Here is a 110,480-nt window from a genome sequence, read left to right as displayed (position 1 = left end):
TCGCCTCGGTGTCGTCCGGCGCGGCGCCGAGGAGCGCGCGCAGGTCGGCGCGGCCCGCGGCGTCGTCGCCGGCGGCGAAGTGCCGCTGCGCGGAGTTGTAGAGGGCGTCCGGGTCGGGGTCCGCCGCCGCGGGCGCGGCGACCGCCCCGGTCAGCGCGAGCGCGGTCACGGCCGCGAGCAGGAGTCTTCGAATTCGGGGAGTCGCCACAGGTCACACCTTTCGCAAAGGGCAGCCGGCTGTGCTGTAGGAGCAGCGACCACGATACGACTGGGGCTGATGTTGCAGGTGTGATTTCGCCGCGATACGGCGATTCGGGCCGGAAGAGTGACACCGCAGCGGTGGTCCGAAACCGCCCCGATAGGGTTGCCCCGTGGAGACCGCATCGCTGACCGGCAAGGAAGCCGCCGCCGCCCTGAACGCCGAGACCACCGAGCTGGCCGCCGCGCTCGCCGCCCGCGGCCGGGCCCCGCGCCTGGCGCTGGTGGTGGCGAACGCCGATCCGGCCAGCGCCTGGTACGTGAACTCGCTGCGCAAGTCCGCCACCAACCGCGGCATCGAATGCGACACCATCGACCTCGGCACCGACGCCGACAGCGCGGGCCTGCGCGCCGAACTCGCCGCCCGCACCGCCGACCCCGCCGTCGACGCCATCATGCTGCAGACCCCGCTGCCCGCCGGGGTGAAGCTGGAGGACGTCGCCGCCGCCATCGGCGCGGAGAAGGACGTCGACGGCGTCTCCCCGCTCTCGCTCGGCCTGCTCGCCGCCAACACCCCCGTATTCGCCCCCGCCACCGCCGAGGCGGTCGTCGTCCTGCTGAAGCGGCACGGCATCGAGCTGACCGGTCGGCATGTCGCGGTGGTCGGCCGCTCCAACGTGGTCGGCAAGCCGCTCGCGCAGCTGCTGCTCGCGGAGAACGCCACCGTCACCGTCGCGCACTCGCGCACCGCCGACCTCGCCGCCGTCACCTCGGCCGCCGACATCGTGGTCGCCGCCGCGGGCCGGGCCGGGCTCATCCGCGCCGAGCACGTCCGCGAGGGCGCCGTCGTCATCGACGTCGGCACCAACGAGGGGCCGGACGGCAGCATCGTCGGCGATGTCGACGCCGAGAGCGTGCGCGGCCGCGCCGCCGCGTTGAGCCCGGTCCCCGGTGGCGTCGGCCCGGTCACCACCGCGCTGCTCATGCGCCACGTGGTCCGGGCTGCCGAGCGGTCCGCCCAGGTCTGAGGGGTACTCGACCCCGCCGGGGCGGTCGACGTCGCCTGCCCGCGGGATCGGCGGCGCTGTCGAAGACGGCGGCTCGGCGTCACCAGCCCCGATCAGCGCCCCGGGTCACTCCCGGACGCGCTCCGGCGCCCGCGGCTTCCCGCGCAGCATCCGCATGACCGGCTCGACCACCCGCGCCGCCACCGGCCCGATGATCGCCATGAGCAGCACGTAGGTGGTGGCGAGCGCGGTGAACGAGTCGGGCAGCGCCCCCGCCGCCACGGCCAGCCCGGCGATCACGATGGAGAACTCACCGCGCGCCACCAGCGCCACCCCGGCGCGCGCCCGGCCCATCTCCCCGGCCCCGGCGCGCCCGGCCGCCCACCACCCGGTCGCGATCTTGGTCGCCGTGGTCACCACCGCGAGCAGCAGCGCCCAGGCCAGCACCGGCGGGATGCTGCGCGGGTCGGTGTTCAGCCCGAAGAGCACGAAGAACATGGCGGCGAAGAGGTCGCGCAGCGGCTCCAGGATCTTGGTCGCGGTGTGCGCGGTGGAGTCCGAGATGGCGATCCCGAGCAGGAACGCCCCGACCGCCGCCGACACCTGCACCGCCGAGGCCAGCCCGGCCACGAGCAGCGCCGCCCCCAGCACCTTGAGCAGGAAGATCTCCCGATCGTCGCTGGCCACCAGCGCGGAGACGTAGCGGCCGTAGCGCAGCGCCACCACCAGCACCACCGTCACCGCGGCGAGCGCGATGCCGAGCGTCCACAGCCCGGCGATCAGCCCGACCCCGGCCAGCACCGCGGTGAGCACCGGCAGGTACGCCGCCATCGCCAGATCCTCGAACACCAGGATCGAGAGGATGGTCGGCGTCTCCCGGTTGCCGAGCCTGCCGAGATCGCCGAGCACCTTGGCCACGATCCCGGAGGAGGAGATGTAGGTGACGCCCGCCATGGCGATCGCCCCGACCGGCCCGAGCCCGAGCAGGAAGGCGACGATCACACCCGGCGTCGCGTTCAGCGCCAGGTCGAGCAGCCCCGCCGGCCACGATTTCCGCATCCCGGTGACCAGCTCGGCGGCGGTGTACTCCAGCCCGAGCAGCAACAGGAGCAGGACGACGCCGATCTCACTGGCGAGATGGATGAATTCGTCGACCTCGTGCAGCTGCACCAGCCCGCCGGAGCCGAATATCAGTCCGCCGATCAGGTACAGCGGAATCGGGGACATCCCGATCCGCGCCGCCACCCTGCCGAGCACACCGAGACCGAAGAACACCGCTCCGAGCTGGATCAAAGCCAGCGCGGTCTCCTCGATAACCACCGGTCAGCCGTCCCACCCCGTGTCGCGCCTCATTACCTGCACTTTACTCGAGTGTTCTCGACCAAGATCGCCCGGCCCCGAAAACGGTAGCGGGCGGCCGCTTTCACACCCCGAGCGCGCGCAGCGGGCGGTCGAGTTCACCCGCGTAGAAGTCGAGGAAGCCGTCCGGGTCCGGGCCGGCGTTCAGCAGCACCAGGTGGTCGAAGCCTGCCTCGGCGAACGGCCGGGCCGCCTCGACGATGCGCCCCGGGTCGCTGCCGCAGGTGAAGTTCTGCTTGATGTCGTCCACCCGAACGGTCTCGGTGGCGGCGGCGAAGTTCACCGGGTTGGGCAGCTCGCTCATGACCTTCCAGCCGGTCACCGCCCAGCGCGCGGTCGCCAGCGCGGCCCGCGCGGCGGTGTCCTCGTCGGGAGCCCAGGCCAGCGGCACCTCGGCGTAGTGCGGGCCGGAGCCGCCCGCCTCGGCGAAGGCAGCCACCAGGTCGGCGTCCGGGTCGGTGGCGAAGAGGCCGTCGCCGAGCTCGCCGGCCAGCCGCGCCGCCTCGGGGCCGCCCGCGGCGACCACCAGCGGCGGCAGCTCCTCCGGCAGGTCGAAGATCCTGGCATCGGAGAGCTGCAGGTACTTGCCCTCGTAGCTGCGGTACCCGCCCTGCCAGAGCAGCCGGATGATCTCCAGCGCCTCGCGGAACATGGCGTGCCTGGTCTGCACCGGCGGGAACTCGCGCCCGACCACGTGCTCGTTCAGCCGCTCGCCGGAGCCGACGCCGAAGGTGAAGCGGCCGTCGCTGACCAGCGCCAGCGTCGCCGCGGCCTGGGCGACGATCGCGGGGTGGTAGCGGATGATCGGGCAGGTGACCCCGGTGACGAGCCCGGCCCGCTCGGTGCGCGCGGCGATGGCGCCGAGCACCGTCCAGGCGAACGGGGAGTGCCCCTGGTTGTCCAGCCACGGATGGAAATGGTCGCTGATCTCGATGAAGTCGAACCCGGCGCGCTCGGCCGCGACCGCCTGCCTGATCAGCTCCTTCGGCCCGTACGCCTCCGCGACCAGCTTGTACCCGATCCGCATGACACCTCCGCCCGCGACCGGGCCCGCCCCGGCCGTCGAGCGGCGCGTACCCGGGCGGCGGCGGTGAAAACTACCAGTGCAGCTGCACCGGGTCGCCGATCCCGGCGTTCTCGTAGAACCAGGCGGCGTCGTCCGGGGCCAGGTTCACGCAGCCGTGGCTGACGTTCGCCGACCCCTGCGACTCCACCGACCACGGCGCCGAGTGCACGAAGACCCCGCCCCAGGTCAGCCGCTCCGCGTACTCGCCCTGGATGAGGTAGCCCTCCGGCGAGCTGAGCGGAATGCCGATGGTGCGCGAATCGAAGGTCACCCGGCGGAACTTCTCCAGGATCGGGAAGGTGCCCGCCGGGGTCTCCCAGCCGGGCTTGCCGTACGAGGCGGGCATGGTGCGCACCGGGACGCCGCCGATGCTCACCGTGAAGGTGTGCGCGGAGATGTCACCCTCGGCGCTGAAGCCCGCGTTCGTCTCGAACTCGGTGCGCCACCCCGCCGCGAAGACCTGCACCCTGGTCCGGGCGGGCAGGTAGGACTCGGGCAGCCAGGTCATCTCGGTGGCGCCGCGCCAGGTCACGTGGCCGGGCACCGCCTCGGGGGCGAGCACGGTCAGCGCCCGCTCCGCCGCGGCGCGATCGGTGACCGGCGCCGCGTAGCGCACGGTGACCGGGGGATAGATCCCGACCGTCGTGCCGTCGGACGGGCTGATCGCGACGATCGCGGGCGTCGCGGGGGCGGCCGCGATGCTGCCGAACGCGGTGCCTGCACCGGTCACCGCCAGCGCGACCACCGCGGCGAGCAGGAAAAGAGGCCGACACGCGCTCCTCATGACAACCACCTTCGAACCGGGTGTGGTAAGTAGGTGTCCAGCCTAGGCCGTCATGATCTTCGCGGTCCAGCCGAGCGCGCGCCCTCGATCCGGGGTAACCCGGTTGAGACACGGTCGGTTTCAGCCGCCGAGCGCGCGCACGACGTCCGTGTGCAGGGCATCCGCCCGCGCGGTGATCTCCTCGACCCGGGCCAGCGCGGCGGCGAAGTCGGCCAGATCGTTATCAGCGGCGGCGCCGCGCAGCGACACCAGGTTGATCTCGATGTTCAGCCGCGAGCTCGTCGCGGCGGCCCGCGCGGCGTCCGCGGCGGCCCCGATATCGGTGACCACGTTCGGGTTGCCGATGGGCAGCAGGTCGGCCGCGAGCGTGAGCACCTCGTCGGCCGCGTTCACCACGTCGGCGGGCACCCGGGCCGCGCCGAGCAGCGATTCGGTGATCGCCGCCTGCTTGGCCGCCTGCTCCGCCGCGGATTCCTTCGGCAGCCGGTAGGCGGCGCCCACCGCGGTGAAGGCGGCCGCGTCGGCGTCGGCGAGGGCGAGCGCGCGCTCCCGCGCGGCGTCGGCGGCGGCGATGATCCGGTCGATCTCCGGCCGGTGCTCGGCGTCCTTCGCCCTGGTGGTGTAGCGCGCGACCATGGCGACCAGCGCCGCGCCCTGCGCCGCGTGCAGCGCCGCGACAGCGCCGCCGCCGGGCGCGGGCACCTTGGCGCCCAGCTGCTCCAGGTACGCGGCGACGGTGACGGCGCCGAATCCGGCTTCGGGTCCGGACTGCGGGCTCGGCGCGGTTGACTGCGACACGGGGCGGCACCTTTCGAGGTCGGTAGCTGGCCGCTACACGCTATCCGGCCGCGCCGGCCGCACCGGTGCTCGGCCCGGCCGTAGCCGGGGATATGTTGAGCTCATGCGGATCGGATTGGGGATCAACTACTCGGGCGGTTTCAAGGAGGTGGCCGCCGAGGTGGCCGACCTCGAGCGCGCCGGGCTGGACATCGTGTTCGTGCCCGAGGCGTACTCCTTCGACGCGGTGAGCGCGCTCGGCTTCCTGGCCGCCCGCACCGAGCGGGTACAGCTCGCCTCCGGCATCCTGCAGATCTACACCCGTACCCCCAGCCTCACCGCGATGACCGCGGCCGGGCTGGACTTCGTCTCCGACGGCCGCTTCGTGCTCGGCCTCGGCGCCTCCGGCCCGCAGGTCATCGAGGGTTTCCACGGTGTGCCGTACGACGCGCCGATCGGCCGGACCCGCGAACTCATCGAGATCTGCCGCAAGGTGTGGCGCCGCGAGCGGCTGGAGTACGACGGCAAGTACTACCGCATCCCGCTGCCGGAGGGCGCGGGCACCGGCCTCGGCAAACCGCTCAAGCTGATCAACCACCCGGTGCGCGAACGCATCCCGGTGCTGCTCGCCGCGCTCGGCCCGAAGAACGTCGAGCTCGCCGCCGAGCTCGCCGAGGGCTGGCAGCCCATCTTCTTCCTGCCCGAGAAGGCGAAGGACGTCTGGGGTGAGGCGCTCGACGCGGGCCGTGCGAAGCGCGACCCCGCGCTCGGCGACCTCGAGGTCTACGCGGGCCCCGCGCTCGCCATCGGCGAGAACGTGACCCCGCTGCTCGAGTTCGTCAAACCGCACCTCGCGCTCTACATCGGCGGCATGGGCGCGCGCGGCAAGAACTTCTACCACACCCTCGCCACCCGCTACGGCTACGGCGCCGAAGCCGACCGCATCCAGGAGCTGTACCTCGCCGGGAAGAAGGAGGAGGCGGCGAAGGCCGTTCCCGACGACCTGGTCCGCGACGTCTCCCTGATCGGCCCCGCCGGTTTCGTGAAGGAGCGCGTCGCCGCCTTCCGCGAGGCGGGCGTCACCGTGCTCAACGTGGTCCCGCTGGCGGGCACCTCCGCCGAGCGGGTGCAGCTCATCGAGCAGCTCCGCGACATCGTCTGAACGCGGTCCGGCCCCGCCCGTCCCGGGCGGGGCCGGACTCCGCGCCGTTGTTCAGCGGCGTCCCGCGACCGCCTCGTCCAGCGTGGCGTACAGCGAGAACACCTGATCCAGGCTGGTCATCTTGAGCTGCCTGCTGGTCGCCGGGCCGTCCGCCACCACCGCGATGGCGGTCGACCCCCCGGCCCGCTGATGCGCCGCCACCAGCGTCGCCATCCCCGCCGACGCCAGGAAACTCACCTCGGTCAGGTCGATGATCAGCGACGCGGGCTTCGCGCCGAGAATCGCGTCGATCGCGTTCTCCAGCGCGGGCGCCGTCGCCAGGTCCACCTCGCCCGCCACCGACAGCACCGTCGCGCCCTCGCGCGAGGAGACCGTGGTGGTCATCGTGTCCGTGAGGGGGTACGCGTCTCCCGATGTAGTCACGACGTCCACGACACACAATCGCGCGCGAAAACGCAACCGCAGTGTGTCGGGGCGACGACCCGTCGCACCGCCGCCGAGGGGTCCGAGCCGGGCTCAGGCGGATCGCAGGCGCTTGCTCCGGCTGCTCCGCGCGGGGTTCGACACCGCGAGGTAGGCGCGCAGCACACCGCGGATCTCGTGCTCGTTGCGGGCGTTCAGCTCGAGGAGCAGCTCCGGGGTGTCGCGGCCGAACACCTCCGCGAGGCGACGGTCGTGCCCGTAGGCGACGCCGCGCAGCCAGAGCGCCTGCGCGACCACGAAGCCGATCGGGAACAGCACGACGACGATCGGGATGACCAGCCACGCCGGGCTGATGAGGAGAAAGGCCAGTACGCCGACGGCCACGGTGAGCACGGCTGCCGCGGCGAGCGGCTTCCACTTGCCGCGCCGGTAGAGCTCCGCGACCACCATCGCGCTGGCCAGCCCGGCGTCCTGCTCGGCCGGGGCGAGTCCGTCGAACACGGGCCCGACAACGAGCAGCGTCTGTTCGGGCTGCGGAACGGCGCGGACGCCCTCGGCTATCCACGCCGGAACCGGCCCCTCCTCGACCCGCGGGGGCTGTATCCCCAATCGGGTCGCCAACTCGCGGGTCCGGCTGCCGATGTCATCCACAATCACCGCCACATCATCACGGGGCGGATGGCGCGGGGCGCGCTCGGGGTGCCGATGGCAGCGCTCAGCCGCGGTCGCGGATCCACTGCACCAGGAGGGTGCCGTCGTCGTCCGCGAGCGTGAGTCCCCGGCGCATGGGCCGCCGGGCGGCGCTGGGCGAGTGCGCGATCCGGCTCGCCGCTCCGCCGACGGCGAGCGGGGAGGTGGTGACGCACAGCTCGTCCACCGCGTCGTCGTCGAGCAACTGGCCGAGCAGGGTCGGCCCGCCTTCGCAGAGAACGCGATACAGGCCGAGGTCGACGAGCGCGGCGAGCAGTTCGGGGCTGGTCACCGTCGGGCCGGTGCACCGGATGACCCGGACTCCGGCCCGTTCCAGCGCTGCCACGCGCTCGGGGTCGGCCGCAGCCGCGGTGACGAGCACCGGGGCGATCGACGCGGCGGTGACCAGCCGGGAGTCCGGTTCGATCCGGGCCGAGGCGGAGACGACGACCACCGGCGGGATCGGTGCCAGGCCGTGCTCGACGCGCCATCGCCGCACCTCCTCGTCACCACCGGCCGGGCCGTAGTTCTCCGCGCGCACGGTGCCCGCGCCGACCAGCACGGCGTCCGCGACGGCGCGCAGCGCGAAGAACAGCGCCTTGTCGGCCGGGGTCGTCAGGGCGGCGACGGTGTCGCCGTCGGTGATGGCGCCGTCGATGCTGCTGACGAAGTTCACCCGCACGTACGGCCGGGTGAGCGCCGGGGGATAGGGGTAGAGCTCGCGCAGCGCGCGGTCGTCGAGGACGGGGTCGAGAGCCGGGAGTTCGAGGCGCCGTACAGCCATCTCCCGACCCTACTGCGGCGACGACGACGTTCATCGGGTGCTCCTCCGGGCGATCAGACTATTACTTGGTTCAAGTGCAGCGCGACCGGATCATCTGCGCGACCGTCGCGCTGCTCGACGAGGAGGGGCCGGACGGGCTGAACATGCGCAGCATCGGCAAACGCCTCGACGTCGCGGCCACCGCGATGTACCGGCACATCGGTCCAGCCCGTACCTCACCGCCGCGGAGCCCGCGCTGGCGAGGGCCGAGCTGCTCGCCATGACCGAGCCCGGCTGACCGCGGCCCGAACCCGGTCCGTCCCCGGAAAATTGGGGGCTCGGCGATCGCCGCCCCGTGCGACAGGGTGGCATCGGTTCGTGTGGCTCGTGCGCACGGCGGAGGAACGGAGAACCGATGCGGATGGGTTTCGCGGTCGTCGGCGCCCGCGGGGTGACGGTGCGGGCCGGGAGCGAGCAGGCGCCGCCGCCGCCGGTCGCCGCCGGCTTCCGGCCGGGAGCCGGGGGCCGGGCGTGATCGGGAGCGCGGCGCGCTGGGCGGGAGCGCTGGCACTTGCCGTCGCCGCGCTCGTCCCCTCGGCGCCAGCGGCCCGGGCCGACGGTGACGGCAGCGCGCTGGTCGTGCTGGGTGACTCGTTCGCCGCCAACGGCTTCCGCTGGGAAGCCGACGCGGAGGAATGCCTGCGCGGCGAGACCTCCTGGCCCAACCAGCTGAGCCGCCTGACGGGTACGGCGAACACTCCGGACTTCCTCGACCGCTCCTGCTCCGGCGCGGCCATCGAATCGGACCGCGGCTACTCGCTGGTGCGCGAAACGCTCGACGCCGACCGGGCGGGCGGCTTCGGCCCGCGCACCCGCATGGTGGCGATTCAGTTCGGGCTCAACGACGACTGGGGCACCGAGCACCGAGCCACGCTCTGGACCTCGCTCATCCCGTGCGTGTTCAACCTGGCCGACGGCTGCGACCGGGATGCCGCGGCCGCGGGCCGGATCACCGACTTCCGCGCGGTCACCGGCCCGGCCTACGCGGCCCGAATCGGCGACGTGGTGCGGTACCTGCGCTACTACGCGCCGAACGCGCGGATCGTGCTGGTCGGGTACCCGGAGCTCTTTCCGTCCGGCCAGGACTCGGTGTGCCTGAACATCCTGGGCGCGGGCGCCTTCGTCCAGCCGCGCGGCGGCGGGCTGATCGAGTACCTGGACCGGATCGACGCCGCGCAGCGGGCGGCGGCCGCGCAGCTCGGCATCGACTTCCTCGACACCAGGGCGCTCACCGCCGGGCACGGGCTGTGCTCGGCCGCGCCGTGGCTGAACGGCGTGCTGGATCCCCGGGCCGACCCGGTCGGACTCCCGTTCCACCCGTCGGCGCACGGCGACGCGGTGCTCGCCGCCGCGCTGCACGAGCGCTACGGGCGCTGATCGCGCGCTCCGCCGAAGATCTTTTACGATTCGATGTCGGCGGAGGCGACCGATCGGCAAACGGGGAGAGGGGGCGGGGCACGGTATCGGCTGCGTGGCTGCCATTCGGAAACAATACGGGGGACAACGCCCCGACGGGGTTCGAAGCTAATCGGCAGCTATTGGACAGCCATCGGTTCGCGCTGACGGGCGAGAGTTGCTGTGGCACAATTGGTCATGTGTCCCGGTCGCTCAAATCGAACGTTGCAGCACCGGCGACTCCCCAGGTAGGCGCGCTCGAAGGCCGGTCCGGTCAATCGAAAACGGCGCCGCCCGCCCGAACCGAGCGGAACGGGCGGCACTGCTGCCCAGCCACTCGGCCGTGGCCCGGGGAATCCTCTGCTACACGCCCGCGACTCTTCTTGGTGCGCGCGGGCGGTTCCGGGGGGAAGGTGTGTGATCCCGTGAAATCGTACGGGAGAACCATCTTTCGCTCCTCCGGTGCGCTGTTACGGCACCGGTCGGCCTCGTCGAGCCGTGAGGCGGCGGCGATGGCCTGAACGTCACCCCGGCGGTGGGGCCGGGGGTCGGAAAAGGGTAGGAGCAAGTCAATGGTTGAGCAGGGGTCTGATGAGCGTGGAACGCTTTCTGATTTTCTCCGGCACGGAAGTCCGGAATTCCATCGGCGGTTACAGGAGATCCTGAGCAGTCCGGACTATCTGGTCACGGACAAGCAGAGCCAGGAGCAGCGGCGCGAGAACGCGTACGCCCAGCTGCGGTACCTGGTCAAGGAGATCGGCAGCACCAAGGCGGTGGCGACCGAGCTGCCCGAGCTGTTCGCGGTATTCGACTGGGCGGCGGTGCTGGCGACCGATCTGATCCCGCTGATCTCGGGGCACTACAACCTGGCCTCCGGCAGCCTCGCGACGCTGACCGACGCCGAGGCGGCGGAGCCGTACCTGCAGGATCTCGACGATGCCTCGGCGATCGGCGTGATGCTGCTGACCGAGTACGGCTGCGGCTCGAACATCGGGTTCATGCAGACCACCGCGACCTGGGACGGCGACGGATTCGTCATCAACACCCCGACGCCGCGGGACCGGAAGTTCATGCCTAGCGTCGGGATTCCGGTGTCCCGGGTCTGCGTGGTCGGCGCGCGCTTCATCGACGCGGCAGGCGTCGACCAGGGCGTGCACCTGTTCGCCGCGCGGCTGCGCGACGCCAACGGCGACCCGGCGCCCGGCGTCTCGATCACCCAGCTGGATCACCAGCCGCTGGTGATCATGGACAACTCGGTGATCAGCTTCGACGGCCTCCGGGTCGACCGCAGCGCCTGGCTGAGCAACGACCTCGCCACGATCGACGACGCGGGCGTGCTCACCTGGCGGGACGAGACCAGCCGCAAGCGCGGATTCCCCTCCGCGATCAGCCAGCTGACCGTCGGCAGGCTGGCGCTCTCGTCCTGCCTGAACGCCTCGGCCCGCTCCGCGCTCTACATCGCGCTGAGCTACGCGGGCAAGCGGCTGGTCCCGCTGACCCCGCTGGACGTCCCGCTGATGATCGATATCCCGCACGTGCGGGACACGCTGCTCACCGACCTGGCGGGCACCGTGGTCCGGACCATCTACGGCAACGCGGTCAAGACCTCGCTCGCCGACAGCGATCTGACGCACCGGGACACCGTGGTCTCGGTCATGCTGGCCAAGCCGTTCATCCAGCTGCACGCGCTGGAGACGGTGACGCACGCGCGGATCAAGATGGGCGCGCAGGGCATGTTCAGCGCCAACCGGGTCGCCGACTACCTCGGGGTCTGCCACGCGGCGATCACCGGGGAGGGCGACTGCGCCGTGCTCGGCTCGGTGGCCGGGCGGGTGCTGGCCAGGCAGCTGGCCGGGAAGACGCCGCCGGAGCCGGTGCTCTACGACCCGGCGGACGCCGCCGACCGGGAGCGGGCGCTGAACGCGAGGACCCTGACGATCGTGCAGGAGGCGCAGGAGCACCTGTCGACCCCGGCGCTGGCCGATCGGCTCGCGGTGATCCCGCAGGCGCTCGACCTGGCCGAGGCGTACTGCGCCGAGGAGGCGCTAGGGCTGCTGCACGGCCACGCCGCGCACCCGGAGATCGTGGCCGTGCGGGACGTCTTCGCGCTGGACTACCTGGACCGGCACGCCGCCTGGTACCTGACCCGCGGACTGCTCGACCCCGCCGCGGCGGCGGTGACCAAGCGCGAACTGGCCAGGGCCATCGACGAACTCGCCGGCCACCTGCCCGCGCTGCTCGACGCCTTCGGCTTCGACGACGCGATCCTCGGTGCTCCGGTACTCTCCGATGATCTGCCCGCCGCCTGGGACGACCGCATCCACGACCCGAACCGGGGATGATCCCCTCGGCCCGGGTGCCGTAGGGCGCCCGGGCGGATGGTCCCGGGTGCGACACCCGTGACCCCGGACGGATACGGTCACGCCCGCCGGGGGATTCCGCGTACCGCCGCGGCATCCCCCGGCGCGGCGGCCGTCTACAGTGTGCTGCGCAAAGATCAACGCGCACTTAGAGTCTGGGTCACGCCGTGGGGCAGGATCGCAGCGCCGATCGGCGCCGCCGATGCTACCCTGTCGCAACCCGAGATCGAGGAGATTACGTGCATCCGCATCACCCGCTCCAGGGTGCCACCGCTACAACCATCAACCCGAAGCGGTCGATCGAGTCCATCGGCCCCCGAATTCCGATCTACACCCAGGAATTCGCGGCCGACCCCCATGAGGCGTACCGCCAGATGCGCAGAAACAATTATGGACCACTGGTGCCGGTCGAGATGTGGCCCGGCGTGCCCGCCACCCTGGTGATCAAGTATAGCACCGCGGTGCGCATTCTCGGTGACGCACACCATTTTCCGGCCGACCCGAGCGTCTGGCAGAAGACCGCGCCGCAGGACATCCCGATCATGCCGATGATCGAGTACCGGCCGAACGCCATCCGCACCAGCGGCGCCGAGCACGCCCGCTACCGCGACGCCATCAACGTCGCGCTGGCCGGGATCGACCTGAACTCGCTGCGCTCGATCGTGGAGACCTCCGCCGTCCCGATCGTCAACACCTTCTGCCGGGAGGGCAGCGCGGACCTGCTGAACCAGTACGCGCTGCCGCTGGTCTTCTCGGTGCTGTGCCAGATGCTCGGCTGCCCGCCGGAGATCGGCGAGCAGGTGGCCGCCGCCAGCGCCGCCATGTTCGACGGCGTCGACACCGAGACGGTGAACGCCATCATGGGCAACGCGCTGCTCGACCTGACCGCGCTCAAGCGCGCGCATCCGGGCGACGACATCACCACCCGGCTGATCCAGCACCCCGCCGGGCTCACCGACGAGGAGATGGTGCACCAGCTGGTGCTGTTCTTCGCCGCCGGCGTCGAGCCGCCGGTGAACCTGATCGCCAACACCCTGCTGCTCATGCTCACCGACCCGCGCTTCACCAGCTCCGACGGCCGGGTTCCGCTCTCCACCAGGGCCGCGCTCGAGGAGCGGCTCGCCACCGATCCGCCGATGGCGAACTACTGCATCACCTATCCGCGCCAGCCGATCCAGGTCGAGGGCGTCTGGTTGCAGGCGAACGAGCCGGTGATCATCAGCATGGCCGCCTGCAACACCGACCCGGAGATGAACACCGGCGAGTTCGAGGGCAACGGCTGGAATCTGGCCTTCAGCAGCGGCGATCATGCCTGCCCCGCGCAGGCCCGGCCGTACGGGCTGCTGCTCGCGCAGGACGTCATCGATCAGCTGCTCGACACGCTGCCGGAGGTGGAGCTCGCCGTTCCGCCGAACGAGCTGGTCTGGCGGCCGGGCCCGTTCCACCGCGCGCTGGCCACGCTGCCGGTGGTCTTCCCGCCCTCGCATCCGCTGCCGGTGCTGTAGCAGCGCCTACGGTGTAGGTCGTGAGTACCGAGCTGAGCACCCGCGTCGCCGAGCTGATGACGCGGGCCCGTGCCGATCTGACCGAACTCGTGGCGTACCGCTCGGTGCACCTCGAGCCGGGCAGCGGTGCGGCCTGCCGGGGTGCGGCCGAGTGGACCGCGAAGGCCTGCGCCGAGCTCGGTTTCGAGGTCGAGGTGATCGAGACCTCGGACGGCAGCCCCGCGGTCGTCGGGTACCGCCCCGGGGCCACCGCCGCGGCGCGAACGGTGCTGCTCTACAGCCACCACGACGTGCAGCCCCCTGGGCCGGAGCAGCGCTGGAGCTCGCCGCCGTTCGAGCTCACCGAGCGGGCAGGCCGCTGGTACGGCCGGGGCGCGGCGGACTGCAAGGGCAACCTGGTCGCGCACCTGACCGCGCTGCGCGCCGCCGGGGCCACCGGCTGCGCGGTGCGGATCGTGGCCGAGGGATCGGAGGAGGCCGGTGGCGCCGGGCTGGACGACCTCGCCAGGCAGCGCCCCGAGCTCTTCGACGCCGACATGATCGTCATCGGCGACACCGGCAATGTCGCCGTCGGCACCCCGACGCTCACCACCAGCCTGCGCGGCGTGGTGAACGCGAAGGTCACCGTGCGGGCGCTCGGCTCCGCGGTGCACTCCGGGCAGTTCGGCGGCGCGGCGCCGGACGCCATGGCCGCGCTGCTGCACGGGCTGGCCTCGCTGCGCGACGCCGCGGGCGACACCACCATCGACGGCGTCCCCGGCGACCAGCGCTGGACCGGCGCCCCGTACCCGCCCGAGGTCTTCCGCGCCGACGCCACCGCGCTGCCGGGCACCGAACTGCTCGGCACCGGCACCCCCGCCGACATGGTGTGGGCGCGTCCGGCGGTGACCGTGATCGGCATCGACGCCCCCGGCACCGCCGATGCCGTCGCCGCGGTGATCCCGGAGGCTGCCGCGCTGCTGAACCTGCGGGTGCCGCCCGGGCTCGACCCGCGCGCCGCCTACGACGCGCTCGCCGCCCACCTGCGCGCGCACATTCCCTGGCAGGTCGAGGTGACGGTCGAGGCGCAGGCGATCGGGGCGCCGTTCGCCGCCGCCACCGACGGCCCCGGCTACCGCGCGCTCACCGCGGCGCTGCGCACCGCCTACGGCGCCGAGGTGGTGCGCTCCGGGCAGGGCGGCTCGATCCCGCTCTGCACGGTGCTGGCCGAGGTGGTGCCGCGCGCCGAGATCGCGTTGCTCGGCGTCGAGGAACCGCTGTGCCGGATCCACGCCGTCGACGAGAGCGTCGACCCGGAGGAGTTGCGGCGCACCGCGCTCGCCGAGGCGCTCTTCCTCACCGACTTCGCCTGAGCGCGTTCTCCGCTCGGAATCCGCGGCAGGATTTCCGGCATGCCCACGCAGGCTTTCACACAGCGGAGTTTCCGGTCCCGGCGCCCTACGGCAGGCCGGGGCTGCGCGCCGGGTCGTGCTCAGGGGATCGTCTGGGTGCCGAGCACGCCGAGCAACTGGAGCTTCTCGTAGCTCGCGCTGCCGGGGGCGGCGGTGAAGACGAGCAGGTAGTGCGCCTGCTCGGGGTCGAGCAGGGTCTGGCAGTGCAGCTCCAGCTCCCCGACCTCCGGGTGCACCAGCCGTTTCACCCGGGCCGGGCGGATGCCGATCTCGTGCGCCTCCCAGAGCGCGCGGAACTCGGGGCTGGCGGCGAGCAGCAACTCCGCGTAGTGCTCGGCGCGGGATCCGGGGCCGCGGCGGGTGAGCACCTCGCGCAGCCCCGAGGCGTAGACCCGGGAGAGGAAGGCGTGGTCCGCCGGGTGGTAGCGCTCCCGGATGGCGGGGTCGGCGAACCAGCGGTAGCCGATACTGCGCAGCGGGCCGGTGAGCCGGGCGGTGTCGCCGGTGAGCGCGACCCCGAGCGGGGTCTGGCGCAGGGTCTCGCCGAGCTCGGTGACGATCTCGGCGGGGGTGTCCTGCAGCCGGTCGAAGATCCGGAGCATGCCTGCGCCGATGTGCTCCCCGCTCGCGCCGCGGGCGGGGGAGTTGTGCCCGCCGAGCCGGAACAGGTGGTCGCGCTCGTCCAGGGTGAGCCGCAGCCCCTGCGCCATGGCGGCGAGCATCTGCACCGACGGCCGCGGCCCGCGCTCGCGCTCCAGCCGGGCGTAGTAGTCGGCCGACATGTGGCAGAGCGCGGCGACCTCCTCGCGGCGCAGCCCGCTGGTCCGGCGGCGCGGCCCGCGCGGGAGGCCGACGTCCTCGGGTTGCAGCGCCGCCCGGCGGCGGCGCAGGAACTCGGCAAGCCCGGGTCGATCGATCATGGCCGCTCCTCCGCTCGTCCTGCTTCGTTTCTACTGGCAGGACCGCGTGCGAGCCACGGATCGACGATCCCTGGACGGGCCCGCGCGAAACGGTGACGGTGGAGCCACCCGAACCGAGGAGGACCCCGTGCCACGCAGAACCATCGACATCACCGTGCCGCCGCTGACCGGACGGCGCGCCGTGCTCACCGGCGCCAGCGACGGCATCGGGCTCGGCATCGCGACCAGGCTGGCCGCGGCAGGCGCCGAGGTCGTGCTCCCGGTCCGCAGCGCCGGGAAGGGTGCCGCGGCGCTGGACCGGATCCGGGCGGCGGCGCCCGGCGCCGCGGTCTCGCTGCGCGAGCTCGACCTCTCCTCGCTCGCCTCGGTCGCGGCGCTCGGGCAGCGCCTGCGGGACGAGGGCGCCCCGATCCACCTGCTGATCAACAATGCCGGGGTGATGACCCCGCCCGACCTGCAGCGCACCGCCGACGGCTTCGAGCTGCAGTTCGGCACCAACCACCTGGGCCACTTCGCCCTCGTGGCGGAGCTGCTCCCGCTGCTGCGGGCCGGCGCCGCCCGGGTCACCGCGCAGCTCAGCATCGCCGCGAACAGCGGGGCGATCAACTGGGCCGACCCGAACTGGGAGCGCTCCTACGACGGCATGCGCGCCTACCGGCAGTCCAAGATCGCGCTCGGGCTCTTCGGGCTCGAGCTCGACCGGCGCAGCCGGGCCGCGGGGTGGGGGATCACCGCCAATCTGGCGCACCCCGGCGTCGCCCCGACCAGCCTGCTCGCCGCCCGCCCCGAGGTGGGCCGCACCACCGACACCACGCAGGTGCGGGTGATCCGGTGGCTCTCCGAACGCGGCATCCTGCTCGGCACCGCCGAGACCGCGGGGCTCCCCGCGCTGTACGCGGCCACCGCGCCGGAGGCCGGGCCGGGGCGGCTCTACGGGCCGTCCGGGCCGGGGCACCTCGGCGGTGCGCCGGGCGAGCAGAAGCTCTTCCGATCGCTGCGCGGCACCGCCGACGCGGAGCGGAGCTGGCGGCTCTGCGAGGAACTGACCGGAGTCGCCTACGCGGCGGCCTAGCTTTCGGCCGCCGGGCGGAGCAGGGTGGAGGGTGCTCGACCCCGCAGTGAAAGGATCCACCGTGCCCGGCCGAACCGAATCTCGCTCCCTCCTCGCTCGCTTCGCGGTCGCAGGCCTCTGCGCCGCGGCCCCGCTCCTCGCCCTCGCCGCGCCCGCGGCCGCCGCTCCCGATCAGCAGGCGGGGGCCGCCGCGCCCTTCGACTGCCACGTCTGGGACGGGGTCACCCTGCCCGGGCAGCGGTGCTACCCGCACGAGCGCAACCGGCCGAAGGAGCCGCCGCGGCACGAGCCGGACCGGCCGGTCCCGAGCGACTACTTCGGCCCGGGGTGGTTCGGCAGCAGCTGACCGCAGCACGTTTCCGGAAGCGGCGGCGGTGGTCATCCGCGATGCTGGTGCGATGACGGCGTCCACGATCTGGCTGTGGCCGGGGCGGGCGGCCTACCTCGGGCCCTCGCTGCGGCTCGACGCGCACAGCACCGCCGTCCCCTGCTACGCCGTCGGGGTGGACGAGCCCTTCCACCTGACCGTCGCCGGGGTCAGGCGCCGGGTGCGCGGTGCGCGCATCCCGCCCCGCACGGTGCATCGGATCGAGGCGGGGCCGGGGCGGATGTTCTTCGACTACCGGATCGCGGGCACGCCCGCCGACGCCAGGATTGCTGAAGTATTGCGGACGCTGCTCGCAGATCCGGCCGATGCACCGGGCGCGGCGGGATTCGCGGCCGCGGCCGGGCTCTCGACCTCGCGCTTCCTGCATCTCTTCGCCGCGCAGACCGGCACCAGCTTCCGCCGCTACCGGCTCTGGGCCCGGATGCTGCGGGCCGGGCACGCCCTCGCCGCAGGCGGCGACCTGACCCGGGCGGCGGCGGACGCGGGCTTCGCCTCACCCAGCCACTTCAGCGACAGTTTCCATACGATGTTCGGGCTCACCGCCTCCACGCTGCTCGCGGCAGGCAGCCGAATCGTGACCGTCGGCGAGCGGTAACGATGCGGATCGGTACCCCGACGCACTGGGCGGAACCGGTCACATCGTCGCTCAGAGGGAGCCCAGCATGAAACGTCCCATTCTCGCCACCCTGGTCGCCGGCGCCGGTATCGCGTGCGCCGGTGCGTTGCTGGCGCCCGCGGCGTCGGCCTATCCGGTCGGTCCCTGGAACATCGAGGGGCCGTGCGTCGGCGCGGCGCCGCAGGAGTGTCCGATGAGCCCGTCGCAGGACGGCCTCACCTGGGGCTGGAAGGGCGACGCCTGGAACTACGACAAGACCGGCGCCTTCGTCTGCATGTCGTCCAGCTTCTGGTGCGGCCCGCTCATGGGCGTGGTGCGCGCGCTGCCGCCGACCCCGATCGGCTCCTGGATCAACCCCTGATCAGAACCGCCGCAGGTACTCGGCGAAGCGGGTGCCGATGATCCGGTGCGCGGCGGTGTCGGGGTGCAGCCCGTCCGGCAGCGGGTGGGTCTCGGCGTCCGCGGGGCCGTAGAGCGCGGTGCCGTCGAGGTGGTGCAGATTCGGGTCGGCGCGCTGCGCGGCGATCTCGGCCAGTGCCTTCCGGACCACGGTCAGGGTGAGCCTGCCGCGCGGGACGTCGTCCGGGTCGCCGGTGGCGATGAAGCGCGGCGTCCCGGTGGCGATGCTCGCCGGGTCGAAGGCGCCCGGCCCGGGCGTGTGCTCGTGGATCCCGCAGTGGAGCGGAGAGATCAGCAGCAGCGGGGTGTCGGGGTGCCCGTCCCGGAGGGTGTCGAGGAAGCCGTGCACGGCGGGGACGAAGGCGCGCAGCCGCATGGCGTCCGCGTTCACCACGTTGATACCGAGCTTCACGCTGATCAGCTCGGCGGGGGCGTCCCGGATGGTGCGGGCGACGAACGGGTCGACGAGCGCGTTCCCGCCGAAGCCGAGGTTGCGCAGCTGCACCCCGGCCGCCCGCGCGGCGATCGCCGTCCAGACGTCGGTCGGCCCGGAAGCGTTCGAGCCCTGGCTGATCGAGCTGCCGTAGTGCACCCAGCGCCTGCCGGGCCCGGGGGCCGCGGTGATCGGCGCGTCGGCGTGCAGGGCGACCAGCTCGACCGACTCGTTGTGCGGGAGCCAGATCTCCACCGTCGTCTCCCGGCCCGGCAAGCCGGCCACCGCGGTGGTGTGCGACAGGCCCGGATGCGGGGTCGCGGCCCCGGTCGCGGGGTCCAGTTCGGTGTGGTCGCCGCCGGTCAGCTCGTCGCGCAGCACCACCGCGCCGTCGACGGCCACGTCGATCCGGCCGCGCGGGCGGGGTAGTCCCCGGTAGGAGAGCCGGGACGGGTGCGTGGTCAGCGTGAGCGCGGTGGCCGCGGTCCGCAGGACCAGCCGCACCCCGGCGGTCTGCGCCTGCATCTGCCCCAGGTAGGGGTCGGGGAACTGGCGGCGAGCCCAGCCGGGCAGCCGGTGCGGCCGGAGCCCGCGCGGGGTCGATTCCAGTTCGGCGGCGCCGCGCACGAGGTCGGCGGTGATCGGAGTGGGTCGCACGCCGTCGCATTCTGCCCGGCGTGGCCGGGGCAACTTCTGTCGGTGTCGCTGGGTAGGTTCTGGGGCGTGGAAGCCGGGGAACGTATCCGAGAACTCGCCGATCGCATCGTCGCGATGCGCGATGCCTACTACCGGGGTTCGCCGCTGGTCGCCGACGCCGAGTACGACGTCGTCGAGGACGAGCTGCGCGCGCTGATCGCCGAGCATCCGGAGCTGGCGCCGGACCCGAACCCGCTGGAGCAGGTCGGCGCGCCCGCCGTGCTGCACGCCCCGGTCCGGCACTCGCGGCCCATGCTCTCGCTGGAGAAGGCGACCAAGCCCGAGCAGGTCGCGGCCTTCTTCGAGCGCTTCCCCGGCCAGCCGGTGGCGGTGATGCCCAAGCTCGACGGGCTCTCGCTCGCGCTGGTCTACGACGACGGTGCGCTGCTGCGCGCGGTCACCAGGGGCGACGGCACGACCGGCGACGACGTGACGCCGCTGGTGCGGGCGCTGGTGGACGGGGTGCCGGAGCGGATCGAGGTGCCGGGGCGGGTCGAGGTGCGCGGGGAGGCGGTCATGCTGCGCTCCACGTTCCTCGCCTACAACACCGCGCACCCGGACAAACCGCTGATCAATCCGCGCAATGCCGCCGCGGGCACGCTGCGGGCGAAGGATCCGGCCACGGTGGCCGAGCGCCGGTTGCAGTTCTTCGGGTTCGACCTCGACACCTCCGAGGGCGGCGCCGCCTCCGACCTGGGCGAGGGGCTCGCCGCGATCGGCGTCGCGGGCGCGGCCATGCAGGTGTGCGCCGACGCCGAGGCCGCGCAGGCGGCGATCACCGCGATCGAGCAGGGCCGCAACGATCTCGACTACGACCTGGACGGGGCGGTGCTGCGGCTGGCCGATCGCGCCGCCTACGCCGCCGCCGGGACGCGCTCGAACTCCCCGCGCGGGGCGCTGGCGTTCAAGTTCGCCGCCGAGGAGAAGACGACGCTGCTCAACGAGGTGATCTGGGATGTCGGCAAGACCGGCAAGATCGTCCCGGTGGCCTGGCTGGAGCCGGTGTTCGTCGGCGGGACCACGGTCACCAGGGCGACGCTGGCCAACCAGGAGGTGATCCGGGCTCGCGACATCAAGGTCGGCGACACCGTGCTGGTCCGCCGCGCGGGAGACGTGATCCCGTTCGTGGCCGGGGTGTTGGACGCCGCCAAGCGGACCGGCGAGGAGCAGGAGATCGAGGTTCCGACCGTCTGTCCCTCGTGCGCGCAGCCGGTGCTCGAGCAGGGCAACAGCCGGGAGCTGTTCTGCACCAATGCCGCCTGCCCCGCGCAGACCGTGCGCAGGCTCATCCACTGGGCCTCACGTGCGTCGGCCGATATCGATGCCATCGGGCAGAAGTGGATCGAGCGGCTGGCCGAGGCGGGGATCCTGGAGAATCCGTCGGATTTCTACACGCTCACGAAAGAGCGGCTGCTCGAATTCGACCGGGTGGGTGAGGTCTCCGCGACCCGGATGATCGAGTCGATCGACCGGAGCCGCCAGGTCGGGTTGCGCCGGGCGCTGATCGGGCTGGCGATCCCGATGGCCTCGGACGGCACGGCCGCACGGCTGGCCCGTTCCGGGTTCGGGTCGCTGGAGGAGGTCGCCGACGCCGGCGAGGAGCGGCTGGTCGCGGTGGAGGACATCGGCCCCAAGGTGGCCGCCTCGCTGGTCGAGCACCTGACCCGGCTGCGCCCGGAGCTCGAGCGGCTGCGCGAGCGGGGCGTGAATCTGGATGTGCGGTCCGAGGATCTGCCGCCGGTGGTCGCCGCTGGAGCGCCGCTGGCGGGCAAGACCGTGGTGATCACCGGCGCCATCGCCGACCCGCGCTCGGGGGAGAAGGTGGCCCGCCCGACCTTCCAGCGGTTCTGCGAGAAGGCCGGAGCGACCGCCGCCTCCTCGGTCTCGGCGAGCACCGACATGCTCATCACCGGCGCCGGGGTGGGCGACAGCAAACTGGCCAAGGCCGAGAAGCTCGGCGTCGAGGTGGTCGATCAGGGCGCGATCTGGGAGCTGCTGATCGCGGCCAAGGTGGTCTGACCGAGGTCAGTGCTCGTCGTAGTGGCCGTCGTGGGCCGCGTGCCTGCATCCGTCGTGCACGTAGTCCACGTGGTCGCCGTGCGGCACCGCGACGTGGCCGCAGCCTTCGCCGTGCTCGTGGGCGTGGCCTTCGTGGGCGTGGTGCCCGGCGGGCTCGCACTCGTCGAAGTGCCCGTCGTGGGCGCGGTGCAGGTGGCCGTCGTGCACGAAGTCGATGTGGTCGCCGTGCGGGACGGCGACGTGGCCGCAGCCTTCGCCGTGCGCGTGCTCGTGGTCGGTGTGCTCCTGATGGGTGGCGGCGGTCATGGCGTCCTCCGGGGCGTGAGCAGGTCGTATATCCGGGTGCGCATACCTTATCGCTGAGGGTCGCTAGATGTTAGCCCAATTCGTCGGCAGGTCAGCCTCGCATCGGGACCGGCTCCGAGACGGCGAGCCGGGCCGGGATCAGCACGGTGGCGCGGATGCCGCCGTAGACCGATTCGCCCAGCTCGATCTCGATATCGTGCCTGGCGGCGAGCCGGGCCACCACGAAGAGCCCGAGCCGGGAATCGCCCGCGGTGCCGAAGTCCGGCGGGTTCGCCAGGGTGGCGTTCACCCGGACGATGTCGGCGGGCATCATGCCGGTGCCCTGGTCCTCGATCACCAGCAGCACGCCGCGGCTGTCGGCGGTGCCGGAGATCTCCACCCGCGACTGCGGCGGGGAGAAGGTCACGGCGTTGTCGGTCAGCTCGGCGAGCAGGTGCACCAGGTCGGCGACCGCGCCGCCGATGATGTGCAGCTCGGGCAGCCGGGCCACCCGGACCCGGGAGTAGTCCAGCGTCTCGCCGACCGCCGAGCGCACCAGGTCGATCAGCGCCACCGCGTGCCGCCAGCGCCGCCCGACCTGACCGCCGCCGAGCACGATCAGGTTCTCCGCGTTGCGCCGCTCCCTGGTGGCGAGGTGGTCCAGCTTGAACAGGGTGCCGAGCAGCTCCGGATCCTCCTGCGCGCGCTCGGCGTCGTCGAGCAGCTCCAGCTGCCGGTGCACCACCACCTGGCTGCGCCGCGCCATGTGCAGGAAGACCGTGCGCACGCCCTCGCGGGTGCGGCGCTCGGCGACCGCGGCCCGCATGGCCGAGGCCGCGGCGCGCTCGAAGGCCGAGGCGACCTGGCCGATCTCGTCGGAGCCGAAATCCAGCCGCGGTGCCACCGTGGCCGGGTCGACGGTGCGGTCGGCGCCGAGCTGCTGCATGACCTCGGGCAGCCGGTGGTCGGCCAGCTCCAGGGTCTCCGCGCGCAGCCGCCGCAGCCGGCGCAGGATCCGGTTGGCCAGCAGCAGCGAGACACCGAGCGCGAGCAGCGAGACGGTGAGCATCGCCGCCGCGGCGAGCCGCGAATTGCGCTCCGTGACATCGGCGTTCGCGGTGGCGAGCGCCTGCGTGTCGTGGCTCTGGGTGACCCAGAGGTTCAGGATGCGCTCGCTCACGTCCGCGGCGGCGACCTGCCACTCCTGCGGGGTCACCGGCAGTGCGGGCAGGTCGTCGGCCTCGGTGGCGCGCAGCGCGGCGCGGGTGAGCGCGGCCCGCTCGGTCGCCTCCAGCACCTGCCAGGCCGGGGTCGCCATGAGCTCGGTGGTCCTGGTCCGGTCGCGTTCATCGATATCACGGGTGAAGGCGGCGAGTTCGGTGCGGTAGTACCCGGCCTGTCTGGTGAGTTCGGCGGCGTTCGCGGTGGTCGCGGTGGTGGCGGTGTCCAGCGCGTAGCCGAGTGCGTTGCCGCGGGACATGCTCTCGGCGGCCCGCAGCAGCCGCACGCCGTCGGCGATCTGCACCGCGACCTCGGCGTCCGGGGTGGCGTTCCTGGCGTTGGCGGTGCCGTCGAGGATGGTGTCCAGGATGCCGTTGTAGAAGCGGTAGGCGTCATCGAGCGGAAGCGCACCGGCGTCGGCACCCGCCCGCACCGTCACCAGCACCTCGGTGAGCTGGTTGAACGCGTCGTTCTGCATCCTGGCGCCCGGGTCGATGGTGTTGATCGCCTCCTGCACCTCGAAGGCCTTGCGGATGGCGACGTCCATCGCGGCGCGCGCCGAGGCGAGCCGGGCGGTGGCCGCCCTGTCGCCGGCGAGGTGCGCCATGGTGACCAGGCGTTCGCCCTGGATCGCGCCGATCACCTGCACCGTCTGCGGCAGCGTCTGCTGCATCTGCGTCGCCCACTCGGCGGCGAAATCGGCCTCGGACACCAGGGAGGCCACGGTGCCGCTCCCGACGAGCAGCACCGCCACGCTCGGGACCAGCGCGACGGCCAGGACTCGGGCGCGGACACCGAGTCTCGGGATTCTCACGGACGGCAGCCTAGCCAGAATTTCACGTTATGGAACGATGATTCTTCTGTTCTGCCACAATGATTTTCGCCAGCGAAAGCGGAGTTATCACCTCCGATGCGGGGCCCGGCGCACCACGGTCAGGCGGGTGCCCGGCTCCTCGGCCGGCCCGTCCAGCCAGCGCAGCGCGGCGGCCCGGCCGTCGGCGCGGGCGGACCGCCCGCAGCAGCCGCAGCGCGGGCATGGTGACTCGTTGCGCTGTGAACCGAGGCCGAGCAAACCCGTGGCACGAAGCTGCCGGTGCGCGGCCACCGCCTTTCGGGTAGCCGATCTGCTCGGCGGCCGTCCGGGCGACGATCGCCTCCGTTGGCCGCACCGTCCGGGTCGCGGTCGAGCCAGGCCAGGACGCCGGGCGCGCGGCCGCGGGCGGTGTGCCGGTGCGCGAAGCCGAGCGCGGTGCCGGTGGTGCGCGGCTCCAGCGTGCCGAATTCGGCGACCAGCCCGCGCATCTGGGTGACGGCCGGGCCGTCGGACCAGACCGGCGTGGTCACCGTGACCGCGCCGCTGTCGTCGTGCGGGCCGTCTACGCGGACGCGGACCCGCCAGCACGCGGACTCCGCGAGCCGCTCCGCCCAGAGCGCCGGCGGTGGATCGTCCTTCCGTCCGGCACCGTCGCCGCCCACCGTGCCTCCGCTCGCCCGATCCGATGCAGCACACTGTCGGCAAACATGTCGCGCGCGGTACGCGGCTCGTGACGGCGGGTGCGGCGGGGGCGGCGAGGGCGGAGCGCCGGTAGATTCTGCGGAGCCCACCTCGGGCGGAATCGGAGGGAGCCCGGCGTGCTGCACCTGCGCATCATCAGTCCGGCCGGCTCGACCCCCGACGTGCTGGCGGCGCTGCGGGCCGACCCCGGCGTCACCCACCTGTCGCTGCTGCCCGGCGCCGCGCTGGCGCCGGAGGGTGATCTGATCCACGCCGACGTGGCCCGCGAGGCGGCCAACACCGTGCTCGCCGAACTCGAGCGGCTCGGGCTGGCGCGCTCCGGCGCCATCACGCTGGAGCCGATCGAGACGGTGCTCTCCGCCGCCGCCGAGCGCGCGGACGAGGCGGCGCCCGGCGAGCCGACCGACGCGGTGGTGTGGGAGGAACTGCTGGCCCGCACGCACGAGGAGTCGACGCTGAGCGCCTCGTTCCTCGCCTTCCTCACCATCGCCTGCCTGCTCGCGGCGGTCGGGGTCGCCACCGATTCGTCGGTCACCATCGTCGGCGCCATGGTGGTCGGCCCCGAGTTCGGCCCGCTCGCCGCGTTCGCGGTCGGCGTCGTGCGCCGGGATCGGGCGCTGGTGTGGCGCTCGGCGCTGGCGCTGCTGGCCGGCTTTCCGGTGGCCATGGCGATCACGCTGGCGGCGACGCTGTGCTGGGAGCAGTTCGGCTGGATCACGCTGACCGGGTTCGAGACGGCGCAGAATGTCGACTTCATCTACCAGGTCGGGCCGTTCTCGCTGGTGGTCGCGGTGCTCGCGGGCGCGGCCGGGATGCTGGCGCTCTGCACCGCGAAATCGGCGGCGCTGGTCGGCGTCTTCATCTCGGTGACGACGGTGCCCGCGGCCGGGTTCGCGGTGGTCGCGAGCACGATCGGCGAGTGGCACGCGGCGCTCATGTCGATCGGGCAGCTGGCGCTCAACCTGGCCGGAATCGTGGTGGCCGGGGTCGTGGTGCTCTACCTGGGGCCGCAGGAGGGCGATGCGCGCTGGCGGCTGTCCCGGCTGCTCCACCGCGGGCGTTGACTCAGGGGCGGTAGATGTCGGGGATGCCGTCGTTGTCGTCGTCGCGTTGCTCGCGTTCGGCGATCCGCCGGTAGGCGCGATTGCGGGCGGTCAGCACGAGGGCGGCCAGGATCGCGGCGGTGACGGTGCCGAGGAAGACCCCGATGCTGGCGTGGTCGGTGGCGAGCGGGTCGTCGTAGGCGAGGTCGGCGATGAGCAGCGAGACGGTGAAGCCGATGCCGGCCAGCAGCCCGACCCCGAGCACATCCACCCAGGCCAGGTCGTCGTCGAGGCGGGAGCGGGTGAAGGTGGCGAGCAGGTAGCTGGTCAGGACGATGCCGACCACCTTGCCGAGCACCAGCCCGGCGACCACCCCGACGGTGATCGGGTCGCGCAGCGCCGCGCCGAAGGCGCTCGCGCCGCCCAGGTGCACGCCTGCGGCGAAGAACGCGAAGACCGGGACGGCGAAGCCGGCCGAGAGCGGGCGGAGGCGGTGCTCGAGCCGCTCGGCCGGGCCGGGGCCGTCGGAGCCCGCGGCCAGCACCGGCACCGCCAGCCCGAGCAGCACCCCGGCCACCGTGGCATGCACGCCGGACTGGTGCACCAGCCACCAGGTGAGCACGGCAGGCACCGGCAGCAGCCATCCGGGAACGCGGCGCCTGGCCGCGACCAGGAACACCGCCAGCGGCACCGCGGCCGCGGCGAGGTAGCCGAGCCGCAGGTCGTCGGTGTAGAAGACGGCGATCACGGTGACGGCGAGCAGGTCGTCGACCACGGCGAGGGTCAGCAGGAAGGTGCGCAGAGCGGCGGGCAGGTGTGCGCCGAGCAGGGCCAGCACCGCGAGCGCGAAGGCGATGTCGGTCGCGGTCGGCACCGCCCAGCCGGCGAGCGCGTCGCCGCCGGTGCGCGCGGTCACCGCCACGAAGATCAGCGCGGGCACGATCATTCCGCCGACCGCGGCGAGGATGGGCAGCGCGGCCCGGCGCGGATCGCGCAGGTCACCGGCGATGAACTCGCGCTTCAGCTCCAGGCCGACCACGAAGAAGAAGATCGCGAGCAGGCCGTCGGCGGCCCAGGCGTGCAGGCTGAGGTCGAGGTGCAGCGCCGCCGGGCCGACCCGGAGATCGCGCAGCGACTCGTACCCGCGCCACCACGGGCTGTTCGCCCAGATCAGGCCGACGAGGGCAGCCGCGATCAGCAGCAGCCCGCCCGCGGTCTCGGTGCGCAGGATCGCGGCGAGCCGCTGGGCTTCGGCCCAGGAGCCCGGGCGAAGGAGGCTCGGCATCGCGGGTCCCTTCATCGAGGTACCCGGCCCGCGGCGGGGGCCGGGTGCCGACCAGACTTCCCGGCACACCGTTCGCTACTCTGCCCGACCGGCCCGTCGCGGGCAACGCCGCTCTCCAGGCCTCGCGGACCAGCGCCGCAGCCACCGGCGCGGCCCGCCCTGCCGCCGGCCGGGTGCTGGATTGCCCTGGCGGGTAACGCTCGGTATCGGGCCCCGGGGTCAGAGTTCGGTCGCGGGGCCCTTGGAGAGCGCGCGGCCGAGCGCGAGGGCGGCGGTGCGGACGGCGGGGGCGAGCAGTTCGGGCGCGAAAACGGCGGTCGGCACCGAGACCGACAGCGCGGCGATCGGGCTCCCGGCCTGCAGCACCGGCGCGGCGACGCAGCAGCAGCCGAGCGCGGACTCCTCGCGCTCGACGGCGACCCCGGTGCGCCGCACCGCCTCCAGCTCCCTGGCCAGCCGCGCCGGATCGGTGATCGAGTTGCCGGTGTAGCTGCGCGGCGGCGCGGCCAGCGCGGCGGCCCGCACCTCCGGCCGCTCCGGCGCCAGCAGCGCCTTGCCGACGGCGGTGCAGGTGAGCGGGAGCCTGCCGCCGATCTGCGAGGGCAGCGGCAGCGCGGCGTGGCCGTGGATCTTCTCCACGTACACCGCGTCCAGCCCGTCCCGGATCGCCAGGTGCACGGTCTGCCCGGTCACCGCGTAGAGATCCTGCATGAACGGCAGCGCCGCCGAGCGCAGCCGGTATTTGAGCCCGACCCGCTCGCCCAGCTCGAACAGCCCGAGCCCGAGCTCGAAGCCGCCGCCGGTGCGGGCCAGCCAGCCCAGTTCGACCAGCCCGGTCAGCACCCGGTGCGTGGTCGAGCGGGGCAGCCCGGTACGCGCCGCCACCTCGGCCAGGGAGAGCGCGGTGCCGCCGGGGAAGGCGTCGAGCACCAGCGCCGAGCGCTGCAGCAGCGACAGGTTGTCCCGTTTCATGGGACAGATCCTATTCACGGCCGCGCGGCGGGCCTACCGTACGAACCATGACAACGGTGCAACCCCAGACGATCGAGGCGGCGGCCGCACGGCTCGCCGCCGCCGCGGCGACCGGCATTCCCTGTGCCCCCATCCGCGATCTGATCGCCCCGGACGACCTGGCGTCGGCCTACGCCATCCAGCAGCGCAACCTCGCGGCGCTGCTCGCCGGCGGCCGCACCGTCATCGGCCGCAAGATCGGGCTGACCTCGCCCGCGGTACAGCGCCAGCTCGGCGTCGAGCAGCCCGACTTCGGGGTGCTGCTCGACGATTTCGACTGCTCCGGCGATGCCGAGGTGGATTTCGGCAGGCTGCTGCAGCCGCGCATCGAGGCCGAGATCGGCTTCACCCTCGCCGCCGACATCACCGGCCCGATCACCGCCGCCGATGCCCCCGGCTACGTGCGGACGGTGCACGCCGCGCTGGAGATCGTGGACAGCCGGGTCGCGAACTGGGACATCCAGTTCGCCGACACCGTCGCCGACAACGCCTCCTCCGGGCTCTACGTGCTCGGCGACTCGCTGCCGATCGCCGACGCCCCCGACCTGGAGCAGGTCACCATGGTGCTGACCTCCGGCGGCGAGCAGATCTCCGCCGGCCGCGGCACCGACTGCCTCGGCAGCCCGTGGGCGGCGCTGGCCTGGCTGGCGAACACCGCCCGCGAGTTCGGCTCCCCGCTGCGCGCGGGCGAGATCGTGCTCTCCGGCGCGCTCGGCCCGCTCGCGCCGGTCGCGCCCGGCGCCACCTACCGGGCCGAGCTCGCCGGAATCGGCAGCGTCACCGCCACGTTCACCACTCCCGAAAGCAGGAAAGCATGAGCCGGATCAAAGCCGCGGTCATCGGGTCGGGCAATATCGGCACCGACCTGATGATCAAGCTGCTCCGCGTCGCCGAGCACGTCGAGATCGCCGTGCTGGTCGGCATCGACCCCGAGTCCGACGGCCTCGCCCGCGCCCGCAGACTCGGTGTCGCCACCGTCGACAGCGGGGTGCGGGGGCTGATCGAGCACCCGCTCTTCGACGAGATCCAGATCGTCTTCGACTCCACCTCGGCCAAGGCGCACCTGGCCAATGTCGAGGCGCTGCGCCCCTACGGCAAGCGCATCATCGACCTCACCCCGGCCGCGGTCGGCCCGTTCGTGGTGCCGACGGTGAACCTGGACGAGCACATCGATGCCCCGATCGTGAACATGGTGACCTGCGGCGGGCAGGCCACCATTCCGATCGTGGCCGCGGTCGCCGCGGTGACCGAGGTGCACTACGCCGAGATCGTGGCCTCCATCGCCTCGAAGTCGGCCGGGCCCGGCACGCGCGCCAATATCGATGAGTTCACCGAGACCACCTCGGAGGCGATCGTGAAGGTCGGCGGCGCCGCGCACGGCAAGGCGATCATCGTGCTCAACCCCGCCGAGCCGCCGCTGATCATGCGCGACACCGTGCTCACCCTGGTCAGCGACCCCGATCAGGAGGCGATCCGGGAGTCGGTGCGGAACACCGTCGCCGCCGTCGCGAAGTACGTCCCCGGATACCGGCTCAAGCAGGAGGTGCAGTTCACCCGGCTGGACGACGCCGAGCCGGTCACCACCCTCACCGGCGGGGTCGACAGGGGGCCGGGGCTGTGGAAGGTCGCGGTCTTCCTCGAGGTCGAGGGCGCCGCGCACTACCTGCCCGCCTACGCGGGCAACCTCGACATCATGACCTCCGCCGCCCTGCAGGTCGCGGAGCAGATCGCCGACACCCTGCTTTCGGAGGCAGTCCGATGACCGAGACCACCCGCCCCAGCGCCGTCGACGGCGCCGCACTCTACATCCAGGACGTCACGCTGCGTGACGGCATGCACGCCATGCGGCACCGGATCACCCCGGAGAACGTCGGCCGGGTCGCCGCCGCGCTGGACGCCGCGGGCGTCGACGCCATCGAGGTCACCCACGGTGACGGCCTGGCCGGGCACAGCCTCACCTACGGCCCGGGCAGCAATACCGACTGGGAGTGGATCGAGGCCGCCGCCGCGGTGGTGCACCGGGCGAAGCTGACCACCCTGCTGCTGCCCGGCGTCGGCACGGTCGCCGAGCTGAAGCGCGCCTTCGCCATGGGCGTCACCTCGGTGCGGGTGGCGACGCACTGCACCGAGGCCGACGTCTCCGCCCAGCACATCGGCACCGCCCGCGAGCTCGGCATGGACGTCAGCGGCTTCCTGATGATGTCGCACCTGGCCGAGCCGGCGGCGCTGGCGCAGCAGGCCAAGCTCATGGAGTCCTACGGCGCGCACTGCGTCTACGTCACCGACTCCGGCGGGCGGCTCACCATGAACGGGGTCCGCGACCGGGTGCGCGCCTACCGCGACATCCTCGACCCGGGCACCCAGATCGGCATCCACGCGCACCAGAACCTCTCGCTCTCGGTGGCGAACTCGGTGGTCGCGGTCGAGGAGGGCGTCATCCGGGTGGACGCCTCGCTGGCCGGGCACGGCGCGGGCGCGGGCAACTGCCCGATCGAGCCCTTCGTCGCGGTCGCCGACCACTCCGGCTGGAAGCACGGCTGCGACCTGTTCGCGCTGCAGGACGCCGCCGACGACATCGTGCGCCCGCTGCAGGACCGCCCGGTCCAGGTCGACCGGGAGACCCTGACGCTCGGCTACGCCGGGGTCTACTCCAGCTTCCTGCGGCACGCCGAGGCCGCCGCGAAGCAGTACGGCCTCGACACCAGGCAGATCCTGCTCGCCGTCGGTGAGCGCCGCCTGGTCGGTGGCCAGGAGGATCTGATCACCGATATCGCGCTCGATCTGCTGGCGGCGCAGCGGAGCGGGTGAGCCCGCGCTGATTGCTAATGATAATCGTTGTCGATAATGTGAGCGGTCTGGTACCGCTCGATCGATGAGGATGAATCATGTTGCGAAGGACCTTCACCGCTCCCGCGCTGGCGCTCGCCGTGCTCGGCGCCCTGCCCGGCACGGCGCACGCCGCGCCGGCGCCGGAGGGCGGGGCCGTCACGTTCGAGGCCCGTGCCACCGAGACCGCCTCGATCATCGAGATCGGCTCGGGGGCGCTGGAGGTGGCGGACGGCGTCCTGCGGATCGTCTCGCCGGAGGGCGCCACGGTGGCCGGTGCGCCGCTCACCTTCCGGCTGGACGATTTCGAGTTCCCGATCGCCGCCGAGATCTCCGGCCGGACCGCGGTGCTCACGCCGCAGCTCGAGCCGGAGCGCGCGGTGTACAAGCCGGTCGCGCTGCCGTACGAGGACAAGGCGCCCTGGAAGACCGAGTACGACCGGGAACAGGCGGCGTGGTCGCGGATGACCAGCACCATCAGCATGGGCGCCACCATCGGAACCCTGGTCGGCGGGCTCACCGGCGCCGCGGCGGGCTGCGTGCTCGGCGGGATCGCCGGGGCGACGGTCGCCTCGGCGACCATCGTCGGGCTCTTCGGGCCGTTCGTCCCCGCGGCCGCGATCGGCTGCATCGGCGGGGTGCTCGCGATCGGCGCGCTCGGCACGGTCGCGGGGCAGATCCTGGTGACCGCGCCCGCCGCCATCGGGGCGGCGATCCAGTACTTCAGCACGATCAACGCGCCGTACCCCGCGAAGTAGCGGGGCGGGGCCGGTCCCGTGCGGGCCGGCCCCGGTCAGGCGAGCGATGCGTGCCGGGGCGCGCCGAGAACCGCTGCCGCGGTGCCGTGTTCGACCAGGCGGCCGTCGTGCAGGACCGCGACCGTGTCGGCGACGCGGGCGAGCACGGCGAGATCGTGGGCGATCACCACGCGGGTGGTGTCGAGCCCCGCCAGCACGTCGAGGATCGCGGCCCTGGTGACGGTGTCCAGGGCGGTGGTGATCTCGTCCGCGATCAGGAGCCGGGGGCGGGCCAGGAGCGCGCGGGCCAGAGCGGCGCGTTGCAGTTCGCCGCCGGAGAGGTGGGCGGGCCCGCGGGCGGTCGCCGGTTCGGGTAGTCCGAGGCGCTCGAGCAGTTCCGCGGCGGCCGTGCGGGCCTGCGCGGTATCGAGGCCGCGCAGGCGGATCGCGGTTCTGGCGATCTGGTCCAGGATCGGACGGTGCCGGTCGAAGGAGCCAGCGGCGTCCTGGAAGACGTACTGCACGTCGGCGATTCCGGAGCGGCCGCGGGCTTCGATGGTGCGCGGGAGCGGGGTGCCGTCCAAGCGGATCGTGCCGGTGGCGGGTGTGTGCAGCCCGGCCAGGCAGCGGGCAAGGGTGGTCTTGCCGCTGCCGGAGCGGCCGACGATGCCGAGGCAGGTGCCCGGCTCGACGGTGAGGGTGATGCCGGTCAGCACGGTGTCGCGGTGGTGCAGGGCGGCGAGGCCGCTGATCTCCAGCCGGGCGCCGCCGACGGGGCCATCCGCCCGTGCTGCCGGGGCGCCGACGGCACCTTCGGGCCGGATCCCCGCACGGGGTGCGCGAACTTCGGGGCGCGGGTGCGGTCTGCCCTGCGCCGCCACCAGGGCCCGGGTGTACTCCGCCGCCGGTGCGGTGAAGACCGCGGCCACCGGGCCCTGCTCGACCACCCGGCCCTGATCCAGCACGGTCACCCGGTCGGCCAGCGCCCGCACCACGTCCAGGTCGTGGCAGAGCACCAGGACGGCGATGCCGGCGGCGCGCAGTGCGCGCAGCTCGTCGACGATGGCTGCCCTGGTCACCGGGTCCTGACCGGTGGTCGGCTCGTCGGCGACCACCAGCACCGGATCGCCCAGCAGTGCCTGGGCGATCAGCAGTCGCTGCTGCTGCCCGCCGGAGAGCTGGTGCGGGAAGCGGCGCAGGAAGCGGCGGTCGTCCGGAAGGTGCGCGCGGTGCAGCGCGGTCCCGGCATCGGAGTTGCCGTGGTGCCTCGCGAGTTCGCGCAGCGCGGAGCCGATGCGGCGCACCGGGTCCAGCGCGGCCGCCGGATGCTGCGGGACGAAGGCGGCCCGGCCCGCGACCCGCGCCGAACCGCGCACCTCGGCGCCGGGCGGGAACTCGCCGAAGAGGGCGAGCGCGGTCGTGGTCTTGCCGCTGCCGGAGCCGCCGACCAGCGCGACGATCTCGCCCGCGCCGACCCGCAGGTCGACCGCATCGAGCAGGGGCCGATCACCGACCGTGACCGAAAGGGCCGCGATCTCGGCGACCGGGTTCATCGGCCCCGCCGATCCGTCGCGTTGTCGAAGATCAGGTTGAGCCCGACGGTGAGCGAGACGATGAGCAGGGCGGGCACGACGACTCCCCAGGGTTGCAGGAACAGGCCGGCGCGGTTGCGGTCGACCATGACGGCCCAGTCGGCGGCGTCCGGGGCGACGCCGATGCCGAGGAACGAGGCCGAGGCCACGAGGTAGAGCGCCGCGGTGAGCCGGATGCCGAGATCGGCGGCCAGGGTCCGCAGCAGGGACCGGCCGACGTAGCGGACGGCGATGTACACCCGGCTCTCGCCCTGCAGCCGGAGCGCCTCGACCGCGGGTCTGCCGGCGACCTCGAGCGCGGCGGCGCGCACCACCCGCACCAGGTCGGGCAGGTTCACCAGCGCGACCGCGGCGATCACGATGCCGGTTCCGGCGCGGGCGATCCCGGCGACCAGGATGAGCAGGAGCAGCGAGGGCACCGCGAGCAGCAGGTCGAGCGGGCGCATGAGCGCCTCGTCCACCAGGCGGCGCCGGGTGGTGGCGGCCGCGAGCGCCACCGGGATGCCCGCGAGGTAGGAGAGCGCGGTGGCGGCGAGCGCGATCAGCACCACGCTGCGCCCGCCGAGCAGGACCTGGTGCCACACGTCGCGGCCGACGAAATCGGTGCCGAGCGGGTTCCCGGCGCCGCCCGCGAACGGAATGCCGCGGGTGAGCTCGTCCGGCACGAACCAGGGTCCGGCCAGCGCCAGCAGCAGTGGCACGCCGAGCAGCGCGACCCCGGCGCCGTAGCGCGCACGGCGCCGGGATCGCGCGGCGGGTTCGCGGTCCGCGCTCACCGGAGCCCGGCCGTCCGGGGCGCCAGGCGGAAGGCGACCACGTCGGCGACCAGGTTGACCAGCACCGTCGTGGTCGCGAAGAGCACCGCGAGCCCCTGCACGACCGGCAGGTCACGCGCCGCGACCGCGTCGACCAGCGTGGTCCCGAGCCCGGGGATCACGAAGACCGCCTCCACCACGATCACACCGCCGAGCAGCCAGTCGACCGTGCGCGCGAGCTGCTGCACGGCGGGCGCCACCGCGTTCGGCAGCGCGTGCAGGTAGCGGATCCGCCACCCGGGCAACCCGATCCGCACCAGCTGCCGGACGTACCCCGACTCCAGCGCCTCGATCGTCCCGGCGCGCACCAGCCGCGCGACCGAGCAGATCGGCCGCGCGGCCAGCACCAGCAGCGGCAGCACCAGGACGGCCGGTTCGGCGAACGGGTCGATCCCGACGGCGGTCGGCGGCAACCACCCGAGCCCGACCCCGAAGACCGCGACCAGCAGCAGCGCCAGCGCGAACTCCGGCACCGCGTGCAGCCCGATGCTCACCCCGCTCACCACCCGGTCGGTGACCCCGCCCTCCCGGCTGCCGGAGAGCACCCCGAGCCACACCGCCAGCGGGACGAGCACCACCAGGGTGAGCCCGGCGAGCAGCAGCGTCGGTGGCACCGCCGCGGCGAGGAACTCGCGCACCGGCCGGTCGGCGGCGAGCGAGGTGCCGAGGTCGCCGCGGGGCAGCCCGGCCAGCCAGTCCAGGTACCGCTCCGGCGCGGGCCGGTCCAGCCCCATGGCGGCGCGGATGCGCGCGATCCGCTCCGGATCCGGGTTGTCCCCGGCGAGCGTCACCGCCGCATCCCCCGGCAGCGCCTCCACCAGCAGGAATACCAGGGTGACTACGGCGAGCACCTGCGCCGCGCCGAGCGCCAGCCGCCGCGCCACGTACCGGCCGGAGCTCACGCCATCCAGACCTTGTCGAAGCGCGCCCAGTCCAGCGTGTTGGCAGGCGCCGACGCCACGCCGGAGACCGAGCGCGCGGTGGCGACGATGCTCTCCCCGAACCCCCACCACAGGTAGCCGCCGTCGCTGTGCAGCATCCGCTGCATCCGCGCGTACACCTCGGTGCGGGCGGCCGGGTCGGCGGTGGCGACGGCGGTGTCGTAGAGCGCGTCGAACTCCGGCCGGTTCCACTTGGTCACATTGTTGCTCGCGCCGCCGAGCAGCCGCTGCGCGATGTGCGTCTCGATCGGCATGGTGCCGGAGCGGAAGCTGGTGAGCGCGCCGGTGTTCAGGGTGTCGGCCCAGTAGGTGTCCTTGTTGCCCTGCACCACATTCAGCGTGAGCCCGGCAGCGCGGGCCTGGTCGGCGAGCACGGTGGCCGCCTCCACCATGCCCGCGGAGGCGGTGGAGGTGAGCAGGTCGATCCGCGCGCCGTCGGCCCCGGCCGCCCTGACCAGCGCCCGCGCCCGGTCGAGGTCGACGGTGCGCTGCGGGATGGCGTCGTCGTAGTACTGGTAGCCGCGGCCGAACAGGTCGTTGCCCACCTGCCCGGCGCCGGAGAGCACGCTGTCGACCAGCTGCTGCCGGTCGGCGAGCAGGAAGAGCGCCTCGCGCAGCTCGCGGCGGTCGAACGGCGGCCGGTCCACCTTCATGGCGAAGCCGTGCGCCAGGCTGTTCGCCGAGCGCACCACGGCGACCCGGCCGCCGGCCTCGTGGCTGCGCGCGGTGGTGGCGGAGAGGTCGTGCGCGTACTCGACCTGGCCGCCGAGCAGTGCGTTGATCCGCGCGGACTCCTCGCCCGCGAGCAGGAACTCCAGCTCGTCCAGGTGCGGGGCGCCGTCCCAGTGGTCGGCGAAGCGGGCGAGCAGGGTGCTGCGGCCCGGCTCGAAGGCGCGGAAGGCGAACGGGCCGGTGCCGTTCGGGCGGTCGAAGTCGGTGTGTCCCTCGGGCACGATGTACGCGCCGAAGGCGGCGAGCACGTTGGGGAACTCGACGAACGGGCGGCGCAGCGCGAACTCCACCGTGCGGTCGTCCACCGCGCGGCTGGCGGCCAGGTCGATGACCGCGAGGCTGGAGCGGGCGCGCAGCGCCTGCGCGGGGTCGAGGATGCGGGCGTAGCTGGCGAGCACGTCGGCCGCGCGCAGCGGGCGGCCGTCGTGGAACACCGCCTGGCGCAGCGTGATCCGCCAGCGGGTGAGCGAGGGGTCCGGCTCCCAGCGCTCGGCCAGCCGGGGCCGCGGGGCGACGTCGGAGCCGAGGTCGGCGAGCTTGTCGTAGAGCGCCTTCGCCCGCGCGGCCTCGACGAACAGGTTCGCCCGGTGCGGGTCGAGCACCTCGCGGGCCCCGCCGCCGGCGAAGACCGCGCGCAGCCTGCCGCCCGCGCGCGGCGCGGCGGCGGGTTCGGGGCCGGTGCCGCAGGCGGCGGCGAGCGCGACGGCGCCCGCTCCCGCGGCGATTCCGAGGAACCGGCGCCGGTCGAGGGTGGGGTGCTGCATCAGGCTTCTCCTTCGGGGGCGGCCGCCCGGAGCCGGGCGACCAGGTGCAGCCGATCGCCGGAGGCGGCGTCGGCGGACGGCGCCGCGCCGGGTTCCCACACCGGGTCGGTGCGGGGGCCGGGGCCGTCGAAGAGGGCGAGGACGTCGAATCCGGCGACGTCGAGGAAGTACCGCAGCTCCTGCGGGAAGAGGAGGCGCCAGGCCGACTCCTGGTGCAGGGTGGTGCCGTCCGGGAGGGTCCAGATCCGGCTGCGGCGCAGGAGTTGCGCGGTGTGGTCGATGCGCAGGGTCGTGTGCGACCGGTAGGTGGCGTCGTCCCAGGTGAGTGCGCGGGTGCCGGGGGTGTCGAGCAGTTCGGTGCTTCCGAGGAAGAAGGCGCCGTTGCGCATCTCGGCGATCAGCAGCCCGTTCGGGGTCAGGTGCCCGGCGCAGTGCTCCAGGAATCCGGCGAGTTCGGCGTTGGTGTGGCAGTAGAGGAGGGCGCTGTCCAGGCAGGTGATGATGTCGAACCGGGTGTCGAGTTGGAACTCGCGCAGGTCGCCGTGCACGAAAGTGGCGGCGTGATGCGCTTTGCGTGCGTGGTCGAGCATGGCGACGGAGGAGTCGAGCCCGGTCACCGCGTAACCGATCCCGGCCAGGTATCCGGCGTCCCGCCCGGTCCCGCAGCCGAGGTCGAGCAGCCTGCGCCCGCCCCCGAACCGTCGCCCGATCTCGTCGGCCCACCTGGCGGCCAGGTGACCGGGATCCGGGAACTGCGCCTCGTAGAGCGCCGGATTCTCGGTGAGGAAGTTGCGTGCGTCCGGTCCGCCCGGCGTGGTGGGGAGTGCTCGGCCACCGCGATCCGCTCCTTCCGGCGCGCCGGCGTCGCCGCGCTCCGGACCGGGCCGGCTCATGTCGTGACCTCCGCGCGCGGCAGCGCACCGAACCGGTGCAGCAGCAGCACCGCGGCGGCGCAGCCGAAGCCGATCCCGGCGCAGACCAGCGCCGCGATCCACCCCGTCGGCCTGCCCCCGAGCTCGCCGAGCGCACCGACTGCGGCGGTGCTCACCGCCGCCACCACCCCGGACACCAGGTAGAACATGCCGAAGTAGGTGCCGGTGTCGCTCTCGGTGGTGAAGGCCGGAATGAGCTCGTACACGAACGGCTGCGCGATCATGATCCCCACGGCCAGGAACACCGTCGTCACCAGCACCGGAATCAGCGCGAGCGGCGGCGCCGGCCCCAGCAGCGGCGCGGCGCCGAGCAGCGCGAACCCCGCCCCCATGACGGCCATCCCGAGCGCGAGCGCGGGCCCCCGCTCGGGGCGGGCGCCGAGGCGCCTGGTGATCGGCACCTGCCCGGCGAAGGTCACTGCCGTGGAGACCGCGAACAGCGCCGCCACCGCGCTCGCCCACCCGGTCGCGCGCTGCGCCGCCACCGCGAGCACCAGGTACAGCTGGTTCTGCAGCGCGAACATCCCGCTCAGCGCCAGCGTGAATGCGAGGAAGCGGCGGTCGCGCAGGCATGCCGACCACTGCGCGGGCACCGAGCGCTGCTGCGGCGGCACCGCGCGCCCCGGCAGCACCGCGGCCTGCGCCAGCGTGAGCAGCGCGAAAATGCCCGCCGCGACCAGCGCCGACACCCTGAAGTCGACGAAGACGAGCACCGCCCCGAGCGCGGGCCCGGCCAGCGCCCCGGCCTGCGCGAACACGTTGAACAGCGCGAATGCCTCGGCGCGGCGGTCGGTGGCGACCGCGATGTAGGCGCGCACCGCCGGATTGAACAGCGCGCCCGCCAGCCCGCTGAGCACCGCCGCCGCCAGCAGCACCGGCACCGACTCGCCGAGCGCGAAGAGCCCGAACCCGACGGTCCGCAGCCCGCACCCGGCGATGATCACGCCGCGCGCGCCGAGCCGGTCGGCCGCGGTGCCGCCGAGCAGGAAGAGCCCCTGCTGGGCCAGATTGCGCACGCCGAGGATCACCCCGACCACCGCCAGGGAGAGCCCGATGTCGTCGGTCAGGTAGGTCGCCAGGTACGGGATCAGCAGGTAGAAGCCGAGATTCACGCCGAACTGGTTGATCAGCAGCAGCCGGACCGCGAGCGGGAAGGTGCGGAACGAGGTCAGGGTTCCGCTCACGGGGCTGCCCGCCGCACGCCGAGGCCGGGGGTGTTCGCCGGGCGCAGGAGGCCGTCGTGGCCGCCGATGCCGGTCCACGGGTCGCGCGCGAGCAGCAGGTGGCCGTCCAGGTCGACCCAGCGGGCGTGCGGGGTCAGGTGCACGGCGGGGGCGATGCCGAGCGAGCTGGCGACCAGGCAGCCGAGCATGATCTCCAGCCCGGAGTGGCGCGCGGCGGCGATCATGGCGCGGGCGGGGTCGAGGCCGCCGCACTCGGCGAGCTTCACGTTCACCCCGGCGACCGCGCCCGCCAGGCCGCGCACGTCGGCGACGGTGGCGGCGTCCTCGTCGGCGATCACCGGCACCGGGCTGCGCTCGCTCACCCAGGCGAGGGTCTCCGGTGCGCCCGGCGCGACCGGCTGCTCCACGGCGTCGAGCCACGGGAGGTGGTTCAGGACCCGGACCGCGCGGTCGGCGCTCCAGGCGCCATTGGCGTCGGCGATGACGGTGGCGTCCGGCGCGGCGGCGCGCACCGCCGCGAGCCGCTCGATGTCGGCCGCGTCCCCGGCCTTGACCTTCAGCACCCGGAACCCGCTCGCCCACAGCCGTCTCGCCTGCCCGGCGGCGTCCCGCGGGCCGCTGATCCCGATCGTGCGCGCGGTCGCGATCGGCGCGAGGATCTTCGCCGGGGGTCGCTGCGGCGCAGCGCCGCCCGGCTCCCCGGCCCCGCGCGCGGAGCGACGCGGCACACCGCCGCCCGAGCTTCCCGGCCCGGCCCGGCCCGCCGAGAGCGGGACCTCCGGGAGTAGGACCTCCGAGAGCGGGACGTCCGGGCGACCGGGCGCGTCGCCCGCCGCACCCGCGGTGCTCCGGGGCAGGGCGTACACCGGACACCCCGCCCTGACCCCGAGGAGATCGTGCGCAGCGGCATCGAGCGCGGCCCTGACCCCGGCGGGCGGGGGAGCGGCGGCCAACACCGCCAGCACCTGCTCCCCGTCCCCGGCCGCGGCCAGCGCGGGCCGGGAATCCGCCAGGGCCCGCGCGATCCCGGCGACATCCAGCCCCAGCCGCACACTGGTGACCACCTCCCCGTGCCCACGCACCCCGTCGGCATCGGTGAGGGACACCTCCACCGCCTCCCGCGCCCGCATACTCCCGCGCGCGATCCGCAGCGGCGTGGCGAGCGCGAGCGGGGTCACCCGCCACGAAACCCTCACGCGGGCACCCGCTTCGCGGCCAGCGGGTCGACGACATTCCGGCACCGGGTCCAGCCGGAGACGGCGACGCAGCCGGGATCGGCCACCTCCACCGGGTACGGCCTGCGCGGCGCGAAAAGCCCGGCGCGGGCGCAGAACTCGTCGTCGAAGATGGTCCCGAGGTACCGGTGCGGCCCGTCCGGGAAGACCGCGACCACCGACACCGGATCCTCCACCCGGGCCAGCCAGGCCGCCACGGCGGCGACCGCGCCGGTACTCCAGCCGCCGGTGACGAAGCTGTGCCTGGCCAGCCTGCGGCAGGCGTCCACCGCCTCGGCCGGGCCGAGCCAGTGCACCTCGTCGAAGGCGTCGTAGGCGACGTTGCGCGGGTGGATGCTGCTGCCGAGCCCGCGCATGAGCCGCGGCCGGTCCGGCCGCCCGAAGAGCGTCGAGCCGACCGAATCCACCCCGACCAGCCGGATTCCGGGCCGGTGCCTGCGCAGCTCGCGCACCACCCCCGCGCTGTGCCCGCCGGTGCCGACGCTGCACACCAGCACGTCGATGTCGTCCAGCTCGGCGAGCAGCTCCCCGGCGAGCGCCGCGTACCCGGCCGGGTTGTCCGGGTTGTCGTACTGCGCCGGGTACCAGGCGCCGGGCAGCGTGGCGAGAACGCTGTGCACCCGTTCCAGCCTGGCCCGCTGCCAGCCGCCGGCCGGGTGCGGTGCGGTGACGATCTCCAGCCGGGCGCCGTGCGCGGTGAGCAGGGCCCGCATGGCGGGCTCCAGCTCGTCGTCGACCACGAGCACCACCGGGTGGCCGAGCAGCTGCCCGGCGTACAGCAGCCCCAGACCCATGGTGCCGCTGGTCGATTCGACGACCGGCGCGCCGGGCCGCAGCTCGCCGCGGGCCCTGGCCGCGGTGAGCATGGAGACGGCGGCGCGCGCCTTCATCCCGCCCGGCCGCAGGTACTCCAGCTTGGCCCAGAAGCCGCGGTGCTCGTGCGGCAGCGGGGTGGTGATCCGGGCGAGGGGAGTGGCGCCGAGCAGGTCGCGCAGCGCCGGATTGGCGTCCGGGACGTCGAGCGCGATCGTGTTCACGCCGCCTCCTCCTGCCGGTAGCGGTGCAGCACGCTCGGCCCGCCGTCCAGCCAGAAGAACGGGTACGGCTCCGCGGAGAGCGCGGTCACCCCGGCGCCGACGAAGCAGCGCAGCACCGCGGCCCCGGTCTGCGCGAACACCACCAGCGGCAGCCCGCGCGCCGCGGCGTACCGGCGCAGCGGCTCGAGCGTGCCGTTGGCCAGCGTCATCCCGGAGACCAGCAGGGCGTCGCAGCCGGGCAGCGCCGCTTCGGCGTCGGTGCCGATCGGCTCGCCCCACTCGGTGTGCCCGCCGGTGTGGTCGCACGCCCGGTATTCGATACCCCGCGCCCGCAACCCGCGCAGCAGCGAGTTCACCACGCCGACGACGAGAACCCTCCGCACCCCGGCGCCGAGCAGCTCGACCACCGCCGCCGCCCGCGCCTCGGACTTGGCCCGCGAATCCCCGCCCGGCACCGTCACCGGCTCCCCGACGTGCGGCCAGGCCGCGGCGAGCACGGCATCCAGCGCGGCCACCCGCACCGGAAGCAGCGGATGCTCGAACAGCGCCGCCGCCTGCTCGCCCACGCAGGCGTGCACGGCGTCGTCGGCGACGCTTCCCGGCTCCACCGCCGCGGAGCCGACCGCCGCGCCGACCCGCAGGCTGAGCACGTGGTTCCGGTACCCGGTGTGCCGCCCCGCGTGCCTGGCGCCCTGGTGCGTGGTGAAGGCGACGGTCACCGGCTCGGCGGCGGCCGCGGGCGCCGCCGCGCGCACCCGAGCGGCGAGTTCGGTGAGATCGGTGACGCGACAGAGGCTCTCCGGGATCACGGCGCCACCGCCCCGGCGAGCTCGGCGTATCGCAGCTCCAGCCGGTCCAGCAGCTCCTCGGCCCGCCGCCGCGCCCCCGCACCCGCCCCGTCCACCACCATGAGGTGCCCGAGGTAGGCGTTGTTGCTGGTCGGTTCGCCCGCGACGGTCCCCGGCTCCGGCAGCACCGCCTCGACCACCTCCGGGAGCGCGCCCAGCTCGGCGGCCGCGCCGCCGCCACGCAGCCGGACCGCGCCGAGCCGGCCCGCCCGCGGCGGCACGATGAGCCCGATCGCGGCGCTCGCGGCGCCGGTCTCCACCGGTTCGAGCTCCGGCTCCTCGCCGAGCGCGAGCCGGGCGTGCGCCATGGGCAGGTCGATGCCGGTGACCCGGCGGACCAGCTCGGTGATCCGGTTCCCCGCGGGCCGCGGATTCACCTCGACCAGCCGCGGCCCGGCGGGCGTCAGCCTGACCTCGGTGTGCGCGACCCCGAGCCGCAGCCCGAGCGCCGCCACCGCGGCGACCGCGAGCTCGGCGGCGGCCGCCCGCTCCGGCTCCGGCAGCGCGGCCGGGAACATGTGCCCGGACTCCACGAAGAACGGCGCGCCGGTCAGGCTCTTGTCGGTCACCCCGACCACCGCGGTGCCCGCGCCGGAGGTCACCGTCTCGACGCTCACCTCCGGCCCGGTCAGCAGCTCCTCCAGCAGGACCGCCCGCACCCGGGGTTGCTGCCTGGCATTGCCCGCCGCGGCGGTGGCGGCGGCGTGCGCGGCGCGCAGCTCGGCCTCGGTGGCGACCCGGCGGACGAACATCCCGGCGCACAGATCGACCGGTTTGAGCACCAGCGGGTACCCGAGCTCCGCCGCGGCCGCCGCCGTCTCCGGCCAGCCGGTGGTGACCGCGAAGCGCGGCCCCGGCACGCCCGCCGCGGCGAGCGCAGCCCGCGCGAGATCCTTGCGGCAGGCGCGCGCGGTGGCCTCGGCCCCGGCGCCGGGCAGCCCGAGGTGCTCGGCGACCGCGGCCACCGCGGGCAGGTAGTAGTCGCAGGAGGAGACGACGCCGTCGAAGCCGAGCACCGCGTGCAGCGCGGCGACGCGGCCGGGGAGCGCGGCGAGGTCGTTGGTCTCGGCGGTGAGCAGGTTCTCCGCCGCGAGCAGCGGGTGCACGGCGTGCCCGGGCGGGGTCCTGCGCAGATAGTGGCCCAGATCGCGGGTCAGGAAGCTGAAGCGGTGCCCCGACTCCCGGATCGCTCGCGGCAGCAGCGAACTCATCGCCCCCACCCAGCTCTCGATCACCAGCAGATGTCCCATGCCGACCGTCCTCCCGCAAGCCTTTGGCAAATGACAATCATTTTCATGAAGCGCACAATTTGTAGCACAGTCCGGTCCCGAGCGCACTCGCGCGCCCCGGGAACCGGCAAGATCCGCTGCACGAAGCCGGTAGCGGAACCCGCTGTTTCGCAGCCGATTCCGCCGATTCCGTCGAACCACGACCGCAGCACGGCAACTCGGCGCCGCCCGCCCCCGGCGCCGCACTCCTCGGCACGTCCGCGCACAGTCCGGCAGCAGGTGATCGGGGAGGCCGCCGCCGGCGCGGCACGCACCCGCCTCAGCGCGCCGGGAAGGCTCCTGCGGGGGCACGGCAGGCGGCGGTGAGCACACGCTCGGCGAGCCGCACACTGTCCACCGGCCCGCCGGTGTCGACCCACACGGTCGGGGTGAGGGCGAGCGGCGCGGCGTGCGCGGCCCAGGTGTCCCAGTGCTCGGCCAGCCGCTGCTCGTCCTGGTGGAAGGCGGGGCGGCGGCGGGTGGCGTAGCGGTGGCGCGCCGTCTCGGCGGGCACGTCGCACCAGACCTCGACCGCGCGATCGGCGGCGCAGCGGTCCAGCCCGGCGCGGGCGAAGTGCAGGTCGCGCGGGCGGAACCACCACGAGTCGACCACGACCGTGCCGGGGACCGCGCGGGCCAGCGCCCACACCGCGTCCATCGCCACCCCGCCGAGCGCGGCCACCCCGGCCGCGTCGTCGACACAGTCGGCCAGCGCCTCCTTGACGACGTCCTTCGCGAGGAACTGCGCGCCGAGCTCCGCGGCCAGCGCGCGCCCCACCGTCGACTTCCCCGACCCGGGAAGGCCGTTCACCAGCACCAACAGCTCCGTCATACGGTCATCATGCCCCCGGCGTCGACCGATACCGTGGAGGCGGGCTGATACCGGATGCCGGGAACGGGCACGAGACGTTCCGGTTACGGCCGGCGATTGCCGGGGCGAATTCCGGGAATTCGATCATGACGAAGCACGCCGCTTCGCCCACGAGGAGGTACCGCAGTGACCGTCGACCGACTCGACGAGGAGACGACGCGGGCGGCGACCGGGCGGTACGCACTGCGCAGTGCCGTCGCGCTGCCCGCGGTGGCGGCGGCGGGCGCCGGATTCGCGGTACTCACCACGCTGGTCGGGGCCGGGTGGGAGCCGCTGCTCGACACCGACCGGCGGGTGAGCGACGGCGCGGTGGCGCAGGTGGCCGAGAACCGGGCGCTCTACGAGGTGCTCAGCGCGGCCACCGATCTCGGTGCCACGGTCACGCTGGTGGCGCTGCTCGCCGTCGGCGTGCTCTGGCTGCTGCTGCGCAAGCAGCCGCGGCTCGCCGCCTTCGTCGTGGTGACCGGAGCGGGCGGGCTGGTCCTCAACCCGGTGGTGAAGGCGCTGGTCGGCCGGGTGCGGCCGGTGGTGGAGACGCCGGTCTACCGCACCGACGGCTGGAGCTTCCCGAGCGGCCACGCCATGAGCTCGACCGTCTGCTACGGCGTGCTGCTGCTGGTCTTCGCGCCCGCTCTCGTCCCGCTCGCCCGCCGCGCGCTGATCGCGCTGGTGCTGACCGTCGTTGTCGCGGTGGGGCTCACCAGGATCGGGCTCGGCGTGCACTACCTGACCGATGTGCTCGCGGGCTGGCTGCTCGGCGTGCTCTGGCTGACCGCCGCCTCGCTCGCCTTCCACCGCTGGCGGGTGGAGTCCGGCGAGCCGGACGCCGGGCCGCTGCCCGGCGACGTCCCGCCCGGCGACGCCGACGAACTGCGCCCGGTCCCCGCCGAGCACACACCGACGCTGCCGCACCCGTGGCGCGGGCTCGGCGAGCTCGCGGTGGCCTGGGTGCTGCTGCTCGCCCCGCTGATCGGGCTCGGGCTGCTGGTGCGCGGGCTCGGCGCGGACAGCACCGGCGAGCACGGCATCGTCGCGCTGCTCGCCGAGCACCGCACCCCGGCGGCGACCACCGTGCTCGACGTCTTCGGCGAGGTCGGCAACACCCTCGCCATCATCGCGGTGGCGCTGATCGTGGCGGTGCTCGCGGTCGCCGTCTTCCGCACCTGGCGGCCCGCGCTGTTCCTCACCGTCGCGCTGCTCGGCGAGATCACGCTCTTCCTGACCACCGCCGCCGTGGTGGACCGGCCGCGGCCGGAGGTCGAGCACCTGAACCCGGACCTGCCGCCCACCGCGAGCTTCCCCTCCGGCCACGTCGCCGCCGCGCTCACGCTCTACGGCGGGATCGCCCTGCTGGTGTGGGCCTCGACCCACAACCGGCGGTATCGCCTGATCTCCTGCGCGCTGCTGCTGGTTCCGGTGCTGGTCGCCGCGCAGCGGCTCTACGCGGGCGCGCACCACCCCGCCGACGTCCTCGGCTCCGTGCTGCTCGCCACGGTGTGGCTCGGCGTGGCCTGGTGGGTGATCCGGCCGGTCACCGCGCGGCGGTAGCGACGACGGCCTCCTCGACCGCGCGGGTGACGCAGGGCGAGAGCGGTTCCCGGCGCCAGAAGTAATCGTCGAGGCCCTTGGCGAACCAGGAGGCGGAGAAGATCATGACCCCGGCGACCTCGACCACCCAGGTCGGGCCGAACCCGCCGGGAAGCTCGTCGATGCCGGCGGCGGCGGTGATCCCGAAGAAGCCGATGGCCGCGAGGACGAGTACCCCGCACACCAGGTGGAACTGCCAGCCGATCCGGTTGTCCAGCGCCGCGAAGATGCCCTCCAGCCGGCGCCACCGCGGCCGCGCCCGCACCTGCGCGGGCCGGAGCATGGGGTATTTCCGGTCCCGGAATGCGGTGTAGAAGCAGATGGCGGCGAAGGCGAGGAACGCGATCACGGCGCACCAGCCGTGCCAGTTCGCCACCACGTCCTCGCCGAAGCGCTGCTGCAGCGGGGTGAGCGCCGCCGCCGCGGCCCCGCTGCCGCACTCGCCCGCCGGGACCGGGCCCGGCCGCCCGGTCGGCAGCGTCGCCACTCCGATGATGGCGAGCCCGGCGGTCAGGCTGAACACGTTGCCGAGCGTGGCGCGGGTGATCTTGTAGGCGGCCAGCAGGAAGCCGACGATCCCCAGTCCGAGCACGAAGATGTCCCGCGCGCCGGAGTGGTAGTAGGCGCTCAGCGAGCCGCGCACCCGCACGCAGCTCTGGCCGAGGAAGACGAAGTCGACCCCGATCAGCGCCAGCGGGAGCAGCACCCCCACCAGCCCGGCCACGAACCGGATGATCACCAGCGAGCGAACCGATTTGCCCTGCTCGAACGCGGCCCGGTCGTCGGGCGCCAGCTTCCCCGGGGTGACCACCTCCTGCGATGCGGTCGGAATTTCCACTGTCACCGGCGTACTCATGGCAGACCTCCCCTTCGCTCCCGAGCCCCCGCTCGGCCAGGGGCTGAAGCGTAGCCGCGGCGAACAACCGGCGACTCGAATTTCGCTGCGCCACGCGGGTATGTCGGCCGGACGGGGGACACGACCGGCCGGTATCGCAGCCTGCGATACCGGCCGGTCCGGGTCAGTCCGCGGCCCGCGTCGCGGGTTCGGGAGTCGCGGCCTCCGGTTTCGGCTCGGGCTCGCGATCAGCGTGCCCCGGCCACCACGCGGCGTGCCCGATGAGCGCGGTGAGCGCGGGGGTGAAGAACATCGCCATGACGAAGGCCGCGATGCCGATCCCGACCGAGATGGCGAATCCCATCTGGGCGAGCACGCTGTTGCCCGCCAGCATCATCGAGGCGAAGGTGCCCGCCAGGATCACCCCGGCCGCCGCGATGGTCGGCCCGGTGTGCCGGACAGCCAGCGCCGCGGCCTGTTTCGGCTCGACGCCCGCCCGCGCCTCCTCACGCAGCCGCGCCACCATGAGGATGTTGTAGTCGGTGCCGAGCGCCACGACGAACAGGTACATGATCACCGGCAGCGTGAAGATCAGCCCGGACTCGCCCTGCGCGTGCTGGAAGACCAGCACCGTCGCGCCGAGCGTCGCCGCGAAGCCGAGGAACACCGAGACCATCAGGTACCAGGGCGCGACCAGGCTGCGCAGCAGCAGCCCGAGCACGATCATGATCAGCACCGCCGCCACCGGGAAGACGATCGAGTAGTCGCGCGCCATGGCGTCCTGGAAGTCGACGAAGACCGAGGTCAGCCCGCCGACCGCGGCGGTGGCGCCGGCCGGGGCCGCGGCATGCGCGGTCTCCCGCAGCGGACCCTCGACGGTGGCCAGCGCGGCATCGGATTCGGGCGCGTCGGAGAGCGTGACCGAGAAGTCCGCGATCGACCGGTCGGCGGAGAGCTTCGGCTCGGCCACCTGCCCGACCCCGGGCACCCCGGCCAGCGCAGCGCGGTAGGCGCCGAGCTGCTCGTCGGTGAGCGCGCCCCCGCCGGAGCGCAGCAGCACGTCCGACGGCTGGGTGACGCCCGCGGGCATGCCCTTCACGAGTTCCCGGCTGTAGACCACGGATTCGGACTCCGCCGAGGTGGAGCCCGAGCTGAGATCGAAGGTCGGATGGAAGCCGAGCGCGAACACGCCGAGCACGACCAGCAGCCCACCGGAGACCGCGGCGAAGAGCGCGGGCCGTGCGCCGAGCGCGCTGCCCGCCGCGCGGAACCTGGTCCCGGTCGGCTCGTGCTGCCAGCTCTTCGACGGCCAGAACACCCTGGTGCCGAGCAGCGAGACCACCGCGGGCACCAGCGTCAGCCCGGCGGCCAGCGCCACCGCGACCGCGATCGCCAGCGCGGGCCCCATCGCCCGGAACATGCCGAGCGTGGAGAGCAGCAGTGCGAGGAAGGCGATGATCACCGCGCCCGCCGCCGAGGTGATCGCCTCGCCGACCCGGGCGACGGCGTTGACCATGGCGGCCTTCGGGTCGTCGCCCGCGCGCAGCTGCTCGCGGTAGCGGAACATCAGGAACAGGATGTAGTCGGTGCCGACGCCGAAGAGCACGACCAGCAGGATCGCGCTGATCGACGCGTCGATCTGCAGATCGAAGGCCTTGGACACCGCGCCGATCAGCCCGTTCACCATGCTGGAGACGGCGCCGATCACGACGATCGGGAGCAGCGCGATCACCGGGCTGCGGAAGATCACCAGCAGCAGCACCAGGATCAGCACGATGGTGGCGATGCCGACGATGGCCAGCCCCCGCTCGCTCGACTCCTGCTGGTCCAGGATCTGCGCGGCCTGGCCGGTGATGCCCGCGCGCAGGTCCGTGCCGGTCACCCGCTCGCGCAGCGCGTCGCGCAGCGCCTGCACCGCCTCGGTCTGCGCGGGGTCGCTCGGGTCGGTCACCTTGGTCATCTGCACCGCGATGATCTGGATCAGCCGGTTCTCCGACGGCGGCACCGGCGTGAGGGCGACGACGTCCGGGATCTTCGCGTCCTGCAGCTCGGTGCCGACGCGGAGCACCGCCGCCGCGTCCGGATCGGTCAGCGGCGCGCCGTCCTGCCTGGCGAAGACGATGATCGCCGCGGGCGCCGAGCTCTGCGGGAACGCCTCCTGCTGCGTCTCCATCGCCCGGATGGACTCGTAATGCGCGGGCAGGAAGGCGGATTGATCGGTGGTCGATTCCAGTGCCGGAGCCGCGGTCACCACCGCGACCGCAAGCAATATCCACAGGCCGATCACCTTCAGCGGATGGTGGACGACCACCGATCCGAGCCGTGCGAACATGGGCCTCGATCCCCTTTCGGATCCGGAAATAGCTGAGCGGGAGCGCGATTCGCTCGAGCGGAGCGCGCGGACGTGGCAACTCTACGACGCCGCGGGGTATGACGGGCGATGCCATGCTGGCAGACCCGCGGGCGCGGCGCGATCGAATTTCGCGCACCGGCGGGTTTACCACCGCGCACCCGGGGCACCGACCTCGGTATGAGCACGGAGCACGGCGGGCCGGACCGGCAGCGGAACGAAGCAGGACAGACGACCGAAACCGGCGCGCGGCCGGACCTCGACCCGGACGAGCCGAGCAGCCCGGCGGCGCTGTCGAAGCCGTCGCTGCTGGCGGTGGTCAAGCGCGCGGCCAAGGAATTCCAGCGCGACAATCTGTCCGATCTGGCCGCCGCGCTCACCTACTACGCGGTGCTCTCCATCGTGCCCGGGCTGATCGTCCTGGTCTCGCTGCTCGGCCTGCTCGGCCCGGCCGCCGCCGACGAGCTGGTGAACCAGGCAGAGCAGATCGCGCCCGACTCCAGCGCCGACTTCGTGCGCACCCTGATGGAGCAGGCGCAGAGCAACAAGCAGAGCGCCGGGCTCGGCGCGATCATCGGCCTCGCGGTGGCGCTCTGGTCGGCGTCGGGCTACGTCGCGGCCTTCATGCGCGCCTCGAACGTGGTCTACGGAATCGGCGAGGGGCGCCCGATCTGGAAGACCGTCCCGATCCGGCTCGGCGTCACCGTGATCGCGGTGATCCTGCTGGTGGTGTGCACCGCGATCGTGGTCGCCAGCGGGCCGGTCGCCGCGCAGATCGGCGAGTTCCTGAAGCTCGGCGACACCGCGGTGACGGTGTGGTCCATCGCCAAATGGCCGGTGCTGTTCGTGCTGGTCTCGGTGCTGCTCGCGATCCTCTTCTGGGCCAGCCCGAACGCGCGGCAGGGCGGGATCAGGTGGGTCAGCCCCGGCGGCGTGATCGCGGTGCTCATCTGGCTGCTCATCTCGGTGGGCTTCGCGTTCTACATCGCCAACTTCTCCTCCTACGACAAGATCTACGGCTCGCTGGCCGGCGTGGTGATCTTCCTGGTCTGGCTCTGGCTGACCAATACCGCGCTGCTGCTCGGCGCGGAGATCAACGCCGAGCTGGACCACGGCAAGGCCATCGCGGGCGGGCTGCCCGAGGACGTCCGGCCCTTCGCCGAGCCGCGCGATACCCGCAAGCTCGACGACGCCGAGCGCACGGCGGCCGAGGAGGTGGCGAAGCGCCGTTCCTGACGGGCGCGAGTCCCGCCGGAATCGTGGCGCCCCCTGACAAGAGCTTCATTTCCCTCACATGAGAGTGATATTCTCCTCGGTAGTCGCGCAGAACGATCAATGCGGAGGATGAGCAACTGTGAGCAGCACCGTCGACGTCGAACCTGTGGTCGAGAGCCCGAGCTCGGGGATCATCCCGGTCTACAACCCGTCCACCGAGCAGCAGATCGCCGAGGTCGCCGACTCGGATCAGCGCGCCGTCGACGAGGCGGTGGCGCGGGCGCGGGAGACCTTCGAATCGGGCGTCTGGCGCAAGCTGCCCGCCGCGCACCGCGCCGACGTGCTGTTCCGCGCCGCCGAGATCATCAAGGCCCGCACCGACGAGCTCGCCGAGCTGGAGGCGCAGGACAACGGCATGAACGCCACCGCGGCGCGGCACATCATCAAGGTCTCGCAGGAGATGCTGGTGTACTACGCGGGCTGGGTCGGCAAGATCCACGGCGAGTCGGCCAACCTGGTCTCCGACGGCCTGCTCGGCACCTTCGAGAATTACCACACCTTCACCCAGCTGGAGCCGGTCGGCGTGGTCGGGCTGATCATCCCGTGGAACGGCCCGTTCTTCATCGCCATGCTGAAGGTGGCGCCCGCGCTCGCCGCCGGGTGCAGCGCCGTGCTCAAGCCCGCCGAGGAGACCCCGCTCAGCGCGCTGAAGCTGGAGGAGATCTTCCGCGAGGCCGGGCTGCCGGACGGCGTGCTGAACGTGATCACCGGCTACGGCGAGACCACCGGCGCCGCGCTGACCGCGCACCCGGACGTGGACAAGATCGCCTTCACCGGCTCCACCGAGGTCGGCAAGCTCATCGTCAAGGCCGCCGCGGGCAACCTCAAGCGGCTCACACTCGAGCTCGGCGGCAAGTCACCGCTGATCATGTTCGACGACGCGAACCTGGACAAGGCGATCATGGGCGCGGCCATGGGGCTGCTGGCCGGCTCCGGGCAGAACTGCTCCTGCACCTCCCGCATGTACGTGCAGCGCGGCATCTTCGACCGGGTGGTCGAGGGACTGGCCGGCTTCGCGCAGATGCTCCCGATGGGCGGCAGCGAGGACCCGAACTCGGTGCTCGGCCCGCTGATCAGCGAGAAGCAGCGCGCCCGGGTCGACTCCATCGTGCGGGAGGGCGTCGCGGGGGGCGCCGAGGTGATCACCGGCGGCAAGCCGCTCGACCGCAAGGGCTACTTCTACGAGGCCACCATCGTCACCGGAACCACCCCGGACATGCGGCTCATCCGCGAGGAGATCTTCGGCCCGGTGGGCTCGGTGATCCCGTTCGACGACGAGGACGAGGTGATCGCCGCCGCCAACGACACCCACTACGGGCTGGCCGGCTCCATCTGGACCGAGAACCTCGGCCGCGCGCACCGCGTGGTGAACGAGCTGCGCGCGGGCCAGGTCTGGGTGAACTCGGCGCTCGCCTCCGACCCGTCCATGCCGATCTGCGGGCACAAGCAGTCCGGCTGGGGCGGGGAGCGCGGCAAGAAGGGGCTGGAGTCCTACTTCAACACCAAGTCGGTCTACATCGGCCACTGAGGCCGGGAGCAGGCGCGCTCAGGCGCGCCACTCCGCGGTCCGCTCGGTGCTCGCCTCGGCGAGCGCCGTCTCGGTCTTCTCGGCGTCGAAATCCTTGCCGTAGACCGGGGTTCCCGGGTGCTGACGCCAGGACTCGGCGAGCGTGCCCGCGTCGACCGGGTCGAAGCCGAGGTCGTCGACGAGTGCGCTCACGACCTGCTTGGCGGCCGCGTCGTCCCCGGCGAGCGGCAGCGCGATCCGGCCGGGGGTGCCCGCGGGGACGCCGTTCTCCAGCAGCCGCTTCCACCAGATGGTGTTGAAGACCTTGACCACCGGCGCGCCCAGCTGCTCGGCCACCCAGTCGCTCTCGGTCGTGCCCTGCTCGATCCGCTCGATCAGGCCGTCGCGCTGCTGCGGGTAGTAGTTGTTGGTCTCGATGACCGGGGCGCCGTCGCGGCGTGCCGCGAGGATGCCTGGCGCCAGGTCCGGCACGGCCTTCTGCGGGATCGAGACGATCACCAGCTCCGCTTCGGCGGCGGCGTCCTTCGCCCAGACCGCGGTGGCCCCGGTCTCGGCGGCCAGCTCGGCGAGCGTCTCCGGATCGCGGGAGTTCGCGACCGCGACCTCGTGCCCGAGCGCGGTGAGCCTGCGGGTGAGCGTGCCGCCGATGGCGCCCGCTCCGATGATGCCGATCTTCATGGGTTCCCTCTCGATCGTGCGGTATCGAGAGTGGGCAACCGGCCGGGTCCGCCGAATGTTCCCGGCGGCTCAGCGCGGGGGCAGCGGGGGCGCGGGCGGGAAGGTGACCGGGAGCTCGGCGATGGTCTGGTAGAGCGGCCCGGTCTGCCTGCGCAGCTCCTCCTCGGGCACCGCGAGCTCGAGTTCGGGCAACGCGTCGAGCAGCTGGTCGACGGCGGTCTGCGCGATCAGGTAGGCGAGGGAGCGGGCCGGGCAGGCGTGCGGCCCCGCGCTCCAGGCCAGGTGCGCGCGGTTGCCGGTGTGGTCGCCCGCGATCTCCGGGTCCCGGTTGCAGCCGGTCAGGCTGATCACCACGGGCTGGTTGGCGGCGAGCCAGGTATTGCCGATCAGCACCGGTTGGCGCGGGTAGCTGATGATCTTGTTCGGCGGCGGCGGATCGTGGAACAGCACCCGGTCCAGGGCGTCGCGGGTGGAGAGCGAGCCGCCGAGCGTGGCGTCGAAGCGGGGGTCGGTGAGCACCAGTCGCAGCGCGTTGACGATCAGCGCCTGCACCGGTTCGGTGCCGATGCCGTAGAGCAGGTAGAGCTGGTTCAGCAGCTCCTCGTCGTTCAGGGCGGCGCCGTGCCGCAGCAGCCCGGAGGTGATGTCGGCGCCCGGCCGTCCGCGCTTGGCCTGCACCAGACTGTCCAGCGCCTCCTGGAAGACCTGCCCGCCGCGCTCGATCTCGGTGCCGCCGAGCAGGTCGGCCAGCCCGGCGGCGGCCCGCGCGCTGATCTCCGGCGGGCAGCCGAGCAGCGCGTTGATCACCGCGAAGACCAGCGGACCCGCGTACCGGGCGACCAGGTCGGCGGCGCCCTCCGCGCAGAAGCCGTTGATCAGCGGCACCGCGGTGCGCTCGACAACGGTGTGCACCGCGTGCAGATCCACCTCGTCCAGCGCCGCGACCAGGACTTCGCGCAGCCGGGCGTGCTCGAACCCCGCACTGCGGGAGGCGTTGGGCAGGTAGCGCAGCTGTGGAAGCACCGGGCACTCCGGCGGCACGGTCGGCTCCCAGCCGCGCGGGTCGGCGGGGAAGCGCTCGGGATCGTTCAGGATGGAGAGCGCGACCCGGTAGCCGATCACCAGCGTCGCCGGGACGCCGGGCGCCAGCTCGACCGGGACCAGGGCCCCGTACCTCTCGCGCAGCCGCGCGAAGTCGGGGTCCTGGTCCGCCCACAGCGCCACCCGCTGCTCGTCGGTGCGGTCGAAATCCGTTGGCGTCGTCGACAAGCCGATCTCCGGGAGGCGCAGGGGATTCGCGGCCTCGTTGCCGCGCGTCGGGTCGCAACGGACCCTAACGTACGAACCGGTTTCGCTGCGGCCGGGCCGCCGCCTACCGTGCAGGGATGACCTCACCCGACGATCCGGCCCGGCGCCTCGGCGACCTCGACCGGGTCGAGGCGATCAAGCAGCTCAAATACCGATATTTCCGGGCTTGCGATGCCAAGGACGCCACCGCCTTTCGGGCGTGCTTCGTCCGCTCCGGCGCGCGCATCGACTACGGCCCGCTCGGCGCCTACGACGACGCCGAGCCGATGGCGGCGATCTTCGGTCGGGTGGCCAGGCACACGGTCGACGGCGAATTCGTCATCTTCGACATGCACCACGGCGTGCACCCCGACATCACGCTGACCTCGGCGACCACCGCGACCGGCCGATGGACGCTGCAGTTCCGGCAGATCGACCTGCTCGGCCGCACCGAGACGCTGATGACCGGCGAGTACGCGGACGAGTACCGGATCGAGGACGGCGGCTGGCTGATGTCGGCGAGCACCCTCACCGAACGCTGGCGGCTGCGCCGCCCGCTCGGCCCGGACGCCACCCTCACCCCGGGCGCCTTCCCGTGAGCCGGGAGGTCGAGCACACCCCCGACGGCCGCTACATCGTGGTCGAGGGCCGTCGCTGGCGCGCCACCGACCCGCTCATCCCGGCGGAGCGCCGCGCCGAGCTGCAGTCGGTCCTGATGGCGTGGCGGCGCGAGGTGCGCCGCACCGAGGGCGCCCGCGCGGCGCGCGACGGCGTGCAGGCGGCGAAGGTGGCGCTCGGTGAGCGCGGCACGCCGTGGTGGGAGCAGTCCGACACCGAGCGCAGGGCGCGCTGGGAGACCGAGGTGCCGAGGCCGTGACCGCGCTGCGGATCGCCGCCGAACTGGCGGGCTGGGCGGCTGTGCTCGCCGCGGCCGCCGGGGTGGCGCTGCACTTCAGCCCGTTCGACGCGCGACTGCCGGTGCTGGCTGCCGCGCTGGTGCCGTACCTCCTGCTCGGGTCGGTGGTCGCCGTGCTGCTCTTCGCCGGGCTGCGCAGCTGGATCGGGGCGCTGGTGGGCGCGCTGGTGGCCGGGGTGGCGGTCTGGATCCAGGCGCCGCTGTTCGTCGGTGAATCCGCCGCGGGGTCCGGCCCCGAGCTGACCGTCGCGCAGGCCAACCTGCTCTTCGACGGCGCCGACCCCGCAGCCTTCGTCGACGTGCTGCGCGAGCGCGAGGTCGAGCTGCTCACCGTCAACGAGCTCACCCCGGCCGCGCTCGACGCCCTCGGCGCCGCCGGACTCGACGCGCTGCTGCCGCACCGCCACGTCTCGCCGGGGCGCACCGCGACGGGCACCGGCATCTGGAGCCGCTACCCGCTGACCGGCACGGTCGAGTTCGACGGCTTCGTGCTCAACCAGCTCGGGGCCACCGCCGAGGTGCCCGGCGCGGGTCCGGTGAGCGTCTTCGCCCTGCACCCGGTGCCGCCGGTCTACGGCGTCGACGTCTGGGCCGACGAGCTGGAGCGGCTGCGCGCGATCGTCGAGCGCGCTCCGGCCGATCGCCCCGCGGTGGTGGGCGGCGACTTCAACGCCACCCACGACCACGCCCAGTTCCGGCGCTGGCTCACCGGCCGCTTCCGGGACGCCGCCGAGCAGTCCGGCGCCGGGCTGCTGCGCACCTACCCGGCCGACCGCTGGTACCCGCCGCTGATCGGCATCGACCACATCCTGCTGGCGGGCGGCCGGGCGGACGGGGTCGCGGTGCAGGCGCTGCCCGGCGCCGATCACCGCGCGCTGGTCGCACGGGTGCGGCTGGGCTCCTGAAACGACCGCATTTCGAACCCGGTTCTGTTAGCTTCTCGGTGGCCGCCGAAGACGGCGTGCCGAACGAACGAGGAAGAAGCCGGACAGTGTTGAATCTCCTTCTCGCGACGCTCAATATCGTGCTGAGCAGCCTCAGCGCGGCGTAACGCGCCCGGACGGCGCCCCGGCCACCGCGGCGGGGCGCCGTTCTCGTCAGGAGGCGAGGCCGGAACACCACGTGCGGCCCGGCGACCAGTACCAGCTGGGGACCGTCGCCCACGGGGGGTTCTCGGTCGGCTCCGGGTTGGTCACCACGGCCGCCGGCTCCTGGTGCCGGAAGCTCCGCCACCTCGCTCCGGCCGGAGGAGTCGGCGAAGGCGCCGCGCACGAGGACGACGGTCGGGCGGTCGGCGGCGTGCGCGGCGGCGGGGAGGGCGGCGCCGAGCGCTGGGTACCCTGCCCCCATGCCCGAACGCCCACCGTTCAGCCCCACCATCACCCTGCTGACGGTGGCCAGGGTGTGGGACGCTGCCTACGCCGAAGCGCTGCGCCCGCTCGGATTGACCACCCGCAAGTACGGGCTGCTCGGGCATGTCCGCGGCACGCCGGGCATCTCGTTCAGCGAGCTGGCGCGGCGCTCGCGGATCACCGTGCAGAGCGCGCACGCGGCGGTGCGCGGGTTCGTGGCGGCCGGGCTGGTCGACGACGGGACGGCGCAGCCGGGGGCCGCGTCGACGCTGCGGGTGACGGCGGCGGGGACGGAGCTGCTCGGCCGGGCGGCCGAGGTCGTCGCCCGGCTGGACGCCGAGTTCGCCGCGCGGCATCCGGAGCTGACCGAGGGGCTGCGGGCCGAGCTCGCCCGGATGACCTTCAGTTAGACTGAAGCAATGAGTACCGGGCTGCGGCACTACCTGCGCAGGCCGCCGGCGGTGAGCGCCGTGGAGGCGCTGCGGCTGGTGGCCGAGGGCGCGCTGATCGTCGACGTCAGGCGCGAGTTCGAGTGGCGCCGCACGCACATTCCTGGCGCGGTGCACCTGCCGCTGGAGGTGCTGCTCGACCGCTGCCCCGAGCTGCCGGAGGAGCGGCTGCTCATCACCTTCTGCACCGGCGGGCTGCGCTCGGCGGGCGCGGCCAACCTGCTGGTGGAGAACGGCTTCGACGCGGTCAACATGAGCGGCGGGCTGATCCAGTGGCGGGCCGCCGGCGGGGCGCTGACCGGGCGGAGCCGGGAATCGGCGGAGTAAACCTTTCCGGCCCCTCCCGGTGCGGTGCCGACTCCCGGCGGTAATCCCTCTGACCTGTAACTTCGCTCGATTCCGCTGCCCAGCCCCATTAACGTCGCGAGTGCGCCGGGGAAGGACCCCGGTCGCGTTCGAGAGAGAATGGGGAGAACGATCATGGGTCTTGTGGAACTGCTGCTCGATGTCGTCGGCGGACTGAGTGACCTGCTCTTCGGCTCCACCGGCTCTTCCTGAGCGCTCGACCGCATACCACCCGCCCCCGCCCGGACTCTCCGGGCGGGGGCGGGGCCATTTCCGCGGTAACGGGACCGCGCGCGCACCCCGGACCGTATCGTTGCGGCATATTTGCCGTATGCGTGGAGGGAGACGCGGGTGGGATCGGAATGCGCCGATGTCGTCGACGGTGAGCTGGTGCGGGCCTCCGCGCGGCTGGCCGAGCTGGCCGGCTGCCGGGTGCGCCTGATGCGCACGGGTCCGGCGAACGGGGGCGGCGCCGTCGACACCATGACGGTGCGCTGGTGGGACGGGCTCACCACCACCGGAATGCGCGAGCTGCTAACCGAATTCGAACCGCTTCGGCCGAGTTCGCGGAGTATCCCGCTCTGCTACGAGCACCGGCTGACCTCCTGGGGCCGGGCCGTCGGCGCGCTGCGCTGGCTGGACGAGGACCCGCGCCGGGCCGGGCTGCACGAGGCCGTCGTCGCGCAGATGGCGGCCGAGCAGATCGCCTACCCGGACCACGGCGCGCCGCTCTGGCAGCAGCGTGCGAGCGGGTTGCTGTCGCTCGGTCCGCGGGAGCGCCAGTTCACCCTCACCGCGCTGCGGCTGCTGCTGCAGTGCGCCCGCGCCGACGGCTGGGACGGTGCGCAGCGGTGGTTGGACAGCCTGGCCGGCGGGACGAGGGCCTGCCTGCGCCTGGTGCGCTGACAACTCCGACCGCTACGAGCGTGATGCCGTCGTGCGCACCCAGCGCAGGAACGGCCCGAGCTCGCGCGGCTTCGGCGCCGAGGTCGGCGAGCGCGTAGCTCACCGAGGGCGGGCCGTCGGCGAGCGAGGTGAGCACGAGTACGCCCCACTTCCCGGTGATGTGGTCGAGCAGCGCCCGGCCGGGGCAGTCGCGGCGCCGAACTCGGCTACGACTCGCTGGCCGTGCTCGGGGCCGCCGCGATCATCGCGCGCCGCACCCGGGACCGGATCCTGGTGGCGCTGGCCTGCACGGGACAGCTGATCGTCGTGCTCGACGTCTCGATCGTCGATGTGGCGCTGCCCGGCATCCGCGGATCGCTCGGCTTCGCCGAGGAGGATCTGCAGTGGGTGGTCACCGCCTACACGACACCCTTCGCCGTCGCCGCGGTGATCCTCGTGCTCGCGGCGCTCAGCGCGGCGCCGCTGCCCGCGCGGAAGTCGCCGGTCGCCGCTTCCGAGCCGGTCGGGCCCGCCGGCCCGGCCGGCTTCGCGGCGTTCAGACGGCCGCGAGCACCAGCGGCATGACCCGCCGCACCTGCTCGCGCAGCGCGTCCAGCGCCTCGGCCCGCCCGCTGAGATACCCGAGCAGCGCCTGCTGGAACAACCCGTCGAGCATCCCGTACGCGGTGTTCGGCGACATCGCGGGCGCGACCCCGGCGAGCGCGGAGTACCGGGTGACGACGTGCCAGATCATCTCCTCCAGCAGCCGGTCGATCTGCCCGACCGCCTCGCGCAGGCTCTCCTCGAACATGCTCTGCGAGCGCAGGTCGTACCAGAGCCGGTGCATGGGTGCCTCGTCCACGATGGTCTCCACCAGCTTGTCGGCGAAGGCGGCGACCAGCCCGTCCGGCGTCGTCGCGTCGGCGATCACGCCGTCGTAGCGGGTCACGCAGGTCTGCTTGTACTGCATGACGCAGTAGACGATGAGCTGCAGCTTGTCGTGGAAGTAGTAGTGCACCACGCCGTGCGAGAACTCCGAGTTGTTCGCGATCTCGCGCAGCGACGACCGGGCGTAGCCGAGCTCGCCGAGCGTGCGCAGCGCGGAGTCCGCGAGCGCGCGGCGGCGCAGGTCGTGCTTGTCGATCGGGTTGGCGCGCGGCATGCGAGGAGTTTAGCCGACTTTCTTGACGACCGACCAGCAGAATCTTGACGGTTGTCCGAGAAAGTCTTGACAACTGTCATAAAAAGGTGGAACTGTGTGACCCGCATCACCCCGATCAAGGAGCGCAGATGACCCACATGGACCTGACCGGCCGTTCCGCCCTCGTCACCGGCGGCGCGCAAGGACTCGGCGAGGGGATGGCGCACGCGCTGGCCCGGGCCGGGGCGAGAGTCGTGATCGCCGACATCCAGGACGATCGCGGCGCGAAACTCGCCGAAACCCTCGGCACCGGCCACGGTTTCGTGCATCTGGACGTCACCGACGACGCCTCCTGGGCGGCGGCGGCCGCGGCCGCGGTCGAGCAGCTCGGCGGGCTGGACATCCTGGTCAACAATGCCGGGGTCGAGGTCAGCAGCCTGCTCGCCGATCTGGATCCGGAGGGCGTGCGGAAGATGCTCGAGGTCAACGTCCTCGGCACCGCGCTCGGCATCAAGCACGCCTTCCGCACCATGCGCCCCGGCGGCGCGGCCGGCAACGGCGGGTCGGTCATCAATATCGCCTCGGTGGCGGCGACCATCGCCTTCCCGGCGATCGCGGTCTACTCCGCGACCAAGTCCGCGGTGGACCGGCTCACCCGGGTCGCGGCCATGGAGAGCGGCAAGCTCGGCTACGGCGTCCGGGTGAACTGTCTGTACCCGGGGCTGGTGCCCAACGAGATGGGCGCCGGGCTGGCGAACGACGTGGCGCGGCTCGGGCTGTTCGGCTCGCCCGAGGAGGCGGTCGGCGCGGTCGTCGAGCTGACCCCGTCCGGGCGGCTGGCCGCCACCGAGGACATCGCGAACGCGGTGGTCTTCCTCGCCTCCGACTCCGCGGCCTTCGTCAACGGCGCCGGCCTGCCGGTCGACGGCGGCATGGGTATGTGACCCCCCGACCAGGAAGAGAGACCATCATGACCAGCACCAAGCCCGTCGTCGTCTACGGCGCCTCCGGCTACACCGGCCGCCTCGTCTGTGAGTACCTGCGCGAGTACGGGATTCCGTTCCTCGCCGCGGGCAGGGACAGCGGCAAGCTGAAGAGCTCGCTCGACACCAACGTGGCCGGGATCGAGACCGCCGACTACGAGATCGCCGAGGTGAGCCACGACGTCGCCGCGCTGACCGAGCTCTTCCGCGGCGCCTCGGTGGTGTGCAGCACCGTCGGCCCGTTCAGCTCGTTCGGCCCCGAGGTGGTCGAGGCCTGCCTGGCCGCGGGCACGCACTACCTGGACACCACCGGCGAGCAGGACTGGCTGATCACCTGCGACGAGAAGTACGGCGCCGATTTCGCCGCCGCCGGGCTGCTGCTCGCGCCCGGGCTGGCGCACATGTACACCACCGGTGAGATCGCCGCCGAATTGTGTTTGGAGAAGCCCGGTCTCGACTCGCTCGACATCGCGGTGTTCTGGGGCGGCTCCCCGACGATCGCCTCCACCCGGACCATTCTGGTGAACGCGGCCACCTCGCGGGCGCATTATCTGCAACAGAACAGCTACGTGGAGTTCGACCCGAACCAGGGGCTGGTGCCGCTGGTCGTGCCTGGCCAGCACGAGCTGGCCATGTCGCTGCCGTGGGGCGGCACCTCGCACCCGGTCTGGTACAAACACGATCCCCGGGTGGCGAACTGCAAGGCGCAGGGCGGCGTCTTCAACGCGGCGCTGATGAACGGCGTACCGCAGATCGTCGCGCAGGCGCTGGAGGCGACGAAGGACATGGACCCCGAGGCCAGGGACGAGGTGCTGACCGCGACCGCCGCCCAGGTGATGAACGTGATGCCGCCCCGGGAGAATCCGCGGCTGAACAAGTCGCTGGACTCGGTGTACGCATCCGGGCCGCTCGGCCGCGCGCACTGCGTCATCCACGGCAACCAGAACTACAAGCAGACCGGGCTGCTGCAGGCGTTCGCCGCCTCCTACCTGCTGCAGCAGCCGCCGAGGCGGACCGGTTTCGCCTCCGGCTGCAAGGCGTTCGGGCACCGCGAGCTGCTCGGCCAGCTGCGCGCCTTCGGCCTGGTGGCCGAGCCGGTGCTGACCTACCAGGCGAACTGATGCGGCTCGTCGACTTCCTGGACAAGGGGGCGTCGCTCGACCCGGGCGCCCCCTGCCTGGTCTGCGACGGCGGCACCGCGAGCTACGCCGAGGTGCTCGACCTCAGCGCCCGGGTCGCGGCGGCGCTGGTAGCGCGCGGGGTGGCCCCCGGCGACAAGGTCGCCATCCTCTCCGCCAACGACCCCACGGCGTTCACCTGCGTCTTCGGCATCAGCCGGGCCGGGGCGGTGTGGTGCCCGATCAACCCGCGCAACGCGGCAGCGGAGAACCGGGACTTCCTCGCGCTCACCGACTGCTCGGTGCTGATCTTCCAGGGTTCCTTCGCCCCGCTGGTCGCCGAGATCCGGTCGGCACTGCCCGCCCTGCACACCCTGGTGTGCCTGGACGACACGGTGCCGGGCACCATCGGCTGGGACGAATTCCTCGGCACGGCGGGTGATTCCGTCGACCGGCACGCCCCCGACGACATCGCCGTGATCGCGGGCACCGGCGGCACCACCGGAAAGCCGAAGGGGGTGCTGCTCACCGGCGCCAACCTGGAGGCGATGACCGCCGTCACGCTCATGAGCTACCCCTGGCCGGTGGACGGCGCCCGCCCCCGCTACCTGGCGCTGGCCCCGCTCACGCACGCCGCCGGGGTGCTCTGCTTCCCGGTGCTGTGCCACGGCGGCTCGATCGTGGTCATGCGCGCGCCGGACGTCACCGGTTTCCTCGACCACATCGAGCAGCACCGGATCACCCACACCTTCCTGCCGCCGACCCTCATCTACCTGGTCCTCGACCACCCGTCGCTGGTCAGCCGGGATCTGACCTCCCTGCAGTGCTTCTGGTACGGCGCCGCGCCCATGTCGACCGCGCGCCTGGAGGAGGCGCTGCGCCGGATCGGCCCGGTCATGGCGCAGCTCTTCGGCCAGACCGAGGCGCCCATGATGGTCTCCACCATGGCCCCGCGCGACCACTTCGACGGCAGCGGCTCCATCGCCCACGCCCGGCTCTCCTCCGCCGGACGCCCGTCCCCGCTGGTCACCGTCGCCATCATGGGCGAGGGCGGCAGGCTGCTCCCGCGCGGCGAACGCGGCGAGATCGTGGTCCGCGGCTCGCTCGTCATGCGCGGCTACTACAAGAACCCCGAGGCCACCGCCGAGGCCTCGGCGCACGGCTGGCACCACACCGGCGACATCGGCTACCTGGACGCCGACGGTTTCCTCTACATCGTCGACCGGGCCAAGGACATGGTCATCACCGGCGGCTTCAACGTCTACTCCACCGAGGTGGAGCAGGCGCTCATGGCGCATCCCGCGGTCGCCGACTGCGCGGTGGTCGGGCTGCCGGACGACAAGTGGGGAGAGCGGGTCACCGCCGTGCTCACCATCCGGCCGGGCAGCACGGTCGACTCCGCGGAGCTGACGGCGTTCGTCAAGGAGCGGATCGGCAGCGTGAAGGCGCCCAAGCAGCTGGAGGTGTGGGCGGATCTGCCGCGCTCCAAGATCGGGAAGGTGTTGAAGACCGAGATCAAGCAGCAGCTGCTTGAGTCCGGCGCCGGCTAGCGCGGGACCACGCCGCCGATCGGGCTGCCGCCGACGCAGACGGTCGTGCCGGGGGTGGTCGAGCGGGCCTCGAGGCCGTCGCCGCCGCCCGGCACCCGGGCATACACCGTCCCCGGGCCCTCGGCTACCGGAACCCGGACGAAATCGTCTCCGGGAAAGCGGATGTCGATTTCACCCCGGCCCGAGGCGAAGTAGTTGAGCTGAACGGTCCACTCGGCGGGGATGAGCGGGCCGTCGGCGGGGAGCGGGGTGAGGGCGCCGTCGGTGAGCAGGGTGCCGCAGCCGGGGATCGGGCCGGGGAGCGCATGCCGGACGGCGAACAGGTCGGCCGGGATCAGCCGGCCGGAGTCGTCGAGAATGCGGAGTTCGGTGGTGGCGGCGCCGATCTCGGTGCGGCCGGGGAGTGCCGCGAAGACGTGGCCGGTCATATTGTGCGGGTGGGCCACCGGGAGCAGGATCCAGACCGAGACGGCCTGGTCGAGCAGGGGGACCGCGGGGCGGGCGGTGAGCGCGGCTTCGGCGTTCGTGAGGTAGGCGCGGGTGGGGTTGTCGGTCCAGGCGCGGGTGAAGGTGGCGGTGGACCAGAGCGATCCGGCGAGGAAGAGCGCGGCAGCCAGGGTGGCGAGGATGCGATATCGGATGGCCTCGCCGGGCGTGCTGTCCGGTGTGCTCGAGCCGTCGCAGGCGGGCGGAGTGGGGGTCGGTGTCGCCCCGCGTCCGCGCGGACGGCGGGGCGCGGCCAGCACCAGGGCCGCGGCGATCGCGATCACGACGGCGGAGTCGGTGTGGTACCGGAGCGTCCGGGCGAGCTCGTAGGCCGTCTCGTCCCCGGAGCGGGTGACGATCATGGCCGCGGTCGACGCCGCCACGTACCCGGCCGCGGCCGCCCACACCCGGCCCGTCCGGTACCGCGTGCGCAACGACCACACCAGCGCGGCCGCCACCGCCACCCACGCGAGGACGACCAGCGCGAGCGGGGGATCGGCCCACGGTGGGCTCGGGTTCCACCGTTCCCACCGCCACGGCCCGCCGAGCAGCGTCGGCAGCACACCCCACGACACCCCGTGATTCGCCAGCTCCACCACCATGTCCGCACGCGGCACAGCGAACCGATCGCGCACGAGCACCGCGTAGGCCGCCGCCCACACCGCGAGCACGACCGCCGACCCCTGCCACAGCAGCGCACCCCGGCGCAGTGCGGCACGCCAGGCGCCCTCGGCGCGAGCGATCGGTCTCCCGCCTCGGCCACCGCCCCCTTCGGAACGAAGTACCAGCACCACCGTCACCAGCGCCACGAACGGCACCAGCACCGCCTTCTCGAAGAACAGCAACCCCAGCACGGTCACCGCGACCCCGGAGACCGCGTACCGCCGCTCCCCGGTGCGCACCAACCGCACGGCGTCCCCCGCCACCCAGGCCAGCGCCGCCTGCATCGGCAGCGCGTTCAACCCGGCCGCCCACCAGGCGAAGGCGGGCAGCGTCAGCGGCGTGAACAGGTAGAAGACCAGCGGCCCGAGCAGCGCCCGGCGCGGCAGCAGCAACCACAGCACCCGCAGCACCGCCAGCGCGGCGACGACCTGCCCGGCCACCAGCGACACCGCCGCGGGCCCCCACCGCAGCGGCGCGACGTCGGTCAGCACGTGCGCGGCGGCGAAGGCACCGGGCATGAGGTGCCCGTCGTGGTCGTACCCGAGGAACTCCGCGGAGAGCAGCGGATACGTCCCGGACCGCCCGATCAGAATCAGATCGTCCCAGTAGAAGTACCCCCGCCCGACCACCACCGCCCGCACCACCACCTGCACGGCGACCAGCAGCAACGCCACCACCAGCACCGGCGGCAGCCGACGGCGCCCCCGCTCGGCGGCGCCGGCACCGGCCGCCGCGTCGGCGACCATCACAGCCATGGAGCGGGACCTGACGCGGGCGGCAGCACGGCTCCGATCGTGGCACGGCGCCACCCCCGCACCCGATCCGCCCCCGGATGATCGTCCGGAACGGTGACTAGGCTGGGCCGGGTGACTGCCGCGCTGATCCGGGTGCCCGGAGACCTCGACTCGGTGACCACCGTCGGCCCCGAGGCCGACCCGGCCGACGCCGGCCTGACCCGCGCCGACATCGACGCCGTCTGGGAGTCGGTCCGCGACTGGTACCGGCTCGGCACCACCCCCGCCATCCAGCTCTGCCTGCGCCGCAACGGCCACGTCGTGCTGAACCGCGGCATCGGCCACGGCTGGGGCAACGCCCCGCGGGACGCCGCGGACGCCGAGCGGGTGCTGCTCACCACCGGCACCCCGTTCTGCGGTTTCTCCACCGCCAAGGGCGTCGCCGCCGCCGTCACCGCCATGCTCATGGAGCAGGGCGCCTTCGCCGCCGACGACCCGGTGGCCGAGTACCTGCCCGGCTTCGCCGCCAACGGCAAGGGCGCCATCACCATCGGCGACGTGCTGAACCATTCCGCCGGAATCCCGTTCATCACCCCGCCCTACCGCGGCTCCGAGCTGGTACTGGACGAAGAGCTCGCGCTGCGCGCGCTCGCCGACCTGAAACCCGCATGGCCGCGCCGCCGCTTCCGCGTCTACCACGCCCTCACCGGCGGGTTGATCCAGCGCGCCGTGGTACGCGCCGCCACCGGCAAGCGCATCCGCGACCATCTGGCGGACCGGATATTGACCCCGCTCGGTTTCCGCTGGACGAATTTCGGCGTGCCGGAGGAGCAGACCGACGCCGTGGTGCCGAGCGTGAAGACCGGCCCGCCCCCGTCGAAGGCATCGGCCTACCTGGCGCGCCGGGCGCTCGGCGGAGGAATGAGCGGCGCCGTCTCCGCGGACGCGGTGCGCGGCTTCCTCACCGCGGAACTGCCATCCGGCAACCTGGTGACCACCGCGGAGGAACTCTCCCGCTTCTACGAAATCCTCACGCGCGGAGGCGAACTCGACGACGTGCGAATCATGGAGCCGGATACCGTGCGGGCGGCGGTCGCGCCGGCACCGTGGCTACCGGGCGCGGCGGGCCGGGTGAGCCGGGCCGGTTTCGAGCTGGGGGCGCGCCGCTCCAAGTTCGGGCGGCACACCGAGGCGCACTTCGGGCGCAGCGGGCTCACCACCCAGTACGGCTGGGGCGACCCCGCCCGCGGACTGTCCGGTGCGGTCCTGACCAATGGCAAGGCCACGACCGACACGGACCGTCCGTGGCGGCTGGTCGCGCAGATCTCCGCGCGCTGCGCCCCGCTCCCGGCCGGGGAGCGGATCTTCGACCTCTGAGGTCTACAGGCAGATATTGATGCTGACCGGCGGCGGCACCGGGATGTTGATGCAGACGGAGACCGAGCCGGCGACCGGCTCGGCCCGCGGTGCGTCCGCGAGCGCGGCCGGAGCGGCGAGCGCCCCGGCGGCCAGTGCGATCGCGGTGACGGCGGATGCCCTGGTGAAGGTTCTGAGCATGATCGTTCCTCGCTGATGGTGCGGACGGCTGACCCGTCCGATCATGCGCCGCCGCCGCGCGACGTGGCAAGGGGGTTCCGGGCGCGGGCCAGCCTGCAGTCCGCTTCGCGCCGCTGGTCACGCACCACGTTCGGAGAGTCCGGACGCAGGTCGGAGGGGCGGCCGCGGTGGTCACGCGCCGAAATCGGGAAGGTCGGGGGGAACTACCGTTCGCGATACGGCTGTCCGAGGTGATCGGTCACCGGCATGCGCGAGCGACGGGCGAGTGCGAAGAGACTACGAGCCATGGGGGATCACCTCGAATCGGAATCGGCGCGCCGAGCGCGCACAGCGGAGGACCTGCGGAAGCGGGGAGTGGAGAACCGGTGCCGCACCCACGGGCGGCGCGTGACGGGGTCGAGACGCTCACCCGAGGGCGGCGGCGACCGCCTTCCCGGTAATCGTGATCATGGGTACAAGGGTGACACGGGATCGCGCGGCGGCGCAATCCATTTCCGCGCGGTCTATCCGGAGCCGGGCACGCCGAGGTTGCGGATCCAGTTGCCGTCCTCGAACACGATCGCCTCGGTCAGCGCCTCGATGTTGTCGTCGGCGTCGAGCGGCGCGAAGAGTTCGGGTTCGTTCGGGTCTTCGAAGGGGTTCGTCATACCGGCTGGAATCCCGCATCCGCCTGTGCGCAAACGCGATTCCGCGCGAGAACGGAGTCAGTCCCCTTGATCCTCCAGCAGGAGGGTGAAGAAGGAGCTGTTCGGGTCGGGCAGGTAGTTGCCGAAGGGCGGGCACGGCGTGAACCCGGCGGCGGTGTAGAGGCGGCGGGCCGGGGCGAAGCAGGGCATGGAACCGGTCTCCAGCGAGATCCGGGTGACGCCGCGGGTCGCGGCGTCGTGTAGCAGGTGGGTGAGCATGGCTCGGCCGAGCCCTCGGCCGCGCAGGGCGGGGTCGGTGCGCATACTCTTCAGTTCCTCGTGGCCCGGCTCGAGCGCGGCCAGCGCGCCGGTCGCGGCGATGGCGCCGCGGTGGCGCAGTACCCAGAGCCGCACCGCGGGGGAGCGCAGCGCGGCGAGGTCGAGGGCGTGCCTGCTCTCCGGCGGTGCGGTGGGCGCGAGGTCCGCGAGGTGCGCGCGCAGGAACTCCGGGAGGGCCGGGTCGGTGAAATCCGCACGCCGAGCGCTTCCACGCCGGCCCGCCGTGCTCTCCGGCTTCGTCGTGCTGCAGGTGATCGTGTACGCGGGTATGCAGATCCCGGCCGGGCTGCTGCTCGACCGGGTCGGCTCGCGCGTGATGATCGTCGCGGGGGCAGTGCTCATGGCCGCCGGGCAGGGGCTGCTCGCGCTCACCGAGCTGCTCCCGCTCGCGGTTGCCGGACGGGTGCTGGTCGGCATGGGCGACGCCTTCACCTTCATCTCCGTGTTCCGGCTGGTGCCGCGCTGGTTCCCGGCCCGCCGGGTGCCGCTGATCTCCCAGCTCACCGGCATGCTGGGCCAGCTCGGCCAGGTGCTCTCCGCCATCCCGTTCCTGGCCGTGCCGAACGCGGCAGGCTGGACCACCGCCTACCTCTCCGCCGCCACCGTCGGAGTGCTGCTCGCGGTGCTGGCGCTCGCCGCCATCCGCGACGCCCCGCCCGGCACCACCCCGGTCGCCGCGACACCCCCGCGCAGGACCAGGATCCGCGAGGTCTGGGCGCACCCGGGCACCCGGCTCGGCTTCTTCACCCACATGGGCACCCGGTTCTCCATCACCACCTTCGCGCTGATGCGGGACGTGCCGTACCTGGTGACCGCGCAGGGACTCGCGCGCGCGACCGCGGGCGTGCTGCTCACCGTCTCGGTGCTGGCCGCGCTCACCGCGGGCCCGATCCCCGGCGTGCTCGGCGCCAGGTACCCGTTCCGCCGCTCCCGGCTGGTGCTCGTGATCATCGGCGCCGACATCACCGTCTGGACCGCCGTGCCGGCGCTGCCCGGCCCCGCCCCGCTCTGGCTGCTCACCCTGCTCGTCGTGGTGATCTCGGTCGGCGGCCCCGGCTCCATGATCGGCTTCGACCACGCCCGCATGTTCAGCCCCGACCGCAGCCTCGGCACCGCCCGGGGCATCGTCAATATCGGCGGCTTCCTCTTCCTCGCCACCCTGCTCGTCGTCGAGACCATGGGCATCGTCCTGCAGCACGCGGGCGGGTACGGCTTCGACGCCTTCCGCCTCGCCCGGACCGCGCACTATCCGATTTGGATCGTCGCCGTGACGAGGGTGTTGATCACCCGCCGCGAGACGCGGTCGCGAATGGCGGCGGAGGGGATGGACGTCCCGCTGCCGCGCCGGAGGTAGCGCTCGCCGGTTGGCGGGGCGAATCCGGGGTAACGCTCCGGCAAGCCGGGCCGCCGTGCGGGATAGCGGCCGGTGCAGTGGGAAAAAGGAGTGGTCTGCGGTGTTCGTCGTACGTGGAAGCCGCGGAGATGCCTCCGACACAGAACAATTGGTCATCGACTGGCTGCAGGCCGGAGAACTGCCCGGGATCGCCGTCTCCGGCTGCCGGCTGCCCGCGCCCGGCGGGTTCCGGCGCGTGCTCGGCACCGCCCTGGACGCGGATCTGGTGGCATTCACGCCGCGCGCCTGCCTGGTGATCGACATCGAGATGCCGGCCGAGCCGATGACCGGGGACATGCAGTGCCCGGCCGCGGAGCCGTGGCGGATGGCGGGAATCTCCGGCGATCCGATCGAGGTGCGGTTGCGGGACACCAACCCGCTGGATCGGCTCACCGAGACCATCGAGGCGGTGGGAGCTGTTCTCGGTGAAGAGGATTCGCCGGTCGAGGTGCTCGGGTTGCTTGTCGTGGTGCCGTTCGCCGGGGTGCCGATCACGATGAATCTCGATCGGGAGGGGTTGCCCGCGGGGACCGATGTATTGCTCGCGGAGGATCCGCATCAGCTGTACGAACGGTTGGCCGCGGTCGATCAGGTGCGGGCGGTCGCGTGGACCGCGGAGCGGGTTCGGGGGGCGCTCGATGTGCTGGTGGGGGAGCAGCACGGGCTTTCCGGCGAGCAGCTCGTCGGGCTGGGGTTTCCCGCGGTGGGAGGCGCGCAGATCGCTGGAACCGTTGCCGCACCGAGTGATCCGGTGCAGGGGGCGGGAGCGGCCGGTGGAGCCACTGGCGTACCGGGCACGTCGGTGCCGGGAGCGGTGCCGGATCCGGCACCGACGCCGACGGCAGCAGCCGCAGTGCCCCCACCGGCAACGGCCGCTGTGCCGCCGTCGGCCACAGGTGCGGTGCCGCCGACAGCCGGAAGCGCTCCCGTGCCCGAGTCTTCGGCTCCCGAAGCGGCCGCACCACTACCGGGAGCGACCCCGGACCAACCCTCTCCCGGCGCCAACCTGCACTCCGTAGCCCGCAAACGCGGCCCCCTCACCTCCCTCCTCCTCGCAATCCTCGCCCTGATCGCCTTCGGCACCGCCCTGTGGCTGTTCAGCCGGTGTGCCGCCGCCGACGACGCCGCCCCGGTGGAGCGCACCCCGCTCCCGGTCCTCACCGTGGCCGACCGCCCCGACCCGATCCCCGCACCCCCACCCGCCAGGCAAACCGCAACCTGCTACCCGTTCCAGTCGGACTGCTGACCGGTCGCAGCTGCCTACGATGCCCGAGTGAACTTCTCCATCGACGTCCCCTACGACGAGCAACTGCTGCGGCGCACCCCGCGCCACCTGCTCGGACGCTCGGTGCTGAGCTACCGCTCCGGCGGCCGCCCGACCGCCCCGTTCCGCCCGAACTGATGCCCGCCGCCGAATCCACTACCCTGGCCACCAGCGGCGGCCTTCGCGAAGGCCGCCGCACCCGCTACGAGTTCAGCGAACTCACCGAATACGCCGTCGACCTCGCCGGCGTCAGCGGCCGCGCCCCACGCATCTGCTTCCTCGCCACCGCTCAGGGCAACAACCCGGCGGTGCTGCACAACCTCTACGCCGCAGCACAACTGCGCGGCTTCCGGGCGTCCCACCTGACGCTGGTGCCGATGCCGAATGCCGAGGACCCGGCGGCCCTCCTGCGAGCCGCCGACGTGATCTGGGTAGCGGGCGGCAGCGTCGCGGCACTGCTGGCCCTGTGGCGACTGCACGATCTCGGCCCCGCGCTCGCGGCCGCCTGGAATGCCGGAGTGGTGCTGACCGGAGTGTCGGCGGGCTCGATCTGCCGGCACATCGGCGGCACCACCGATTCCTTCGGCCCCGGCCTTCGCCCGATCACCGACGGCCTCGCGCTGCTGCCGTACGCCGACGGCGTGCACACCGATTCGGAGCCCGCGCGCCGCCCGCTCTTCCAGCGGCCTCATCGACACCCGGGTACCGCCGCCCGGGTACGTCACGGACGACGGAGTCGGCCTGCTCTACCGCGGCACGGGCGGTGGGCCGGACCGGCGAGACCTGGTCGGCGCAGCTGCCGCACGGGCGGGTGGACTACCCGGGCCGGGGGCTCAGCGGCGCAGCTCGAAGATGCGGAAGCGCCGCCCCGCCGCCATCTTCTCCTCGACCCGATACCCGGGCCAGAACTCCAGCGCCGCGGCCCACGCCCGCTCCCGCTCGGCACCCTCCAGTTCGGCGACGGTCACCGTGAAAACCTGGTCGTGCAACCGCACCCGTGCGGTGTCGGCCGCTCGCAGATTCGCCGACCACACCGGATGCTTCGCATTCCCCCAGTTCGACCCGATGATCAGGAAATCGGCCCCGTACGGCACGTACAGCAGCGAGGTCTCCCGCGGCTCCCCGGTCTTGCGGCCGGCGACGGTGAGCCGCAGCGTCGGCAACCCGGCGATGTCGAGCACACCGAGCCGATTCCCGCTCACCCCGCGCAGGAAGCGCTCGGTGGTCAGCACCAGCGGGGCGGTGCGCATCACCCACGGCCGGCGGCCGAGCCAGCGGGCCAGGGGCGGGAGCGGGTTGCGGGACACAGTGCGGTTTTCCCACCGGGCGCGGGGCGAAACGACGCGCCCGTAGAGTCGGTGCGAACGGAAGGAGCGGGCGGATGAGCCGGGTACTGGTCGTCGGCGCGGGTGTCGGCGGGCTGGCGGCGGCGCTGCGGCTGCGGGCGCTCGGGCACGAGGTGACCGTGCTGGAGCAGTCGGCGGAGATCGGCGGCAAGCTCGGGGTGCTGGAGCTGGACGGGTTCCGCTTCGACACCGGGCCCTCGCTGCTGACCCTGCCGCACGTGCTCGAGGAGACCTTCGCCGCCGCGGGCAGCTCGGTGCACGACGTGCTCGAGCTGCGGAGACTGCCGGTCGCGGCCCGCTACCGCTTCCCGGACGGCACCGAGCTGGACATGCCGGGCGAGCTCGCCGACATCCCCGCCGCGTTGGACGCCGCGCTCGGCCCCGGCCGCGGCGCGCAGTGGTCGGCGCTGCTCGGCCGCGCCGAGCGGATCTGGGAAATCACGCGCGGGCCGTTCCTGGAGTCGCCGATGGGGCTGCGCACCATGATCGGCGGCATCGCCACCCCGGACCAGGTGCGCACGGTGGCCCCCTGGCAGACGCTGCGCGGCCTCGGCCGCCGCTACCTGGACGACCCGCGGCTGCGCTTCCTGCTCGACCGCTATGCCACCTACACCGGCTCCGACCCGCGCCGCGCCCCCGCCGCGCTCGCCTCGGTGCCGTGGAGCGAGCAGGCCTTCGGCTCCTGGTACGTCGGCGGGGGGCTGGGCCGGATCGCCACGGCGCTGCGGGACCGCCTCGTCGAACTCGGCGGCGTGCTGGAGACCGAGGCCGAGGTCACCGAGCTGGTCACCGACCCGAGCGGCCGGGTGACCGGCGCCGTGCTCGCCGACGGCACCAGCCGCGCGGCCGACCTGGTGGTCGCCAATGCCGATGCCGGGCAGGTGTACGGAAAGTTGGTGCATACCAGGCAAGCCCGGCGTGCGAGAGCCCGGCTGCGCCGCGCGACCCCGTCGCTCTCCGGCTTCGCGCTGCTGCTCGCGCTGGACGACCCGCCACCGCTGCCGCACCACTGCGTGCTCTTCGCCGAGGACTACGACGACGAGTTCGACTCGGTCTTCGGCAAGAACGGCCCGCTGCGCCCGGTCCGCAGCCCCACCGTCTACATCAGCGCCCCCGACGACCCGGAAATAGTGCCGGGGCCGGGCACCGGCGCCTGGTTCGTGCTCGTGAACGCGCCCAGGCACGCCCCGGAGCACGACATGGACTGGGACACACCGGGACTCGCCGACCGCTACGCCGACCGGATCCTCGGCCTCATGGCCGAGCGCGGTGTCGACGTGCGCGGGAGGATCCGGCACCGGGCGATCATCCACCCGGCCGAGCTGGAGCGGCGCACCGCGACCCCGGGTGGCTGCATCTACGGCTCCTCGTCCAACGGCCCGCGCGCGGCCTTCCTCCGCCCGGCCAATACCGCCCCCGTGCCGGGGTTGTACCTGGTCGGGGGCTCGGCGCACCCCGGAGGCGGACTGCCGCTGGTGCTGCTCTCCGCGCAGATCGTCGCCGGGTCGGTCGGCCCGGCGCGGCCGGGCGGCAGCGGATAGGGTTTCGGTGCCGCCCCGAACGGGCATCGCGGCGGCGAGCACAGGGAGCGTGATGGCGTGAGTTTCGAATGGTCGCAGCTGCTCGGCCGGATCGTCGACTGGCTGCGGGCCGGCTACCCGGACGGCGTGCCCGAACAGGACCGGGTGCCGCTGCTCGCGCTGCTCGGCCGCCGCCTGAGCGACGACGAGGTGGAGCAGGTGGTCGCCGGGCTGGTCGCGCAGGGCACGCTGCCCGCCGACCGGGTGGAGGCAGGCGTCGCCATCACCCGGCTCACCCAGGAACTGCCGCGGGAATCCGACCTCGCCCGGGTCAGGGAGCGGCTGAACGCGGTGCACTGGCCGGTCGAGGGCACCTGGCGGCCGCCGGTGCTGCCCGACGGCCCCTCCGAGCACAACGCGAGGGTCGGCTACCACGACGACCTGCGCGGGCTGGCCGAGCTGCTGCACGGCCTCTGCCTGCGCGCGGGCGCGGTCGTCGAGCAGGCGACGACCGCGCTGGTCGAGGCCGAGCTGAGCAGCGCCGAGACCGCCATCGACCTCGCCGCCGAGGCAGGCGCGGTGCGCGCGGAGATCGAGCGCGAAGCCGCCAGGCTGCTCGCCCTGCAGTCCCCGGTCGCGGGCGAGCTGCGGCAGGTGGTCACCGCCATCCAGCTCGGCACCCACCTGCGCCGGATGGCCGCGCTCGCCGCGCATATCGCCGCGGCGGCCAGGCGCAGGCACCCGGAGCACGTCGTCCCCGAACCGGTGCGACCGCTCGTCGCCCGCATGGGTGCGGCCGCCGCCGCCATCGCTGCCGCCGCCGCCGAGGTGCTGGAATCCGGGGACGCCGAGGTCGCGGCCGGGCTCGCCGACCAGGACGACACCATGGACGACCTGCACGAGGAGCTGCTCGCCACGGTGCTCGGCCCGATCTGGGACCACGGCGTCGCCGCCGCCGTCGACCTCACGCTGATCGGCCGGTACTACGAGCGCTTCGCCGACAACGCCGTCGAGGTCGGCAGGCGCACCGTCTTCATGGTGACCGGGGTCCCGGTCGGCGCTCGCCCGGACGACGCGCCGCGCTGAGCCCGGGAATACCGCGCTGATCGGCGCTGTTGCACCGCTCAGCGAGTTCGGCCCTTGACCGGGCAGCGCCGCCGGACGTACTCTGGCCGCGTCTTCTCCCCGCGGATGTAGCACTGCTCCCGCACCGGAATTCCGAGAATCCTCTCGCCCCCGCGCAGCCTCCGTGTTCTGCGCCCGTCCGTGGCCGCATGCCCGGACGTCTCCGAAACCTCACTCCCGCAAGGACATTCCCATGACTACCGAAGAACGTGCCGTCACCGGCATCCTCGACATCACCGGCGGTACCGCCACCCTGCGGGTGCGCGGCTACCTCCCCGACGACACCGACCTCTACCTACCGCCCCGCCTGATACGCGAAAACGGCTTGCGCCGTGGCGATTTCGTCACCGGTGTGGCGGGCCTCGGCGCCGGCGGCAAACGCGACCCGCTGCTGCGGGTGACGGCCGTCAACGGCCTCGACCCGGCGCGGGCGAAGGCGCGGCCCGCCTTCGCGGAGCTCACGCCGCTGCACCCGGACCAGCGGCTGCGCCTGGAGACCGAGCCGCACGAACTCACCGGCCGCGTCGTCGACCTGGCCATGCCGATCGGCAAGGGCCAGCGCGCGCTGATCGTCGCCCCGCCGAAGGCGGGCAAGACCTCGGTGCTGCGCGCCGTCGCGCACGGCATCGCCAAGAACCACCCCGAGTGCGAACTGGTGCTCGTCCTGGTCGGCGAGCGGCCCGAGGAGGTCACCGACTTCACCCGCTCGGTACCCGGCGATATCGCCGCCGCCACCTTCGACCGCACCCCCGCCGAGCAGGTCGGCATGGCGGAGCTGGCGATCGAGCGCGCCAAGCGGCTGGTCGAGGCGGGCCGCGACGTCGTCGTGCTGCTCGACTCGCTCACCCGGCTGGCCCGCGCCTACAACCTGGCCGCGCCCGCCTCCGGGCGGATCCTCTCCGGCGGCGTCGACTCCGCCGCCCTGCTGCCGCCGAAACGCTTCCTCGGCGCCGCCCGCAACATCGAGAACGGCGGCTCGCTGACCATCGTCGCCACCACGCTCGTCGACACCGGTTCGCTGGCCGACACGGTGATCTTCGAGGAGTGCAAGAGCACCGGCAACGCCGAACTCGTGCTCGACCGCGCCGCCGCCGAGCGGCGCACCTTCCCCGCCGTCGACCTGCCGCGCTCCGGCACCCGCCGGGAGGAGCTGCTGCTCACCGCGGACGAACTCGCCGCCGACGCGCTGCTGCGCCGCACGCTCGCCGCGGCCTCCGGCGGCAAACCGCTCGAGCTGCTGTTGACCGGGCTGCGCCAGGTCGGCACCAATGCCGAGTTCCTCGCCGGAGTCACCGCCGCGCAGCGCTGAGCGCTCAGCCGACGGTGCTTGCCCGCAGGTCGGTGAGGCTGTGCACCCAGGTGCGCGGACCGATCCCGGCGATCATCCAGCGCACCCGGACCCCCGCGGGGCCGGAGCCGGTGCGCCTGGTCACCCGGCGCTCGAAGTACTCGCCCGGCGCACGCCCCTCCGAGACGAAGCTCGTGTAGGGATCGCCCGGATCGATCGGCCCGAGCTGGACGTCGCCGACCGGCTCCACGGCGATCATCGCGGCGCGGGAATGGGTGGCGTTGGTGAAGCGCAGCACGCCGTCGGATGGACTCGTCACAGCCCACGGTTCCACGAGATTTTCCCCTAACGAAGACGCGTCAACCAATGTCGTCACGCTCTCAATCGTGGCCCTTCGATGGCGTGTTACGTCAATGCGCCGCGCCGGGGAACGGCGTTCGGGCGGTGTCGGGACCATGAACGGCAGGGAAATGCCAGGTGGTCGCGGGTATGTCGGCCGCGGGGCGGGGCGGCCGGGGCGCCGGTGGGGTGATCGGGCTCACCAGCCTCGGTGGCGGCGGTGGCCGCGCGATCACCGCGGGTACGCTGGGGGGCGCCCCGGCCGTGCGGCCCCTGCCGGTGCGGGTGGAACGGAACGGTCGGTCGTGTCGAGGCGCTCGGCCCGGTCCGTGGTGGTTTCGCCCCGGCAGGGGGTCTGGTGTCGATGAGGATGTAGCCACCGGCCGCGTGGGTAAACGTGGCCGGGTTCGGAGGATGTATCGCGGGTAGTGCCCCGGTGAGACCGGTGTGGCGCAAGGGGCAGGTGGGATCCATGACGACGATGATCGAGGCCGATAGCGTGGAAGCGGAGAACCTGCCGGAACGGGCCTTCGGCCGTCCGGCCGACTGGCACCCGGGCTCGCCCTGGTGGGACGCGGGGACGGTGCTGGTCACGCACGAGGTGCTGCCCGGCCGCCGGGAGACGCGCAAGCGGCTGGTGGTGCCCGCCGGTGACGGCCGGCTCGCGTTCCGGGTGTCGTCCTGGTCGCCCGAGGTCGAGCAGCTGGTCCGCGATCCGCGGGTCATCGTCCAGGCCGGCGACTGGCGCGGGGCGCGGGCGCTCGGCTCGCGCGAACAGCAGGGCGAGGCGCTGATCTTCGGCGAGGGCTCGGTGCTCGACACCGTGCGCGAGGGGATCCGGATCAAGTACGGCGTGCGCGGTTCGCTGGCCAGGTGGGGGCACCGGATGGCCCGCGGCTCGGCGCCCTTCGCCGATCTGGCGGTGGTCGTCTCGGTGCACGAGAACGACTTCCCGATCATTCACTGACCTCGGCATTGTTTCCGGTCGGAAATACAGGGGTGCCGCGCGGATCGGCCCCCGATCGAGACCTTCGTTTTCCGGATAGCGGCCATCGCCGACGGCAGGCCGGTGAACCCCCGATGATCTGCGGTTGTCTCGCCGGAAGGCCGCGCGTGCGCTCCATACTCGACCCGGCCGCGCCGCCGGGTGCGGTCGAAGAGCGACGTGAGGGAGCCAAGTGAGCGATCCGAACGAACGTGATGTCGCCGCCGCCCTGCGGGCAGCGTCCCCCATTCTGCTGGGATCGGGGCCGGTGGCGGCCCCCGCTGTCGAGCCGCCGAACCCGGACGAGACCTGGGAGCTGCCCAACGGCATGGCCTGGGTCTACTACGGCGACCGCGGCCACGGGGGGCTGACCCGTCCGGTGATCCTGGCCGACGGCTTCAACAGCGGGCCGAGCACGCTGAAGTTCAGCTACTCCGGCTTGGAGCAGAACGGCCGCTACCCGCTGATCTCCGAGCTGCGCAAGCGGGGCCGGGACGTGATCCTGCTCGGTTTCACCGAGCGCAGCGCCTCCATCCTGGACAACAGCCACGCCGCGCGGGCCGCGATCATGCGGGCCGTCGCCCAGCGGGCGGGCGGTGAACCGCTGGTGGTCGGCGGGTTCAGCATGGGCGGGCTGGTCACCAGGCACGCGCTGGCCGCGCTGGAGACGCAGGGAATCGACCACCAGACGGCGACCTACTTCTCCTACGACAGCCCGCACCGGGGCGCCAACATCCCGATCTCGCTGCAGAGCTTCGCGCACTACATCCGGGATCTGGACAGCCGGTTCTCGGACCAGATGAACAGCCCGGCCGCGCAGCAGCTGCTGTGGCGGCACATCGCGGACTGGTCGGACAAGCCGGTGATGAGCGAGCTGCGCGTGCAGTTCCTCGAGGAGCTGCGCCGGGTCGGCGACTGGCCGCGCAGGCCGCGGCTGCTCGGGCTCGCCAACGGCCCGGGCAACGGCATCGGCAACGGCATCGGCGCCGGGCGGACCGCGGTGCGCGGCAAGGGCATCGGGATCTTCGGCACCGACCTGCGCACCACGCCGACCGGCGGCGACGACCTCGCCGCGGTGCTTCGCGTTGTCACCGTGCAGAAGAACGAGGTGCACACCCCCGACCTGCCGGATATCGACGGCGCGCCGGGCGGCACCCTGGCCGGGTTCGGGATCCTCGCCGAAGGACTGAACAAGATCTTCGGCCTCGGCGTGGAGAACCCGATCCCGGAGCACTGCTTCGTGCCGGCGGTCAGCGCGGTCGACGTGCGGAACCTGGACACGCACGCGGAGCTCTACACCCCGATCGACGAGCTGGTTCCGGAGGAGAGCGCCTTCGACGACTTCGCGCTCGCCTCGTCCAGCGAGCCGCACACGCAGATCACCGAGGAGCTGTGCGGCTGGTTGCTCGACCGGATCTGATCGCGGTACCGGCCACCCGTCGCGACCCGGCGGCGGGTGGCCGCTCGCAAGAATCTTGTTCTCGTTCTTCAGATCGACGTGCTTTCGGAATGGTAATGTGATTCTTCCGTAGGTTCGTTCGACTCGAAGGCGGCCCCGCATGGTCACCGAACCCGTCTACTGGGACCCGTTCGACCGCGACATCGCGCGCGATCCGTACCCGGTCTACGCGCGGCTGCGCGCCGAGGCGCCGCTGTACTACAACGCCACCCACGACTTCTGGGCGGTGAGCCGCTACGACGACGTGGACCGGGCGCTGCTCGACTGGCGGACCTTCTCCTCCTCGCGCGGCCCGATCCTGGAGATCATCAAGGCGGGCATCGAGATTCCGCCGGGCACGCTGCTCATGGAGGACCCGCCCGCGCACGACATCCACCGCGGGCTGCTGGCCCGGGTCTTCACCCCGCGCCGGATCCTCTCGCTGGAGCCGCAGATCCGGGAGATGTGCGTGCGCGCGCTCGACCGGCTCACCGGGCTCGACCGGTTCGACCTGATGGCCGCCTACGCGAACGAGGTCCCGATGCGGGTGATCGGGATGCTGCTCGGCATCCCGGAGGCGGACCAGCAGGCGGTCAGGGACCGGGCCGACGCCAATCTGCGCACCGAGCCGGGGCAGCGGATGCAGGTCTCCGAGCGGGCCATTCCCAACGCCGACCACTTCGCCGAGTACATCGACTGGCGCGCCGAGCACCCGTCGGACGACCTCATGACCGAGCTGCTGCAGGCCGAGTTCGTCGACACCGCCGGCGTCACCCGCACGCTGACCAGGCAGGAGATCCTGACCTACATCTCCGTGGTGGCCGGCGCGGGCAACGAGACGACGGCCAGGCTGCTCGGCTGGCTCGGTTCGCTGCTCGCCCGCCACCCGGAGCAGCGCGCCGCGCTCGCCGCCGACCCGCGGCTCATCCCGAACGCCATCGATGAGACGCTGCGCTTCGAGCCCACCGGGCACGCCATCGCCCGCTACGTCACCGCCGACGTCGAGCTGCACGGGCAGGTCGTGCCCGCGGGCAGCGCCATGATGATCCTGGTCGCCTCGGCCAACCGGGATGCCGAGCGCTGGGACGAGCCGGACCGCTTCGACATCCACCGCAAGATCAGCAACCTGCGCACCTTCGGCCTCGGCACGCACTTCTGCCTCGGCGCCTCGCTGGCCAGGCTGGAGGCGCGGGTGGCGCTGGAGGAGCTGCTGGCGCGCTTCCCGAGCTGGGAGGTGGAGTGGGACGGGCTCGAGCTCTCGCCCACCTCCACCGTGCGTGGCTGGGAGCGGCTGCCGCTGGTCGTCGGGTAGCGGTCAGACCCGCCCGAAGCGCTCGCCCAGCGCGCGCAGCCGTTCGCGCAGCTCCGCGGGCTCGACCACCGCGAAGTCGGCATCCAGTGAGCCGAGCCCCATGATCGGCCACTCCAGCGAGTCGGCGGTCATCCGCACCCGGCAGCTCCCCGCGTCGATCTCCTCGGCGGTGCACCAGCGGCCGATCCTGGCCCTGACCCGCTCGGCCGAGGTCTGGACGATCGCCTCGATCCGGTACGGCCGCGGCACGTTCTCGACGGCGGCGCGGACGAAGGCGGCGGCGTCGGCGGCGGGCAGCTCGCGCGGGCGGAAGCGGGAGCCGTCGCCGCGCGGCTCGGTGAGCCGGTCCACCCGGAAGCTGCGCCAGTCGTGCCGGTGCAGGTCGTAGGCGACCAGGTACCAGCGCCTGCCCAGCGAGACGAGGCGGTGCGGCTCGGTGTGCCGGTCGGCGCTGCGGCCGCCGGCGGCGGTGTAGCCGAAGCGCAGCCGCTCGGTGTCGCGGCAGGCGGCGGCCAGCGCGGTGAGCACCGTCGGGTCCGGGCCGGTCGCCGCCGCGTCGAAGGTCGCCGGGACGGTCATGGCGCGCAGCGCGTCGACTCGCTTGCGCAGCCGCGGCGGGAGCACCTGGACGACCTTCGCCAGCGCCCGGATCGAGGGCTCGGCGACGCCGGCGACGCCGCCGTGCGCGGCCGTCTGCAACCCGATGACCAGGGCGACCGCCTCCTCGTCGTCGATCATGAGCGGCGGTAGCGCGGCGCCGGGAGCGAGCTGGTAGCCGCCGTCGACGCCGCGGTTCGCCTGCACCGGGTAGCCGAGTTCGCGCAGCCGCTCGACGTCCCGGCGCAGGGTGCGCGGGGAGACGCCGAGCCGGTCGGCCAGCTCGGTGCCCGGCCAGTACCGGTGGGTCTGCAGCAGCGACAGCAGCCGCAGGGTTCGGGTGCTGGTGTCGGCCATGTTCTCGATTCTGCGCGCAATTGCGGCCGGAAAGTGGCCGCAATAGCTCCTAGCCTAGTTCTCGAAGCCGGAACCACTCGACCGAAAGGCCCGATCATGACCACCTCCGCCACCGCCCCCGCCGTGCTCGACACCGAGCGCGGGGATCTGCTCGCCATGCTCGGCAAGGCCCGATTCTTCCTGCGCTTCACCGTGCGGAACCTCACCGACGAGCAGGCTCGCCAGCGCTCGACCGCCAGCGAGCTCACCCTCGGCGGGCTGATCAAGCACGTCGCGGGCACCGAGCGCGGCTGGGCCGACTTCCTCGTCGACCCGTCCTCGATGAAGGACATGGACGCCATGACCGAGGCCGACTTCGCGGCGCGCGACACCGAGTTCCAGCTGCTCCCGGACGAGACCCTGGCCGACGTGCTGGCGGCCTACCAGCAGGTCGCCGACCGCACCGACGCCCTCGTCGGCACCGTCGACCTGAACGCCGAGCTCACCCTCCCCGCCGCCCCCTGGTTCCAGGAGCGCGCCTGGTCCGCGCGCCGCGTGCTGATGCACATCGTCGCCGAGACCACCCAGCACGCCGGGCACGCCGACATCATCCGGGAGTCGCTGGACGGGCAGAAGACCATGGGCTGAGCGAGATCAATCCCCGGGAGTAGCGCTGTCCAGCGCGGCGAGGTGGATGGCGACCGGGCCTGCGGTGAGAAGGCCGCCCGCGGCGCCTGCTATTTCGGTGGCGGCAGGGGTGAGGGCGGCGTGGGCTCGGGCGATCGTGGCGGAGTCGGCGGACAGCAGGGCGGTTCGGGCCATGGCGCACCAGAGGGCTTCGGCGTGCAGGTCGGGCGGGGGAGGGGGGAGGGTGCGCAGGGCGGTTCGGGCAGTTCGGTGGTCGCCGGATTCGGCGAGCAGGAGGGGATGAAGCCAGGGTTGGGCGGGGCCGTGGTCGGTGTCGTCGAGGGGGCGGTCGTGCTGGAGGTGCAGGGCGGCGAGGGCGAGGGGGAGCAGACCGGCGGTGAGGCCGGGCATGCCGGAGCCGGGGAGCGTCTCGGCGGCTCGGAGGTAGGCGTCGCGGGCTCGGTCGAAGGGCTCGGTGCGGGCGGTGCGCAGGGCGCGGTACCAGGTGGTGAAGACGGTGACCAGGGGGATGTCGTGCGTGGTGGCCATGGCGTCGACGGCGGTGGCGTGCCGGTCGGCGGTGTCGAGATCGTCCAGGGCGCAGGCGGATTGCAGGCGGATGAGGTGGCCGAGGACGGCGGGGCGGATCAGGCCGTTGCGATCGGCGAGCGCGAGCAGTTCGGTGCCGAGTTCGGCGCGCTCGGGGGCAAGGCCGGTGCGGGTGATGCTCTGCATGTAGCGGCCGTTCAAGGCGTGCGCGAGCAGGGCGGCGTCGCCGAGCTCGCGGGCCAGCCGCTCGGCTTCCCGTGCCGCGTGCGCGGCGCGCGGGGTGGCGTCGGCGCCGCGGGACTCCACCGCGATGGTGGCGAGCAGGCGGCAGCGGAGGGCGGGGGCCGCGGGAAGCGCGGCGAGGGTGCGTTCGGCGGCGCGGACGAGCGCCCGCGCCCGGGGCGGGTCGTCCGCGCGGGGCCAGAGTGCGGGGACGTCGTAGGCGCCGATCACTCGGGCGGTGAGCTCGGGGTCGCCGAGCGCCTCGGCGGCGGCCACGGCGTCGGAGCGGTGCCGCTGGGCGGCTTCGAGGCCGTGGCCGCCGGTGACGGCGAGGTCGCGCAGCAGCCCGACGGTGGAGGTGAGGCGGGTGCGGTCGGAGATGGTGGCCGCGTAGGCGGCGGTGGTCTCGGCCCAGACGCGGGCCGCGCCGCCTGCCGGGTCGAGATGCTCGGCCTGGTTCAGCACCTCCCGTTCCAGCCGGGCGAGCCGTGGGCCGGGGTCGATGCCGAGCCGGTCGCGCAGGACGGTGCGGGCGCGGCGCACGGTGCCGAGCGCGTCGGCCTGCCTGCCGGAGCGGTACAGGGCGAGCGTCAGGAGCCGCCAGCCCTCCTCGCGCCACGGGTGCTCCAGGACGTGGGCATCCAGTTCGGCCGCGGCGGAGTCGTTCTCGCCGAGCGCGATCCGCGCCTCGGCCAGGCGCTCGATCGCGTGCAGCCGGAGTTCGGTGAGCCTGGTGCGCGGGGCGACGGCCCACGGCGCCTGCCCGGCCTCGGCGTAGGCGGGGCCCCGCCACCAGCCGAGCGCCTCGGTGAGGGTGCCGGCGATGCGGGCGGGCGGAGCGTCGCCGAGCGTGCCGACGGCGGCGGCGAAGCGCCAGGCGTCGACGGCCGCGTCGGGCAACCGCAGGGCGTAACCGGGGCCATCGGTGACGAGCAGCCGCGGCGGCGTGCGCGGCACCCGGTCCGGCTCGAGCGCCCGCCGCAGCGCCGCGACGAAGGTGCGTACGGTGCCGACGGCGTCGGCGGGCGGCTCGGGCCAGAGCGAGTCGATCAGTATCGGAACCGGCACCACCCGGCGATGGGCGACGACGAGCCGGGCCAGCAGGGCGCGCTGCCGCGGGCCACCCAGCGCGACCGGCGCGCCAGGACCGGACTGCGCGCGCACCGCACCGAGCACGCCGATCTCCATCACCGCACCCTAGCGGCGCTCATCGGTTGCTCATTCGCGCCCCGCAGGGTGGCCTCATGACCTTCCCCGGATTCACCAACCACGACATCGAGGTCGCCGATGGCGTGCGTCTCGCCGCCGCCGTCGGCGGCACCGGCAGCCCGATCGTGCTGCTGCACGGCTTCCCGCAGACCAGGCTCATGTGGCGGCACGTCGCCGCCGAGCTGGTCGCCGAGCACACCGTGATCTGCCCCGACCTGCGCGGTTACGGCGCCAGCGACAAGCCGCGCACCGGCTACGCCAAGCGCACCATGGCCGCGGACATCGTCGAGCTGGCGAAGCAGCTCGGGCACCCGCGCTTCGCGCTGGCCGGCCACGACCGCGGCGCCCTCGTCGCCTTCCGCGCCGGGCTGGACCACCCGGCCGCCGTCACCCACCTCGCCTGCCTGGACGTGCTGCCCACGCTCGACATGTGGGACGCGCTGCGCGGCACCGCGGGCGCGGTCGGCTTCCACCTGTACCTGATGGCGCAGCCGGCGGGGCTGCCGGAGGCGATGATCGCGGCGAGCGCCGACGCCTTCTTCGGCCACTTCCTCGACGCCTGGACACTCCGCCCGGAGGCGCTGCCCGCCGAGGTCAGGGCCGAGTACCTGGCCGCGAGCCGCGCCGCCGTCCCCTCGATCGTCGCCGACTACCGCGCCTCGGCCACCGTCGACGTCGAGCACGACCGCGCCGACCTGGCCGCGGGTCGAACGCTCGCCATGCCGGTCACCGTGCTGCAGCAGGACTGGGGCGCCCAGCTCGGCTACGACGCCGCCGCGCTCTGGCGCGCCTGGGCGCCGGACCTGCACCACCGCACCGTCTCCTGCGGGCACTTCGTCGCCGAGGAGGAGCCCGCCATGGTCGCCGCCGAGCTCAGGTCGCTGCTGCGCCGCGACGCGGATCAGCGGGAGGTGAGCGCGGCCGGGTAGTCGCGCGGGGGCGGAGGAACCCGTCACGCAGCAGGCGATCGCGTGGTCACCGTCGGCGGCGGCCAGTTCGCCGGCGTGCACGGCGGCGCCGACGACGGCGAGGCCGGTGCCGAAGCCGCCGAGGGCATGGCCGTACCCGGCGTCGCCGACCAGCGCGACCCGGCCCCGGCTGAACGCGGGCAGCTCGGCCGGCATGCGCGGCACCTGCCAGCCGAGCCCGGTGAAGGCGTCGGCGAAAGTCCGCCGCGGCGCTGCCGCCCCGGCTAGCGGGCAATAGTGCGGCAAACCTCAATCCGCGCTCGTCGGGCATCATCTGTCACCCCGACGGTCTACGGTGGAATGAATGAGTCCCACACATCCCGGCCCCGCGATCGGTGACCTACCGGTCAAGTACGTGGTCGCGCCGATGCAGTGGCAGCACCCCTGGCAGCGCTGGCACGACCTCGACGGCCACTGCCCGCACGGCCGCACCCGCCGCCAGCTCGACACCCTGCTCCGCGCCGTCGCCTGCGAGAACCGCCGCCGCACCCTGCGCGACGCGGACACCGAGGACCAGCGCCGCGACACCGCCTACCTGCGCCGGGCGCAGGCCCAGCTCAACTGAGCGCGCTCCGGTTCCGGTCGCGGCGGCACCTCCGGAAGCGACGTCCCGGTGAGCAGCCCGCCCTCGCGCAGCCGGCCACCCCGGCGCCTGATCAGTCCCGCAGCGCGCGCTCGCGCAGGGTGGCGAGGGTGCGCGTGAGGATGCGGGAGATGTGCATCTGCGAGACGCCGAGCTCCCTGGCGATCTGGGACTGCGTGCAGTTCTCGAAGAAGCGCAGGTGCAGGATGCGCCGGTCGCGCTCGGAGAGGTCGCGCAGCAGCGGCGCGACGGCGAGCGCGTCGTCGGTGATGTCGTACGCGGGGTCGAGATCGCCGAGCGTCTCGGCGACCTGCGCGGCGACCGAGCCCTCCTCGTCGTCCGCGGAGGCATCCAGCGAGTTGGTGCGGTAGGCATTGCCCGCCATCAGCGCCTGGGTGACCTCGAGCAGGTCGACGTTCATCTCCACGGCGATCTCGATGGCGGTCGGCATCCGGCCGTCCCTCTGGCACAGCCGCTCGATGACCGGCCCGAGGGCGAGCTGGGTCTCCTTCACCCGCCGCGGCACCCGGACCGCCCAGGTCCGGTCGCGGAAGTGCCTGCGCACCTCGCCCATGATGGTCGGCACCGCGAAGGCGAGGAACGAGGAGCCGCGGGCGGGGTCGAAGCGGTCGACCGCCAGGATCAGCCCGATCGACGCGCTCTGGTGCAGGTCGTCGTAGGTCTCGCCGCGGCCGGTGAAGCGGCGCGCGATGTGGTCGGCCAGCGGCAGGCAGCGGCGCAGGATCTGCTCGCGCAGCGCCGGGCGGCCCCGGTCGTCCTCGGCCATGGCGGCGAGCTGCTCGAGCAGCGGCTCGATCCCGTCGTAGCTGTCCGTGCCCCGCTGGGTGCGGCGCGCGGTGGAGGCGTCGTGAGCTGCGACGAGTGTCATCGAGATCCTCGCTTTCCCGGTGGCTACCCGGCGGGCTCGGGTAGAGAGTGGCGACAACCCGCCGGTTACCGCCGGACCGGGCGGTCAACCGGTGGCCGAACCCGCTGTTCGTTTCACGGATCGGCCCGCGTGCCATGTTTCGCTCGGCGGATAGGAACGCGCTGGCAGCTCCGGTCGGTGCCGGTCGACAAGCGGGGCGGGGCTGCGGAGAATACCGGGACGCCCGAACGCGGGCGGCGGACACGAGGAGGTGACCGCGGTGGCCGATCGGGTGCCGCGAACGCGGCTCGGCCGGGGCGGCAGGCTGGGCAGACTGGCCGCCGGGCAGGCCGTGCGCGGGGCCGGGGTGCGGCTGGCCATGATCGGCCGCACCGAGGAGGCACGCCGGGTGCTCGCCGAACGGTCCGCGCTGGCCGCGGCGCAGCAGCTGGTGACGGTGCTCGGCGGGCTGAAGGGCGCGGCCATGAAGCTGGGCCAGATGCTCTCGGTGCTCGACCTGGAGCTGGTGCCGGAGTCGCACCGCGAGCTGTTCCGGACCAAGCTCGCCGAGCTGCGCGACCGGGTGCCCGCGGTGCCCTTCGCCGGGATGCGGGAGGTGCTGGAGGACGAGCTGGGGCCGCTCGAGCGGGTCTTCGCCGAGTTCGACGCGGAGCCGATCGCGGCGGCCTCGATCGGTCAGGTGTACCGGGCCCGGCTGCTCGACGGCCGCGCCGTCGCGGTGAAGGTGCAGTACCCAGGGGTCGAGGACGCGATCAGGGCCGATCTGCGCAACCTCGAGGTCTTCTCCGCGCTGTGGCGCTCGGCGCTGCCCAGCGCCGCCGACACCGACGTACTCGCCGAGGTCGCCCGCAGCATCGGCAACGAGCTCGACTACCCGCGCGAGGCGCGCACCCAGCACCGGGTGGCCGCCCGCTACCGCGGCCACCCGTTCGTCTTCGTCCCGGACGCGTTGCTCGAGTACTGCACCGCACGGGTGCTGGTGACCGAGCTCGTCGACGGCCACTCCTTCGAGCACCTGCGCACGCTGCCCGCCGCGGAGCGGAACCGGTACGGCGAGCTGATCTATCGCTTCTACATCAGCTCGCTCTTCCACGACTTCGAGTTCTGCGGCGACCCGCACCCCGGCAACGTCCTGCTGGCGAAGGACGGCAGGGTGGCCTTCGTCGACTTCGGGCTCTACGACCGGATGGACCCCGTGCACGTGGACTTCGAGCGCTCCTGCCTGCGCGCGGCGGGGGAGCGGCGCGCCGCCGACCTGTACGCGGCCTGGGTCGGTCGCGGCATCATCGACCCGGCGGCCGGGGTCACCGCGGCGGAGTGCCTGGAGTACGTCTGGGCCGCGGCGGGCTGGCACCTGGTCGACGAGCCGATCACCGTCACCCCGGAGATCGCCACCGGGGCGGTGATCCTGGCGATCGACCCGCGCGCGGCGGAGTTCCGCGGCATGCGGCACCAGCTGCTGCCGCCCGAGCACGTCTTCTCCCGGCGCGCCGACCTCTTCACCTTCGCGCTTCTCGGCCAGCTCGGCGTCACCGCCAACTGGCACACGCTGGCCAGGGAGTGGCTCTACGACGAGCCGCCCGCCACCGAGATCGGCCGCGCGATCGCGCGCTGGCGGGCCGGTCAGGCGGGGCGCTGACCCCGCCCGCCCGCGCAGACCACGAGCGCCGAGCGCAGATACCACAGCTGGCGCGGGTCCGACGGGTCGAGCCCGGTGATCTCGCCGACCCGGCGCAGCCGGTGGTCGAGGGTGTTCGGGTGGATGTGCATCTGCTCCGCGGTGCGCCGCCTGCTCAGGTCGTTGCCGATGTGGATGCGCAGCGTCGCCAGCAGGTCGGGGTGCTCGAGCAGCGGCCGCAGCCGGGTGCCGAGCAACTCCCGGCCGAGCCCGGGCCTGGTCAGCTGGTACTGCAGCGCCAGGTCGGGGAAGCGGTGCAGCCCCGGCCCGCGGCCGAGCTGCTCGACGATGTCGAGCAGCTCGTGCGCGTCGTGCACCGCGGCGGCGACCCGGTCCGGCCGTGATTCGACCACCGTCGCGGTGAGCGGCACCCGCGCGTCCCCGGCCAGCGCGCGCAGCACCTCGTCCAGCTCGGCGGCGGCGGGGTGGTCGGCGGGGAGCAGCACGGTGCCGCCGTCCACCGAGAGCAGCGAGAGCGCGGCGGTGCCGAAGCGGTCGGCGAGCCCGGACTGCAACCTGCGCAGCTTGCGCCGGGCGACCACCCGGCCGTCCAGCTGCGGCCTGCTCTCGTCCGGGTGCGGCGGGATGGCGACGGCGAGCACGGCGTAGCGCTCGGCCAGCCGGATGCCGCAGGCCCGCGCCATGGCCGAGGTCGGGTGGCCGCCGAGCAGCATCGAGGTCAGGGTGTGCGCGGCGGTCCGGTCCTCCACCGCGGCCGCCCTGCACTCCCGGACGTAGGCCTTGCTCACCGTCGCGGTGATCACGTTCAGCAGCTCCAGGCTGACGAAGGCGCCCGCGACGATGTCGGACCGCTCGGCCGAGTCCCGCCCGCCGAACAGCAGGTCGAGCCCGTACTCGAAGCCGACGTGCACCGCGTGCAGCACGGCCGCGATCGGCACGCCCGCCCGCGCCCAGCCCGCGGCGGCGGTCGCCAGCCGGTCGGTGCGCTCCGGGGACGGCAGCCCCTCCAGCCTCTGGATGGCCCATTTGAGACACATGCGCACCACGGTGGTGGTCTCCGCACTCGCCGCGGCCGTGCCGAGCGCTCCGCTCTCCAGCAGCCGCGCGGTGACCTTCCTGGCCAGGACCTGCGGATCTCGCTCGAGGGCTGGACGAGCGATGCTCTCGATCGTCACCGGTGACCTCCTCGTCGCGGACCGTGTGTGGTGTGGAACACGGTAGGGCCCGCGCCGACTCACCTGCTACTCCGCTTTACAGATAACTGTGCGGGACTCCCGGCACCCGGGCTGACCAGTTGGAACGGGTCGACGGGGCGGTGATCGTGGGAATCGGCGCGGTCGAAAAATGGGGAAGTGCTCACTTTTGCGGCTCGGCGCCCTCCGACTCGAGGAAGGCGCCGATCATCCGGCCGGTCATATCGATGGCCTCGCGCCGCGCCGTGCTGTCGACCTCCAGCGCCGAGCTCCGCAGTGCCGCCGCGAATCCGGTGTTGATCAGCACGAACGTCATCACGTCGTAGCGGTGGTCGTCGCCGGGGCCGAGTAGCTGGATGAGCATCACCTTCACCAGCAGCCGCAGCCGGGGCTCGAACTCCGGGATGCCGCTGCTGTAGAACTGCACGCCCGCCACCAGCGCGCGCACCAGCGCGGCATTGGCGACCAGCTCGTCGGTGATGACGTTCAGGATGTCGACCCAGACCTCGGTGGCGCCCTTCCCGGAGAGGTCGAACATGCGCTGGGTGAAGCGCTTCTCCACCGACTCCAGCAGCCGCGCCAGCAACTCCTCGACCAGCACCGAGCGGTCGGCGAAGTAGCGGTAGACGGTGCCGATGCTGACCCCGGCCTCCGCCGCGATCCGGTTCGTCGAGGTGCCCGCGATCCCGCGCTCGCCGAAGAGCCGTGCGGCGGTGTCCAGGATGTGCTCCCTGGTCGCCTTGGCCCGGTCCTGGGTGGGGCGTCGCCGCTGTGCGGGCGTCTTCGTCGGCACCATCGTCTCCCGCCGGCCGGAAATGAGCGTCGCTCACCTTACTGATGGCGGGGCGCGGCGGAGCGGTCTTCGCCGGTCCGGTGGCCGGATCGGTCATGCGCCGGATGCGCTCCGCGGCTCGGCGAGCGCGGGATCGGCACCGGCCGGTTCGGCCTCGACCACTACCTCGACGGCGGGCGGCCCGCTGGGTCGGCCGCGTAAATCTCTTTTCCCGGCCCGGCTTCGGGGGTAACGTGCTCTCTTCGTGTCCGGGTCGGGGAGGGGTGGGGCGATGGCTGGGCTCGCGCTGCCCGGCCTCGGTGCCGCCACGGTCTACCTGCGGCTCGCGGTAGCCGGTTTCCGCAGGCAGTGGCAGTACAAGCTGGCGCTCTTCGCGGGCATGTTCACCAACAGCGTGTTCGGGCTGCTGCGCGGCGCGGTCATGCTGGCGGCGATCGGTACGGCGGGCTCGTTCGGCGGGTACGACGCGGGCAGTATCGGTGCCTACGTGTGGATTTCGCAGGCGCTGCTCGGCGCGGTGCTCTTCACCGACTCCGGCCTGGAGCTGGGCGAGCGGGTGCGCAGCGGCGACATCGCGGTCGACTTCCTGCGCCCGGTCGACCTCCAGCTCGCCACCCTCGCCGGCGACCTCGGCCGGGCCACCTGCACCCTGCTGCCGCGCGGCCTGCCGACCCTCGCGGTCGGGGCGCTGGTCTACGGCGGGCTCGACCTGCCGAACACCCCGGTCGCGTACCTGCTCGGAATCGTGAGTGTGCTGCTCGGCACGGCCATTTCGTCGCTGGCGCTCTTCGTCACCGCCATGATCGGCTTCTGGGTGGTGGAGACCCGCGGGCTGCGGACGCTGCACCAGGTGCTCGGCTCCTTCCTCGCCGGTCTCTTCGTCCCGGTGCACCTCTTCCCCGGCTGGCTCGGCGCGATCGCCGCGGCCACCCCCTTCCCCTCGGTGCTGCAGGCGCCGGTCGACGTGCTCTCCGGCCGGGTCACCGGCAGCGCGGCGCTCGCGGTCGTCGGCGTGCAGGTGTTCTGGGCGCTCGTGATGGCGGCGCTCGGGCAGGCGCTGCTGGCGGCGGGCAGGCGCAAGCTGGAGGTGCAGGGTGGCTGAGGCCGCACCGGCGGGGCACTGGAGCGGGCCGTACGTCGCCGTGCTGAGTTCGCGGCTGCGGGCGCAGCGCTCGTACCGGCTCTCCTTCGCCAGCGAGCTGTTCGGCTCGTTCGTGGTCGGGCTGGCCGAGTTCGCCGAGGTCTGGGTGGTCTTCCACACCGTCCGGGTGCTCGGCGGGCTCGACCTGGACGCCGCGTTGCTGCTGTTCGGGCTGAGCAACACCGCCTTCGCGCTGGCGCAGGTGCTCTTCGGGCACCTGGACACGCTGCCGACGCTGATCCGGCTCGGCAAACTCGACATCTACCACCTGCGCCCGCAGCCGCTGCTGTTGCAGCTGATCACCGGCGACATCTCGCTGCGCCGCTTCGCCAGGGCCACCGTCGCGCTCGCCGTGCTCGGGATCGGACTGCTGCGCAACGACATCGACTGGTCGGCGAGCGCGGTCGCGCTGCTGCTGCTCGCCGTCGTCTCCGGGACCGCGCTGTTCGCCGGGCTCTTCGTCGCGGCGGCGGGCTGCCAGTTCTTCCTGATCGACGGCGCCGAGCTGACCAACAGCTTCACCTACGGCGGCTCCTATGCCGCGACCCTGCCCGCCTCGATCTTCCCGACCGGGCTGAAGCTGCTGTTCGGGTTCGCGATCCCGGTGGCCTTCACCGCGTACCTGCCCACCCTCGCGCTGCTCGGCGAGCCCGGCCCCGCGCTGCTGCCCTCCTGGCTGGGCTGGCTGACTCCGGTGGCCGCGCTCTGGGCCTGGCTGCTCGGGTTGGCGCTGTGGCGCGCCGGAACTCGGCACTACCAGGGAGGCGGCGGCTGAATGGACACCCCGATCATCGAAACCAGGGACCTGACCAGGCAGTTCGTGCTGCGCCGCGGCAGGCTGCGCGGCCGCGAGACGCTGACCGCGGTGCACGCCATGAACTTCCGGGTCGAGCGCGGCGCCGCGGTCGGCTACATCGGGGCCAACGGGGCGGGCAAGTCCACCACCATCAAGATGCTCACCGGCATCCTGGTGCCGACCTCGGGCACCGTGCGCACCTGCGGCCTGGAGCCGGTGCGTCGCAGGCGGCAGCTGGCGAGCCGGATCGGGGTGGTGTTCGGGCAGCGCTCCCAGCTCTGGTGGGATCTGCCGCTGCGCGAGTCGTTCTCGATCCTGGCCGCCGTGCACCGGCTCGATCCGGACGCCGCGCGCAAGCGCACGCACACCCTGGTCGAGCAGCTGGAGATGGCGGACACGCTGGCGACGCCGGTGCGCCAGCTCTCGCTGGGGGAGCGGATGCGCGCCGAGGTGGCCGCCGCGCTGCTGCACTCCCCGGAGCTGATCATCCTGGACGAGCCGACCATCGGCCTCGACGTGCTCTCCAAGCAGCGGCTGCGCGAGTTCCTGCGCGCCGAGCGGGCCGAGCGCGGCACCACGCTGCTGCTCACCACGCACGACATGGGCGACATCGAACGGCTCTGCGAGCGGGTGCTCGTCGTCGACCGCGGCAGGCTCGCCTACGACGGCTCGCTCACCGGGCTCGCCGCGACCGTCGGCGCGCGCCGGGTGCTCGTGGTCGATCTCACCGCCCCCACCCCCGACCTCACCGACATCCCCGGCGCCACCCTGCTCGCCTGCGAGGCGGGCGGCATGCGCCAGCGGCTCGCCTTCGACGCCGAGGAGACCACCGCGGCGCAGCTGCTCACCGCCGTCTCCGCGCGCGCCGAGGTGCGCGACCTGACCATCGAGGAGCCGGAGATCGAGGACGTGGTGCGGCGGCTCTACCGCTCCGCGCGCTGACGGCTGTGGCAGGCGACACCGCAACATGTCGGTGCCCCGCCCGATAGTGGAAACGAGATGAGCACCGAACCGATGGCGGCGGTGAGCCGGAGACGGCCGACCGCATGACGCGCCCCGATGCCCCCCGCGCCCTGCGCTTCGGCCACCGCTCCGGCGGGTGCCCGAGCCCCGAAGCGGTGCACCCCGACGACCGGGCCGTGCTGACCGCCGCACTGCGCAGTGGCCGCCGATTCTGCCTGCGGCTGCGGCTGCCCGACGGGGAGCGCACGGTCGTCGTCGTCGGTGCCGGCCTGCGCGGTGCCGACGGCTCCGTCCTGGGTGCCGATGGCTACACCGTCGACCTCACCGAGCTGCTCGCCGCCGAGCAGCGGGCCGCGATCGACGAGGCACTGCCGGTGTACGCGCGCGGGCGCGGCGTGGTCGAGCAGGCGGTGGGCATGCTGATGCTGGTCTACCGGATCGACGCGGGCCGGGCGGCCGGGATCCTGGAGTGGCGGGCGGACGAGACCGGGCTCGCGGTCACCGAGGTGGCGCGGCGGCTCTGCGCCGTCGCCACCGCCGGCTTCGGGGTCGGCGTGCCGCTGCGCCGCCACCTCGACGACCTGCTGCTCGGTCCGGGCGGCCCGCCCGACCGCCGGGCTCCGGACTAGCCCCGCGGCGCCCCCTTCGCGGCTGCCGGACTTGCTCGCCTCCGGCCTCGGGCCCGCTCGGCACCGACGTGCCACCGCCCGCCCCGCTCGCCCGGGCGCGCCCCTGCCGGAGCCGGCCGCGGCGTTCGCTACGGTTCGGTCATGCGCCTGCTCGCGATGGCCGACACGCACGTTCCCCGGCGGGCCAGGGGCCTGCCGCCGGTGCTCTGGCGCGCGGTCGAGGCGGCCGACGTGGTCGTGCACGCGGGCGACTGGGTCGAGGCCGCGCTGCTGGACGAGCTCGCGGCGCGCAGCGCCAGGCTGATCGCGGTGTACGGCAACAACGACGGCCCCGAGCTGCGGGCCCGGCTCCCGGAGATCGCCAGAGCGGAACTGGACGGCCTGCGCCTGGCCGTCGTGCACGAGACCGGCGCCGCCACCGGCCGCGAGAACCGCTGCGCCCGCGCCTTCCCCGACACCGACGTGCTGATCTTCGGCCACAGCCACATCCCCTGGGACAGCACCACCGGCACCGGCCTGCGGCTGCTCAACCCCGGCTCGCCCACCGACCGCAGGCGGCAGCCCGAGCACACCTACCTGACCGCCGAGATCCGCGCGGGCGCACTGTGTGATGTGACACTGCACGCCGTACCGAGGAGTACGGAGCGGAATCCGGGGTAGTACGGCGCGGTGAGCACACCGGAGAACACCCCACTGGACGCCGACCCCACCGAGCAGCCCGCGCCGGACAACCCGGAGGTCGAGGTGACCGGCTACTCCGTTCCGCCGAACCAGGATCCGGACAATCCGGAAGAGCGGCGGGACTGAACCCGTCTCCCGTGTCCGGCCCCGGCCTGACCGGCTGCGCTGATGAGTACCGGGACCGAGCACCCGTGACCCGCACCGCCGACTCGGTCGGCGGGGACGAGCACGGCGGCTCTGGCGAGTTCTCCGCCCTGCTGGAGGACAGCGCCGAGGACCTGTACGAGAACGCGCCCTGTGGCTACCTCTCCACCCTGCTCGACGGCCAGATCGCCAAGATCAACACCACCCTGCTCGGCTGGCTCGGCTACAGCGGCACCGAGCTGGTCGGCAAGCGCGCCTTCGGTGACCTGCTCACGGTCGGTGGGCGGCTCTACCACGAGACGCACGTCGCGCCGCTGCTCCGGATGCGCGGCGAGGTCAGCGGCATCGCGCTGGAGCTGGTCGCGGCGGACGGCACGCGGCTGCCGGTGCTGGCCACCTCGGTGATCAAGTCCGGCGCGGACGGCGCGCCGCTGCTCATCCGCACCACGCTCTTCGACGCCAGCTCCCGCCGCGCCTACGAGGCCGAGCTGCTGCGCGCCCGGCGCGCCGCCGAGCAGGAGCGCGAGCGGCTGCAGCGGCTGAACGCCATCCTGCAGCGCACCCTGCTGCCGTCGGCGCTGGAGCCGGTGCCTGGGCTCGACGTGGCCGCGCACTACCACATCGCCTCGCTGGACGAGGTCGGCGGCGATTTCTACGACCTCTTCCCACTGGCCGATGCGCGCTGGGGCTTCTTCCTCGGTGACGTCTGCGGCAAGGGCGCGCTCGCCGCCACGCTGACCTCACGGGTCAGGTACGCGCTGCGCGCCGCCGCGGTCTACGACCCGGACCCCGGCTCGGTGCTGACCAAGCTGAACCGGGTGCTGCTCGACTCGCACCAGCCCGGCGACCCGCGGTTCTGCACGGTGCTCTACGGCGGCCTCGTGCTGCGCGACGGCCGCGCGGAGGTCACGCTCGCGGCCGGCGGCCACCCGCCCGCGCTGCTGCTGCGCGCCTCCGGCGCCGCCGAGTACCTCCGCACGCACGGCGGCCAGCTGGTCGGGCTGCTCCCGGACGCCGAGGTCGGCACCGCGCGGGTGACCCTGCACCCCGGCGACACGCTGCTGCTCTACACCGACGGGCTGATCGAGGCCCGCACCGGCACCGGCCTCTTCGGCGAGGAGGCGCTGCTCGACTTCGCGGCCGCGCGCGCGCCGATCGGCGCGACCGCGCTGGTGGCCGAGCTCGTCGGGCTGCTCGAATCGCTCGGCGCGGGCGTCACCGACGACACCGCCCTGCTCGCCCTGCACGTGCCGGGAAAACCGGTCGACGGATAACCGGCTGCCTGCCACCATGATCCGGTGCTGATCGAGCTGGCGGTGGGGGACGCGTACGGCGCCGGGTTCGAGTACGCCCCGCCGGAGTTCGTCACCGCGCACAACACGCTGCGCGGCTATGTGCAGCACCCGACGCACCTCGGGATCCGCCCCGGCGCCTACACCGACGACACCCAGATGACGCTGGCCGTCGCCGAACTCATGGTCGCCGGCGACCCGTGGACCCCGGCGAACCTCGCGGACCGGTTCGTCGCCGCCTTCGCGCGTGATCCGCGCGAGGGGTACGCGGGCCGCTTCCACGACTTCCTGCTCACCGTCGCCGACGGCGCCGACTTCCTGCGCCGGATCCGCCCGGAGAGCGACAAGAGCGGCGCGGCCATGCGCGCCGCGCCGATCGGGCTGCTGCCCACCGTCGCCGACGTGCTGCACCACGCCCGCGTGCAGGCCGCCGTCACGCACGACACCCCCGACGGCATCGCCGCCGCGCAGGCCGCGGCGCTGGCCGTGTACTACACCCACAACGACCTCGGCCCGCTGCCGGAGATCGGCGCCTGGATCGCCGGGCAGGTCCCCGGCGACTGGGCGCGGCCGTGGCGCGGCAAGGTCGGCAGCAAGGGGCGGATGAGCGTGGCCGCCGCACTCACCGCGCTCGCGGGCAGCACCTCCGCGAGCGAGCTGCTGCGCCGCTGCGTCGCCTTCACCGGCGACGTCGACACCGTGGCGACCATCGCGCTCGCCGCCGCCGCCCGCTCGGCCCAGGTCACCCCCGACCTGCCGCCGGCGCTGGTCGAGACGCTGGAGAACGGCCGCTACGGCCGCGACTACCTCGCGGAGCTGAACACCCGGCTACTCGGCTGAGCCGAGCGGAAGTCTGCGGCTCGTCGCCGACCGTCAGGCGATGGTGCCCTCGTCGCGCAGCGCGGCGAGCCGGGCGGCGTCGTAGCCGAGCACCCCGGAGAGCACCGCGCGCGGGCTCGTCGTCGGTGTGCGTGCCCGGCCTGCTCGCGCCGCCCCAGCGCACCCCGCCCGCGGTCTCGCTCAGCCGGGACATCACCCCGACACACGAGACGGCGCGGCCGCGTCAAGGTTTCGCTCAGTCTGCGTCAATGGGTTCAATCCCCGGCCCGACCTCGGGACACTGCGAAGTACCGCAACGGCTTGGCTACCGAGGGAGTGGATGATGACCGCGAGTACCGTCCTCAACAACGTCGACATCGAGGCCGTGAGCGGTCTCGTCCGGGCCGTTCAGGAGGATCCGGCGAAGGCGCAGACCACCTGGGCCGCGCATGTGGCATGGAAGGGCGCGTTCGCCTCCGAGTCGAAGGTGCGGCAGTTCGCGCCCGCCCCCTCCGACGAACCCGCCGCGCTCGGCGGCGGCGACACCGCCGCGAACCCGGTGGAGCAGCTGCTCGGGGCGCTCGGCAACTGCCTGGCTGTCGGGTACGCGGCCAATGCGACGGTGGCGGGCATCGAGCTCAGGGATGTGCGGATCGATCTGAAGGGCGACCTCGATCTGCACGTCTTCCTCGGGCTCGCCGACGGCCACGCCGGCTTCGACTCCATCACCGCGACGGTGACCGTCGATGCCGACGCCACCCCGGAGCAGATCGCCGAGCTGCACGCCAAGGTGCAGGCCAGCTCGCCGGTCGGGCACACCCTGCGCAACTCGGTGCCGCTCGAGGTGCGGCTTGGCTGAGCGGAACGCCGCGGGCTGCTGCGGGGTCGCGGTCCATGGCTGATCGGGAATACGGTTTCCGGACCAGGGCGATTCACGCGGGGAACATCCCGGACGCGGTGAGCGGTGCGCGGGCGCTGCCGATCTACCAGTCGGCGGCCTTCGTCTTCGACGACACCGCCGACGCGGCCGCCCGGTTCGCCCTGCAGAAGTACGGCAATGTCTACTCCCGGCTGGCGAACCCGACGGTCGCCGGCTTCGAGGAGCGGATCGCGAGCCTGGAGGGCGGGCTCGGCGCCGTCGCCACCGCGAGCGGAATGGGCGCGGAGTTCATCACCTTCGCCGCGCTGGCAGGCGCGGGCGACCACATCGTGGCGGGCGCGCAGCTGTACGGCGGCACGCTGACCCAGTTGGACAACACGCTGCGCCGCTTCGGCGTCGACACCACCTTCGTCGCCTCGGACGATGCCGCGGCCTATGCCGCCGCGATCACCGACCGGACCAAGCTGATCTTCGTCGAGACGGTGGCGAACCCGTCCGGCGGCATCGCCGACCTCGAGGCGCTGGCCGACGTGGCGCACGCGGCCGGGGTGCCGCTGATCGTCGACTCCACCATTCCGACGCCGTACCTGAACCGGCCGCTGGAGTGGGGCGCCGACATCGTGATCCACTCGGCCACCAAGTTCCTCGGCGGGCACGGCACCACGCTCGGCGGCATCGTCGTCGAGTCCGGCCGGTTCGACTGGCACAATCCGCGCTTCCCGCTCTTCGACGCGGTGGTGCCGCACTACGGCGGGCTCACCTGGAACGGCAACTTCGGCGAGTACGCCTTCCTCACCCGGCTGCGCGCCGAGCAGCTGCGCGACATCGGGCCGTCGCTCGGGCCGCAGGCCGCCTGGCAGCTCGCGCTCGGCGTGGAGACGCTGCCGCTGCGCATGCAGAACCACGTGGACAATGCCCGCGCGGTGGCCGAGTGGCTGGACGCCGACCCGCGCGTCGACTTCGTGAACTGGGCCGGGCTGCCCGGGCACCCGCACCACCAGCGCGCCGCCAAGTACCTGCCGCTCGGGCCGGGCAGCGTCTTCGGCTTCGGCGTGAAGGGTGGCCGCGAGGCGGGCCGCACCTTCATCGAAACCCTGGACCTGGCAAGCCATCTGGCCAATATCGGGGATACCAAGACGCTGGTGATCCATCCGGCCACGACCACGCACGCGCAGCTCACCGAGCAGCAGCTGGTCGAGGCCGGGGTGGCGCCGGGGCTGGTCCGGATCAGCGTCGGGCTCGAAGATGTGGACGATGTCCTGCACGACCTGGACCAGGCACTGCATGCCGCGGCGAAGGAGGTGGCGGCATGAGTGACGTCGTCGAGACGCATACGGTGAACGGTCTGACGCTCTCGCTGCCCGCGGATTCGCCGCGGGCCAAGCAGCTGCACAGCGCGCGCACCTGGCTGGGGCCGTCGGCCAAGGAGCGGCTGCGCATCCTGCGCCGGGCGAAGAGCATCGCGGTGGTCGGGTTCTCCACGAACCCGGCGCGGGCGAGCTACTTCGTCGGCACCTACCTGGTGCAGTCCACCGACTACACGGTGTACTTCATCAACCCGAACGCGGCCGGGCGCGGCGTGCTCGGCCACGAGATCTTCGGCTCGCTCGCCGACCTGCCGGAAACCCCGGATGTCGTCTGCGTTTTCCGGAAGGCGAGCGATATGCCGTCCGTGGTCGACGACGTCGCCGCGCTGACCCCGGCGCCGGTGCTCTGGGTGCAGCTCGGCATCTGGAACGAGGACGCCGCCCGCGACGCCGAAACCCGCGGCCTGACCGTCGTGATGGACCGCTGCCTGAAGATCGAGCACGCCCGCTTCCACGGTGGGCTGCACCTGCTCGGCTTCGACACCGGCCAGATCACCGCCCGCAAGACCGTTCGCTAGTCCGCACGATTCAGGAGGTATCGTCCATGACCGGAACCGCCCCCGCCGTCGACAACGGCGTCAACGTCGAACACCTGCTCGGCGCGCGTGCCGCGCTGGCCGACAGCCCGGAGATCGCCGAATTCGAGTGGCGCTCGACGGTGAGCTGGGTGCGCGGCACGCACAGCCGGACCGAGGTGGAGACCTTCTACGGCCTCGGCGGCGAGCAGGCGCACACCAAGAAGTTCACCTTCGACGCCGACCACCCGCCGCAGTTCGCCGCCGAGGACAACGGCATCACCCCGGCCGAGTACGTGCTGGTCGCGCTGGGCTCCTGCCTGACAGCGGGCATCGCCTCGGTCGCGCAGCAGCGGCAGATCAAGCTGAACTCGGTGGTCGCCACCGTGCGCGCCGACTTCGACCTGCACGGCATCCTGGGCGCCGACCCCGAGGTGCGCAACGGCTTCTCGAACATCACCGTCGACTACGACATCGACGCCGATGCCTCGCCCGCCGACATCCAGGCGCTGGTCGCGCAGTCGCAGAAGCGCTCCGCGGTCTACGACGCGCTGACCAACCCGACCAACGTCGAGGTCAAGGTCAACGGGTCCTGATGCCCGCCACGACCGCCGTCGTGGTCGGGGCCGGACACAACGGCCTGGCGATCAGCCGCCACCTGGCCGCCCGCTCGATCGACCACGTGGTCCTCGAGCGCGGCCGGGTGGCGCACTCCTGGCGCACCCAGCGCTGGGATTCGCTGCGTCTGCTCACGCCCAACTGGATGACCCGGCTGCCCGGCCACGCCTACGACGGCGACGACCCCGACGGCTACCTGAGCGCCGCCGAGGTGGCGGACTTCGTCACCGGCTACGCGGCGGCCTCGACCGCCCCGGTGCGGACCGAGACCACGGTCACCGCGGTGCGCGCCACCGACGACGGCTTCACCGTCGCCACCGACCGGGGCGACTGGCGGGCGCGCAGCGTCGTGCTCGCCGCCGGCGCCACGGTCTCCCCGGTGCCCGCGCTCGCCGCCGCGCTGCCGGACGGCATCGAATCGCTTGCCGCACTGGACTACCGGAACCCCGGGCAGCTGCCCGACGGCGGCGTGCTCGTGGTCGGCGGCGCCGCCAGCGGCGTGCAGATCGCCGAGGAGATCCACCGCTCCGGCCGCCCGGTCACGCTCGCCACCGGCGAGCACGTCCGGGTGCCGCGCCGCTACCGGGACCGTGACATCCTCTGGTGGCTGGACGAGATCGGGCTGCTCGACGAGCGCTGGGACCGCATCGACGACATCGTGCGCGCCCGCAACCTGGCCTCGTTCCAGCTGGTCGGCGGCGGCCGCACGGTCGACTTCAACGCGCTGCAGGAGCAGGGCATCAGGCTGGTCGGCAAGCTGGCCGGGATCAGGGACGGCCGGGCGCAGTTCTCCGGCTCGCTGCGCAATGTGGTGACGCTGGCCGACCTGAAGCTGAACCGCCTGCTGGACAGCATCGACGCGCACGCGGGCGGCGCCGGCGAGCGCCCCGACCCGACCAGGGTCCCGGACTCCCCGCTGCTGCTCGACCTGACGAGCGGCGAGATCCGCTCGGTGGTGTGGGCGACCGGCATCGAGCCGGACCACTCCTGGCTGGAGGTGCCCGCCTTCGACCCGCGCGGGCGGCTGCGGCACCACGGCGGCGTGGTGGACTGGCCCGGGCTCTACGTCACCGGGCTGCCGGTCCTGCGGCGCAGGCGCTCCACCTACATCGACGGCTCCGGAGCCGATGCCGCCGAGCTCACCGCGCACCTCGCGGAGCACCTCGGCGGCGCGGACCCGCACCCGCGGCCGGTCGAGGCGTCCTAGCGCTTCGGGGCGACCAGCTTGGCCCCGGACCACTCCGGCGCGACCGTCGCCGAGCTGGTCTGGGCCAGGCCCGCCGTGTGCGCGGCGTCGGCGATATCGCTCGGCTGGACGTAGCCCTCGCGCCCGGTCTTGGGGGTGAGCAGCCACAGGGTGCCGCCGCTGCCGAGCGAGCCGTTGGCGTCGACCAGGATGTCGGTCAGGTCGCCGTCGTCGTCGCGGTACCAGAGCACGACTCCGTCGGCGAGTTCCTCGTAGTCCTCGTCGACCAGTTCCTGCCCGATCCGGGATTCGATCGCCTGGCGCAGGTCGTCATCGACGTCCTCGTCGTACCCGATCTCCAGGACGACCTGGCCCGCTTCGAACCCGAGCCGGTCCGCCGGACTGGTGGAAACCTCCGCCACGATATCTGGTTCCTTTCATTCCGGAGTCGATCCGAACCGTAGACCGTCGATGGTCGTTCCCGCCCGATTCCGGTCACGCCGGAGTGTCGGGCTCATTCGAGACGCCAGTTCGGCTGGCGCCCTTGGCGGTACGCCGCGAACCCCTCGGACGGGTCGTGCGCGGCGAGGACCACGTCGGCGAGCGCGGCGGCGTGCCGATCGGTCTCACCGGGGTACTCGCCGGCGTCGCGCAGGAAGGTGAGCGCGGCGCGCAGCGCGACGGGGGAGCGGGCGACGATGTCGGCGGCCACCTCGCGGGCGGCGTCGAGCGCCTTGCCGTGCGGGGCGGTGCGCGCGATCAGCCCGGCGGCCAGCGCCTCGGGGGCGGTGAGGCGGCGGCCGGTGAGGATCAGGTCGCGGGCGAGCGCGGGGCCCGCCAGCCGCGGCAGCGCCTCGAGCACGCCGAGTGCGGGCGGGAGCCCCACCGCGGGGTCGGGCACGGCGAAGCTCGCCGTCTCGTCGGCGACCACCAGGTCGCAGGCGAGGGCGAGCGCGAGCCCGGCGCCGTCGGCGCGGCCGGTGACGGCGGCGACGACCGGTTTGGCGCCGTGCGCCGCGGGGCGGCCGGTCCACACCCGGTGCGACTGCAGCAGCAGGAGCAGCGGCGAGCCCGCGGCGGCGGGATCGACGCCGTGCGCGAAGTTCTCGCCCCCGGTGACGATGGCAACCCACAGCTCGGGGTCGCGCTGGTACTCCGCGAGCGCGTGCTCGAGGTCGCGCAGCACCTCGGCGTCCAGCTCCGGCCGGTGCAGCGCGATCTCCAGCACGTGCCCGGCGGCGGTGACCGTGAGGTGGGCCGAATCGCGCGGCGGCGCGGCCGGTTTCGGCTCGGGGCGGGTCAGGGTGGCGCGATTGCCCGCATCGGTGGCGCGCACGTACACCCGCGCTCCGGCGGGCTGGTCGGCATCGGTGAGCAGGGCGGTGGCGGCCGCGTCGGCGGTGTTGGCGAGGAAGCGGCGGCCGTCGTCCAGCCTGCCGATCACGATGCCGCGCGGGCTGCCGTCCCTGCCGTAGCTCGCCACCCAGGATTCGACGGTGCCCCAGCCGTCGGCGCGGTGCGCCACCGGCACGGCGGGGACGGCGTCCAGCTCGGCCTGGAGCGCGGCCGTGCTGCCCTCCGGGAAGGGTGCGGGTGTGGTGGAGTAGACGCCGACCGAGTGCTTGCTGAGCACGCCGCCGTTCGCCGCGACCAGCCCGTACCCGCCGGGGGTGCGGCGCACCCTGGTGACGATCTCGGCGATGCCGTGCGCGCTGTAGTTGTTGCCCGCGCCGCCGAAGAAGGGCAGCCCGCCGGTGACGGTGAGCCCGCGCGGGTCGTCCGGGGCGAGCCCGAGCCCGTCGCAGAGGTTGAAGACCGCGATCGGGAAGCAGCTGTAGAGGTCGAGCGCGGCCACGTCGTCCAGCCCGATCCCGGCCGTGTCGAGCGCGTGCCGCACCGCCGCCACCGCGGCCGGGCTGCGGTCCAGCTCCGGGCGCTCCAGCAGCCCGCGCTCGGACAGCTCCGCCCAGCCGTGCAGGTACACCCGCCGCTCCGCCGGGATGCCGAGCCGGTCGGCGTGCTCGGTGGTGGTGACCAGCACCGCCGCGGCCTGGTTCACCTGGTCCCGCGCCACCACGAAGCGGGTGTAGACGTCGGTGATCGCGCGGTTGCGCGCGTCGACGGTGACCAGCTCGGCGGCGTCCCGCTCGACCGGGGCGGCCGAGTACGGATTGGCCGCGGCGACCGCGGTGAAGGGGGCGAAGAGCTCGCCGATGGCGCGGGCGTACGCCGCCCGGGAGGCCCCGAGCCGGGTGCGCCTGGCATTCTCCATGGCCGAGTAGACGACGGTGGGCTCCACCAGCCCGTGCTGCGCGGAGTAGGCCGCGGTGAGGCCGGTGATCCGGTAGCCGCGGTCCTCCAGGCTGCCCGCGTGCCGCTCGGAGTAGTCGGGGTGCTGGTCGCGGGGGAGCCCGGCCAGGTGCCGCACGGTGGAGATGGTCTCCGCGCCGAAGACCAGCGCGGTCTCGCCGCGGCCCGCCGCGAGCTCCCGGCACAGCTCGGTGAGCAGCTGCTGCGGGCTCTGCCCGCCGGTCGGTCCGAGAATGGCGCGCGCCGGGTCGGCGCCGACCCTGGCGGCGACGGCGCGCGGCACGTTGTCCGGGGCGCCGAGCGCGGCCACCGCGTACGGGCTGGCCACGTCGAAGGCGCGCACCGCGGCGATGGTGTCGATGCTCGCCGCGGGCAGGGTGGCGTCGGTGAGCGCCGCGCGCACCGCCTCGGCGGCGAGGTCGGCGGCGGAGAGCGCGCGGTATCCATCGGCGCCGAGCCGCTCCGCGGCCTGACCGACGCCGACGATGACGGGGGTGCGCGGCGGCACAGCTTCGTGGAGGCTCTCCGGCACGGCCCTGCCCTTCCTGCGCGAGATGATCACGCCGATTATCGCTCGCGTGCTCGGAGCGGAGCGGACCGGGCGTCCGTTTCGCTCGATGGGTTGGCTTCTGATATATCAGATGTTAGATTTGGGCTATGCAGCAGCAGTTCCGTGCCCCGGCCGACGCGGACGGCCTGCGCCGCGCCTTCGGGGCCTTCCCCAGTGGCGTGGTCGCGGTCTGCGCCGAAATCGATGGCGCCCCGGTGGGATTGGCGGTGAGCAGCTTCGTCCCGGTCTCGCTCGACCCGCCGCTCGTCTCGTTCTGCGTCCAGCTCGGCTCGGCCACCTGGCCGGTGCTGCGCAGCTCGGGCAAGCTCGGCCTGAGCCTGCTCGGCACCGAGCAGCGCGCCGCCGCCCGCAGCCTCGGCACCCGCGCCGGTGACCGCTTCCAGGGCGTCACCGTGCACCGCGGCGAGGCGGGTGCGGTCTTCGTCGACGGCTCCGCCGCCTGGATCGAGGGCACGCTGGAGACGGTGGTGCCCGCGGGTGACCACGAGGTCGCGCTGGTCCGGATCGAGCGGATCGCCACCGAGGACGGCGCGGAGCCGCTCATCTTCCACGGCAGCCGATTCCGGCAGCTGCTCACCGAGCCGGTCTGAGGCCACCTCACCGCTCCGGGTACGCGACGACCGGCGCCCCGCGGGCATCGTCCGGGTCGCCGTAGGTGCCGAGCGTGCGCGAGGAGGCGATGCCGCGCATGGCGGCCGGGATGAGCGCGGCCACGCGGCGCACCCGGATCGGGTCGAGCCCGAGGTCGGCGAAGGCGTTCTGGCGGGCGGCGCTCCCGGTTCGGCTTCCAGGAGACCGGCTCGGCGGCGGTCAGCGGGTAGCTGCGCTCGAGCTCGGCATGGTCGCGGGGGAGCAAAGCGTCTCGATGGCCTGCGACTGCGGCCTGCGCAGCCCGGTGCGGAGCGCGTTGCTCATGGCGGCCACCCGCTCGCGGAGCGCACCGCCCGGCTCCGGCCCGGCCGGGAGGCCGCCGCGCTGATCGGTGTGCCGCAGCACCGCTGCCCAGCGAGCTGATCGCCGCCTCCGGCTTGCTCTCCCCGCAACGGAGGCCGCGCGGGTCGGCGCGTCGCCCCGCCGTCGCCGTTTCGGTCATGTTCCGAAATGGCCGGTGTGACCTGCGAAATCGGGTTTCGCAGACCCCTCTTGAATAATTTCGCAGAGGTTTCTACGATCGGAGCACGACAGCCACCGAGGACGCGGAGGACGAGATGGCGAAGCCACCCCTGTCGATGGAGCCGACGGGCTGGTTCCAGGTCGCCTGGTGCGCCGAGATCGCGGTCGGCGCGGTGCACACGATGAAGTACTTCGGCCGCGAGCTGGTCGCCTGGCGCTCGACGTCCGGGCGGGTCGCCGTCTTCGACGCCTACTGCGAGCACCTCGGCGCGCACCTCGGGTACGGCGGCCACGTCGAGGGCGAGAACCTGGTGTGCCCGTTCCACGGCTGGGAGTGGAGCCGCGAGGGCCGCAATGTCTGCATCCCCTACGAGAGCCACCCGAACAAGGGGCGCCGGATCCGCAGCTACCCGGTCGTCGAGCGCAACGAGGCGGTCTGGATCTGGTACGACACCGAGGGCCGCGCACCGCATTTCGAGGTCCCGGACATCTTCACCGCGTTCGGCGACGGCAAGACCGCCGCCGACTACTACCCGCCGGTGCCCGGCGCCACCCTCTTCCGGCAGGGGCTGGAGCTGCACCCGCAGTACATCATGGAGAACGGCGTCGACTTCGCGCACTTCAAGTTCGTGCACAAGACGCCGTTCGTCCCGGAATTCACCAGGCACGATTTCTCCGGCCCGGTCTCCTACGTCGACTTCACCATCGACTTCGACCCCGGCGCCGCCGCGGCCGACGCGAACAGCGGGGTCGAATCCGTCAATGCCGGGCTCGGCTGCTCGATCACCAAGAGCTGGGGCATGGTGGACAACCGCACCATGCCCGCGGTCACCCCGGTGGACGAATCGACCTCCGACGTCCGCTTCACCGTCTGGATCGGCCGCAAGCCCGGGGACGACCGCCCGGAGCTCTCCCGCTACGGAAAGACCATGGCGGACTTCGTGATCGAGCAGTTCGCCGCCGACGTGCACATCTGGGCGCACCAGCGCTACTCCGACCCGCCCGCGCTCTCGCGCAAGGAGTACGCGGGTTTCACCGCGCTGCGCGCGTGGGCGCAGCAGTTCTACCCCGCCGCATCCCCTTCGAAAGGCCAGCCATGAGCAGCACCGACCGGGTCCGGGTCTTCCAGGTCGCGACCGGCAATCTCGGCACCGAGCTGATCGGGCGCATCCGGGAGCACCCCGACCTGGAATTGGTCGGGCTGCACTGCTATTCGCCGGAGAAGGTCGGCCGGGACGCGGGTGAGATCGTCGGCATCGGCCCGATCGGGGTGCTCGCCACCGGCACGGTCGAGGAGATCGTCGCCGCGGAACCCGATGTGCTCACCTTCCACGGCGTCTTCCCGGACGAGGAGCTCTACGTCCGGGTGCTGGAGGCAGGCATCGACGTGGTGACCACCGCCGACTGGATCACCGGCTTCCACCGCGACCGGAACCACCCGCACCCCTCCGGACGGAAGGCCAGCGAGGTCATCCAGGCCGCCTGTGAGCGCGGCGGCTCCACCTTCTACGGCACCGGCATGAACCCGGGGCTCTGTCAGATCCTCGGCATCGTGCACAGCGCCGACGTCGCCGAGATCGAGAACGTGACGGTCACCGAATCGGTCGACGTCTCCTGCCACCACTCGGTGGACACCTGGAAGGCGGTGGGGTACGGCCTGCCCGCCGACGACCCGTCCATCCCGGATTCGCTGTACAGGTACACCGCGGTCTTCGCCGATTCGGTGTACCTCATGGCCGACGCCTTCGACCTGGAGCTCGACGAGGTGACCTTCTCCTACGATCTCGGCGTCTGCACCGAGGACGTCGACCTGGGCTGGTACCGGCTGCCGAAGGGCTCGCTCGGCGGCAGCTACATCAAGTACCAGGGGCTGGTGGACGGCGTGCCGCGGGTGGAGTCGCACCTGGAGTGGCAGATGACCCCGCACACCGACCCGTCCTTGGACATCAAGGGCTGCTACATCACCCAGGTCACCGGCGACCCGAGCATCTACAGCAAGCACATGATCTTCCCGAAGCCCGGCGTCGACCTCTCCGACCCGGCCTCCTTCGCCAAGATCGGGATGACGGTCACCGGGTTGCCCGCGCTGAACGCCATCCGCTCGGTGGTCGCGGCCCGGCCCGGCATCATCACCAGCGCGGACCTGCCGCTGCGCAGCTTCGCCGGGCGCTTCCGGATCTGATCAGCGCGCCGCGGAGCGCCGCCGGAGCTCGCGCTCGAGCAGCTTTCCGGTGGCGTTGCGCGGCAGCGGGCTCTGGTCGAAGAGCACCTCGTACTCGGCAGCGTGCGCCGGCCCGGCTCGCGCACCTGCTCGGTGTCGGGCTCCCGCCCCGGCGCCGGCGTGACCGCGACGCCCACGCCGGGTACGAGGGTGGCAGCGGGTCCTCGCGGAACTCCGCGGTGCCCGGGATCCGCACCAGGATGGCCGGCTGCCGGCCGCGCCCGGCGCCGACCAGCACTGGCCCGGCCATCATTCCTGTCTCCTGATTTCGGCGACCACCCCGAATGGAACAACCTCCGGAATTTTGTGGACAGTTGTCCATACTAATGTCCATCCATTCGGTTATCCTGTGCCGATGGTGACGACGGAGCGGGTGCGGCTGCGCGGGCTGGAGTTCGAGGTCGACGTGCGTGCCGCCGACGGGGAGCACGCGGCGGTGCTGCTGCACGGGTTTCCGCAGAGTTCGGCCTCGTGGGACGCGGTCGGTGACGCGCTGGCCGGGCACGGGGTGCGCAGCTGGGCGCTGAATCAGCGCGGCTACTCGCCGGGTGCGCGCCCGGACGGGGTCGAGGCGTATCGGCTGCGCGAGCTGGTCGCCGACGTGGTCGCGCTCTGCGACGCCATCGGGCTCCCTGCCGTCCACCTGGTCGGGCACGACTGGGGTGCCGTCGTCGCCTGGGCGGTCGCCGCTCAGCACCCCGGGCGGGTGACCTCGGTGACCGCGCTCTCCGTGCCGCACCCCGCCGCCTTCGCCGCGGCGATCGCGGACGATCCGGCGCAGCGGGAGAAGTCGAGCTATATGGAGTTCCTGATCGCGCCCGGCTCCGAGGACGTGCTCGCCGCCGACGGAGCAGCCGGGCTGCGGCTCGGCTTCGGGGCGGCGGTGCCGGAAGAGGTCGCCGACCGGCACATCGCGCGGATGTTGCAGCCGGAGGCCATGAAATCCGGGCTGAACTGGTACCGCGCCATCGGCGGCGACTGGGCGGCGGTTCCGCCGGTGACCGTGCCTGCGACCCTGATCTGGGGCACCGAGGACATCGCGGTCGCCCGCACCGGCGTCGAGCTGTGCGGGGAGCACGTACCCGGCGGACTCGACGTGGTCGTCCTCGACGGCCGGGGCCACTGGCTCCCCGAGGAGGTGCCCGCTGAGGTCACCGCTGCGATCCTGCGCCGCCTCGCCCACCCGACGGAAACGGCGGCCGACCCGCCGCTGTAGCGTTCGACAGCGTGTCCGATCCCGCTCCGGCCGAATCGGCCCGCCGCCGCCTCTCCGGCAAGCGGGCCGAGACCGTGCAGCGGCTGGCGAGCGCCGCCATCGCGACGCTGCGCACCGTGCGCTACCCGGACCTCACGCTGCCCATGGTCGCCGCCGAGGCCGGGGTGGCGCGGGCGACCGCCTACACCTACTTCTCCTCTCGCGAGCACCTCATCGCCGAGGTCTACTGGCGCCGGCTCACCGCGGGCGGCCCCGAGGGAGCGGACTCCCCGGACGTCGCGGTCCGGGTGGTCGGAGTGCTGCGCTACCTGGCCCTCGTCGCCGCCGACGAACCCGCCTTCGGGCACGCCGTCTCCGCCGCCCTGCACAGCTCCGACCCGGACGTCGAGCTGCTGCGCACCGAGATCGGCAGGCACATCCACCGCCTGATCGCCGCCGCGGTCGGCGCCGACGGCGACGCGCAGATCGTCTTCCTGCTGGAGCTGCTCTACACCGGCGGCATCATGCGCGCCGGCATCGGCGGGGCCCCCTACCCGGAGGTCGCCGACCAGCTGGAAGCGGCGGTGCCCCGGCTCTTCCGCTGACATCGACCCCTGTCGCCGACCCGGAGTCGCTGCGCACCGTGCTCGAGGTGGCCGCGGCGGCCGGGCTGCGCCGCTTCGTCTTCACCGCGAGCGTCGCCACGCCCGACTGCCGGCGATCGACACCCCGAGCCCGCCGCCGAGTGCGAAGCCCTCGACCGCGGCGATCAGCGGTGTGCCGCGCTCCCTGGTGCCGATCCCGCCGCGCGGGGTCGGCTCACCGGGTCCGGCGGCAAGGTCGGCGCCGGCCGAGAAGACGCGGTCGCCGCCGGTGAGGACGGCGCACCACAGCTCGGGGTGATCCTCGAACCGGCGCCCTGGCGCGGCCGCATGGAGGCGAGCAGCCCGACCTCCGGAGCCACCGCGCCGTCCTGGCCGAGCGCCTGGAAGTCGGCGATGACCTCTGCCGGATCGAGCACCCCCGCACGGACCGCGTGGTAGCGGACCAGCGACCAGACGAAGGTGTCGAGGTCGTCGAAGCGGGTGCCGCCCTCCAGCACCCCCTCCTCGTGGAACCAGACTGCCACCTGGCCGTCGGTGAGCACGGTGTAGTAGTTGCCGCCGCCGTCCGCGCCGACGGTGTAGACCTCGTCCGACGGCACCTCGGTGCTGTAGTCGCTGTCCAGTACGCCGCAGTCGTCGGCCGCGAAGTCGAAGCCGTAGGACCAGTCGGCGATGTCGAGGATGTCGGGCAGCCCGCCCGCCCGCACCCGCCGGTCGTAGGCGGCCAGCGCGGCGGCGTCGTCCGGCGCGAGCCGGGCCAGGAACGGTTCGACCGGCCGCACCTCCGCTTCGTCGACGACGGCGCGCGGCCGGTCGGCGAACCAGCGCGCGAGATCGGCATCGAGGTCCCGCTCGATGTAACCGAGGAGGTCTTTCCTGGTGATCGCCACCGGGGGAGCGTAGCGGTCACAGCCCGGCCGAGAAATCCGCGGCGGCGGAGTGGATCCGGGCCGGATCGCCGCCGCCGAGCAGGTCGAGGAGCTGGCCGCGCAGGGTCGCGATCACCAGGGTCGCGCGCCGGGCGGCCACCGCGGGTCGGCCTCGGGACCTCGGGCCGCGCACAGCGCGGCCGTGAGCTCGGTGCCCGCCTGGGCGAGGAACCCGGTCTCCTCGAGGGCGCGCGAGTTGTTGCTGGTGCGGTAGAAGACCGCGACGTCGCCGTAGTTTGGCGTCGAAGGCGGTGAGTCAACGCTCAGCGCGCAGAATCCGGCGGATTCACAGTCGGGATTCGCGTTGTACTCGTCGAAAGACCGTTGCGCGCCGATCCACTCGCGTCGCGTGGACATCGCACCGTTGTCGGCCGGAAGGCCGGAATGGTGGCTCGGCCGCCTTCGGTCCGAGCGAGCGGAACGGTCGGGAAGAACTCCACGTGCCGACCCCCGCGGATCGTTGGAACGATCGGATCCCATCGCGATCCGACGTGTACGTCGTCCGTTCTCACGATCTGTCCCCCGTAGTCGCCAACAGTTCGTCTCACAACAACAATCGTTTCGAGACGTCCTGAGCAATTGCTCTCGGCTGCGAGTCCGATGCGGCATCATTCGTTTCGTCCACTCGCTGGGATTTGGACCCGAAACCGTACCGAGACAACTCGAAGGGGGTCTCTCGGAACGGGGTCATCAGTTGCGCGAACGCGTCCATCGGACGGTAGCGTCGCGGTCATGATCGGCCGGATGCTCCTGCTCGTGCTCACCGCGCTCTGCGCGACGATCCTGACCGCGCCGGTCGCGGCGGCCGCGCCGGAGGCGGTGTGCGGCACGGCGTTCGGCGCGGGCGAGTACGCCGACCTGGTGGCCTGGTCGGACACCGCGACGCTGGCGGGGCCGCCGCTGGAGCGGCTGGAGACGGCGGTCGAGCGGCATCATCGGATCAGCGAAACGCTGGTGCGGCACGGGGATCGGCGCGGAGTCTTCACGCTCGGGCTGGACGCTGTCGAGCAGCGGGCGGTGATGCCGCTGCAGCGCGACCCGGCCGCCTTCGCCGACCCGGACTGGGCGCACCGGATCAGCCTCGACCTGCTCTCCCGCTTCCTGGACAACCTGCACGGCGAGCTCACCGGCGGGCCCGTCGACCCGCAGTGGGCGCACTACTTCGCGCTGACCCGGCAGTGCGAACTCTCCGCCGCCCGGGTCGCCATGGCCGGGTACAACGCCCATCTCGCGGTCGATCTCGCCTACGCCGTCGCGGCGACCGGCGCGACGGTGGCGAACGCCGGTGACCACTTCCTCATCGTGGACGCCATCGCGCGGCACGGCTCGCTCATCGTGGACGGCACCCGCGAGGTCTACGGCGGCGACCTCGGCCCGCTCTGGCGCTTCTACTTCGTCGGCGAGGGGCTGGATCGCGTACTCGGCGCGGGTGTCGGCAGCGGCGCCCTGCTGCGCGCCGCTGATGCCGGCGCCAATGTCCTGATCTTCGGCAACGGCCTCGCGCTGCAGGACCCGGCCACCGCCCCGGCGGCGCGCGCCGAGATCGACGCGCTCTGGCGTGCCGACGACGCCGCCTTCGAGGTGCTGGCCCGGCTGGGCGGGCTCTGAGTCGAGTACCGCTTCCTCCGGGCCGGCCCGCCCGCGCGGCGATCACGGTGGCCGCCGTGGCGAGCAGCACCAACGGCCACCGGGCCGACTCCGGCGCGAGCAGAAGAACGGGCTGTCGACATATGTTTGCCCTCCCGATCGTCCGCCCCTCGCCGAGAAGATCCCCCGCGACCTGCCCGGAACCGGGAGCACGTGGCACCGTTGACCGGTGATCACCGAACATGCCCTGCTGCCCGTCCGCCCCGGCCGCGAGGCGGAGTTCGAGGCGGCCTTCGCCCGGGCCCGCCCGCTCATCGCGGGCAGCCCCGGCTTCCGCGGGCTGACACTGTCCCGCTCCGCGGAGACGCCGACCACGTATCTGCTCCTGGTGCTGTGGGATTCGATCGAGCAGCACACCGTGGGGTTCCGCGGGTCGCCGGAGTACGCGGAGTGGAAGGCGCTGCTGCACCACTTCTACGACCCGTTCCCCGTGGTCGAGCACTTCCGCCCGGTGATCGGCGACTGATCTCGGCTCAGGATGCCAGGGTCCAGCGGAGTTCCTCGGCGCCGTAGTCGGCGATCTCGCTCAGCCGCCTGCCCCCGGCCAGGATGCCGGCGCGGCCGACCTGGACCAGCGGGCAGCCGAGGCCGTCCAGGTGCGGGCACCAGCGGCGGGCGATGCGCAGGCAGGTCTCGTGCATGGCGGCGTCGCCGAGCACCCAGTCGCCCGCCTCGACGATCACCCAGGCGCGCTCCGGCAGCGGGTCGCCGCAGACCTGGCAGAGCCACTCGGCCTGGCAGCGGCGCAGGCGGTCGGTGTCGACGCACTTCCAATCGGCGGCGCCCCACCAGACCGGGGTGATCCACGGGACCGGCAGCCCCTCGATCCGGCGCCGGGGCAGCCCCGGCTCGGACCACGGCGCCGAAACGGCTTCCACGAACTCGTCATCCTCTCGTCGCGCCGCACGGCGCGGCCGTCCACGCTACCAGCGT

112 protein-coding genes and 2 pseudogenes (1 of these 114 running past the window's edge) are annotated in these 110,480 nt (G+C 73.1%); 65 read left to right on the top strand and 49 right to left on the bottom strand.

Features of this window, described 5'->3' with window-relative positions; all coding sequences use genetic code 11:
* A protein-coding gene (locus ACFO0B_RS12710; protein ID WP_378612605.1) for a YdcF family protein crosses the window boundary here: on the bottom strand, positions 1-208 show its beginning. The gene continues 662 nt to the left of window position 1, outside the view; the window shows 208 of its 870 coding nt (coding positions 1-208); its start codon is at positions 206-208; its stop codon lies beyond the left edge, outside the window.
* A gap of 163 nt (positions 209-371) precedes the next feature.
* On the opposite strand from ACFO0B_RS12710, the gene ACFO0B_RS12705 reads away from it, so the two are divergent.
* Entirely contained in the window at positions 372-1,226 is an 855-nt protein-coding gene (locus ACFO0B_RS12705) for a bifunctional 5,10-methylenetetrahydrofolate dehydrogenase/5,10-methenyltetrahydrofolate cyclohydrolase (RefSeq protein WP_378612604.1), read from the top strand.
* Between the two features lie 105 nt (positions 1,227-1,331).
* Here the strand turns inward: ACFO0B_RS12705 and ACFO0B_RS12700 are convergent, their stop codons facing one another.
* The 4 genes from ACFO0B_RS12700 to ACFO0B_RS12685 form a co-directional block, all read right to left on the bottom strand.
* Positions 1,332-2,519, bottom strand: coding sequence for a cation:proton antiporter (locus ACFO0B_RS12700; protein WP_378612871.1), 1,188 nt, complete (start codon positions 2,517-2,519; stop codon positions 1,332-1,334).
* Between the two features lie 109 nt (positions 2,520-2,628).
* Complete coding sequence (locus ACFO0B_RS12695; protein ID WP_378612603.1) at positions 2,629-3,591, bottom strand: TIGR03557 family F420-dependent LLM class oxidoreductase; 963 nt, start codon at positions 3,589-3,591, stop codon at positions 2,629-2,631.
* 70 nt (positions 3,592-3,661) lie between these two features.
* Entirely contained in the window at positions 3,662-4,414 is a 753-nt protein-coding gene (locus tag ACFO0B_RS12690; protein ID WP_378612602.1) for a L,D-transpeptidase, read from the bottom strand.
* A gap of 120 nt (positions 4,415-4,534) precedes the next feature.
* Positions 4,535-5,212: a cyclodeaminase/cyclohydrolase family protein gene (locus tag ACFO0B_RS12685; protein WP_378612601.1), complete on the bottom strand. Its 678-nt coding sequence runs from the start codon at positions 5,210-5,212 to the stop codon at positions 4,535-4,537.
* Between the two features lie 103 nt (positions 5,213-5,315).
* On the opposite strand from ACFO0B_RS12685, the gene ACFO0B_RS12680 reads away from it, so the two are divergent.
* Positions 5,316-6,353: an LLM class F420-dependent oxidoreductase gene (locus tag ACFO0B_RS12680; RefSeq protein ID WP_378612600.1), complete on the top strand. Its 1,038-nt coding sequence runs from the start codon at positions 5,316-5,318 to the stop codon at positions 6,351-6,353.
* Between the two features lie 51 nt (positions 6,354-6,404).
* On the opposite strand, the gene ACFO0B_RS12675 is transcribed toward ACFO0B_RS12680, so the two are convergent.
* The 3 genes from ACFO0B_RS12675 to ACFO0B_RS12665 form a co-directional block, all read right to left on the bottom strand.
* A complete protein-coding gene (locus tag ACFO0B_RS12675) occupies positions 6,405-6,737 on the bottom strand; it encodes an STAS domain-containing protein (RefSeq protein WP_378612599.1) in 333 nt (110 codons plus the stop codon).
* A gap of 132 nt (positions 6,738-6,869) precedes the next feature.
* Positions 6,870-7,433, bottom strand: coding sequence for a hypothetical protein (locus ACFO0B_RS12670; RefSeq protein WP_378612598.1), 564 nt, complete (start codon positions 7,431-7,433; stop codon positions 6,870-6,872).
* A 58-nt stretch (positions 7,434-7,491) separates the two neighbouring features.
* Positions 7,492-8,250: a pyrimidine reductase family protein gene (locus ACFO0B_RS12665; RefSeq protein WP_378612597.1), complete on the bottom strand. Its 759-nt coding sequence runs from the start codon at positions 8,248-8,250 to the stop codon at positions 7,492-7,494.
* Positions 8,251-8,324: 74 nt separating this feature from the next.
* On the opposite strand from ACFO0B_RS12665, the gene ACFO0B_RS12660 reads away from it, so the two are divergent.
* From ACFO0B_RS12660 to ACFO0B_RS12640, 5 genes are all read left to right on the top strand, one after another.
* The gene (locus ACFO0B_RS12660) at positions 8,325-8,513 is read left to right on the top strand and encodes a TetR/AcrR family transcriptional regulator (protein ID WP_378612596.1); all 189 of its coding nucleotides are present in this window, start codon (positions 8,325-8,327) and stop codon (positions 8,511-8,513) included.
* Between the two features lie 247 nt (positions 8,514-8,760).
* Positions 8,761-9,666, top strand: a complete 906-nt coding sequence (locus tag ACFO0B_RS12655; RefSeq protein WP_378612595.1) for an SGNH/GDSL hydrolase family protein — start codon at positions 8,761-8,763, stop codon at positions 9,664-9,666.
* Between the two features lie 590 nt (positions 9,667-10,256).
* Positions 10,257-12,026 carry a hypothetical protein gene (locus tag ACFO0B_RS12650; protein WP_378612594.1) on the top strand — a complete coding sequence of 590 codons (1,770 nt, stop codon included), beginning with the start codon at positions 10,257-10,259 and terminating at the stop codon, positions 12,024-12,026.
* 416 nt (positions 12,027-12,442) lie between these two features.
* Positions 12,443-13,549, top strand: a complete 1,107-nt coding sequence (locus ACFO0B_RS12645) for a cytochrome P450 (protein ID WP_378612870.1) — start codon at positions 12,443-12,445, stop codon at positions 13,547-13,549.
* A gap of 20 nt (positions 13,550-13,569) precedes the next feature.
* On the top strand, positions 13,570-14,901 hold the full coding sequence (locus ACFO0B_RS12640; protein ID WP_378612593.1) for a dipeptidase: 1,332 nt from the start codon (positions 13,570-13,572) through the stop codon (positions 14,899-14,901).
* A 119-nt stretch (positions 14,902-15,020) separates the two neighbouring features.
* On the opposite strand, the gene ACFO0B_RS12635 is transcribed toward ACFO0B_RS12640, so the two are convergent.
* Positions 15,021-15,860: a helix-turn-helix transcriptional regulator gene (locus tag ACFO0B_RS12635; RefSeq protein ID WP_378612592.1), complete on the bottom strand. Its 840-nt coding sequence runs from the start codon at positions 15,858-15,860 to the stop codon at positions 15,021-15,023.
* Between the two features lie 127 nt (positions 15,861-15,987).
* Between ACFO0B_RS12635 and ACFO0B_RS12630 the strand changes: the two genes are divergently transcribed.
* The 4 genes from ACFO0B_RS12630 to ACFO0B_RS12615 all read left to right on the top strand — a co-directional run bounded on the left by ACFO0B_RS12630 (position 15,988) and on the right by ACFO0B_RS12615 (position 18,297).
* A complete protein-coding gene (locus tag ACFO0B_RS12630) occupies positions 15,988-16,932 on the top strand; it encodes an SDR family oxidoreductase (protein WP_378612591.1) in 945 nt (314 codons plus the stop codon).
* A 61-nt stretch (positions 16,933-16,993) separates the two neighbouring features.
* Positions 16,994-17,278 (top strand): hypothetical protein, encoded by a 285-nt coding sequence (locus ACFO0B_RS12625; protein WP_378612590.1) that lies wholly within the window; start codon positions 16,994-16,996, stop codon positions 17,276-17,278.
* A gap of 52 nt (positions 17,279-17,330) precedes the next feature.
* Positions 17,331-17,915, top strand: a complete 585-nt coding sequence (locus tag ACFO0B_RS12620; RefSeq protein ID WP_378612589.1) for a helix-turn-helix domain-containing protein — start codon at positions 17,331-17,333, stop codon at positions 17,913-17,915.
* 67 nt (positions 17,916-17,982) lie between these two features.
* The gene (locus tag ACFO0B_RS12615; protein WP_378612588.1) at positions 17,983-18,297 is read left to right on the top strand and encodes a hypothetical protein; all 315 of its coding nucleotides are present in this window, start codon (positions 17,983-17,985) and stop codon (positions 18,295-18,297) included.
* Here ACFO0B_RS12615 and ACFO0B_RS12610 read toward each other — a convergent pair whose 3' ends face one another.
* A complete protein-coding gene (locus ACFO0B_RS12610) occupies positions 18,298-19,425 on the bottom strand; it encodes an SGNH/GDSL hydrolase family protein (RefSeq protein ID WP_378612587.1) in 1,128 nt (375 codons plus the stop codon).
* Between the two features lie 42 nt (positions 19,426-19,467).
* On the opposite strand from ACFO0B_RS12610, the gene ligA reads away from it, so the two are divergent.
* Entirely contained in the window at positions 19,468-21,483 is a 2,016-nt protein-coding gene (ligA, locus tag ACFO0B_RS12605; protein WP_378612586.1) for an NAD-dependent DNA ligase LigA, read from the top strand.
* Positions 21,484-21,489: 6 nt separating this feature from the next.
* Here the strand turns inward: ligA and ACFO0B_RS12600 are convergent, their stop codons facing one another.
* The 3 genes from ACFO0B_RS12600 to ACFO0B_RS12590 all read right to left on the bottom strand — a co-directional run bounded on the left by ACFO0B_RS12600 (position 21,490) and on the right by ACFO0B_RS12590 (position 24,465).
* On the bottom strand, positions 21,490-21,789 hold the full coding sequence (locus tag ACFO0B_RS12600) for a hypothetical protein (RefSeq protein ID WP_378612585.1): 300 nt from the start codon (positions 21,787-21,789) through the stop codon (positions 21,490-21,492).
* A 91-nt stretch (positions 21,790-21,880) separates the two neighbouring features.
* Positions 21,881-23,803, bottom strand: coding sequence for a sensor histidine kinase (locus tag ACFO0B_RS12595; RefSeq protein ID WP_378612584.1), 1,923 nt, complete (start codon positions 23,801-23,803; stop codon positions 21,881-21,883).
* 119 nt (positions 23,804-23,922) lie between these two features.
* Positions 23,923-24,465, bottom strand: coding sequence for a hypothetical protein (locus tag ACFO0B_RS12590; protein ID WP_378612583.1), 543 nt, complete (start codon positions 24,463-24,465; stop codon positions 23,923-23,925).
* A gap of 156 nt (positions 24,466-24,621) precedes the next feature.
* Between ACFO0B_RS12590 and ACFO0B_RS12585 the strand changes: the two genes are divergently transcribed.
* A complete protein-coding gene (locus tag ACFO0B_RS12585; RefSeq protein WP_378612582.1) occupies positions 24,622-25,569 on the top strand; it encodes a DUF389 domain-containing protein in 948 nt (315 codons plus the stop codon).
* 1 nt (position 25,570) lies between these two features.
* Here ACFO0B_RS12585 and nhaA read toward each other — a convergent pair whose 3' ends face one another.
* Both nhaA and ACFO0B_RS12575 read right to left on the bottom strand, forming a co-directional pair.
* Entirely contained in the window at positions 25,571-26,833 is a 1,263-nt protein-coding gene (nhaA, locus tag ACFO0B_RS12580) for a Na+/H+ antiporter NhaA (protein WP_378612581.1), read from the bottom strand.
* Positions 26,834-27,052: 219 nt separating this feature from the next.
* Positions 27,053-27,805 carry an IclR family transcriptional regulator gene (locus tag ACFO0B_RS12575; protein ID WP_378612580.1) on the bottom strand — a complete coding sequence of 251 codons (753 nt, stop codon included), beginning with the start codon at positions 27,803-27,805 and terminating at the stop codon, positions 27,053-27,055.
* 47 nt (positions 27,806-27,852) lie between these two features.
* On the opposite strand from ACFO0B_RS12575, the gene ACFO0B_RS12570 reads away from it, so the two are divergent.
* The 4 genes from ACFO0B_RS12570 (at position 27,853) to ACFO0B_RS12555 (ending at position 31,428) form a co-directional block, all read left to right on the top strand.
* On the top strand, positions 27,853-28,662 hold the full coding sequence (locus tag ACFO0B_RS12570; RefSeq protein WP_378612579.1) for a 2-keto-4-pentenoate hydratase: 810 nt from the start codon (positions 27,853-27,855) through the stop codon (positions 28,660-28,662).
* Positions 28,659-29,606, top strand: coding sequence for an acetaldehyde dehydrogenase (acetylating) (locus ACFO0B_RS12565; protein ID WP_378612578.1), 948 nt, complete (start codon positions 28,659-28,661; stop codon positions 29,604-29,606). The genes ACFO0B_RS12570 and ACFO0B_RS12565 overlap by 4 nt, the downstream gene beginning before the upstream one ends.
* On the top strand, positions 29,603-30,652 hold the full coding sequence (gene dmpG / locus ACFO0B_RS12560; protein ID WP_378612577.1) for a 4-hydroxy-2-oxovalerate aldolase: 1,050 nt from the start codon (positions 29,603-29,605) through the stop codon (positions 30,650-30,652). Before ACFO0B_RS12565 ends, dmpG begins: the two co-directional genes overlap by 4 nt.
* Before the next feature lie 77 nt (positions 30,653-30,729).
* Complete coding sequence (locus tag ACFO0B_RS12555; protein WP_378612576.1) at positions 30,730-31,428, top strand: hypothetical protein; 699 nt, start codon at positions 30,730-30,732, stop codon at positions 31,426-31,428.
* Between the two features lie 35 nt (positions 31,429-31,463).
* On the opposite strand, the gene ACFO0B_RS12550 is transcribed toward ACFO0B_RS12555, so the two are convergent.
* The 11 genes from ACFO0B_RS12550 to ACFO0B_RS12500 all read right to left on the bottom strand — a co-directional run bounded on the left by ACFO0B_RS12550 (position 31,464) and on the right by ACFO0B_RS12500 (position 43,587).
* Positions 31,464-32,960 carry an ABC transporter ATP-binding protein gene (locus ACFO0B_RS12550; protein WP_378612575.1) on the bottom strand — a complete coding sequence of 499 codons (1,497 nt, stop codon included), beginning with the start codon at positions 32,958-32,960 and terminating at the stop codon, positions 31,464-31,466.
* Entirely contained in the window at positions 32,957-33,775 is an 819-nt protein-coding gene (locus tag ACFO0B_RS12545; RefSeq protein ID WP_378612574.1) for an ABC transporter permease, read from the bottom strand. The genes ACFO0B_RS12550 and ACFO0B_RS12545 overlap by 4 nt, the downstream gene beginning before the upstream one ends.
* Positions 33,772-34,716: an ABC transporter permease gene (locus tag ACFO0B_RS12540; protein WP_378612573.1), complete on the bottom strand. Its 945-nt coding sequence runs from the start codon at positions 34,714-34,716 to the stop codon at positions 33,772-33,774. The genes ACFO0B_RS12545 and ACFO0B_RS12540 overlap by 4 nt, the downstream gene beginning before the upstream one ends.
* Positions 34,713-36,251: an ABC transporter substrate-binding protein gene (locus tag ACFO0B_RS12535; protein WP_378612572.1), complete on the bottom strand. Its 1,539-nt coding sequence runs from the start codon at positions 36,249-36,251 to the stop codon at positions 34,713-34,715. The genes ACFO0B_RS12540 and ACFO0B_RS12535 overlap by 4 nt, the downstream gene beginning before the upstream one ends.
* The gene (locus ACFO0B_RS12530; protein ID WP_378612571.1) at positions 36,251-37,144 is read right to left on the bottom strand and encodes a class I SAM-dependent DNA methyltransferase; all 894 of its coding nucleotides are present in this window, start codon (positions 37,142-37,144) and stop codon (positions 36,251-36,253) included. The genes ACFO0B_RS12535 and ACFO0B_RS12530 overlap by 1 nt, the downstream gene beginning before the upstream one ends.
* Positions 37,141-38,367, bottom strand: coding sequence for an MFS transporter (locus ACFO0B_RS12525; protein ID WP_378612570.1), 1,227 nt, complete (start codon positions 38,365-38,367; stop codon positions 37,141-37,143). Before ACFO0B_RS12525 ends, ACFO0B_RS12530 begins: the two co-directional genes overlap by 4 nt.
* On the bottom strand, positions 38,364-39,563 hold the full coding sequence (locus ACFO0B_RS12520) for an enolase C-terminal domain-like protein (RefSeq protein ID WP_378612569.1): 1,200 nt from the start codon (positions 39,561-39,563) through the stop codon (positions 38,364-38,366). Before ACFO0B_RS12520 ends, ACFO0B_RS12525 begins: the two co-directional genes overlap by 4 nt.
* A complete protein-coding gene (locus ACFO0B_RS12515; RefSeq protein WP_378612568.1) occupies positions 39,560-40,639 on the bottom strand; it encodes a PLP-dependent cysteine synthase family protein in 1,080 nt (359 codons plus the stop codon). The genes ACFO0B_RS12520 and ACFO0B_RS12515 overlap by 4 nt, the downstream gene beginning before the upstream one ends.
* A complete protein-coding gene (locus ACFO0B_RS12510; protein ID WP_378612567.1) occupies positions 40,636-41,448 on the bottom strand; it encodes a Rossmann-like domain-containing protein in 813 nt (270 codons plus the stop codon). Before ACFO0B_RS12510 ends, ACFO0B_RS12515 begins: the two co-directional genes overlap by 4 nt.
* Positions 41,445-42,737, bottom strand: a complete 1,293-nt coding sequence (locus tag ACFO0B_RS12505; protein ID WP_378612566.1) for an ATP-grasp domain-containing protein — start codon at positions 42,735-42,737, stop codon at positions 41,445-41,447. Before ACFO0B_RS12505 ends, ACFO0B_RS12510 begins: the two co-directional genes overlap by 4 nt.
* A 298-nt stretch (positions 42,738-43,035) precedes the next feature.
* On the bottom strand, positions 43,036-43,587 hold the full coding sequence (locus tag ACFO0B_RS12500; RefSeq protein ID WP_378612565.1) for an AAA family ATPase: 552 nt from the start codon (positions 43,585-43,587) through the stop codon (positions 43,036-43,038).
* Between the two features lie 165 nt (positions 43,588-43,752).
* Here ACFO0B_RS12500 and ACFO0B_RS12495 point away from each other — a divergent pair, with 165 nt between their 5' ends.
* Positions 43,753-45,174 (top strand): phosphatase PAP2 family protein, encoded by a 1,422-nt coding sequence (locus ACFO0B_RS12495; protein ID WP_378612564.1) that lies wholly within the window; start codon positions 43,753-43,755, stop codon positions 45,172-45,174.
* Here ACFO0B_RS12495 and ACFO0B_RS12490 read toward each other — a convergent pair.
* Positions 45,158-46,057 carry a hypothetical protein gene (locus ACFO0B_RS12490; RefSeq protein ID WP_378612563.1) on the bottom strand — a complete coding sequence of 300 codons (900 nt, stop codon included), beginning with the start codon at positions 46,055-46,057 and terminating at the stop codon, positions 45,158-45,160. The two genes, ACFO0B_RS12495 and ACFO0B_RS12490, sit on opposite strands and share 17 nt — an antisense overlap.
* A 175-nt stretch (positions 46,058-46,232) precedes the next feature.
* Entirely contained in the window at positions 46,233-48,380 is a 2,148-nt protein-coding gene (locus ACFO0B_RS12485; RefSeq protein ID WP_378612562.1) for an MMPL family transporter, read from the bottom strand.
* A 198-nt stretch (positions 48,381-48,578) separates the two neighbouring features.
* On the opposite strand from ACFO0B_RS12485, the gene ACFO0B_RS12480 reads away from it, so the two are divergent.
* Entirely contained in the window at positions 48,579-49,634 is a 1,056-nt protein-coding gene (locus ACFO0B_RS12480) for a YihY/virulence factor BrkB family protein (RefSeq protein WP_378612561.1), read from the top strand.
* Between the two features lie 118 nt (positions 49,635-49,752).
* Positions 49,753-51,201: an aldehyde dehydrogenase family protein gene (locus tag ACFO0B_RS12475; RefSeq protein ID WP_378612560.1), complete on the top strand. Its 1,449-nt coding sequence runs from the start codon at positions 49,753-49,755 to the stop codon at positions 51,199-51,201.
* Between the two features lie 18 nt (positions 51,202-51,219).
* Here the strand turns inward: ACFO0B_RS12475 and ACFO0B_RS12470 are convergent, their stop codons facing one another.
* Together ACFO0B_RS12470 and ACFO0B_RS12465 are read right to left on the bottom strand one after the other, a co-directional pair.
* Positions 51,220-51,936 (bottom strand): NADPH-dependent F420 reductase, encoded by a 717-nt coding sequence (locus tag ACFO0B_RS12470; protein WP_378612869.1) that lies wholly within the window; start codon positions 51,934-51,936, stop codon positions 51,220-51,222.
* Between the two features lie 12 nt (positions 51,937-51,948).
* Positions 51,949-53,148, bottom strand: coding sequence for a cytochrome P450 (locus tag ACFO0B_RS12465; protein WP_378612559.1), 1,200 nt, complete (start codon positions 53,146-53,148; stop codon positions 51,949-51,951).
* Between the two features lie 116 nt (positions 53,149-53,264).
* Here ACFO0B_RS12465 and ACFO0B_RS12460 point away from each other — a divergent pair, with 116 nt between their 5' ends.
* The 7 genes from ACFO0B_RS12460 to ACFO0B_RS12430 all read left to right on the top strand — a co-directional run bounded on the left by ACFO0B_RS12460 (position 53,265) and on the right by ACFO0B_RS12430 (position 57,698).
* The gene (locus tag ACFO0B_RS12460; protein ID WP_378612558.1) at positions 53,265-53,765 is read left to right on the top strand and encodes a nuclear transport factor 2 family protein; all 501 of its coding nucleotides are present in this window, start codon (positions 53,265-53,267) and stop codon (positions 53,763-53,765) included.
* Complete coding sequence (locus tag ACFO0B_RS12455; protein WP_378612557.1) at positions 53,762-54,043, top strand: hypothetical protein; 282 nt, start codon at positions 53,762-53,764, stop codon at positions 54,041-54,043. Before ACFO0B_RS12460 ends, ACFO0B_RS12455 begins: the two co-directional genes overlap by 4 nt.
* On the top strand, positions 54,040-54,987 hold the full coding sequence (locus ACFO0B_RS12450) for an endonuclease/exonuclease/phosphatase family protein (RefSeq protein ID WP_378612556.1): 948 nt from the start codon (positions 54,040-54,042) through the stop codon (positions 54,985-54,987). The genes ACFO0B_RS12455 and ACFO0B_RS12450 overlap by 4 nt, the downstream gene beginning before the upstream one ends.
* Positions 54,988-55,430: 443 nt before the next feature.
* A complete protein-coding gene (locus tag ACFO0B_RS12445) occupies positions 55,431-55,844 on the top strand; it encodes a MarR family winged helix-turn-helix transcriptional regulator (protein ID WP_378612555.1) in 414 nt (137 codons plus the stop codon).
* 9 nt (positions 55,845-55,853) lie between these two features.
* The gene (locus ACFO0B_RS12440) at positions 55,854-56,210 is read left to right on the top strand and encodes a rhodanese-like domain-containing protein (RefSeq protein WP_378612554.1); all 357 of its coding nucleotides are present in this window, start codon (positions 55,854-55,856) and stop codon (positions 56,208-56,210) included.
* 369 nt (positions 56,211-56,579) lie between these two features.
* Positions 56,580-57,134, top strand: a complete 555-nt coding sequence (locus ACFO0B_RS12435) for a hypothetical protein (protein ID WP_378612889.1) — start codon at positions 56,580-56,582, stop codon at positions 57,132-57,134.
* Positions 57,135-57,356: 222 nt separating this feature from the next.
* A complete protein-coding gene (locus tag ACFO0B_RS12430; protein WP_378612553.1) occupies positions 57,357-57,698 on the top strand; it encodes a hypothetical protein in 342 nt (113 codons plus the stop codon).
* Here ACFO0B_RS12430 and ACFO0B_RS12425 read toward each other — a convergent pair.
* Entirely contained in the window at positions 57,670-58,275 is a 606-nt protein-coding gene (locus tag ACFO0B_RS12425; protein ID WP_378612552.1) for a TetR/AcrR family transcriptional regulator, read from the bottom strand. The two genes, ACFO0B_RS12430 and ACFO0B_RS12425, sit on opposite strands and share 29 nt — an antisense overlap.
* Before the next feature lie 128 nt (positions 58,276-58,403).
* On the opposite strand from ACFO0B_RS12425, the gene ACFO0B_RS12420 reads away from it, so the two are divergent.
* The 3 genes from ACFO0B_RS12420 to ACFO0B_RS12410 are packed head-to-tail and all read left to right on the top strand — an operon-like array spanning position 58,404 to position 61,905.
* The gene (locus ACFO0B_RS12420) at positions 58,404-59,198 is read left to right on the top strand and encodes an SDR family NAD(P)-dependent oxidoreductase (protein ID WP_378612551.1); all 795 of its coding nucleotides are present in this window, start codon (positions 58,404-58,406) and stop codon (positions 59,196-59,198) included.
* 26 nt (positions 59,199-59,224) lie between these two features.
* Complete coding sequence (locus ACFO0B_RS12415) at positions 59,225-60,358, top strand: DUF5938 domain-containing protein (protein ID WP_378612550.1); 1,134 nt, start codon at positions 59,225-59,227, stop codon at positions 60,356-60,358.
* Complete coding sequence (locus tag ACFO0B_RS12410; RefSeq protein ID WP_378612549.1) at positions 60,358-61,905, top strand: acyl-CoA synthetase; 1,548 nt, start codon at positions 60,358-60,360, stop codon at positions 61,903-61,905. Before ACFO0B_RS12415 ends, ACFO0B_RS12410 begins: the two co-directional genes overlap by 1 nt.
* On the opposite strand, the gene ACFO0B_RS12405 is transcribed toward ACFO0B_RS12410, so the two are convergent.
* Positions 61,902-63,809: a hypothetical protein gene (locus ACFO0B_RS12405; protein WP_378612548.1), complete on the bottom strand. Its 1,908-nt coding sequence runs from the start codon at positions 63,807-63,809 to the stop codon at positions 61,902-61,904. The two genes, ACFO0B_RS12410 and ACFO0B_RS12405, sit on opposite strands and share 4 nt — an antisense overlap.
* Before the next feature lie 111 nt (positions 63,810-63,920).
* Here ACFO0B_RS12405 and ACFO0B_RS12400 point away from each other — a divergent pair, with 111 nt between their 5' ends.
* The gene (locus ACFO0B_RS12400; RefSeq protein ID WP_378612547.1) at positions 63,921-65,165 is read left to right on the top strand and encodes a serine hydrolase; all 1,245 of its coding nucleotides are present in this window, start codon (positions 63,921-63,923) and stop codon (positions 65,163-65,165) included.
* A gap of 3 nt (positions 65,166-65,168) precedes the next feature.
* Here ACFO0B_RS12400 and ACFO0B_RS12395 read toward each other — a convergent pair whose 3' ends face one another.
* From ACFO0B_RS12395 to ACFO0B_RS12385, 3 genes are all read right to left on the bottom strand, one after another.
* Positions 65,169-65,345 (bottom strand): hypothetical protein, encoded by a 177-nt coding sequence (locus tag ACFO0B_RS12395; protein WP_378612546.1) that lies wholly within the window; start codon positions 65,343-65,345, stop codon positions 65,169-65,171.
* Positions 65,346-65,848: 503 nt separating this feature from the next.
* Complete coding sequence (locus tag ACFO0B_RS12390) at positions 65,849-65,992, bottom strand: hypothetical protein (RefSeq protein ID WP_378612545.1); 144 nt, start codon at positions 65,990-65,992, stop codon at positions 65,849-65,851.
* 57 nt (positions 65,993-66,049) lie between these two features.
* The gene (locus ACFO0B_RS12385) at positions 66,050-66,472 is read right to left on the bottom strand and encodes a GNAT family N-acetyltransferase (RefSeq protein ID WP_378612868.1); all 423 of its coding nucleotides are present in this window, start codon (positions 66,470-66,472) and stop codon (positions 66,050-66,052) included.
* Between ACFO0B_RS12385 and ACFO0B_RS12380 the strand changes: the two genes are divergently transcribed.
* From ACFO0B_RS12380 to ACFO0B_RS12365, 4 genes and pseudogenes are all read left to right on the top strand, one after another.
* A complete protein-coding gene (locus ACFO0B_RS12380) occupies positions 66,441-67,664 on the top strand; it encodes an MFS transporter (RefSeq protein WP_378612544.1) in 1,224 nt (407 codons plus the stop codon). The genes ACFO0B_RS12385 and ACFO0B_RS12380 overlap by 32 nt on opposite strands.
* Before the next feature lie 148 nt (positions 67,665-67,812).
* Positions 67,813-68,949: a hypothetical protein gene (locus ACFO0B_RS12375; protein WP_378612543.1), complete on the top strand. Its 1,137-nt coding sequence runs from the start codon at positions 67,813-67,815 to the stop codon at positions 68,947-68,949.
* A 27-nt stretch (positions 68,950-68,976) separates the two neighbouring features.
* Positions 68,977-69,105: a hypothetical protein gene (locus ACFO0B_RS12370; protein ID WP_378612542.1), complete on the top strand. Its 129-nt coding sequence runs from the start codon at positions 68,977-68,979 to the stop codon at positions 69,103-69,105.
* Positions 69,105-69,593: pseudogene (locus tag ACFO0B_RS12365) on the top strand (Type 1 glutamine amidotransferase-like domain-containing protein); the annotation flags it as partial. The gene ACFO0B_RS12370 and the pseudogene ACFO0B_RS12365, both read left to right, overlap by 1 nt.
* Positions 69,594-69,800: 207 nt before the next feature.
* Here ACFO0B_RS12365 and ACFO0B_RS12360 read toward each other — a convergent pair.
* Positions 69,801-70,274, bottom strand: coding sequence for a nitroreductase family deazaflavin-dependent oxidoreductase (locus ACFO0B_RS12360; protein WP_378612541.1), 474 nt, complete (start codon positions 70,272-70,274; stop codon positions 69,801-69,803).
* 74 nt (positions 70,275-70,348) lie between these two features.
* Between ACFO0B_RS12360 and ACFO0B_RS12355 the strand changes: the two genes are divergently transcribed.
* The 3 genes from ACFO0B_RS12355 to rho all read left to right on the top strand — a co-directional run bounded on the left by ACFO0B_RS12355 (position 70,349) and on the right by rho (position 74,267).
* Positions 70,349-71,854: a phytoene desaturase family protein gene (locus ACFO0B_RS12355; protein ID WP_378612540.1), complete on the top strand. Its 1,506-nt coding sequence runs from the start codon at positions 70,349-70,351 to the stop codon at positions 71,852-71,854.
* 57 nt (positions 71,855-71,911) lie between these two features.
* The gene (locus ACFO0B_RS12350; protein ID WP_378612539.1) at positions 71,912-72,919 is read left to right on the top strand and encodes a DUF3349 domain-containing protein; all 1,008 of its coding nucleotides are present in this window, start codon (positions 71,912-71,914) and stop codon (positions 72,917-72,919) included.
* 232 nt (positions 72,920-73,151) lie between these two features.
* Entirely contained in the window at positions 73,152-74,267 is a 1,116-nt protein-coding gene (rho, locus tag ACFO0B_RS12345; protein ID WP_378612538.1) for a transcription termination factor Rho, read from the top strand.
* A gap of 4 nt (positions 74,268-74,271) precedes the next feature.
* Here the strand turns inward: rho and ACFO0B_RS12340 are convergent, their stop codons facing one another.
* Positions 74,272-74,565, bottom strand: coding sequence for a hypothetical protein (locus ACFO0B_RS12340; protein ID WP_378612537.1), 294 nt, complete (start codon positions 74,563-74,565; stop codon positions 74,272-74,274).
* A 492-nt stretch (positions 74,566-75,057) separates the two neighbouring features.
* Between ACFO0B_RS12340 and ACFO0B_RS12335 the strand changes: the two genes are divergently transcribed.
* The 3 genes from ACFO0B_RS12335 to ACFO0B_RS12325 all read left to right on the top strand — a co-directional run bounded on the left by ACFO0B_RS12335 (position 75,058) and on the right by ACFO0B_RS12325 (position 78,320).
* Complete coding sequence (locus tag ACFO0B_RS12335) at positions 75,058-75,552, top strand: hypothetical protein (protein WP_378612536.1); 495 nt, start codon at positions 75,058-75,060, stop codon at positions 75,550-75,552.
* 211 nt (positions 75,553-75,763) lie between these two features.
* Entirely contained in the window at positions 75,764-76,990 is a 1,227-nt protein-coding gene (locus ACFO0B_RS12330) for an esterase/lipase family protein (protein WP_378612535.1), read from the top strand.
* A 139-nt stretch (positions 76,991-77,129) separates the two neighbouring features.
* The gene (locus tag ACFO0B_RS12325; RefSeq protein ID WP_378612534.1) at positions 77,130-78,320 is read left to right on the top strand and encodes a cytochrome P450; all 1,191 of its coding nucleotides are present in this window, start codon (positions 77,130-77,132) and stop codon (positions 78,318-78,320) included.
* A gap of 3 nt (positions 78,321-78,323) precedes the next feature.
* Here ACFO0B_RS12325 and ACFO0B_RS12320 read toward each other — a convergent pair whose 3' ends face one another.
* A complete protein-coding gene (locus ACFO0B_RS12320; protein WP_378612533.1) occupies positions 78,324-79,274 on the bottom strand; it encodes a helix-turn-helix transcriptional regulator in 951 nt (316 codons plus the stop codon).
* Between the two features lie 96 nt (positions 79,275-79,370).
* Here ACFO0B_RS12320 and ACFO0B_RS12315 point away from each other — a divergent pair, with 96 nt between their 5' ends.
* Positions 79,371-79,901: a DinB family protein gene (locus tag ACFO0B_RS12315; protein WP_378612532.1), complete on the top strand. Its 531-nt coding sequence runs from the start codon at positions 79,371-79,373 to the stop codon at positions 79,899-79,901.
* Between the two features lie 6 nt (positions 79,902-79,907).
* Here ACFO0B_RS12315 and ACFO0B_RS12310 read toward each other — a convergent pair whose 3' ends face one another.
* Positions 79,908-81,839 (bottom strand): AfsR/SARP family transcriptional regulator, encoded by a 1,932-nt coding sequence (locus tag ACFO0B_RS12310; protein ID WP_378612531.1) that lies wholly within the window; start codon positions 81,837-81,839, stop codon positions 79,908-79,910.
* Between the two features lie 56 nt (positions 81,840-81,895).
* Here ACFO0B_RS12310 and ACFO0B_RS12305 point away from each other — a divergent pair, with 56 nt between their 5' ends.
* Entirely contained in the window at positions 81,896-82,789 is an 894-nt protein-coding gene (locus ACFO0B_RS12305) for an alpha/beta fold hydrolase (protein ID WP_378612530.1), read from the top strand.
* A 33-nt stretch (positions 82,790-82,822) separates the two neighbouring features.
* On the opposite strand, the pseudogene ACFO0B_RS12300 reads toward ACFO0B_RS12305, so the two are convergent.
* Positions 82,823-83,020, bottom strand: a pseudogene (locus ACFO0B_RS12300) (FAD-dependent oxidoreductase); the annotation flags it as partial.
* 112 nt (positions 83,021-83,132) lie between these two features.
* Here ACFO0B_RS12300 and ACFO0B_RS12295 point away from each other — a divergent pair.
* The gene (locus ACFO0B_RS12295) at positions 83,133-83,393 is read left to right on the top strand and encodes a hypothetical protein (protein ID WP_378612529.1); all 261 of its coding nucleotides are present in this window, start codon (positions 83,133-83,135) and stop codon (positions 83,391-83,393) included.
* 91 nt (positions 83,394-83,484) lie between these two features.
* Here the strand turns inward: ACFO0B_RS12295 and ACFO0B_RS12290 are convergent, their stop codons facing one another.
* Positions 83,485-84,300 (bottom strand): SigB/SigF/SigG family RNA polymerase sigma factor, encoded by an 816-nt coding sequence (locus tag ACFO0B_RS12290; protein ID WP_378612528.1) that lies wholly within the window; start codon positions 84,298-84,300, stop codon positions 83,485-83,487.
* A 259-nt stretch (positions 84,301-84,559) separates the two neighbouring features.
* On the opposite strand from ACFO0B_RS12290, the gene ACFO0B_RS12285 reads away from it, so the two are divergent.
* Entirely contained in the window at positions 84,560-85,939 is a 1,380-nt protein-coding gene (locus ACFO0B_RS12285; RefSeq protein ID WP_378612527.1) for an ABC1 kinase family protein, read from the top strand.
* On the opposite strand, the gene ACFO0B_RS12280 is transcribed toward ACFO0B_RS12285, so the two are convergent.
* Together ACFO0B_RS12280 and ACFO0B_RS12275 are read right to left on the bottom strand one after the other, a co-directional pair.
* Positions 85,924-87,114 (bottom strand): PucR family transcriptional regulator, encoded by a 1,191-nt coding sequence (locus tag ACFO0B_RS12280; protein WP_378612526.1) that lies wholly within the window; start codon positions 87,112-87,114, stop codon positions 85,924-85,926. The genes ACFO0B_RS12285 and ACFO0B_RS12280 overlap by 16 nt on opposite strands.
* A gap of 181 nt (positions 87,115-87,295) precedes the next feature.
* The gene (locus ACFO0B_RS12275; protein ID WP_378612525.1) at positions 87,296-87,925 is read right to left on the bottom strand and encodes a TetR/AcrR family transcriptional regulator; all 630 of its coding nucleotides are present in this window, start codon (positions 87,923-87,925) and stop codon (positions 87,296-87,298) included.
* Positions 87,926-88,196: 271 nt separating this feature from the next.
* On the opposite strand from ACFO0B_RS12275, the gene ACFO0B_RS12270 reads away from it, so the two are divergent.
* The 13 genes from ACFO0B_RS12270 (at position 88,197) to ACFO0B_RS12210 (ending at position 98,977) form a co-directional block, all read left to right on the top strand.
* On the top strand, positions 88,197-89,027 hold the full coding sequence (locus tag ACFO0B_RS12270; protein WP_378612524.1) for an ABC transporter permease: 831 nt from the start codon (positions 88,197-88,199) through the stop codon (positions 89,025-89,027).
* Positions 89,020-89,841, top strand: coding sequence for an ABC transporter permease (locus tag ACFO0B_RS12265; protein ID WP_378612523.1), 822 nt, complete (start codon positions 89,020-89,022; stop codon positions 89,839-89,841). Before ACFO0B_RS12270 ends, ACFO0B_RS12265 begins: the two co-directional genes overlap by 8 nt.
* Entirely contained in the window at positions 89,842-90,804 is a 963-nt protein-coding gene (locus ACFO0B_RS12260) for an ABC transporter ATP-binding protein (RefSeq protein ID WP_378612522.1), read from the top strand.
* 104 nt (positions 90,805-90,908) lie between these two features.
* Positions 90,909-91,454, top strand: coding sequence for an ANTAR domain-containing protein (locus tag ACFO0B_RS12255; RefSeq protein ID WP_378612521.1), 546 nt, complete (start codon positions 90,909-90,911; stop codon positions 91,452-91,454).
* A 141-nt stretch (positions 91,455-91,595) separates the two neighbouring features.
* Positions 91,596-92,114, top strand: a complete 519-nt coding sequence (locus tag ACFO0B_RS12250; RefSeq protein WP_378612520.1) for a metallophosphoesterase family protein — start codon at positions 91,596-91,598, stop codon at positions 92,112-92,114.
* Between the two features lie 9 nt (positions 92,115-92,123).
* Complete coding sequence (locus ACFO0B_RS12245; RefSeq protein ID WP_378612519.1) at positions 92,124-92,261, top strand: hypothetical protein; 138 nt, start codon at positions 92,124-92,126, stop codon at positions 92,259-92,261.
* 65 nt (positions 92,262-92,326) lie between these two features.
* Entirely contained in the window at positions 92,327-93,553 is a 1,227-nt protein-coding gene (locus tag ACFO0B_RS12240; RefSeq protein WP_378612518.1) for a PP2C family protein-serine/threonine phosphatase, read from the top strand.
* Between the two features lie 24 nt (positions 93,554-93,577).
* Positions 93,578-94,411 carry an ADP-ribosylglycohydrolase family protein gene (locus ACFO0B_RS12235; protein WP_378612517.1) on the top strand — a complete coding sequence of 278 codons (834 nt, stop codon included), beginning with the start codon at positions 93,578-93,580 and terminating at the stop codon, positions 94,409-94,411.
* Positions 94,412-94,733: 322 nt separating this feature from the next.
* Positions 94,734-95,249 carry an OsmC family protein gene (locus ACFO0B_RS12230; protein WP_378612516.1) on the top strand — a complete coding sequence of 172 codons (516 nt, stop codon included), beginning with the start codon at positions 94,734-94,736 and terminating at the stop codon, positions 95,247-95,249.
* A gap of 35 nt (positions 95,250-95,284) precedes the next feature.
* Positions 95,285-96,583: an O-acetylhomoserine aminocarboxypropyltransferase/cysteine synthase family protein gene (locus tag ACFO0B_RS12225; protein WP_378612515.1), complete on the top strand. Its 1,299-nt coding sequence runs from the start codon at positions 95,285-95,287 to the stop codon at positions 96,581-96,583.
* Positions 96,580-97,155 (top strand): CoA-binding protein, encoded by a 576-nt coding sequence (locus ACFO0B_RS12220; protein WP_378612514.1) that lies wholly within the window; start codon positions 96,580-96,582, stop codon positions 97,153-97,155. The genes ACFO0B_RS12225 and ACFO0B_RS12220 overlap by 4 nt, the downstream gene beginning before the upstream one ends.
* Before the next feature lie 26 nt (positions 97,156-97,181).
* Positions 97,182-97,748 (top strand): OsmC family protein, encoded by a 567-nt coding sequence (locus tag ACFO0B_RS12215; protein ID WP_378612513.1) that lies wholly within the window; start codon positions 97,182-97,184, stop codon positions 97,746-97,748.
* Entirely contained in the window at positions 97,748-98,977 is a 1,230-nt protein-coding gene (locus ACFO0B_RS12210) for an NAD(P)-binding domain-containing protein (RefSeq protein ID WP_378612512.1), read from the top strand. Before ACFO0B_RS12215 ends, ACFO0B_RS12210 begins: the two co-directional genes overlap by 1 nt.
* Here ACFO0B_RS12210 and ACFO0B_RS12205 read toward each other — a convergent pair.
* Positions 98,974-99,378 carry a DUF3052 domain-containing protein gene (locus tag ACFO0B_RS12205; RefSeq protein WP_378612511.1) on the bottom strand — a complete coding sequence of 135 codons (405 nt, stop codon included), beginning with the start codon at positions 99,376-99,378 and terminating at the stop codon, positions 98,974-98,976. The two genes, ACFO0B_RS12210 and ACFO0B_RS12205, sit on opposite strands and share 4 nt — an antisense overlap.
* A gap of 92 nt (positions 99,379-99,470) precedes the next feature.
* A complete protein-coding gene (locus tag ACFO0B_RS12200) occupies positions 99,471-101,798 on the bottom strand; it encodes an acetyl-CoA acetyltransferase (RefSeq protein WP_378612510.1) in 2,328 nt (775 codons plus the stop codon).
* A 125-nt stretch (positions 101,799-101,923) separates the two neighbouring features.
* On the opposite strand from ACFO0B_RS12200, the gene ACFO0B_RS12195 reads away from it, so the two are divergent.
* Positions 101,924-102,427 (top strand): flavin reductase family protein, encoded by a 504-nt coding sequence (locus ACFO0B_RS12195; RefSeq protein ID WP_378612509.1) that lies wholly within the window; start codon positions 101,924-101,926, stop codon positions 102,425-102,427.
* Positions 102,428-102,647: 220 nt separating this feature from the next.
* Here ACFO0B_RS12195 and ACFO0B_RS12190 read toward each other — a convergent pair whose 3' ends face one another.
* Complete coding sequence (locus ACFO0B_RS12190) at positions 102,648-102,833, bottom strand: hypothetical protein (RefSeq protein ID WP_378612508.1); 186 nt, start codon at positions 102,831-102,833, stop codon at positions 102,648-102,650.
* A 212-nt stretch (positions 102,834-103,045) separates the two neighbouring features.
* Between ACFO0B_RS12190 and ACFO0B_RS12185 the strand changes: the two genes are divergently transcribed.
* From ACFO0B_RS12185 to ACFO0B_RS12170, 4 genes are all read left to right on the top strand, one after another.
* On the top strand, positions 103,046-104,050 hold the full coding sequence (locus ACFO0B_RS12185) for a Rieske 2Fe-2S domain-containing protein (RefSeq protein WP_378612507.1): 1,005 nt from the start codon (positions 103,046-103,048) through the stop codon (positions 104,048-104,050).
* On the top strand, positions 104,047-105,132 hold the full coding sequence (locus ACFO0B_RS12180; RefSeq protein ID WP_378612506.1) for an NAD(P)H-dependent amine dehydrogenase family protein: 1,086 nt from the start codon (positions 104,047-104,049) through the stop codon (positions 105,130-105,132). Before ACFO0B_RS12185 ends, ACFO0B_RS12180 begins: the two co-directional genes overlap by 4 nt.
* A 394-nt stretch (positions 105,133-105,526) precedes the next feature.
* Entirely contained in the window at positions 105,527-106,387 is an 861-nt protein-coding gene (locus ACFO0B_RS12175; protein ID WP_378612505.1) for an alpha/beta fold hydrolase, read from the top strand.
* A gap of 11 nt (positions 106,388-106,398) precedes the next feature.
* Positions 106,399-106,971, top strand: a complete 573-nt coding sequence (locus tag ACFO0B_RS12170; RefSeq protein WP_378612504.1) for a TetR/AcrR family transcriptional regulator — start codon at positions 106,399-106,401, stop codon at positions 106,969-106,971.
* 164 nt (positions 106,972-107,135) lie between these two features.
* Here ACFO0B_RS12170 and ACFO0B_RS12165 read toward each other — a convergent pair whose 3' ends face one another.
* Together ACFO0B_RS12165 and ACFO0B_RS12160 are read right to left on the bottom strand one after the other, a co-directional pair.
* Positions 107,136-107,861 (bottom strand): hypothetical protein, encoded by a 726-nt coding sequence (locus ACFO0B_RS12165; RefSeq protein WP_378612503.1) that lies wholly within the window; start codon positions 107,859-107,861, stop codon positions 107,136-107,138.
* 111 nt (positions 107,862-107,972) lie between these two features.
* Positions 107,973-108,257: a hypothetical protein gene (locus tag ACFO0B_RS12160; protein WP_378612502.1), complete on the bottom strand. Its 285-nt coding sequence runs from the start codon at positions 108,255-108,257 to the stop codon at positions 107,973-107,975.
* 375 nt (positions 108,258-108,632) lie between these two features.
* On the opposite strand from ACFO0B_RS12160, the gene ACFO0B_RS12155 reads away from it, so the two are divergent.
* Together ACFO0B_RS12155 and ACFO0B_RS12150 are read left to right on the top strand one after the other, a co-directional pair.
* A complete protein-coding gene (locus ACFO0B_RS12155; protein WP_378612501.1) occupies positions 108,633-109,508 on the top strand; it encodes a DUF5995 family protein in 876 nt (291 codons plus the stop codon).
* Between the two features lie 208 nt (positions 109,509-109,716).
* Complete coding sequence (locus tag ACFO0B_RS12150) at positions 109,717-110,013, top strand: antibiotic biosynthesis monooxygenase family protein (protein WP_378612500.1); 297 nt, start codon at positions 109,717-109,719, stop codon at positions 110,011-110,013.
* A 7-nt stretch (positions 110,014-110,020) separates the two neighbouring features.
* On the opposite strand, the gene ACFO0B_RS12145 is transcribed toward ACFO0B_RS12150, so the two are convergent.
* Entirely contained in the window at positions 110,021-110,425 is a 405-nt protein-coding gene (locus ACFO0B_RS12145; RefSeq protein ID WP_378612499.1) for a hypothetical protein, read from the bottom strand.
* Positions 110,426-110,480 lie beyond the last annotated feature (55 nt).

Source organism: Nocardia jiangsuensis (assembly GCF_042650385.1).
Classification (GTDB): domain Bacteria; phylum Actinomycetota; class Actinomycetes; order Mycobacteriales; family Mycobacteriaceae; genus Nocardia; species Nocardia jiangsuensis.
Note: the sequence above shows the minus strand (reverse complement) of the source record. Positions and strands in the feature narration are given on the sequence as shown.

Excerpts from the sequence above, each read along its gene's own strand:
- ACFO0B_RS12440 (WP_378612554.1), top strand. The coding sequence starts at position 55,854 with ATGAGTACCGGGCTGCGGCACTACCTGCGCAGGCCGCCGGCGGTGAGC.
- ACFO0B_RS12355 (WP_378612540.1), top strand. The coding sequence starts at position 70,349 with ATGAGCCGGGTACTGGTCGTCGGCGCGGGTGTCGGCGGGCTGGCGGCG.
- ACFO0B_RS12315 (WP_378612532.1), top strand. The coding sequence starts at position 79,371 with ATGACCACCTCCGCCACCGCCCCCGCCGTGCTCGACACCGAGCGCGGG.
- ACFO0B_RS12650 (WP_378612594.1), top strand. The coding sequence starts at position 10,257 with ATGGTTGAGCAGGGGTCTGATGAGCGTGGAACGCTTTCTGATTTTCTC.
- ACFO0B_RS12325 (WP_378612534.1), top strand. The coding sequence starts at position 77,130 with ATGGTCACCGAACCCGTCTACTGGGACCCGTTCGACCGCGACATCGCG.
- rho (WP_378612538.1), top strand. The coding sequence starts at position 73,152 with ATGACTACCGAAGAACGTGCCGTCACCGGCATCCTCGACATCACCGGC.
- ACFO0B_RS12185 (WP_378612507.1), top strand. The coding sequence starts at position 103,046 with ATGGCGAAGCCACCCCTGTCGATGGAGCCGACGGGCTGGTTCCAGGTC.
- ACFO0B_RS12155 (WP_378612501.1), top strand. The coding sequence starts at position 108,633 with ATGATCGGCCGGATGCTCCTGCTCGTGCTCACCGCGCTCTGCGCGACG.
- ACFO0B_RS12665 (WP_378612597.1), bottom strand. The coding sequence starts at position 8,250 with ATGGCTGTACGGCGCCTCGAACTCCCGGCTCTCGACCCCGTCCTCGAC.
- ACFO0B_RS12390 (WP_378612545.1), bottom strand. The coding sequence starts at position 65,992 with ATGACGAACCCCTTCGAAGACCCGAACGAACCCGAACTCTTCGCGCCG.
- ACFO0B_RS12635 (WP_378612592.1), bottom strand. The coding sequence starts at position 15,860 with ATGATCGATCGACCCGGGCTTGCCGAGTTCCTGCGCCGCCGCCGGGCG.
- ACFO0B_RS12395 (WP_378612546.1), bottom strand. The coding sequence starts at position 65,345 with ATGCTCAGAACCTTCACCAGGGCATCCGCCGTCACCGCGATCGCACTG.
- ACFO0B_RS12195 (WP_378612509.1), top strand. The coding sequence starts at position 101,924 with ATGCAGCAGCAGTTCCGTGCCCCGGCCGACGCGGACGGCCTGCGCCGC.
- ACFO0B_RS12530 (WP_378612571.1), bottom strand. The coding sequence starts at position 37,144 with ATGAGCCGGCCCGGTCCGGAGCGCGGCGACGCCGGCGCGCCGGAAGGA.
- ACFO0B_RS12565 (WP_378612578.1), top strand. The coding sequence starts at position 28,659 with ATGAGCCGGATCAAAGCCGCGGTCATCGGGTCGGGCAATATCGGCACC.
- ACFO0B_RS12445 (WP_378612555.1), top strand. The coding sequence starts at position 55,431 with ATGCCCGAACGCCCACCGTTCAGCCCCACCATCACCCTGCTGACGGTG.
- ACFO0B_RS12320 (WP_378612533.1), bottom strand. The coding sequence starts at position 79,274 with ATGGCCGACACCAGCACCCGAACCCTGCGGCTGCTGTCGCTGCTGCAG.
- ACFO0B_RS12485 (WP_378612562.1), bottom strand. The coding sequence starts at position 48,380 with ATGTTCGCACGGCTCGGATCGGTGGTCGTCCACCATCCGCTGAAGGTG.
- ACFO0B_RS12295 (WP_378612529.1), top strand. The coding sequence starts at position 83,133 with ATGAGTCCCACACATCCCGGCCCCGCGATCGGTGACCTACCGGTCAAG.
- nhaA (WP_378612581.1), bottom strand. The coding sequence starts at position 26,833 with ATGCCGAGCCTCCTTCGCCCGGGCTCCTGGGCCGAAGCCCAGCGGCTC.
- ACFO0B_RS12290 (WP_378612528.1), bottom strand. The coding sequence starts at position 84,300 with ATGACACTCGTCGCAGCTCACGACGCCTCCACCGCGCGCCGCACCCAG.
- ACFO0B_RS12620 (WP_378612589.1), top strand. The coding sequence starts at position 17,331 with ATGACGGCGTCCACGATCTGGCTGTGGCCGGGGCGGGCGGCCTACCTC.
- ACFO0B_RS12480 (WP_378612561.1), top strand. The coding sequence starts at position 48,579 with ATGAGCACGGAGCACGGCGGGCCGGACCGGCAGCGGAACGAAGCAGGA.
- ACFO0B_RS12505 (WP_378612566.1), bottom strand. The coding sequence starts at position 42,737 with ATGGGACATCTGCTGGTGATCGAGAGCTGGGTGGGGGCGATGAGTTCG.
- ACFO0B_RS12160 (WP_378612502.1), bottom strand. The coding sequence starts at position 108,257 with ATGTCCACGCGACGCGAGTGGATCGGCGCGCAACGGTCTTTCGACGAG.
- ACFO0B_RS12500 (WP_378612565.1), bottom strand. The coding sequence starts at position 43,587 with ATGACGGAGCTGTTGGTGCTGGTGAACGGCCTTCCCGGGTCGGGGAAG.
- ACFO0B_RS12420 (WP_378612551.1), top strand. The coding sequence starts at position 58,404 with ATGACCCACATGGACCTGACCGGCCGTTCCGCCCTCGTCACCGGCGGC.
- ACFO0B_RS12210 (WP_378612512.1), top strand. The coding sequence starts at position 97,748 with ATGCCCGCCACGACCGCCGTCGTGGTCGGGGCCGGACACAACGGCCTG.
- ACFO0B_RS12180 (WP_378612506.1), top strand. The coding sequence starts at position 104,047 with ATGAGCAGCACCGACCGGGTCCGGGTCTTCCAGGTCGCGACCGGCAAT.
- ACFO0B_RS12405 (WP_378612548.1), bottom strand. The coding sequence starts at position 63,809 with ATGGCTGTGATGGTCGCCGACGCGGCGGCCGGTGCCGGCGCCGCCGAG.
- ACFO0B_RS12680 (WP_378612600.1), top strand. The coding sequence starts at position 5,316 with ATGCGGATCGGATTGGGGATCAACTACTCGGGCGGTTTCAAGGAGGTG.
- ACFO0B_RS12690 (WP_378612602.1), bottom strand. The coding sequence starts at position 4,414 with ATGAGGAGCGCGTGTCGGCCTCTTTTCCTGCTCGCCGCGGTGGTCGCG.
- ACFO0B_RS12600 (WP_378612585.1), bottom strand. The coding sequence starts at position 21,789 with ATGACCGCCGCCACCCATCAGGAGCACACCGACCACGAGCACGCGCAC.
- ACFO0B_RS12305 (WP_378612530.1), top strand. The coding sequence starts at position 81,896 with ATGACCTTCCCCGGATTCACCAACCACGACATCGAGGTCGCCGATGGC.
- ACFO0B_RS12535 (WP_378612572.1), bottom strand. The coding sequence starts at position 36,251 with ATGCAGCACCCCACCCTCGACCGGCGCCGGTTCCTCGGAATCGCCGCG.
- ACFO0B_RS12230 (WP_378612516.1), top strand. The coding sequence starts at position 94,734 with ATGACCGCGAGTACCGTCCTCAACAACGTCGACATCGAGGCCGTGAGC.
- dmpG (WP_378612577.1), top strand. The coding sequence starts at position 29,603 with ATGACCGAGACCACCCGCCCCAGCGCCGTCGACGGCGCCGCACTCTAC.
- ACFO0B_RS12575 (WP_378612580.1), bottom strand. The coding sequence starts at position 27,805 with ATGAAACGGGACAACCTGTCGCTGCTGCAGCGCTCGGCGCTGGTGCTC.
- ACFO0B_RS12250 (WP_378612520.1), top strand. The coding sequence starts at position 91,596 with ATGCGCCTGCTCGCGATGGCCGACACGCACGTTCCCCGGCGGGCCAGG.
- ACFO0B_RS12675 (WP_378612599.1), bottom strand. The coding sequence starts at position 6,737 with ATGACCACCACGGTCTCCTCGCGCGAGGGCGCGACGGTGCTGTCGGTG.
- ACFO0B_RS12410 (WP_378612549.1), top strand. The coding sequence starts at position 60,358 with ATGCGGCTCGTCGACTTCCTGGACAAGGGGGCGTCGCTCGACCCGGGC.
- ACFO0B_RS12335 (WP_378612536.1), top strand. The coding sequence starts at position 75,058 with ATGACGACGATGATCGAGGCCGATAGCGTGGAAGCGGAGAACCTGCCG.
- ACFO0B_RS12220 (WP_378612514.1), top strand. The coding sequence starts at position 96,580 with ATGAGTGACGTCGTCGAGACGCATACGGTGAACGGTCTGACGCTCTCG.
- ACFO0B_RS12215 (WP_378612513.1), top strand. The coding sequence starts at position 97,182 with ATGACCGGAACCGCCCCCGCCGTCGACAACGGCGTCAACGTCGAACAC.
- ACFO0B_RS12550 (WP_378612575.1), bottom strand. The coding sequence starts at position 32,960 with ATGAACCCGGTCGCCGAGATCGCGGCCCTTTCGGTCACGGTCGGTGAT.
- ACFO0B_RS12255 (WP_378612521.1), top strand. The coding sequence starts at position 90,909 with ATGACGCGCCCCGATGCCCCCCGCGCCCTGCGCTTCGGCCACCGCTCC.
- ACFO0B_RS12460 (WP_378612558.1), top strand. The coding sequence starts at position 53,265 with ATGACCTCACCCGACGATCCGGCCCGGCGCCTCGGCGACCTCGACCGG.
- ACFO0B_RS12310 (WP_378612531.1), bottom strand. The coding sequence starts at position 81,839 with ATGGAGATCGGCGTGCTCGGTGCGGTGCGCGCGCAGTCCGGTCCTGGC.
- ACFO0B_RS12570 (WP_378612579.1), top strand. The coding sequence starts at position 27,853 with ATGACAACGGTGCAACCCCAGACGATCGAGGCGGCGGCCGCACGGCTC.
- ACFO0B_RS12225 (WP_378612515.1), top strand. The coding sequence starts at position 95,285 with ATGGCTGATCGGGAATACGGTTTCCGGACCAGGGCGATTCACGCGGGG.
- ACFO0B_RS12425 (WP_378612552.1), bottom strand. The coding sequence starts at position 58,275 with ATGCCGCGCGCCAACCCGATCGACAAGCACGACCTGCGCCGCCGCGCG.
- ACFO0B_RS12175 (WP_378612505.1), top strand. The coding sequence starts at position 105,527 with ATGGTGACGACGGAGCGGGTGCGGCTGCGCGGGCTGGAGTTCGAGGTC.
- ACFO0B_RS12615 (WP_378612588.1), top strand. The coding sequence starts at position 17,983 with ATGAAACGTCCCATTCTCGCCACCCTGGTCGCCGGCGCCGGTATCGCG.
- ACFO0B_RS12260 (WP_378612522.1), top strand. The coding sequence starts at position 89,842 with ATGGACACCCCGATCATCGAAACCAGGGACCTGACCAGGCAGTTCGTG.
- ACFO0B_RS12695 (WP_378612603.1), bottom strand. The coding sequence starts at position 3,591 with ATGCGGATCGGGTACAAGCTGGTCGCGGAGGCGTACGGGCCGAAGGAG.
- ACFO0B_RS12415 (WP_378612550.1), top strand. The coding sequence starts at position 59,225 with ATGACCAGCACCAAGCCCGTCGTCGTCTACGGCGCCTCCGGCTACACC.
- ACFO0B_RS12555 (WP_378612576.1), top strand. The coding sequence starts at position 30,730 with ATGTTGCGAAGGACCTTCACCGCTCCCGCGCTGGCGCTCGCCGTGCTC.
- ACFO0B_RS12270 (WP_378612524.1), top strand. The coding sequence starts at position 88,197 with ATGGCTGGGCTCGCGCTGCCCGGCCTCGGTGCCGCCACGGTCTACCTG.